General features: G+C 29.2%; 118 protein-coding genes, 2 riboswitches and 1 other annotated feature (1 of these 121 running past the window's edge). Of the genes, 6 read left to right on the plus strand and 112 right to left on the minus strand.

Annotated elements, in window-relative coordinates; genetic code table 11:
- Positions 1-217 precede the first annotated feature (217 nt).
- The 22 genes from IC173_RS13335 to cobT form a co-directional block, all read right to left on the minus strand.
- Complete coding sequence (locus IC173_RS13335; RefSeq protein ID WP_227436126.1) at positions 218-796, minus strand: bifunctional precorrin-2 dehydrogenase/sirohydrochlorin ferrochelatase; 579 nt, start codon at positions 794-796, stop codon at positions 218-220.
- Positions 797-965: 169 nt separating this feature from the next.
- Positions 966-1,931, minus strand: a complete 966-nt coding sequence (hemB, locus tag IC173_RS13340; RefSeq protein WP_227436135.1) for a porphobilinogen synthase — start codon at positions 1,929-1,931, stop codon at positions 966-968.
- Between the two features lie 15 nt (positions 1,932-1,946).
- A complete protein-coding gene (cobA, locus tag IC173_RS13345; protein ID WP_227483574.1) occupies positions 1,947-3,446 on the minus strand; it encodes a uroporphyrinogen-III C-methyltransferase in 1,500 nt (499 codons plus the stop codon).
- The gene (gene hemC / locus IC173_RS13350; protein ID WP_227483575.1) at positions 3,436-4,341 is read right to left on the minus strand and encodes a hydroxymethylbilane synthase; all 906 of its coding nucleotides are present in this window, start codon (positions 4,339-4,341) and stop codon (positions 3,436-3,438) included. Before hemC ends, cobA begins: the two co-directional genes overlap by 11 nt.
- 29 nt (positions 4,342-4,370) lie before the next feature.
- Positions 4,371-5,849 carry a cobalt-factor II C(20)-methyltransferase gene (locus IC173_RS13355; RefSeq protein ID WP_227436141.1) on the minus strand — a complete coding sequence of 493 codons (1,479 nt, stop codon included), beginning with the start codon at positions 5,847-5,849 and terminating at the stop codon, positions 4,371-4,373.
- 18 nt (positions 5,850-5,867) lie between these two features.
- A complete protein-coding gene (cobK, locus tag IC173_RS13360) occupies positions 5,868-6,620 on the minus strand; it encodes a precorrin-6A reductase (RefSeq protein ID WP_227855708.1) in 753 nt (250 codons plus the stop codon).
- Positions 6,617-7,342, minus strand: coding sequence for a precorrin-3B C(17)-methyltransferase (gene cobJ, locus IC173_RS13365; RefSeq protein WP_227436145.1), 726 nt, complete (start codon positions 7,340-7,342; stop codon positions 6,617-6,619). Before cobJ ends, cobK begins: the two co-directional genes overlap by 4 nt.
- A complete protein-coding gene (gene cbiG / locus IC173_RS13370; RefSeq protein WP_227851756.1) occupies positions 7,339-8,463 on the minus strand; it encodes a cobalt-precorrin 5A hydrolase in 1,125 nt (374 codons plus the stop codon). The genes cobJ and cbiG overlap by 4 nt, the downstream gene beginning before the upstream one ends.
- Positions 8,447-9,199, minus strand: a complete 753-nt coding sequence (locus tag IC173_RS13375; RefSeq protein ID WP_227436149.1) for a cobalt-precorrin-4 methyltransferase — start codon at positions 9,197-9,199, stop codon at positions 8,447-8,449. The genes cbiG and IC173_RS13375 overlap by 17 nt, the downstream gene beginning before the upstream one ends.
- The gene (locus IC173_RS13380) at positions 9,192-9,767 is read right to left on the minus strand and encodes a decarboxylating cobalt-precorrin-6B (C(15))-methyltransferase (RefSeq protein WP_227436152.1); all 576 of its coding nucleotides are present in this window, start codon (positions 9,765-9,767) and stop codon (positions 9,192-9,194) included. Before IC173_RS13380 ends, IC173_RS13375 begins: the two co-directional genes overlap by 8 nt.
- Positions 9,757-10,365 carry a cobalt-precorrin-7 (C(5))-methyltransferase gene (locus IC173_RS13385; RefSeq protein ID WP_227483580.1) on the minus strand — a complete coding sequence of 203 codons (609 nt, stop codon included), beginning with the start codon at positions 10,363-10,365 and terminating at the stop codon, positions 9,757-9,759. The genes IC173_RS13380 and IC173_RS13385 overlap by 11 nt, the downstream gene beginning before the upstream one ends.
- A complete protein-coding gene (gene cbiD / locus IC173_RS13390) occupies positions 10,362-11,588 on the minus strand; it encodes a cobalt-precorrin-5B (C(1))-methyltransferase CbiD (RefSeq protein ID WP_227855709.1) in 1,227 nt (408 codons plus the stop codon). The genes IC173_RS13385 and cbiD overlap by 4 nt, the downstream gene beginning before the upstream one ends.
- Positions 11,589-11,596: 8 nt before the next feature.
- Positions 11,597-12,229 (minus strand): cobalt-precorrin-8 methylmutase, encoded by a 633-nt coding sequence (locus tag IC173_RS13395; protein ID WP_227483582.1) that lies wholly within the window; start codon positions 12,227-12,229, stop codon positions 11,597-11,599.
- Positions 12,217-13,104 (minus strand): cobalamin biosynthesis protein, encoded by an 888-nt coding sequence (locus IC173_RS13400; RefSeq protein ID WP_227855710.1) that lies wholly within the window; start codon positions 13,102-13,104, stop codon positions 12,217-12,219. The genes IC173_RS13395 and IC173_RS13400 overlap by 13 nt, the downstream gene beginning before the upstream one ends.
- Before the next feature lies 1 nt (position 13,105).
- Positions 13,106-14,176: a pyridoxal phosphate-dependent aminotransferase gene (locus tag IC173_RS13405; RefSeq protein ID WP_227436162.1), complete on the minus strand. Its 1,071-nt coding sequence runs from the start codon at positions 14,174-14,176 to the stop codon at positions 13,106-13,108.
- A 32-nt stretch (positions 14,177-14,208) separates the two neighbouring features.
- Positions 14,209-15,171 (minus strand): adenosylcobinamide-phosphate synthase CbiB, encoded by a 963-nt coding sequence (gene cbiB, locus IC173_RS13410; RefSeq protein WP_227855711.1) that lies wholly within the window; start codon positions 15,169-15,171, stop codon positions 14,209-14,211.
- Positions 15,172-16,548, minus strand: a complete 1,377-nt coding sequence (locus tag IC173_RS13415) for a cobyrinate a,c-diamide synthase (RefSeq protein WP_227831503.1) — start codon at positions 16,546-16,548, stop codon at positions 15,172-15,174.
- A gap of 39 nt (positions 16,549-16,587) precedes the next feature.
- Positions 16,588-18,102, minus strand: coding sequence for a cobyric acid synthase (locus IC173_RS13420; RefSeq protein WP_227835021.1), 1,515 nt, complete (start codon positions 18,100-18,102; stop codon positions 16,588-16,590).
- Positions 18,103-18,221: 119 nt separating this feature from the next.
- A riboswitch (cobalamin riboswitch) is annotated at positions 18,222-18,401 on the minus strand.
- 47 nt (positions 18,402-18,448) lie between these two features.
- Positions 18,449-19,063: a histidine phosphatase family protein gene (locus IC173_RS13425; RefSeq protein WP_227855712.1), complete on the minus strand. Its 615-nt coding sequence runs from the start codon at positions 19,061-19,063 to the stop codon at positions 18,449-18,451.
- 20 nt (positions 19,064-19,083) lie between these two features.
- On the minus strand, positions 19,084-19,857 hold the full coding sequence (gene cobS, locus IC173_RS13430) for an adenosylcobinamide-GDP ribazoletransferase (RefSeq protein WP_227436172.1): 774 nt from the start codon (positions 19,855-19,857) through the stop codon (positions 19,084-19,086).
- A gap of 9 nt (positions 19,858-19,866) precedes the next feature.
- Positions 19,867-20,427, minus strand: coding sequence for a bifunctional adenosylcobinamide kinase/adenosylcobinamide-phosphate guanylyltransferase (gene cobU / locus IC173_RS13435; RefSeq protein ID WP_227855713.1), 561 nt, complete (start codon positions 20,425-20,427; stop codon positions 19,867-19,869).
- Positions 20,428-20,455: 28 nt separating this feature from the next.
- Complete coding sequence (gene cobT, locus IC173_RS13440; RefSeq protein ID WP_227855714.1) at positions 20,456-21,502, minus strand: nicotinate-nucleotide--dimethylbenzimidazole phosphoribosyltransferase; 1,047 nt, start codon at positions 21,500-21,502, stop codon at positions 20,456-20,458.
- A gap of 213 nt (positions 21,503-21,715) precedes the next feature.
- On the opposite strand from cobT, the gene IC173_RS13445 reads away from it, so the two are divergent.
- Together IC173_RS13445 and IC173_RS13450 are read left to right on the plus strand one after the other, a co-directional pair.
- A complete protein-coding gene (locus IC173_RS13445) occupies positions 21,716-21,907 on the plus strand; it encodes a hypothetical protein (RefSeq protein WP_227436177.1) in 192 nt (63 codons plus the stop codon).
- Between the two features lie 393 nt (positions 21,908-22,300).
- The gene (locus IC173_RS13450) at positions 22,301-23,173 is read left to right on the plus strand and encodes an aldose 1-epimerase family protein (RefSeq protein ID WP_227855715.1); all 873 of its coding nucleotides are present in this window, start codon (positions 22,301-22,303) and stop codon (positions 23,171-23,173) included.
- Positions 23,174-23,410: 237 nt separating this feature from the next.
- On the opposite strand, the gene IC173_RS13455 is transcribed toward IC173_RS13450, so the two are convergent.
- A complete protein-coding gene (locus IC173_RS13455) occupies positions 23,411-24,568 on the minus strand; it encodes a S41 family peptidase (protein WP_227825287.1) in 1,158 nt (385 codons plus the stop codon).
- Positions 24,569-24,722: 154 nt separating this feature from the next.
- Between IC173_RS13455 and IC173_RS13460 the strand changes: the two genes are divergently transcribed.
- Positions 24,723-25,292: a 5-formyltetrahydrofolate cyclo-ligase gene (locus IC173_RS13460; RefSeq protein ID WP_227436202.1), complete on the plus strand. Its 570-nt coding sequence runs from the start codon at positions 24,723-24,725 to the stop codon at positions 25,290-25,292.
- A gap of 180 nt (positions 25,293-25,472) precedes the next feature.
- Here the strand turns inward: IC173_RS13460 and IC173_RS13465 are convergent, their stop codons facing one another.
- The 62 genes from IC173_RS13465 to purR form a co-directional block, all read right to left on the minus strand.
- Positions 25,473-25,889, minus strand: coding sequence for a hypothetical protein (locus IC173_RS13465; RefSeq protein ID WP_255613016.1), 417 nt, complete (start codon positions 25,887-25,889; stop codon positions 25,473-25,475).
- Positions 25,890-26,103: 214 nt separating this feature from the next.
- Entirely contained in the window at positions 26,104-27,198 is a 1,095-nt protein-coding gene (locus IC173_RS13470) for a hypothetical protein (RefSeq protein ID WP_227436206.1), read from the minus strand.
- A 433-nt stretch (positions 27,199-27,631) separates the two neighbouring features.
- Complete coding sequence (locus tag IC173_RS13475) at positions 27,632-28,573, minus strand: transketolase family protein (RefSeq protein WP_227483591.1); 942 nt, start codon at positions 28,571-28,573, stop codon at positions 27,632-27,634.
- The gene (locus IC173_RS13480; RefSeq protein WP_227436212.1) at positions 28,566-29,393 is read right to left on the minus strand and encodes a transketolase; all 828 of its coding nucleotides are present in this window, start codon (positions 29,391-29,393) and stop codon (positions 28,566-28,568) included. Before IC173_RS13480 ends, IC173_RS13475 begins: the two co-directional genes overlap by 8 nt.
- Before the next feature lie 171 nt (positions 29,394-29,564).
- Positions 29,565-29,948, minus strand: coding sequence for a type II toxin-antitoxin system PemK/MazF family toxin (locus IC173_RS13485; RefSeq protein WP_003421356.1), 384 nt, complete (start codon positions 29,946-29,948; stop codon positions 29,565-29,567).
- Complete coding sequence (locus IC173_RS13490) at positions 29,917-30,204, minus strand: antitoxin (protein WP_227436214.1); 288 nt, start codon at positions 30,202-30,204, stop codon at positions 29,917-29,919. Before IC173_RS13490 ends, IC173_RS13485 begins: the two co-directional genes overlap by 32 nt.
- Before the next feature lie 32 nt (positions 30,205-30,236).
- A complete protein-coding gene (gene alr, locus IC173_RS13495) occupies positions 30,237-31,394 on the minus strand; it encodes an alanine racemase (RefSeq protein WP_227436215.1) in 1,158 nt (385 codons plus the stop codon).
- A 14-nt stretch (positions 31,395-31,408) separates the two neighbouring features.
- Complete coding sequence (gerS, locus tag IC173_RS13500; RefSeq protein WP_227436217.1) at positions 31,409-31,999, minus strand: germination lipoprotein GerS; 591 nt, start codon at positions 31,997-31,999, stop codon at positions 31,409-31,411.
- Positions 32,000-32,019: 20 nt separating this feature from the next.
- Positions 32,020-32,481, minus strand: a complete 462-nt coding sequence (locus tag IC173_RS13505; protein ID WP_227436219.1) for a CBS domain-containing protein — start codon at positions 32,479-32,481, stop codon at positions 32,020-32,022.
- Between the two features lie 14 nt (positions 32,482-32,495).
- Positions 32,496-32,876: a holo-ACP synthase gene (gene acpS / locus IC173_RS13510; RefSeq protein WP_227436228.1), complete on the minus strand. Its 381-nt coding sequence runs from the start codon at positions 32,874-32,876 to the stop codon at positions 32,496-32,498.
- A gap of 472 nt (positions 32,877-33,348) precedes the next feature.
- Positions 33,349-33,609, minus strand: coding sequence for an ATP synthase F1 subunit epsilon (gene atpC / locus IC173_RS13515; protein ID WP_227436229.1), 261 nt, complete (start codon positions 33,607-33,609; stop codon positions 33,349-33,351).
- A 2-nt stretch (positions 33,610-33,611) separates the two neighbouring features.
- Entirely contained in the window at positions 33,612-35,006 is a 1,395-nt protein-coding gene (gene atpD / locus IC173_RS13520; RefSeq protein WP_227855716.1) for a F0F1 ATP synthase subunit beta, read from the minus strand.
- A gap of 12 nt (positions 35,007-35,018) precedes the next feature.
- Complete coding sequence (gene atpG / locus IC173_RS13525; RefSeq protein WP_227436233.1) at positions 35,019-35,897, minus strand: ATP synthase F1 subunit gamma; 879 nt, start codon at positions 35,895-35,897, stop codon at positions 35,019-35,021.
- A gap of 27 nt (positions 35,898-35,924) precedes the next feature.
- A complete protein-coding gene (gene atpA, locus IC173_RS13530; RefSeq protein WP_227436234.1) occupies positions 35,925-37,427 on the minus strand; it encodes a F0F1 ATP synthase subunit alpha in 1,503 nt (500 codons plus the stop codon).
- Positions 37,428-37,443: 16 nt separating this feature from the next.
- Complete coding sequence (locus tag IC173_RS13535) at positions 37,444-37,989, minus strand: F0F1 ATP synthase subunit delta (RefSeq protein WP_227825286.1); 546 nt, start codon at positions 37,987-37,989, stop codon at positions 37,444-37,446.
- Complete coding sequence (gene atpF, locus IC173_RS13540) at positions 37,986-38,483, minus strand: F0F1 ATP synthase subunit B (RefSeq protein WP_227436237.1); 498 nt, start codon at positions 38,481-38,483, stop codon at positions 37,986-37,988. Before atpF ends, IC173_RS13535 begins: the two co-directional genes overlap by 4 nt.
- A gap of 123 nt (positions 38,484-38,606) precedes the next feature.
- Positions 38,607-38,867 (minus strand): ATP synthase F0 subunit C, encoded by a 261-nt coding sequence (gene atpE / locus IC173_RS13545; RefSeq protein WP_021386434.1) that lies wholly within the window; start codon positions 38,865-38,867, stop codon positions 38,607-38,609.
- Positions 38,868-38,937: 70 nt separating this feature from the next.
- Positions 38,938-39,642 carry a F0F1 ATP synthase subunit A gene (locus IC173_RS13550; protein ID WP_227436239.1) on the minus strand — a complete coding sequence of 235 codons (705 nt, stop codon included), beginning with the start codon at positions 39,640-39,642 and terminating at the stop codon, positions 38,938-38,940.
- A 2-nt stretch (positions 39,643-39,644) separates the two neighbouring features.
- Entirely contained in the window at positions 39,645-40,031 is a 387-nt protein-coding gene (locus IC173_RS13555; protein WP_227436241.1) for an ATP synthase subunit I, read from the minus strand.
- Between the two features lie 4 nt (positions 40,032-40,035).
- Positions 40,036-40,263, minus strand: coding sequence for an AtpZ/AtpI family protein (locus tag IC173_RS13560; RefSeq protein WP_227436243.1), 228 nt, complete (start codon positions 40,261-40,263; stop codon positions 40,036-40,038).
- Positions 40,264-40,462: 199 nt separating this feature from the next.
- The gene (locus IC173_RS13565) at positions 40,463-40,900 is read right to left on the minus strand and encodes a deoxycytidylate deaminase (RefSeq protein WP_227436245.1); all 438 of its coding nucleotides are present in this window, start codon (positions 40,898-40,900) and stop codon (positions 40,463-40,465) included.
- 227 nt (positions 40,901-41,127) lie between these two features.
- Positions 41,128-41,943, minus strand: a complete 816-nt coding sequence (gene yqeB / locus IC173_RS13570) for a selenium-dependent molybdenum cofactor biosynthesis protein YqeB (RefSeq protein ID WP_227483593.1) — start codon at positions 41,941-41,943, stop codon at positions 41,128-41,130.
- 291 nt (positions 41,944-42,234) lie between these two features.
- Positions 42,235-42,864 carry a uracil phosphoribosyltransferase gene (gene upp, locus IC173_RS13575; RefSeq protein WP_227436248.1) on the minus strand — a complete coding sequence of 210 codons (630 nt, stop codon included), beginning with the start codon at positions 42,862-42,864 and terminating at the stop codon, positions 42,235-42,237.
- A gap of 35 nt (positions 42,865-42,899) precedes the next feature.
- On the minus strand, positions 42,900-43,352 hold the full coding sequence (rpiB, locus tag IC173_RS13580; RefSeq protein WP_227436250.1) for a ribose 5-phosphate isomerase B: 453 nt from the start codon (positions 43,350-43,352) through the stop codon (positions 42,900-42,902).
- A 16-nt stretch (positions 43,353-43,368) separates the two neighbouring features.
- On the minus strand, positions 43,369-43,818 hold the full coding sequence (locus IC173_RS13585; protein WP_227436252.1) for a low molecular weight protein arginine phosphatase: 450 nt from the start codon (positions 43,816-43,818) through the stop codon (positions 43,369-43,371).
- A gap of 16 nt (positions 43,819-43,834) precedes the next feature.
- On the minus strand, positions 43,835-44,875 hold the full coding sequence (locus IC173_RS13590; protein ID WP_227855727.1) for an L-threonylcarbamoyladenylate synthase: 1,041 nt from the start codon (positions 44,873-44,875) through the stop codon (positions 43,835-43,837).
- Between the two features lie 28 nt (positions 44,876-44,903).
- Positions 44,904-45,584: a ZIP family metal transporter gene (locus IC173_RS13595; RefSeq protein WP_227436256.1), complete on the minus strand. Its 681-nt coding sequence runs from the start codon at positions 45,582-45,584 to the stop codon at positions 44,904-44,906.
- A gap of 128 nt (positions 45,585-45,712) precedes the next feature.
- Positions 45,713-46,777: a peptide chain release factor 1 gene (prfA, locus tag IC173_RS13600; RefSeq protein WP_227436258.1), complete on the minus strand. Its 1,065-nt coding sequence runs from the start codon at positions 46,775-46,777 to the stop codon at positions 45,713-45,715.
- A 43-nt stretch (positions 46,778-46,820) separates the two neighbouring features.
- Entirely contained in the window at positions 46,821-47,672 is an 852-nt protein-coding gene (gene prmC / locus IC173_RS13605) for a peptide chain release factor N(5)-glutamine methyltransferase (RefSeq protein ID WP_227436268.1), read from the minus strand.
- 17 nt (positions 47,673-47,689) lie between these two features.
- On the minus strand, positions 47,690-48,583 hold the full coding sequence (locus IC173_RS13610) for a DUF1385 domain-containing protein (RefSeq protein WP_227436270.1): 894 nt from the start codon (positions 48,581-48,583) through the stop codon (positions 47,690-47,692).
- A 144-nt stretch (positions 48,584-48,727) separates the two neighbouring features.
- The gene (gene rpmE / locus IC173_RS13615; protein ID WP_003421397.1) at positions 48,728-48,928 is read right to left on the minus strand and encodes a 50S ribosomal protein L31; all 201 of its coding nucleotides are present in this window, start codon (positions 48,926-48,928) and stop codon (positions 48,728-48,730) included.
- A gap of 151 nt (positions 48,929-49,079) precedes the next feature.
- Positions 49,080-50,699: a transcription termination factor Rho gene (gene rho / locus IC173_RS13620; protein WP_227436272.1), complete on the minus strand. Its 1,620-nt coding sequence runs from the start codon at positions 50,697-50,699 to the stop codon at positions 49,080-49,082.
- A 508-nt stretch (positions 50,700-51,207) separates the two neighbouring features.
- Positions 51,208-52,173: a UTP--glucose-1-phosphate uridylyltransferase GalU gene (galU, locus tag IC173_RS13625; protein ID WP_227436274.1), complete on the minus strand. Its 966-nt coding sequence runs from the start codon at positions 52,171-52,173 to the stop codon at positions 51,208-51,210.
- A 117-nt stretch (positions 52,174-52,290) separates the two neighbouring features.
- Positions 52,291-54,180 (minus strand): oligoendopeptidase F, encoded by a 1,890-nt coding sequence (gene pepF, locus IC173_RS13630; RefSeq protein WP_227436275.1) that lies wholly within the window; start codon positions 54,178-54,180, stop codon positions 52,291-52,293.
- Between the two features lie 350 nt (positions 54,181-54,530).
- Entirely contained in the window at positions 54,531-56,903 is a 2,373-nt protein-coding gene (gene spoIIE, locus IC173_RS13635) for a stage II sporulation protein E (protein ID WP_227825282.1), read from the minus strand.
- A gap of 89 nt (positions 56,904-56,992) precedes the next feature.
- Positions 56,993-57,913, minus strand: a complete 921-nt coding sequence (locus IC173_RS13640) for a Ppx/GppA phosphatase family protein (RefSeq protein WP_227855717.1) — start codon at positions 57,911-57,913, stop codon at positions 56,993-56,995.
- Between the two features lie 112 nt (positions 57,914-58,025).
- A complete protein-coding gene (locus IC173_RS13645) occupies positions 58,026-58,310 on the minus strand; it encodes an FtsB family cell division protein (RefSeq protein WP_227436281.1) in 285 nt (94 codons plus the stop codon).
- Between the two features lie 5 nt (positions 58,311-58,315).
- Entirely contained in the window at positions 58,316-58,846 is a 531-nt protein-coding gene (gene yabQ / locus IC173_RS13650; protein ID WP_227436283.1) for a spore cortex biosynthesis protein YabQ, read from the minus strand.
- A complete protein-coding gene (locus IC173_RS13655; RefSeq protein WP_003421411.1) occupies positions 58,847-59,101 on the minus strand; it encodes a YabP/YqfC family sporulation protein in 255 nt (84 codons plus the stop codon). It abuts the gene before it with no gap.
- Between the two features lie 61 nt (positions 59,102-59,162).
- Positions 59,163-59,405, minus strand: a complete 243-nt coding sequence (locus IC173_RS13660; RefSeq protein ID WP_227436285.1) for an RNA-binding S4 domain-containing protein — start codon at positions 59,403-59,405, stop codon at positions 59,163-59,165.
- A 71-nt stretch (positions 59,406-59,476) separates the two neighbouring features.
- Entirely contained in the window at positions 59,477-59,755 is a 279-nt protein-coding gene (locus IC173_RS13665) for an HU family DNA-binding protein (RefSeq protein WP_227436295.1), read from the minus strand.
- 88 nt (positions 59,756-59,843) lie between these two features.
- Positions 59,844-61,292, minus strand: a complete 1,449-nt coding sequence (mazG, locus tag IC173_RS13670) for a nucleoside triphosphate pyrophosphohydrolase (protein WP_227436296.1) — start codon at positions 61,290-61,292, stop codon at positions 59,844-59,846.
- Positions 61,293-61,398: 106 nt separating this feature from the next.
- Positions 61,399-63,012 carry a polysaccharide biosynthesis protein gene (locus IC173_RS13675; RefSeq protein WP_227436298.1) on the minus strand — a complete coding sequence of 538 codons (1,614 nt, stop codon included), beginning with the start codon at positions 63,010-63,012 and terminating at the stop codon, positions 61,399-61,401.
- 119 nt (positions 63,013-63,131) lie between these two features.
- A complete protein-coding gene (locus IC173_RS13680) occupies positions 63,132-63,671 on the minus strand; it encodes a stage V sporulation T C-terminal domain-containing protein (protein ID WP_227436300.1) in 540 nt (179 codons plus the stop codon).
- Positions 63,672-63,794: 123 nt separating this feature from the next.
- Positions 63,795-64,790, minus strand: a complete 996-nt coding sequence (locus IC173_RS13685) for a peptidylprolyl isomerase (protein ID WP_227436302.1) — start codon at positions 64,788-64,790, stop codon at positions 63,795-63,797.
- Positions 64,791-64,820: 30 nt separating this feature from the next.
- Complete coding sequence (mfd, locus tag IC173_RS13690; protein WP_227436304.1) at positions 64,821-68,207, minus strand: transcription-repair coupling factor; 3,387 nt, start codon at positions 68,205-68,207, stop codon at positions 64,821-64,823.
- 16 nt (positions 68,208-68,223) lie between these two features.
- Positions 68,224-68,784: an aminoacyl-tRNA hydrolase gene (gene pth / locus IC173_RS13695; protein WP_227483597.1), complete on the minus strand. Its 561-nt coding sequence runs from the start codon at positions 68,782-68,784 to the stop codon at positions 68,224-68,226.
- A gap of 13 nt (positions 68,785-68,797) precedes the next feature.
- Positions 68,798-69,352 (minus strand): prepilin peptidase, encoded by a 555-nt coding sequence (locus tag IC173_RS13700; RefSeq protein WP_227436308.1) that lies wholly within the window; start codon positions 69,350-69,352, stop codon positions 68,798-68,800.
- Positions 69,353-69,550: 198 nt separating this feature from the next.
- The gene (locus IC173_RS13705) at positions 69,551-70,333 is read right to left on the minus strand and encodes a prepilin peptidase (RefSeq protein ID WP_227825278.1); all 783 of its coding nucleotides are present in this window, start codon (positions 70,331-70,333) and stop codon (positions 69,551-69,553) included.
- Positions 70,314-71,396: a type IV pilus twitching motility protein PilT gene (locus tag IC173_RS13710; protein WP_227436312.1), complete on the minus strand. Its 1,083-nt coding sequence runs from the start codon at positions 71,394-71,396 to the stop codon at positions 70,314-70,316. The genes IC173_RS13705 and IC173_RS13710 overlap by 20 nt, the downstream gene beginning before the upstream one ends.
- A 105-nt stretch (positions 71,397-71,501) precedes the next feature.
- Positions 71,502-73,040, minus strand: a complete 1,539-nt coding sequence (locus IC173_RS13715; RefSeq protein ID WP_227825277.1) for a hypothetical protein — start codon at positions 73,038-73,040, stop codon at positions 71,502-71,504.
- A 20-nt stretch (positions 73,041-73,060) separates the two neighbouring features.
- Positions 73,061-73,588 carry a prepilin-type N-terminal cleavage/methylation domain-containing protein gene (locus tag IC173_RS13720; RefSeq protein ID WP_227436318.1) on the minus strand — a complete coding sequence of 176 codons (528 nt, stop codon included), beginning with the start codon at positions 73,586-73,588 and terminating at the stop codon, positions 73,061-73,063.
- Between the two features lie 38 nt (positions 73,589-73,626).
- Entirely contained in the window at positions 73,627-74,193 is a 567-nt protein-coding gene (locus IC173_RS13725) for a prepilin-type N-terminal cleavage/methylation domain-containing protein (RefSeq protein ID WP_227835012.1), read from the minus strand.
- Positions 74,194-74,219: 26 nt separating this feature from the next.
- A complete protein-coding gene (gene pilO / locus IC173_RS13730; protein WP_227855718.1) occupies positions 74,220-75,128 on the minus strand; it encodes a type 4a pilus biogenesis protein PilO in 909 nt (302 codons plus the stop codon).
- Positions 75,121-76,833: a PilN domain-containing protein gene (locus IC173_RS13735; RefSeq protein ID WP_227855719.1), complete on the minus strand. Its 1,713-nt coding sequence runs from the start codon at positions 76,831-76,833 to the stop codon at positions 75,121-75,123. Before IC173_RS13735 ends, pilO begins: the two co-directional genes overlap by 8 nt.
- A gap of 15 nt (positions 76,834-76,848) precedes the next feature.
- On the minus strand, positions 76,849-78,057 hold the full coding sequence (locus IC173_RS13740) for a type II secretion system F family protein (RefSeq protein ID WP_227436325.1): 1,209 nt from the start codon (positions 78,055-78,057) through the stop codon (positions 76,849-76,851).
- 11 nt (positions 78,058-78,068) lie between these two features.
- On the minus strand, positions 78,069-79,745 hold the full coding sequence (locus tag IC173_RS13745; protein ID WP_227825273.1) for a GspE/PulE family protein: 1,677 nt from the start codon (positions 79,743-79,745) through the stop codon (positions 78,069-78,071).
- Between the two features lie 154 nt (positions 79,746-79,899).
- Positions 79,900-80,391 (minus strand): type II secretion system protein, encoded by a 492-nt coding sequence (locus tag IC173_RS13750; RefSeq protein ID WP_227831530.1) that lies wholly within the window; start codon positions 80,389-80,391, stop codon positions 79,900-79,902.
- 157 nt (positions 80,392-80,548) lie between these two features.
- Positions 80,549-80,634, minus strand: a riboswitch (cyclic di-GMP riboswitch).
- A gap of 843 nt (positions 80,635-81,477) precedes the next feature.
- Entirely contained in the window at positions 81,478-82,428 is a 951-nt protein-coding gene (locus tag IC173_RS13755) for a ribose-phosphate diphosphokinase (RefSeq protein WP_054271950.1), read from the minus strand.
- Between the two features lie 94 nt (positions 82,429-82,522).
- Complete coding sequence (gene glmU, locus IC173_RS13760) at positions 82,523-83,902, minus strand: bifunctional UDP-N-acetylglucosamine diphosphorylase/glucosamine-1-phosphate N-acetyltransferase GlmU (protein ID WP_227436330.1); 1,380 nt, start codon at positions 83,900-83,902, stop codon at positions 82,523-82,525.
- Between the two features lie 210 nt (positions 83,903-84,112).
- The gene (spoVG, locus tag IC173_RS13765) at positions 84,113-84,391 is read right to left on the minus strand and encodes a septation regulator SpoVG (RefSeq protein WP_003421453.1); all 279 of its coding nucleotides are present in this window, start codon (positions 84,389-84,391) and stop codon (positions 84,113-84,115) included.
- A gap of 155 nt (positions 84,392-84,546) precedes the next feature.
- Complete coding sequence (gene purR, locus IC173_RS13770; protein ID WP_227436331.1) at positions 84,547-85,425, minus strand: pur operon repressor; 879 nt, start codon at positions 85,423-85,425, stop codon at positions 84,547-84,549.
- 218 nt (positions 85,426-85,643) lie between these two features.
- On the opposite strand from purR, the gene murC reads away from it, so the two are divergent.
- Entirely contained in the window at positions 85,644-86,996 is a 1,353-nt protein-coding gene (gene murC / locus IC173_RS13775; RefSeq protein ID WP_227436333.1) for a UDP-N-acetylmuramate--L-alanine ligase, read from the plus strand.
- A gap of 77 nt (positions 86,997-87,073) precedes the next feature.
- Here murC and IC173_RS13780 read toward each other — a convergent pair whose 3' ends face one another.
- From IC173_RS13780 to IC173_RS13880, 21 genes are all read right to left on the minus strand, one after another.
- Complete coding sequence (locus IC173_RS13780; RefSeq protein WP_227436335.1) at positions 87,074-87,868, minus strand: hypothetical protein; 795 nt, start codon at positions 87,866-87,868, stop codon at positions 87,074-87,076.
- A 69-nt stretch (positions 87,869-87,937) separates the two neighbouring features.
- A complete protein-coding gene (locus IC173_RS13785) occupies positions 87,938-88,834 on the minus strand; it encodes a cation diffusion facilitator family transporter (protein ID WP_227436337.1) in 897 nt (298 codons plus the stop codon).
- 185 nt (positions 88,835-89,019) lie between these two features.
- On the minus strand, positions 89,020-90,135 hold the full coding sequence (locus IC173_RS13790) for a M20/M25/M40 family metallo-hydrolase (protein WP_227855720.1): 1,116 nt from the start codon (positions 90,133-90,135) through the stop codon (positions 89,020-89,022).
- Positions 90,136-90,284: 149 nt separating this feature from the next.
- Entirely contained in the window at positions 90,285-91,571 is a 1,287-nt protein-coding gene (locus IC173_RS13795; protein ID WP_227436342.1) for a hypothetical protein, read from the minus strand.
- A 65-nt stretch (positions 91,572-91,636) separates the two neighbouring features.
- Entirely contained in the window at positions 91,637-92,506 is an 870-nt protein-coding gene (rsmA, locus tag IC173_RS13800) for a 16S rRNA (adenine(1518)-N(6)/adenine(1519)-N(6))-dimethyltransferase RsmA (RefSeq protein ID WP_227855721.1), read from the minus strand.
- A 161-nt stretch (positions 92,507-92,667) separates the two neighbouring features.
- Positions 92,668-93,198 carry a ribonuclease M5 gene (gene rnmV / locus IC173_RS13805; RefSeq protein WP_227436345.1) on the minus strand — a complete coding sequence of 177 codons (531 nt, stop codon included), beginning with the start codon at positions 93,196-93,198 and terminating at the stop codon, positions 92,668-92,670.
- A gap of 357 nt (positions 93,199-93,555) precedes the next feature.
- Positions 93,556-94,623: a putative 2-aminoethylphosphonate ABC transporter substrate-binding protein gene (locus IC173_RS13810; protein ID WP_227483606.1), complete on the minus strand. Its 1,068-nt coding sequence runs from the start codon at positions 94,621-94,623 to the stop codon at positions 93,556-93,558.
- A gap of 11 nt (positions 94,624-94,634) precedes the next feature.
- Positions 94,635-96,323, minus strand: a complete 1,689-nt coding sequence (locus IC173_RS13815) for a putative 2-aminoethylphosphonate ABC transporter permease subunit (RefSeq protein WP_227436349.1) — start codon at positions 96,321-96,323, stop codon at positions 94,635-94,637.
- A gap of 17 nt (positions 96,324-96,340) precedes the next feature.
- Entirely contained in the window at positions 96,341-97,336 is a 996-nt protein-coding gene (locus tag IC173_RS13820) for an ABC transporter ATP-binding protein (protein WP_227436351.1), read from the minus strand.
- Entirely contained in the window at positions 97,337-98,173 is an 837-nt protein-coding gene (locus IC173_RS13825) for a PHP domain-containing protein (RefSeq protein ID WP_227436354.1), read from the minus strand.
- 3 nt (positions 98,174-98,176) lie between these two features.
- A complete protein-coding gene (locus IC173_RS13830) occupies positions 98,177-99,346 on the minus strand; it encodes an alpha-D-ribose 1-methylphosphonate 5-triphosphate diphosphatase (protein WP_227483608.1) in 1,170 nt (389 codons plus the stop codon).
- Positions 99,347-100,060, minus strand: coding sequence for a phosphonate C-P lyase system protein PhnL (locus tag IC173_RS13835; RefSeq protein ID WP_227436358.1), 714 nt, complete (start codon positions 100,058-100,060; stop codon positions 99,347-99,349).
- 40 nt (positions 100,061-100,100) lie between these two features.
- On the minus strand, positions 100,101-100,973 hold the full coding sequence (locus tag IC173_RS13840) for an ATP-binding cassette domain-containing protein (RefSeq protein WP_227855722.1): 873 nt from the start codon (positions 100,971-100,973) through the stop codon (positions 100,101-100,103).
- Positions 100,966-101,835 carry an alpha-D-ribose 1-methylphosphonate 5-phosphate C-P-lyase PhnJ gene (locus IC173_RS13845; RefSeq protein ID WP_227825269.1) on the minus strand — a complete coding sequence of 290 codons (870 nt, stop codon included), beginning with the start codon at positions 101,833-101,835 and terminating at the stop codon, positions 100,966-100,968. The genes IC173_RS13840 and IC173_RS13845 overlap by 8 nt, the downstream gene beginning before the upstream one ends.
- 18 nt (positions 101,836-101,853) lie before the next feature.
- Positions 101,854-102,939, minus strand: a complete 1,086-nt coding sequence (locus IC173_RS13850; RefSeq protein WP_227436363.1) for a carbon-phosphorus lyase complex subunit PhnI — start codon at positions 102,937-102,939, stop codon at positions 101,854-101,856.
- Between the two features lie 2 nt (positions 102,940-102,941).
- A complete protein-coding gene (phnH, locus tag IC173_RS13855) occupies positions 102,942-103,517 on the minus strand; it encodes a phosphonate C-P lyase system protein PhnH (RefSeq protein ID WP_227483612.1) in 576 nt (191 codons plus the stop codon).
- A 14-nt stretch (positions 103,518-103,531) separates the two neighbouring features.
- A complete protein-coding gene (gene phnG / locus IC173_RS13860; protein WP_227436367.1) occupies positions 103,532-103,963 on the minus strand; it encodes a phosphonate C-P lyase system protein PhnG in 432 nt (143 codons plus the stop codon).
- A 280-nt stretch (positions 103,964-104,243) separates the two neighbouring features.
- The gene (locus IC173_RS13865; RefSeq protein WP_227436369.1) at positions 104,244-105,014 is read right to left on the minus strand and encodes a TatD family hydrolase; all 771 of its coding nucleotides are present in this window, start codon (positions 105,012-105,014) and stop codon (positions 104,244-104,246) included.
- A 29-nt stretch (positions 105,015-105,043) separates the two neighbouring features.
- Positions 105,044-106,981: a methionine--tRNA ligase gene (gene metG / locus IC173_RS13870; protein ID WP_227825268.1), complete on the minus strand. Its 1,938-nt coding sequence runs from the start codon at positions 106,979-106,981 to the stop codon at positions 105,044-105,046.
- Positions 106,982-107,063: 82 nt separating this feature from the next.
- Positions 107,064-107,312 (minus strand) — a binding site (T-box leader).
- A 65-nt stretch (positions 107,313-107,377) separates the two neighbouring features.
- Positions 107,378-107,899: a nucleoside recognition domain-containing protein gene (locus tag IC173_RS13875; protein WP_227855723.1), complete on the minus strand. Its 522-nt coding sequence runs from the start codon at positions 107,897-107,899 to the stop codon at positions 107,378-107,380.
- Between the two features lie 15 nt (positions 107,900-107,914).
- Complete coding sequence (locus tag IC173_RS13880; protein WP_227436375.1) at positions 107,915-108,499, minus strand: nucleoside recognition domain-containing protein; 585 nt, start codon at positions 108,497-108,499, stop codon at positions 107,915-107,917.
- A gap of 131 nt (positions 108,500-108,630) precedes the next feature.
- Between IC173_RS13880 and IC173_RS13885 the strand changes: the two genes are divergently transcribed.
- Positions 108,631-110,061, plus strand: coding sequence for a nicotinate phosphoribosyltransferase (locus IC173_RS13885; RefSeq protein WP_227436377.1), 1,431 nt, complete (start codon positions 108,631-108,633; stop codon positions 110,059-110,061).
- A gap of 37 nt (positions 110,062-110,098) precedes the next feature.
- Positions 110,099-110,527 (plus strand): Lrp/AsnC family transcriptional regulator, encoded by a 429-nt coding sequence (locus IC173_RS13890; protein ID WP_021386461.1) that lies wholly within the window; start codon positions 110,099-110,101, stop codon positions 110,525-110,527.
- Between the two features lie 186 nt (positions 110,528-110,713).
- On the opposite strand, the gene IC173_RS13895 is transcribed toward IC173_RS13890, so the two are convergent.
- From IC173_RS13895 to IC173_RS13920, 6 genes are all read right to left on the minus strand, one after another.
- The gene (locus IC173_RS13895; RefSeq protein ID WP_227855724.1) at positions 110,714-111,418 is read right to left on the minus strand and encodes an HDIG domain-containing metalloprotein; all 705 of its coding nucleotides are present in this window, start codon (positions 111,416-111,418) and stop codon (positions 110,714-110,716) included.
- Between the two features lie 22 nt (positions 111,419-111,440).
- Positions 111,441-112,274 carry a 16S rRNA (cytidine(1402)-2'-O)-methyltransferase gene (gene rsmI / locus IC173_RS13900; RefSeq protein ID WP_227436381.1) on the minus strand — a complete coding sequence of 278 codons (834 nt, stop codon included), beginning with the start codon at positions 112,272-112,274 and terminating at the stop codon, positions 111,441-111,443.
- Positions 112,275-113,027, minus strand: a complete 753-nt coding sequence (locus tag IC173_RS13905) for a tRNA1(Val) (adenine(37)-N6)-methyltransferase (protein WP_227855725.1) — start codon at positions 113,025-113,027, stop codon at positions 112,275-112,277.
- A 76-nt stretch (positions 113,028-113,103) separates the two neighbouring features.
- Positions 113,104-113,997, minus strand: a complete 894-nt coding sequence (locus IC173_RS13910; protein ID WP_227436386.1) for a stage 0 sporulation family protein — start codon at positions 113,995-113,997, stop codon at positions 113,104-113,106.
- A complete protein-coding gene (locus IC173_RS13915; protein ID WP_227855726.1) occupies positions 113,994-114,929 on the minus strand; it encodes a DNA polymerase III subunit delta' C-terminal domain-containing protein in 936 nt (311 codons plus the stop codon). The genes IC173_RS13910 and IC173_RS13915 overlap by 4 nt, the downstream gene beginning before the upstream one ends.
- Positions 114,930-114,931: 2 nt before the next feature.
- Positions 114,932-115,343, minus strand: the 3' portion of a protein-coding gene (locus IC173_RS13920; RefSeq protein ID WP_227436391.1) for a dTMP kinase. Its footprint extends 278 nt past the window's final position; the window shows 412 of its 690 coding nt (coding positions 279-690); its start codon lies off the right edge, out of view — the gene reads right to left on this strand; it ends in the stop codon at positions 114,932-114,934.

Below are 115,343 nucleotides of genomic sequence, written 5' to 3' on the forward strand. Positions count from 1 at the left end.
AGCCAGGATCAAACTCTCAAATAAAAGTTTATCAGGCTCAGATACTATTGTTATCTAAATATCTGGCTTTATGGTTTGTTTCTTGTTTTATAAATTAACCTACTGTTTAATTTTCAAAGTTCATTTTTCATGTTTGCCCTTTTCTTAAGGACAAGTAATACTATATCACCTTAAAAATAATTCGTCAACAGCTTTTTTATATTTTTTTTAAAAAACTTTATACATTAAACTTTTTTAATTCATCTAAATCAAGTACTATCAACATATTAAGTATACTTTTTCTTTTATTTTTATCTTGATATTTTTTTATAACTTCTTTTCTAATCTCGCCTAACACGTTCAAATATTCCTCATAATCCTCAGTATATTTTTCTTCTAGCTCCTTTTTTATTTTTGAAGACAAAGATGGACTTTTACCCCCTGTGGATACACTTATAAGCAAATCACCTCTTTTTACATATGATGGAACAGTAAAATTTGATATTTCTACATTATCAACAACATTTACTAGTTTTTTATTTTTTCTACAATATAATCCTATTTCTAAATTCAGCTCCCTATTATCTGTAGCAGCAATTATCACAGAGCTACTTTCTATATATTCTTCTTTATAATCGTCTTTTATTATATTTATGTTACCTTCTAAATCATGAAACTTATTTAAAATATGTTTAGAAACTACAGTAACACTCTTATTAAAATCTAAAAAGTTTTTACATTTCCTATATGCAACCTCTCCTCCTCCTATTATGACTACATCTAAGTCATCTAATTTTAAGTTAATAGGATATAGCATTTTTTACCCTCCAAAATTTTTATTAAATACATAAACAAATATAGAAATTGTAAAGTCACTTATATTTTCATTTACTAAGATTATAGATTACTAAACTTGTAGATGAAAATATTTTAAAATAACAAATTACAATTTCTATACTTTTCATAATACTTTATATTTTAATAGCTTATTTTCTTAATAATTTAGCAATATCTTTAGCAAAGTAAGTTATTATTATATCTGCTCCTGCTCTCTTTATAGATGTGATTGCTTCAAGAATTACATCTTCATTTAATAATCCTTCTTTAACAGCTAACTTAAGCATAGAGTATTCTCCACTTACATTATAAGCAGCTAAAGGCAAATCAAAATTATCTTTAACTCTTCTTATAACATCTAAATATGATAATGCAGGTTTAACCATAAGTATATCTGCACCTTCTAATACATCAAGTTCTGTTTCTATCATAGCTTCATTGCTATTTGCAGGGTCCATCTGGTATGTCTTTCTATCTCCAAATGATGGTGCTGAATGAGCTGCTTCTCTAAAAGGTCCATAAAAATTTGAAGCGTATTTGACACTGTAAGCCATTATACCGATATTTTCCAAACCATTTTCATCTAAAGCTTCTCTTATTGCTTGTATTCTTCCATCCATCATGTCAGATGGAGCAACCATATCTGCTCCTGCTTTAGCATGACTTACAGATATCTTAGCTAAATATTCTAATGATTTATCATTATCAACATAACCAGTATCTGTTAAAATTCCACAATGTCCATGACTTGTGTACTGACACATACAGACATCTGTTATTACATTTATATTTGAATCTATTTCCTTTATCTTTCTAATCGCTTTTTGTACTATTCCATTCTCATTAAATGCTTGTGATGCACATTCGTCTTTTTCATCTGGTACACCAAATAACATTATATGTTCAATTCCTAAATCTCTTATTTCTTTTATTTCTTCTTCTAACATGTCTATTGATAAGTGATAAACATCTGGTAAAGATTTAATTTCTTCTTTTACATTCTCCCCTTCTACTACAAATAAAGGATATATTAAATCTTCTACATTTACTTTAGTTTCTCTTACCAAATTTCTTATTGCTTTACTTGCTCTTAGTCTTCTTGGTCTTCTTAACATCTCAATCCTCCAAAATTAATTTTCTATAATTAAATCTACTAATCCATTTATTGTAGATGTTGTAGCCTCTTTATATAAATTTATTCCTAAATTATTTATTGCCTCTGTAGTTATAGGCCCTATAGACAATACTTTTATTTTATCTAAAATTTTAATATTTTCTTTTCCTATAATCTCAATAAGATTATTTACTGTTGATGAACTTGTGAATGTTATATAATCTATCTCATTCGAATTTAAAATATCTAATATTTCATTTCTTTTATCTTCATCTATCACGGTTCTATATGTATGTATTTCTGTTACTTCACAAATTTCCTTAAGCTTATCAACTAAATAGTCTCTAGCATTTTCTGCTCTAGGTATAAGTATCTTATCATTTTCAGTTAAAATTGGTGATAGCTCTTCATATAATGATTCTGCTACAAATTTTTTTGGTACTATATCTGCTGTAATTCCTCTTTTCTTCAATTCACTTGACGTTGCTGAGCCTATTGCACATATCTTTAGGTTAGATAATATTCTTGAATCAAAATTCACTTCATAAATCTTCTCAAAAAATATTTCTACTGCATTTTTACTGGTTAGTATTAGATAGTTATATTCATTTATATTTTTTATTTCATTTTCCAATTTAGTATTATTCTGTATTTTTTCTATCTTAATAGTAGGTATCTCTATTGGATTCCCACCTAAATCCATTATCTTTTCTACTAATACACTATTTTGATTTCTAGACCTAGTCACAGCTATACTTTTTCCAAACAAAGGTTTCCCCTCAAAGAAATTCAGTTTTTCTCTAAGTCCTACAACACTTCCAACTACTATAAGAGTTGGTGGTTTTACTTCTTCTTTGATAGCAACTTCATAGACATTTTCAAGTGTAGATGTAACAACCCTTTGATTATATCTAGTTGCCCAACTTATAAGAGCAACTGGTGTATCTTTGCTCTTTCCCTCTTTCATCAAGTTTTCACTTATTTTCTTCAAGTTAGAAATCCCCATCAAAAACACAAGAGTGCCTTTATTGTTTGCAAGAGCATTCCAATTTAATTCCCCACTATCATCACCTTTCAGATGACCTGTTATTACATGAAATGATGAAGCGTGGTCTCTGTGTGTTATAGGAATACCCGCATAGCATAAACCTCCTATTGCAGAAGTTATCCCTGGAACTACTTCAAACTCTATACCTTCATCCACTAGAGTCTCTGCTTCCTCTCCACCTCTACCAAATACATAAGGGTCTCCACCTTTTAAACGAGTCACAAGTTTTCCTTCTTTAGCTTTTTCTGCTATAACTCTATTTATATCTTCTTGTGGCAAAATATGATTGCTTGATGCCTTTCCTACATATATAAATTCACAATCTGTTTTAGCTTCTCTTAAGTAACTACTATTTGCTAATCTATCATATACTATTACATCCGATTTTCTTATACACTCTAAGCCTTTCAGAGTCATGAGTTTATAATCTCCTGGTCCTGCACCTACTAAGTAAACCTTACCCTTCATAACTTTCATACTCCTTCAATACAAGTTTAGCTAACTTTAAACCTAACTCTCTAGGAGAAGAGATATCTCCTTCTATGGACTTAATTACTATTTTATTTCCTTCTGAATCTCCATATAAACCAGTAAGATGTATTTTATCTTGATTTATTTCACAATAAGCTGCCATTGGAATATGACAACTTCCATTCACACCATCTAAAAATCCTCTTTCAGCTAATATTTGGATTTCTGTATCATTATCTTTTAGTGAGTTCACTATCTCCTCAACATCACTATCATTACTTCTTATCTCTATAGCTAAAGCCCCTTGAGCAGGTGCTGGAATGACAACATCAACAGGTAAATAAGAACTTATTTTATCTTGTAAATTAGCCCTTATTATTCCTGATGCAGCTAATACAATTCCATGTAGATTTTCATCTTTGATTTTTCGTATTCTAGTCTCTACATTTCCCCTAACTTGAACTATGTTTAAATCAGGTCTTTGCTTTAATAATTGAAATTTTCTCCTTTTACTCCCTGTTCCTATTACTGCTCCATGAGGTAAATCATCTAGGCTTTTATATTCATCTCTAAGTATTAACACATCTCTTGGGTCTTCTCTTTTAGGTGTATGAGCAAATTTTAGTCCATCTGCCAAATAAGAAGGCATATCTTTCATACTATGTACTGCTATATCTATCTGTCCATCCAATAATTGTTGCTCTATTTCTTTTACAAATAATCCTTTATCACCTATTTTATCTAATGAAACATTTTGAATTATATCTCCTTTTGTTTTTATAATTTTGATTTCAAAATTAATATAAGGATATTTCTTTTTTAGCTCATTTATTACCCATTCAGTTTGTATAAGTGCTAGATTACTACCCCTAGTTCCAACCACGATATTCATATTAAATCTCCTTTAAATATTACATTCGTCTATTTTATTTTGTTCTCTTTATTTACTAGTATCGTAGAAAAATAAGATATCTTATCTTCAAGATGTGCTTCTCTTAAATCCTTAAATACAGTTTCACTATCTTGAGACGAATTACTAACTAAAATAGCATGTTCTATCAGATTATATTTTTCTAATTTTTTTATTATTTCTTTAAAATTCTTATACACTTTCATTAACACTATAGAATTATAATTTTGTAGAGCATTCTCTATCTTATCATCTTCCATAGTACAAGGAACTACTACTAATGCTTCTCTATCCATAACTAATGGAAAATTTTGATTAGATGCTATATTAGAAAACGAAGAAATTCCTGGTATAGTTTCTACTTCTATCTCATCTACTATTCTGTTCATTATATACACATATGTACTATAAAGCATAGGGTCACCCAATGTTACAAATCCTACATTTTTACCATTATTAACATCTGATATAATTTCCTCTGCTACATTGTCCCAAGCTAGTTCTTTTTCGTTTCCATCAAAACTCATTGGGAAATGTCTAGATTTTATCTCTAGTGATTCTGGTAAATATTCATTAACTATTGATAATGCCAAGCTTTCTCCACCCCTTTTTGACTCTGGAGTGTATAAAACATCTAGTTTTTTTAGAGTATTAACTGCTTTTATTGTAAGTAAAGAACTATCTCCTGGTCCTGTTCCTATACCATAAAACTTAGCAGTTTCTGCACATTTAAGAGTATGACGAACAAATTTATCTTGTATATAAGGATTTTCTCCTAGCCCTTTTAAATGAATTTTCACATTAAATCCATTATCTTCAAGTATTGTCTTCCAAGAATCCTCTTCATCTCCTGCCATATCATTTATGGCATGGTCACCTGCAACTAACATAAATGGCATTAAATTTATAGTTTTTATATTTCCTTCTTTTAATCTTCTCATTACATGTTCTATTTCTGGATAACCTTCAACCGTACCAACATAAGCATTTACTCCATTATCTCTAAGCATATATTCTAAGGCTGGATATGCTGAATGAGACTCATGAACTGTTCCATGACCCATAAATACTACTGCTTCATCACTTTCCATATGAGGAATTTGATGTTTAATTGCCTCTACTGATTCTTGATAATCCTCTATGTGAGTAAGTAAAGGTCTACCTAATATAAGTTTTTTAAATTTAGAAGAATAGCTTTCTACTTGTTCTTTTAGCTTATTAAATTCTTCTCCACATATAATATGAAGCGTTTGAATTATTACTTCGTCATACCCTTGCTCATATATTTTATCTAAAGCTTGTATAGGGTTGTCTATTTCTATGCCATCTCTTTTTTTTATTTTGTTTATTATCATATTTGATGTATACGCTCTAAAAAAATCATAGTTTTTTAACGAATTCTTTATTTTATTTTCACACACATCTATTGTCTTTTCTCTTGTTTCATGGTAGCTTGTCCCAAAACTTACTACTAATAAGGCTTTCTTCATATCTTCTCCTCCTAAAAATCACACAATTATGTCTTTAATTTTATTTATGTCATTAATTACATTTTCGTAGTTAATCGATTCTCGTTTAATAATTACTACTGGTATATTGAGATTTTTACATGCATTTACTTTTTCTAAAAAACCTCCTGCTACCCCACTTTCTTTTGTTATAACTAAATCTACATCATAATGTTTATATGTTTCCTCGTTTATACACTGGCTAAACGGACCTTTCATTGCTACTATATTGTCTGCATTTAAACCTAATTTTTCACAACTTAAGATAACTTCACTTGTCGGAAGAACTCTAACCACTAAATTTTTATTACTTATTCCTTCTACAAATCTGTTTAAGTTTTTACTTCCTGTTCCTATAAATATATTTTTTCCTATTTTATTTGCAATTTTACAGGCTTCTTCAATTGTATCTACTATAAACTTATTGTCATAATTTATTTCTTCTATTAAAGACTTTCTTTCAAATCTTATATACTCTATGTTTGATAACGCTGCACAAGTAATAGCATTTTTAGATACTTCAACTGCATAAGGATGGGTAGCATCTATTATTCTAGCTATATGATTATCCTTTATAAACCTTAGCATTTCTTCTTTTCCAAGCTTACCTAAAACTATATTATTTGCATGTTTTTGTGCAAGTTCTTTTCCATATTCTGTAGTTACTGAAAGTACATAGGACTGATTTTCCAATTCATTTATAATATCACATATAGCTAAACTATCTGAAGTTCCTCCTAGAATCAAAATCATACTGTATAACCTCTTGGAGTTATCATCAGTTCACCATCAATATAAGTAGATTTATTTCCGATTATAACCATAGTAGTCATATCAACTTTTTCAAAATCCATATTCTCAAAAGTACATATAAACTTAGTTTCTTTTTCTCTACCTACATCTTTGACCACTCCAACAGGTGTATTTCCATCTTTAAACTCTCCCATTATTTTAAATGCTTTACTTAGATGTTCACTTCTTCCCTTACTTCTTGGATTATACAGGCATATTACAAAATCAGCTTCTGCAGCTAACTTTAATCTTTTTTCAATTACTTCCCATGGAGTCATTAAATCACTTAAACTTATATGACAGAAATCATGCATAATAGGTGCTCCAAGTATAGCTGCTGCACCAATACTAGCAGTAACACCTGGAATTACTTTAACTCTTATGTCTTCACTTTCCTTAGATATTAATTCTAAAATAAGTCCTGCCATTCCGTATATACCAGCATCTCCACTACTTATAACTGCTACTTTTTTCCCTTTTTTCGCTTCTTCTACTGCTTGTTTACATCTGTCAACTTCTTGTCTCATACCATTTTGAATTATTTCTTTATCACTTATAAATTCTTCTATTAAATTTATATAAGTCTTATACCCAACAATAGCCTCAGAGTCCTCTATCGCTTTTATCGCCTCTAAAGTCATAGTATCTTTATTTCCTGGTCCAATTCCTACAACATATATCATATTTTTATTCTCCCTACCGAAAAAGTTATTCCTTTATATTTGTGTTTTTCAACTATTAAGTTTCCTTTACTTAAAAGATATGCTACAGGTTCTGCTACTGAATATACACCTACATTTTTTTTCACAAAATCGGATTTATCAAACATATCATCAACTTTGGATATTTCATCTATTGAAAATGTCTTAAATGGCGCTTTTAGCTTTTTTGCTAAATCAATGATTGCCTTTTCATCTTTTTTTAGGTCTATACTTCCAATGATTTTTACAGCTTTAATATCTATATTTTGTACCTCAAAAAATTCTAGTAAAGAATCAAACATCAACTTACTATCTGTGTATCTTCTACACCCAATCCCTATAACTATATCTTTTGGAATCACTTTTATTATTTTTTCTCTGTAATAATTATGTGTAAAGTTATTATCCTCATCTAAACTTTCTATATCTTTAGTAAAATTTATCTTGTTGCTTACTATAACTATCTTTTCTATATCTTTATTTAAAAAACTATCTTTTAATCCTTTACTACTTTTTATAAGCTTAAATCCTCTAGTGTCAACTTGGTAGCCTTCCTCAACATACAAACCAACACATTTACCATTTACTAACATAGAATTTACTTCTTTTACATTTTCTCTAAAGTTATCAATATAAGCATTTAATTTTTTTGCTATCATATCTAAAGAAGCTTTTTGGTTTACATCAGTAGCTGTTGTTATTACTGGATTCGCATTGATAAGACTACTTATATAATGCGTTAAACTATTTGCTCCTCCAATATGTCCACTCAATAAACTTATTACATTTTGTCCTTTCTCATCTATCACTAAAATTGCAGGGTCACTAAACTTGCTTATTATATATGGTGCTATACTTCGTACAACTATCCCTGTCGCCATTATAAATATTATATACTCAAATTTATTAAATACCTCTCCTACAAAATCACTTAGTTTTTTTTGTATTATTTGTACAGAATCTTCCTGACTAATATCTAAAGTACCTTTTTTATTTTTTATTTGATATACAACACAATTGTCCACTAAAGATTCTATCTTTCTAGCTAAATTTTTTCCGTTTTCAGTAATACAAATTATAGCGATATTACCCTCTATACTCATGTTTAAAATCCTTATCATATAACTTTGAGTTATTATATTCTTCTCCTAAAAATCTACCTACCATTATTAAAGCAGTTTTATTTATGTTATTTTCTTTAACTTTTACAGCTATATCATTTAAAGTTCCTTTAACTATTTTTTCATCTGCCCATGTAGCTTTATATATAACTGCTATAGGTGTGTCCTTTGGATAACCGCCTTCTAATAATTTAGATACAACCTTCTCAATCTCTTGAACTGATAAAAATATTACCATAGATGTCTGATGCTTAGCATAAGATTGTATTGATTCCTTTTCAGGAACTGGAGTCCTTCCTTCCATTCTCGTTATAATAACACTTTGAGAAATTTCAGGAACTGTATATTCCACTCCTAGAGATGAAGCTGCCCCTAAAAAAGAACTCACTCCTGGTGTACAATCATAGTCTATATTCAATTTATTTAAATCTTCCACTTGTTCTCTAATTGAACCATATATAGAAAAATCTCCTGTTTGTAATCTCACAACAGACTTGTTATTTTCTATACCATCTCTCATAACATCTATTATTTCTTGTAAATCCATATGTGCACTATTATGTATTTGACAATCTTCTTTACAATATTCTAAAAGCTCAGGATTGACAAGTGAGCCAGCATATATTACTACATCTGCATTACTTAATAGTTTATACCCTTTCAAAGTTATTAGCTCTTTGTCTCCAGGTCCTGCTCCTACAAAATGTACTTTATTCATCATCATCTTCCCCTTTTTCACAAGATATTATATATATAGGATTTAGTGGTTTAAAATATTCACCTTTTCCCAGTTTCTCTAGTTTAGAAACATTTAAAACACATACATCTATTTCTTTAAACCCATATTTTCTAAGTAACTTTAGAGTTTGGTTAAATGTTTCTATGATTATAAAATTAGCTACAAGTCTTCCTCCTGTAATTAAAGTTTTTTTAGACCATGCTATTATTTCTTCTAAGTTATTTCCAGTACCCCCAAGAAAAATAGAATCAACTTTATTATTTAAGCTTATCTTTATCGGTGCATAGCCTTTTATTACTTCTACATTTTTCAAATTAAACTTTTTAATATTTTTTTCTATAAGTTCTACAGCAGCATCATTTTTCTCTATAGATATAACCTCTAGGTTGGGATAGTTATATGCAGCTTCAATGCTTACACTTCCTGTACCAGCACCTATATCTATAAAACTCTCAGCATTTACTAAATCTAGTTTGCTTATTGATATTGCTCTAACTTCTTCTTTAGTAATTGGAACCTTACCTGTTATAAATTCACTATTCCTCATCTAAAATCACCACAACATTCATTCCGAAATTGTCCATTCTTATTATTTCATCTGGCTTTGCTATTGTTATTTTTTCATTGTCATATGATAAATTCTCACCTACAACAATAATTTTATTTAAATTCCTATCTATTATTTCTTTACTTATTTGCTTTGGTCCTATCTTAGAATCTGTAACCATACATACTTTTTTATGTGATAGTATATAATCGAAATCTGGTATTTTACCATGGCTACTGGTAATATATAAATCATTCATATCAACATATATCCTTGAAAATATATATTGTAAAGAACTAATTCCAGAAACCATATTTAACATCTTATTATCAATATTTTTAGATAAATACTTACCTATACCATATATCAGTGGGTCACCTGAAGCTATTATTGATATTTGCTTTTCACTATTGTTATTTATATACTCTACAATTTCTCTTAAATTAGAATCTAATATTATTTTTTCTCCTTCAAAGTTTTTTACAGATTCTAAATTCCTTCTGCCACCAATTAATACATCTGAAGTAGAAATTAAATTTTCACCTTTTTTTGTTATATAGTCTAAGTTACCAGGCCCTAAACCTATTATATTTATCATATAAAAACCTCCAATAAATCATCTGTATTATCTGATTTTCCTAGCAAAGACTTATCCATTGAAAAAATTACTACTTCTACATCAATATCATCTACATCTTCATTTAAATATTGCTTTACTCTATCTCTACATTTATTACTCAATATATTATAAACCTGTTTATATTCGCTATTATTTATTAACTCTACAGCTTCTTCAGCAGTTAAACACTGATTTATTTTATGTAAAAATTCATGTGTAGCTCCCATTAAAGCTAGATTTGCCACTAATATCTCACTTCTAGCATCTGCTACTTTACTATGAGTATTAAAAATCCCAGCTGATACTTTTATAAATTTACCTATATGCCCAGCCATCAATATTTTTTTATATCCTATTCTTTGAGCTTCTTTAATCATATATCCTACAAAGTTACTCGTTCTAACTACATACTTAATATCCAAGTTTAGTTTCTCTCTTATAAATTGTTCTCCATGATTTCCTGGAACTAATATTATCTTGTCTAAACCTTGTTCTTTTTTCATTTGGAGTTCTATAGATAAAGATTTTTTCCAGCCCTCATCGCTCATCGGCTCAACTATCCCAGTTGTACCTATTATAGATATTCCTCCAACTATTCCTAACCTTGGATTAAATGTTTTTTTTGCGATTTTTTCTCCTTGTGGAGCAAAGATTGTTATTTTTAAAACTTTATCATGCCCAAGCATAGATTCAAAATCACTTTCTATAAGCTTTATTATTTCTTGATTTATCATTCTTAATGGAGTTGGATTTATGGCAGGTTTACCAACACCTACACTTAATCCTTTTTTAGTTACTACTCCAATACCAGTTCCACCATAGACCCTAATAAATTTATAGAGTTCACTTTGACATTCTTCACTAATATTTATGTTATCAATATTTTCTAAGGTAAAATAACTATTGCTATCATCAGTTTTAGATATAATTTCAGCTCTTGCATAGATATCCATAGTATGTGTTGCATCTATATCATCTCCACCATCTTTTTTTACAGAACATTCCACAAAATCATCAGAAATGTTTACATTATCAATATTTAATGATAGTGGTATTCCCTTAGGAGTATCTATGTTTATTGTATCAATTTTATTTTTTGTAATCATCATATACACAGCAGCCTTAGATGCACCTGTAGCGCAAGAACCTGTAGTATATCCTCTTCGATACTTTTTCCCATCTATATATACATATTCTTCCATATAGATACCTACATGGCATATAAGATAGCATTCACTATTGCTGCTGCTAAATTACTACCACCTTTTCTACCCTTAGAAATTATATATGGTATATCTGTCTTTTCAACTTCATCTTTTGACTCCTGTGCTCCTACAAAACCTACAGGAACTCCTATAACTGCATCTACATCCAATTTCCCTTCTGATTTCATTTCCATAACTTTATATAAAGCTGTTGGTGCATTCCCAAGTACAAATATCTTTCTTCCTTCTTCTTTTGATGCAATTTCTACAGCTGCCATAGAGCGGGTAATACCTTTTTCTTTAGCTACTTTTGCAGTTTCATCATCTGCTACTAAACATTTATATTTGCATCCCAATGCTTCCAACTTCTTCTTATTTATTCCACTAAGAGCCATATTTGTATCAGTATAAATACTTGCATTATTTTTTAGCGCATCTATTATACTATCAACTGCCTTTTCTGATATTTTTAATATATCCAAGTAATCAAAATCAGCAGTAGTATGTATAGCTCTTTTTATTATTTTTTCTTCAATCTCATTTTTAAATTTATAATCTGGTCTGATTTCATCTATTATTCCTTGTATTAATTCAAAACTTCTTTCTTCTATTTTCATAGGATTCTTTATGTATTCCATTCTACTTCCCCCTTAATTCCACCATCTATTATATCCAAGGTATAGATTTTATTATAAACAGAATTTATATTAGACTCACATAATACATCTATTAATTTCTTATCATTCATAAGCTTATCAATTAAAATCCCTATTACTGTACCACTATGGGCAATATTTACTCCATAGGCTCCATGTAGCTTAGATATTTTTATTATTTCATTTAAGTATTCTTTTTTTTCTATATTTTCGTTTGCTAAACTACTTAATGTACAAGCCTCTCCAACTAAGGATAAATCATCTTTCTTCAGACCTTCTTCTAAAAGAGTAAATGACTTTTTTATAATTTCCTTATTTTCGATTTTTAGCTTACTATAATCTTTCCTCATTCTAATTTTCATCGTATCTAATACTTTATTAGGTTCAAGAATTATAACTTTTGCACTAGTTATATTTCCCAAGTATTTTATAACAGTACCATTTAAGGGATTAAATATACTATTTTTATTTATAAATATAGAGTCTGTTGGTTCTATTTCTGCTGCCAATTTCGATATTTCTTCACTATTTAAATCTTTATCTATTAACGATAATGTTGCTTTTATAGTAGCCCCTATATCAGCTGTCGAACTTGCCATCCCTTTTCCAACAGGTATTTTGCTGTTTATATTTAAAGAAATGTTTTTGGTATCTTTTTTAGGCAAATTAAATTTTTCAAATACCTTTTCTATAGCTATTCTTGATTTATGTCTACCTAAATTTATATCTTTTAATTTCTCTTCAATACATACCTTAGAGTACATATTTATAGCATATGAACATAGATATTCTTCATCATCTATTATCCCTTGAACAAACTCTCCACATGATGCTGGGCATATTCCATAAGATTTCATTTTAATCACCTAATAAATTTTTTATATTTTCTATAAGAATTTTATTATCTTCATGAGATTTTATAGCTATCCTTATAAAACTGTCGTCCAATCCTATAAAGTTAGATGCATCTCTAACCAATATATTTCCGTGCTTAAACAAATCTTTTTTTAACTCATCAGCTGTCTTTTTATAAACTTTTATTAGGATAAAATTAGCATCTGTATCATAAACTTTTATATTTCTTATGTTTTTTAACTCTTGTAACATGTATTTTCTTTCTTTTATGTAGTACTCTTTACTATTTCTAATATAATCTTTATCTTCAAAAACAAAATTGGATAGCATATCAGCAAAAGAATTTATAGTCCATGGTTCTTTATACTCATAAATTTTATCCATAATGTTGCTATTACTTGTAAGGCCATACCCTAATCTTAAACCAGGCATTCCAAAAAATTTAGTCACAGCTTTAATTATAAATATATTTTTATTTGACTCTATATATTTAACTAAACTATATTCATTTTCATTTTCGATAAATTCCATAAAAGTTTCATCAATTATTAGCATCTTATTGTTTTCATTTAATAAACAAACAAGTTCCTTTAAATCTTGAACATTCCCACTAGGATTATTTGGATTACATATAAATAAACAATCAAATTTTTCAATGTTATTTTTTACTATATCTATATCAAGTTTAAAATTATTATTTGAATCTAATTCTAAATCTATAATATCTATATTATTTAGTTTGGCACTTCTTCTATACTCTGAAAAAGTGGGGTTTATTATAGCCAATCTTTTTTTAATACTCTTCATAAGCAAATAAATTATCTCTGTTGCTCCATTTCCAGGTATTATAAAGTTTGAATTTATATTTATATATTTTGATATATTTTTTCTCAAGTTTGTATAATTTATATCTGGATAATTCCTACATTCATCTAACCCTCTTAAAATATATTTTTCTAAATTTGGTAAAACTTTTGGATTTATATTTGAACTAAAGTCTATTATTTCTTTTGGGTCTTTCCCATACAATTTTGCCATTTCGTCTACATTAGCACCATGCCCTAAATCCTTCATCTACATCCCCCTTAAATCAATACACAATTAATTTATATAATTAAAATCATCCTACATACCACAGATACCAGCGTAAATACTAATATAGAGGTCAACGAAGAAGCATACATAATTTTATTTGTTTTAATTATATCTTCTATATCTATCTCTCTAGTTTTATCTCCTATCGTTGGCTTATCTACTTTTTTTCCAAAATAAACATTGGTTCCTCCTAGTTGAATTCCTAAGGCTCCTGATACTGCACCTTCTGAAAAAGCACAATTTGGACTTTTATGATTTTTTCTATCTCTAATAGAAATTTTAAAACAACGCTTATAGTTATAACCAAGAAAAAAACTCCCTACTGTCATAAGAATAACAGCTATTCTTGCTGGTATATAATTAGCTATATCATCAATTTTAGCAGAAGCAAAACCAATATCTTTGTATTTTTCATTCTTATATCCGACAGTTGAATCAAGAGTGTTTATGGCTTTATATGCCATAGCAAGTGGTGCTCCCCCAATAAATGCATAAAGCATAGGTGCAATTATACCATCTACAGTATTTTCTGCCACAGTTTCCACAGTTGCTCTTATTATTTCAGGTTCACTTAAATTAGTTGTATCTCTACCCACTATATAAGATAATTGAATTCTAGATTTCTCTATGTCTCCAGTCTTTAATACATCATAAATTTTTACAGCTTCATCTTTTAAACACTTTGTTGCTAATGTCGTATAAATTATAAACCCATTTACTACAGTGCTTAATAATACATTAAAACTACATAGCTTCACTATAACATAAGTTGCTAAGTAAGTTATTCCAACAGTTACAAACCATAATATAAAGCCACCAATTTTTAACTGTTTTTCATTTTTAGAGGCCTTCCTTATTATCCCTTGGATAAGATTTATAAGTTTTCCAATAGACCTTACTGGATGAGGGAAAGAATATGGGTCTCCTACAATTAAATCTGTTATATACCCTATATAAATAGATAAAATATTCATTTACTCATTTCCCTTTTCCAAAAAATTTTCTATGCAATTTAAGTTATTATAAAAATGTGTATGAAGGTATGTTGCCAGTGTATTTCCTTTGCTATAACCTCCATCCCATTCTTCTATTAAATTTCCTTCTCTTTCTTTTTTCATTGAATATGCACATTTCTCATCACTTTCAAATATTGAATGATGAAACTCATGCCCTTTAATAATTTCACCTGTTTTAGATAAAATTGTATTTTCTTTAGCTATACCAAGGCAATATCCAAACCTCTTTAGAGAAGGTGTCATCTTACTAGTTCCATTAAATATGCCAACCATATTAAATTCTTGTTCCTCTTGATTAAGTAACTTCTCACCTAAGTACATTAATCCACCACATTCTGCATAAATAGGGATATTATTATTATGTGCTTCTAGTATAGAGGCTCTCATTGATTCATTTGCTTCTAGTTCTTTCCCAAATATCTCTGGAAAACCGCCTCCAATATAAATATAGTCTGAATTTGGCACTGATGTATCTTCAAGAGGACTAAAATAGTTTACTTCTAATCCAAGCTCTTCTAAAAGTTCTATGTTTTCCCTATAATAAAAATTGAAGGCTTTATCATATGCTATGGCTATTGATTTATCCTTAACATGCTCTTTTATCTTATTATTTTCTATTAGATTTTGAAAATCAAAACTACTCTCAAATTCATCACTTTCTGAGATTTCGATTATTCTATCAATATTTATGTAGTTTTCAATCTCATCAGCTAAAGTATAAAACTTTTCTCTTAAAGATTTCATCTCAACACTAGGAACTAGACCTAGATGTCTGGATTCTAATGAAAATTTATTATTTGGAGGAAAGTATCCCAACACTTCGATATTACAATATTTCTCTATAGAACTCTTAATTATTTGATAATGGCTCTTAGTTTTTACATTATTTACTATAACACCTTTTATATCCACAACTTTATCTAGTTCCTTATATCCTAGTACCATAGCAGCACTAGATGCAGCCATAGATTTTCCATTTATAACTAGTATAACTGGGGCTTTTAATACCTTAGAAGTATGTGAACTTGTGCAATTATCTAAATCTATCCCAAAACCATCATATAATCCCATAACTCCTTCTACTACTGAAATATCTGCATCCTTTGAAGATTTATTTACTATATGCTTTATCTTTTCATCATCTAACATATAAGAATCCAAATTCCTAGAATGTCTTCCAGTTATAAATGTGTGATATGAAGGGTCTATATAGTCTGGCCCTACTTTATACGGCTGTACTTTCATATTTCTCTTAACTAAAGCCTGCATTATGCCTAATGATATTGTAGTCTTCCCAACTCCACTGCTAGTACCTGCAATCAGAATCTTTTTCATAATACACCTCCTACCTAAAGTATAAATATAAAGTCATTCTTATTTCATAATTTCATATATCTGCTCTATATCTAAATGTTCTCTCAAGAAATCTGCCAATTTATCATACTCTTTATCTTTAAACTCATCAAAAGAACTTACAGTACTTTCTAATTCTTTTAATCCCTTTTTCTTTCTTATATTATTTAAAATTGCTCTTGTAAAATCTATTTCATCAAATATTCCATGAAGATAAGTACCAATTACATTACCTTCTTTATTTACACTTCCTTCAGTATAATTGACTTCTTTATCTAGTTTTTTTGTTATTAAGTCTAAGCTACTTACTTTATTACTGCGATTTGTAATTCCCATATGTATTTCATAGCCTTTTACTTTCTTACCTTTAAGGTTGTTCATATATTCGCCAGTACATTCAATAATGGTGGCTTCTACTTGAGTTGTAGTCTTTTCCTCTTCAAATATTGTTTCTGTATCTAAAAGACCAATGCCATCTACTTCTTCAATTTCACTTTCAACATGATAAGGGTCTTTTAATTTTTTACCTAGCATTTGATACCCACCACATATTCCAAATATCAATTTACCCTGACTATGTAAATTTTTAATTTGTGACTCAAGACCACTTTCTCTTATGTACTTTAAATCATCTATAGTACTTTTAGTTCCAGGTATTATCAATATATCTGGATTTCCTATAGCTTCTCCATAGTCTACATATCTAAGGCTTACATCTTCTTGTGTTTCAAATATATTAAAATCTGTAAAATTTGACATATGTGGAGTTCTAATTATTTCTATATGTATATCATTTTTATCCATTTTTTTCTTAAATCTAGTTGTTACACTATCTTCATCTTCTATTTTTATATCCATATAAGGAACCACACCTAAAACTGGTACTTTTATAATATCTTCAAGCATCTTTAAACCATCTTGTAGGAGTTCCTTTTTCCCTCTAAATTTATTGATTATTACTCCTTTGACTCTTTTTCTCTCATCATCATCTAATAAAAGCATTGTACCTGCTAATGATGCAAATACTCCTCCTCTATCAATATCCCCAACTATTATTACTGGTGCATCTGCTATTTTTGCCATACCCATATTAGATATATCTCTATCTTTTAAATTTATCTCTGCAGTACTCCCTGCACCTTCCATAACCACAATGTCATACATTGAACTTAAATTATTAAAGGTTTCCTTTAATACATCTACCAATTCTAGCTTATAATCATGATATTCAGATGAATGCATTTCTCCTACAACTTTTCCCCTTACAATCACTTGACTTTTATGATTTCCAGAAGGTTTTAATAAGACTGGATTCATATCTGCTATTGGCTCTATTTTTGACGCTTCTGCTTGAAATACTTGTGCTCTCCCCATTTCCAATCCTTCTTTAGTTATAAAAGAATTTAAAGCCATATTTTGTGACTTAAAAGGAGCAACAGTATGACCATCTTGTTTAAATATTCTACACAATCCTGCTGATAAAATGCTCTTACCTACATTTGATGCAGTTCCCTGTAACATTACTTTTTTACCCACTTTCTCCCCCTCCTTAAAGTTAAATTTTACCTACAAATAAAATAAAAAAAGTCCTAATGCTTCTAAAGCTAGGACTTTTATATATATATCAATTAAAAATCTTTCACCCCGAAGACCTCATGTTTTAAATTAAATTAGGTAGGTATCCTGGCTTAACTTCATCCTACTCCTATAACCTTCCCATCAAATTGACAGTGGTATTTATAGTTTCGTTGGTTTCACAGTAGCGGGGGCTGCAAAGGCATCTAACCTTTTTCCCTTTTTACATCTAATTGAGAACCTAATTTTAATCTAATATTCTATTTTTGTTAGTAAGTTTATAAGCACATATCGTTTAATGTTTAATTTATATAAAATCAGTAAAATTCATTTTATTTATTACAGTAAATCCATTATCAACTTCCAAAATTGTAATAGATGCATTATCAATTTTAAAGTTCCAATGATATTTATAACTACCAGAAATCAAATGTGTTATTATGTTTCTTATTGTACCTGCATGAGAACATATAAGTATTACTTTTCTATTTAAATAATCATCATTTTCTAAAATTATATTGTCAATATCTTTTGCTACTCTTTCATATGAATCTATCAAACTTTCTCCATTTGGGTATCTATAATTGCTACCTTCTTCTATCATTTTTTCAAATTCTTTTGGATGCTTAACTTTTATTTCTTCAAAAGTTATTCCTTCAAAGTCTCCAAAGCTAATTTCTCTTAGATTTTCTCTTTCTTCTATTTCTATTGATTTCAGCTTTGATATTTTCTCTACTGTATCTTTAGTACGTGAAGATGGAGTTGTATAAATCTTATCTATACTTTCACTACTCATATATTTTGTAATTTTATTTATTTGCAATTTACCTTCTTCACTTATATAACTATTTATATGACCTGATAATCTTCCTTTTTCATTATCAATTGTCAATGCATGTCTTATTAATATTAATCTTATCACATTATCACCACTTTTTAGTTTTAAATAAACATAAAAATTAACAAATATATATAAATCAAATATACAAGTTCTGAAAGTTCTATTCCACAACCTAATATATCTCCTGTTACTCCATCAATTTTTTTATAAATATGATTTTTAAACAATGTTATAAATATAAAAACTGCTATAGCTGAGCATAATACTTTAATCAATACTATATTAGGCACTAAAAATATTAATTTAGCAATAATACTAACTATCAATAATGTATATATTATAGCTGTTATTAACATACTTGTAGTCAATTTTCCTATAAATAAATTCCCCATTCCTTTTGCTCTTGGTGTTACCGTTTTATATGTCAATAACATTACTCCTAACCTTGCAATCATTGGCATGAATATTATAACCCATAGTGAATTATTGCTTATAATACTATATACAAATCCAATCTTTAATAAAAGTACAAACATAATTGCTAAAAGCGAATTTGTACCTAATCGAGAGTCTTTCATTATTTCAAGCATTTTCTCTTTGTCTCTATAACTGTATATTGCATCAAATGTATCCCCTAATCCATCTATATGAAGCCCCCCAGTAATCAAAACACCAGCAAGTGTTATTATAATCGCACATATAAATGGCTGAAATAAAAGTATAGAAACCCATCCTATTAAATAAGTTAATATACCAATAACAAGACCTACAAGTGGGAAATATACTATGGATTTGTAAAATTCATCATCAAATCCTACATCTAATTTTATAGGTATCCTTGTCAAAAACTGTAGTATCAAAATAAATCTTTTCATAGTCACATACTACTCCTTTATTTTCATAGGTATTCCACTAACTACAAAATAAACTTCATTGCTTTTTGATGCTATATATTGATTTATACGACCTACAATATCAGTATATATTCTACTAAGTTTATTTCCAGGAACAATTCCCATACCTAATTCATTTGTCACAAATACAAAATATAGATTTGTTTTTTCTATTTCTTTAATCAGTTTACTAATTTGCTCTTTTATGTACTCTTCCAATTTATTTATTTCTTCTTGAGTAGATTCTTCTATGTTTAAATTATGTGAAAACATTAAATTATTTACTAATAGTGTGACACAGTCTAGTATAACAGTCTCATGTTCTCCATATATATTTTTAATTATAGAATATACATCTTCATATATTTCATATGTCTTCCAACTTTTAGGTCTACTCTCTTGATGCTTTCTTACTCTATCTTTCATCTCATCATCAAATGGAATAGATGTCGCTATGTAGGCTGTATTATTATTCCTATCTAAACACAATTTTTCTGCAAAATTACTCTTTCCTGACCTAGCTCCTCCTGTTACCAGAATAATTTGACTCATCAAAACACTCCTAAATATATTAAATTTTTTATCGACCCATATCTATCTCATCAAAAGTCGCCATATTTTTGTAAGTATAATTTGAAGCTTCCACTATATTGAATGCCAAAGCAGCTCCACTTCCTTCACCTAGTCTCATATCCATATTTAGTATAGGGTCTAATTTCAATATATCTAATGCTCTTTTAGTTCCTGATTCTGCTGATAAATGTGATGCTATCATATATTCTCTAGTTTTTGGATTTATTTTATAAGCAATTAAAGCAGCAGCATAAGAAATAAACCCATCTATAACAACTGGGATTCTATTAGCACTACATCCTAATATAACACCTGCCATTGAACCTATTTCAAATCCACCTACTTTAGATAAAATATCTACACCATCAGTTGGATTTGGATTGTTAATTTCAATAGCTTTTCTAATTACATCAGCTTTATGTTTTAATCTTTCTTTTTTAAGACCTGCACCTATTCCTGTCACTTCTGATGGGTCACATCCTGAGATTACAGATATTATTGCAGTACTTGGAGTAGTATTTGCTATTCCCATCTCTCCAATCCCAATTACTTTATAATCTCTTTCTATACATTGCTCTGCTATTTCAATTCCTATTTCTAAGCACCTTATAGCCTCTTGTTTACTCATGGCTGGTCCCTTTGCCATATTTGAAGTACCTTTTCTTATCTTATAATCTAATACTCCATCTAATTTTTCATCACAATTTATTCCTACATCTACAGCCACAACATCTGCTCCTACAAATTTACTTATTACCCCAACTCCACATAGCCCTTTTGAGAAATTTGGAAATTGTAACTTTGTTATGGCCTGAGGGTCAGGTGCAACTCCTTCTTCATATACTCCATGATCTCCAGCAAAAGCAATTATAACTTTTTTAGTTGTATCAAAATTTTCATTACCAAATATCCCTGCTAATTGCATGCAAATATCTTCTATCTTTCCTAAACTTCCAGTTGGATGTATAAGCCTGTCCAACCTCTGTTTTGCTTTTTCAATAGAAGACTTATCTAGAGAATATATATTCCTTGATATACTTTCTAATAAACTCATTTTCTATCCTCCCAATATTATTTTTTAATTATCTTTTTAGATAAAAGATACTCTTATTTTCTAAAAATTTCAACTTTTTCTTTTTATTTTTACATACATATAGAGATTATTCTACATTTTATCTTAATTTCCTTTATTTTACATTTCTAATTTGCATACAATCACATACTTTTTGTAAAAATATAATTAAAAGAACTTTAAGGAGTTGATATTGTGGATGATTTTTCTAAATTAAAAAATTTATATGAAGATGGATATAGATGTATTTATCATAATTGTGTTGATAATAATTATACTATCTATCTTAAGAATTTTTATACGGAAGGTACAGAAACTGTAGAGTTAAGTAGTGAATCAGATTTTTCACAATTTAAAGATTATATAGATGGGCTTAGAATGTCTTAATTCTTTGGGAACCCATTAAAATAGGGAGTTTAACAACTCCCTATTTTGAAGTCACAATTTTTTTAATAAGCTTTAAAAGTTCGTCTCGGTTTACTTCTTTTTGTTTTTTTCTGTCTTTATACTCTTGAAAGTTAACAACTTTTGTATTTGGTTTTTCCATAAACTCACTTCCCATTTAACATTATTAACTTATCTTAATATATTTAATTCTATACAATTTATCTATTTCCTTCTATTTATAATACAAAATTTCTTAAATAATCCCAAATTTTCAAAACAAAATTTTCAAAATATACTAAAATTTACCTTTCAAATATAATATCAAATAAAATTTAATAATCCTTATACTTTATAGTATAATATACTCATAAAATATAATAAAGGAGATTTTAAATGAATATCTTACAAAATGAAAAGTTAATTATAGAATCAAACAGTTCTGGTGCTGAACTCACTAAAATATTTTCTAAAGAATATAACAAAGACATTCTTTGGAATGGCAATAAAAAATATTGGGGTAGACAATCCCCTATATTATTTCCTATAGTAGGTAAACTTTTTGATAATGAAACTATAATAGAAGAAAATCTATACAGCATGACTCAGCATGGATTTGCTAGAGATATGGAATTTGAAATTGTAGACAAAGGAGATACATTCATATCTTATAAGTTAATAGACAATGAATCTACCTTAAAAAAGTATCCATATTCTTTTGAACTAATTATAAATTATACATTAAACACTAACAGTATAAATATAGAGTGGATTGTAAAAAATACTGACTCTAAAGATATATTCTTTTCTATAGGTGGACATCCTGCATTTAATATTCCTTTTTTTGAACAAAATGGTTTTTCTAAATATCACCTTGAATTTAAAAGAAGAAATGATGTGGAAAAAATCAATTTAAATGGTTCTTTTACTGATGATATAACATTTATTGGTGATTTAAAAAACTTACAGTTAAATCCGGAACTGTTCAAGAATGATGCCTTGATATACACCAATATAGATGAAGTATCTATATGTAATAATGATGGTAGCAAATATATAACTCTATCTATGTTAGATTTCCCTCTAGTTGGTATTTGGACTCCTTATTATAGCGAAACTAATTCTACTGCTCCATTTTTATGTATAGAACCATGGTATGGTCTCGCTGATAGTATACATTCTAATAAAATTTATAAAGATAAGAAATTTATAAACAAATTAGGTAAAGGAAAAATTTTTACAACTTCTTATAGTATAGACATACATTAGATAAAAAATTTAATTTACATGTATGTGTTTTTACAAAATATTAATGTAATTCAAAATAGAAAATACCTTAAATATTCTTATAATCAGTATAAAACAAATAAGTTTCTATATTACTGAAATGAGAGTAGGTATAGTATTAGAAAATAGTGTTATTAATATTAATATTTCTTAAATCAAAAAAATATTACTGGAATGCTAAATTTCCAGTAATGTTTTTATATCTACAAACTTTAAATTCTATTTATTAACCTGCTCTCTAAGCCATTCAGTTGCTACATCCAGTTGCTTTTTCTCATCTTTTTCTTCAATGGTAGGTTTTATCCCTTTTTCATTGATATAATCTCCATTAGGTGTAAAGTATTGAGCAGTAGTTAGCTTGTATCCTGTTCCATCTTTCAATCTTACAACTGACTGTACCAGCCCTTTACCATAAGTCGTAGTACCTACAGAAATACCTTCTTTATTATCAACAATTGCAGCTGTTAATATCTCAGCAGCAGAGGCGCTTTCTCCATTAGTTAAAACTACTATTGGAAGTCCCAATTTTTCTTTATCAGATTTTAAGTATTCTGTATTACCTTTATTGTCTTTAGTATACACTATAGTTCCTTCACCAATTAATTCATCAGCAACTTCTTTACATATATCCAACATTCCTCCAGGATTGTTTCTAAGGTCTATTACTAATCCCTTAATATTCTTTTCTTTCAACCCTTTTAAAGCTTTGTCAAAATCAGTATATGTACTTGATATAAACTGGGTAATTTCTATATATCCTAAATCATTATCAATTACTTTACTTTCTATACTTTTCTCAACTATCTGTTCTGTCTTTAGCTCAAAGCTTAGTTGTTTATCTTCTCTCAATACTACTAGCTTTACTTTTTTGCCTTTTTTACCTTTCATCATACTTACAGCTTCATCTGAATTTTTATATGATACAGATTTTCCATTGACTTTTATTAATTTATCTCCTGCTTTTACTCCTGCTTTTTCTGCTGGAGAATCTTTCATAGGAACTACTACAAGACCTCCATCTTTTGATGCTCCTATATACATCCCTACACCAACATAAGAGCCCTCACTATCTTCTATTAGCTTTTTCATTTCATCTTCAGTGTAATAACCAGAATATTTATCATTTGTTCCTAGGAATAACCCCTTTGATGCTCCATCCACTAAATCTTTATCAGAGACTTTTTTATAAAAATCTTGTTTTATAATAGATTCTAATCCTAACAACTTATCATATTTTTTATAGCCTTCATAGAGTTCTTTTGATATTACAACTTTGTTCCCTAATGTAAGCTGAAATGCCGATGTGGCCATAGCTGTTATAATTACTAAAATCACCCCTAAAAAAATAGCTTTCTTTTTTGAAATCACAAGATACATCTCCTTTTACATAAACTATTATATATTATATGACTAGCTGTTATTTTTATTACATTTACCCAAATATATTGCCTTATTACAATAAACTATACTAAAATTTATATTAGAATATAAATTCTGTTCACATTATAACATATTAAGGGAGGAATATTTTATGAAAAAAGAATTTAGGAAAAAAGTTATTGAGCATAGAAAAAATAAAGGTGCTGATTTTATACTAAATAATTCAAATTTGATAACAGAAAAATTACTTCAAATGGAGGATATAAGAAACGCAACTAACATAATGCTTTATCTAGATTTTAATAACGAAGTTAACACAGATAATTTAATCAAAAAACTTTTATCTCTAAAGAAAATAGTCTCAAGTCCTATTACAATAAAAGAAAATCATACATTAATTCCTACTCAAATAACAGATTTAGATAACGGACTAAAAATTGGTGCATATGGAATAAGAGAACCTAACGAAAAATCGCCTAAAATTGATATTAAAGCTTTAGATGTTGTAATTGTTCCAGCTGTTGCATATGACATACATTGCTATAGATTGGGATATGGCGGAGGATTTTATGATAGATTTTTAGAGAACTTAAGAAAAGACGCAATAACTATAGGAATAGCATTTGACTTTCAGGTATTCGATTCTATTCCAAAAGAAACTCATGATGCTCAATTAAACTATATAGTTACTGAAACTAGAATTCTTACACCAAATAATTAACACTCTCAATACTATTAATATAACACTCTGTTTAATATTTAATTTTTATCTTATTCAATGAATATTTTAAGTCATGGCTTTTACATCAATAAAGCCTCGACATGATTTATTTACATTAATAAAAACCATGACTTTATTTTACTATACAAATAAATAGTTATTTAATCACAAAATATGCTTTTATTTAGTAGAATTTAACTCTATTCTATCTGGAAGTTCACTCATATTTGTTTCAACCACTATGTATGGAAGAGAATCCTCCTTATCCTTATACTTTATCTTAACTCTCAAAACTTCTTTTCCTTCTTCACTTACACTTTCTATGTTATCCATCTCAATACCATATTTATTATTTCCCCTAGTTACTATGATGTATATTTTATTATCAATCTTAGCTGCTAATGCCCTTTCTTCATTTGTGTATTTGTCCATAACGTCAAGTATCTTTTCTGGTATTGAATTCCTTTGCAATACTGTATAATCTATTGATTTAGTTTTTTCTATAAACATACTTGGTATGAATATAAATCCTCCTATTACAAATATAAGAGCTATAACTCCATAAATTATACCTTTAATATTAAACTTTACATTCAATTTTATCACTCCTCCCATCTATTTAAATATATGATTTATAATTTTGTCTTAGACTTTAAATCACCAATAATAAAATGTTTATTAACAATTGTCTTCAAGTATAAAACAATTAAAAAAGGGATTTTATGACAAATAAATTATAAAATAAAAAAGAGTTATATAAAAACAATTAAATTGTTTTTATATAACTCTTTATTTTACAATTCCAAATTACTTATTTACCATTAACTCCTTCTTGATAGCCAGATGTTTTTGTAATCTGTCTATAAAGAACACAAACCAGTATTATGACGCCCATATATCCGGTATATGGATATAAGATACCAACCAGCTTATCAAATGGTAAGAATCCACCTATAAGACCTAATATAGCTGTTATTAATGTTATTAATTTGAATTTAGGATGATTATCATCTACAAATCTATTAGTTACTGACCATAATAAAGGTACAGCTGTTGTATATATTCCTAATATAAGAACTACTGAGAATAAAACTCCAACTATTGGTGAAATCTTATCAGCTAAGAATAATGAAGGTATTGCTTTTGAATATAAGTTCCCTATATCAGAAAGCATTGCTAAGTTCATCATTATAGCTGCTGCCATAAGTGCTACACCACCTAGTATACCACCACAAACAGCTTCTTTTTTATTAGCAGCACTTGCTCCTAATCCTGTTAAGAACGCCATGACAACGATTGTATTATAAGTAGTATATATTACACCAGATAGGTATGCGTTTGGAACTGGCTTAGTTACCTCTACAGTACTAAGAATCTCTCCTGCTTGAGATAAGTTACCTATATTACTGCTCAAACTTATAGCTCCAACTAAAAGTGTAAAGATTATTATTATAGGTCCTATTCCACCTAGTATCTTTGATAATTTATCAAGACCTAATGAAACAGTTAATAATGCTACTACTGCCATACCTATTCTACCTACAAATGGATTTAATCCATAGTATTCAGTTAAAGTTGCTCCTGCTCCTGAAATCATTACTACGAAAACACCAAATAAGAATAAAGGTCCAAACCACTCAAAGAATATTCCTAAATACTTACCACAATAAACACGATAAATTTTGATAGGTTCCTTAAGTTGAAGTTCTTTACCTTTTGACATTACTGAAGCACCCATCCATGAGAATAATACCATTGAAATTATCCCACCAATAATACCTGCAAACCCATAAAAAGTGAAGAATTGCATTATTTCTTGTCCTGTTGCAAATCCAGAACCGATTACTGTTGCTACATAAGCTCCTGCGAAACTGATGACCGTTTTAACATTTACTTTTTCTGACATATCTCAGTTACCTCCCCACGTGAAATTTTTTCATCTGCTTAATTACTTCGATAAACTACTTACAATTTCCTTTAACATAAAATCCATGATAACTGTTTTAAAACTTTTTGTATTTTGTATAATAACTTAAAACTTATAGCATATTTTTTATACAGTATACCTCCCTTCATACAATTCTTTAAATTCTTTTTATCTAAGTAGTTATTATATGTATAAAACTAATTTCCCTATAAACTATATATTAGTCATATTTTTCTGAATAGTCAATATATATTTGAATATTTTCTCTATTTTTGTAAAAATTTGAATATTCGGTTAGGTTTTTGATAAATTGATATAGTGTATAAAAAAGAGAGATACAAATTCATATAATGCTTTATATCTCTCTTTTACACATATTATATTGTTAACAAACATGCATAATTTATATTTCTTACATTCTTTTTGCAAGAATAGCTTCTTTTACAGCTTTTACTATGTCATCACAAGTTAATTCATATTTTTTTAACAATTCGTTTGGAGCACCAGATTCTCCAAAAGAATCCTTAATCCCAACTTTTTTTACAATAGTTGGATAAGATTCTCCAACTGTCTCACTTACAGCAGAACCTAATCCTCCAATTATACTATGTTCTTCTACAGTTACAATAGCATTAGTTTCTTTTGCTGATTTTAATATTAAATCCTTATCTATAGGTTTTATTGTGGACATATTTATGACTCTAGCACTAATACCTTCTTCTTGCAATTTTTCTTGTGCTAATATAGCATCATTCACCATAATCCCACAAGCTATAATCGTGACATCATTGCCATCTCTTAGTACTACACCTTTTCCTATTTCAAAGTGATAATCCTCATCAAATAAAACTGGAACTGAACTTCTTCCTAGTCTAACATAAACAGGTCCATTGTATTTAGCTATTTCAAAAATCATCTTCTCTGTCTCTACTCCATCAGCTGGAACAAGAACTGTCATATTTGGTATAGCTCTCATTATTGCAATATCCTCTACACTTTCATGAGATGCTCCATCTTCTCCAACAGTAAGTCCTGCATGAGTAGCACAAATTTTTACATTTAATTTTGGATAACAAACTGAATTTCTTATAATCTCAAATGCTCTTCCTGTAGCAAACATAGCAAAAGTACTAGCAAAAGGTATTTTTCCAGCAGTTGATAACCCACAAGCAGCACCTATTAGATTTTGTTCGGCTATACCCATATTAAAAAATCTATCTGGAAATGCTTCATAAAAATCATGTGTCTTTGTAGACTTTGATAAATCTGCATCTAATACTACAACATTGTCATTTATTTGTCCTAATTTTACCAAGGCTTTACCATATGCTTCTCTTGTTGCCATTTTATTCATTGTCAGCACCTCCTAATTCAAGTAAGGCTTGCTCTAGTTCTGCATCATTTGGAGCTGTCCCATGCCATCCTGCTTGATTTTCCATAAAAGATATTCCTTTACCTTTTATAGTCTTTGCAACTATCATTGTAGGCTTTTTAACTGTTGATTTAGCTATATCAAGAGCAGCAAATATTTGGTCAAAATCATGACCATCTATTTCAATTACATTCCATCCAAAAGCCTTAAATTTATCAACTATTGAACCTAAGTTCATTACACTTTCTATGTTTCCATCTATCTGAAGTCCATTATTGTCTAAAAAAGCAATTAAATTATCAAGTTTATAATGTGCTGCACTCATAGCAGCTTCCCAAACAATACCTTCTTGAACTTCTCCATCACCAAGTAAAGTGTACACATTCCATGGTGCATTATCTAATTTTGATGCCATAGCCATCCCACATGCAGCCGAGAAACCTTGACCTAAGGAACCTGTAGATATCTCCACACCAGGTGTTCCTTTCATATCTGGATGCCCTTGTAACATTCTTCCTATTTTCCTCAGCCCATTTAATTCTTCCTTATCAAAATAACCTTTTTCAGCCAATGTTGCATATAATGCTGGTGCAGCATGTCCTTTTGATAATACAAATCTATCTCTATCCTCCATTTTAGGATTTGAAGAATCCACATTCATTTCATCAAAGTATAACGCAGTAAGTATTTCAACTACTGATAATGACCCTCCTGGATGTCCAGATTTGGCTCTATGTATCATAGAAACTATATCTCTTCTTATGATACGCGCAATCTCATTTAATCCTTTATGGTCTCTCATGTAATTACCTCCCTTGAGTTTGTAATTTTTATATCAATTCCATATTATTATATCACTTTTATGCTATTTTTTTTCGTTATTTTTGATTTTATTAGCTTAGGCACTAAAATTAAACTCTATGAAATATTTTTAAAGAAAAAAGGGATTGTCTAACAAAAGACAAATCCCTCTTTAAAAAGTAAACAATCCTAAACTTATTTGAAGTCCATCATCTACTTTTATCATCATATTTTCATCTAGACAACCAATTTTTTCCCTCAGCCTCTTTTTATCAATAGTTCTGATTTGTTCTAAAAGAATCACTGAGTCTTTATTAAGCCCATATTCATTGGAACTTATCTCTACATGAGTAGGTAATTTGGCTTTATTAATCTGAGATGTTATAGCTGATACTATAACTGTAGGACTATATTTATTACCTACATCATTTTGTATTATCAGAACAGGCCTAACTCCTCCCTGTTCTGAACCAACAACTGGACTTAAATCAGCGTAATATAAATCACCACGCTTTATTTCACAATTAGTACTCACCTTGGGCAATCTTCCCTTCATTTTTATCATCAGAAGATACTTCGTCAACTGTCATACCTAGTTCAGCTAATGACAGATTAATTTGACCCATTTCTCTATAACCCGTTTTCATAGATTCTTTAATATGAATTCTCTTTTTCTGAGTTATATAGAACTGAAAAGCAGCTTTTGCAAAATCTTCTCTGTTACTGTTCTCCATCTGAACAATACTATCAACTTCAGAAATCAGAGAGTCTGGTAAAGTAACTTCTATTTTTTCTTTACTCTTATCGTACACAAAATCGCCTCCCAGATTATAATATCATGGTTTTATTTTAGCAAATAACTGTTTATTTGTACAAGCTCATTATTTTCCATATAAACACGGTCAACTCTTCTTGATATCATGCATAACACTTCATAGTTTATAGTTCCTAAGTCTTTGGCTATACGTTCAGCTGTAACTTCACCTTCTCCAAATAGTATAACCTCATCTCCAACTTTTATGTCTACATCTTTGTCAATTCTAACCATTATTTGATCCATACAAATTCTACCAACTACATCAAATACTTCTCCTTTAATAATAACTTTTGGATTCTTTTGAATTCTAGTAAATCCATCTGCATATCCTATTGGAATTGTAGCTATTGTTTCCATACTAGTAGTTGTATATTTTAGTCCATAACTTATTCCTATACCTGGTTCAACTTGTTTTATATGTCCGATTTTTGATTTTAATTTCATGGCTGGTTTTAGTTCTAGTCTTTCTTTAAATACATCATCAGATGGATAATGACCATATAATATTATTCCTGCTCTTACCATATTTAATCTTAAATCAGGGCAATCCATAATAGCTGCACTATTTGATACATGCTTTATAGCTATTTCTACACCAGCTTCATCTAACTTATCAGACATAAATTTATAATTATTAGCTTGTTTATAAGTGTACTCTTTACTTACTTCATCAGCTGTAGCAAAATGAGTAAACATACCTTCTAAATTTATATATTCTAATTTATTTAATTTTACTATATCCTGAACTGACTCTTCATTAGGTTGGAAACCTATTCTAGTCATTCCTGAGTCTATTTTAATGTGAACACAGGCTTTTTCTCCTAAAGATTTTGCAATTTCGTTTATCTTTTGTGCTGTTTCTAAAGAATAAACTGTCATAGTTATTTTATTTTTTATAGAATCTTCAAAAGCTTCATCTGGAGTATATCCTAAGTTCAAAATAGGAAGTGTTATACCATTTTGTCTAAGTTCAATTCCTTCAGCAGTTCTTGCTACTGCTAAATAATCTACTTTTTCCTTTTGTAATAATTTTGCAACTTCTACTGCACCATGTCCATATGCATCAGCTTTTATTACTCCACAAACCTTAATATCTTCTTCTAATAAATTTTTAATATTTTTTAAGTTAAATCTTAAGTTATCTAGATTTATCTCTGCCCATGTAGGCACTGTTATTTTTTGCATTTCTTTAGTCCCCCTTAGTTTCTGTATTCAAAATCTCTGTATTTTACTGTAAATCTTGGCACTCCTTCATTATCTAACACTTCCATCTTTTCAGGGTTCTTTGTGTCAGCATTTACATATAATACTTGCTTATTAAAATATTTATTATCCCCAGGAATAAAAGTCTCTAAAACCAAATTTCCTTTGGATAACTTTATTTTCATCTCTTCGTTTTGAAGATAATTTTTTATAAAGTCTCCTATAAAAAGATATTGATTATTTTTTCCTGTATTAGGCAATTCCACTATATCACTGATATTTGGATTTTTAACTAATATTTTATCACCTTGATACTCTATACTTTTTCCCTTTAAGTGTTTTGGGGAAATTACTTCTAATTTATAGTTATCAGTTTTTTTATAAGTATGAATTAAAACATAATTGTGTGGGCTCTTATTTCCAACTACTTCTACTTCAGCTTTACAACTGTAAGAATTCATATCAGAAATCTGCTTTTGAAAGTCTTTGTATACTTCTTCTTTTGTGGACTGTCGTTTTTGGCATCCTATTACAATTATAACCAGTGCCAAGAACATAATACATACTATAGTCCACTTTTTTCTCACATCACACCTCCTACTTCAGTTTATTCATTATATAAAGCTTTTATTATATCATATCTACAAATTATACCTTTAATTTTATTGTCGTCATCTACTACAGGAACTCTGTTTATTGATTTTTTAATCATTATATTAGCCACATCATCGAACTTATCATCTTCATGAACTTTTATTATGTCTTTAGACATCAGTTCTCCGACTTTATACGCTGCTACTTGCTTTATGTCTTTTTCTACCTTTTTTAAATCATCTAAAAAAATCAGCCCTTGTAATAAATTTATATAGAGAGGTGCTTCTATATATTTTTCTTTTTTAAGAATGTCTGTCTCAGAAATTATTCCAACAACTTTATTTTCTGAATCTACAACTGGCAATCCTCCTATTTTCTCTGCAATTAGCATATTAGCTACATCTGCTATACTATCATCTTGTTTTGCTACTATTACATCTGTTGTCATTATTTCTTTTGCTGTTTTATCCATCATAGTGTAATCACTCCTTAGTCCTTAATTATAGTTATCGCATTTGCTATAGCATAATCTTTTGAATGTGATATTGAAACTTTTATTTCTAAAACATTATAATCTATGCACATTTTTGCCAGATTATTATAAGTTTTTACTATTGGTTTTCCCATTTCATTTCTGAGAACCTCTATATCTTTAAAGTTAAACATTCTGATTCCTGTACCCATAGATTTACTTATAGCTTCCTTAGCCGCAAAATTACCGGCTATACTTTCTGCCTTAAAATTTTTAGAATTAAAATATTCAATTTCTTTATCTGTAAACATTTTCTCTAAAAACCGATTATTTTTTTCTACAGCTTTTTTTATTCTGTCAATTTCAACTATGTCTACTCCAATATCAAATATATCCATTTTTCCTCCAGAAAATTTATAATAGCTCTTTTCATTTAATAATGAATTTATAAATTTACTATTGATAATACCTATTATTGTTTAGTTTATGTTACTTATCCCAATTTAATAATCATTATAATAAAATTGTAACTTTTAAAATTATTTATAATAAATAACCTATGTAAATCTATTATATTATTTATTATACTACACAACTAAGCAAATTTTTTAAATTTTATAAAAATTTTATATAGATTCCTTATATGAATATTTTTTCACTTCTATATAATCTATCTAAACTTTCTTTATCTTATTAATTACAACATAATTTTGCAGTAAATTCAAACATTTTGTGAATTTATTGTCAGTGCATTTTCTGCATACTTTACACTCTATTTGTTATTATTTTATTAACACCAAAACATAAAAAAGTCACTTTGACCAAAAATATTTTTAGTAAAAATGACTTTTCATGTTTTATATTAAGTTATTAAATCCATTCAGCAGATTCTGTCAATATAACGGTTTTATTTTGATCTACATTAACAAATCCTTCTGATATTTTTGCTTCTTTAAAATTTCCATCTTTTTTTATCTTCAAAGTCCCTACAGGTATGCCTGAAACAAATGGTATATGACCTTTCAATACCCCTTTGTCTCCCTTTGTAGTTCTAACTACTATCATTTCAACTTCTCCATCATAAAATGTATCATTTGGAGTTACAACTTTCAATGAAAATTCACTAGCCATGACTACATACTTCCCTTCGCTTTTTTAACAGCATCTTCTATTGTACCTACAAACAGGAATGCTGACTCTGGTAAGTCATCATGTTTACCTTCAAGTATCTCTTTGAATCCTCTTACAGTTTCTTTAATAGGAACATATTGACCTGGATTTCCTGTAAATTGCTCTGCAACTGTAAACGATTGAGATAAGAATCTTTGTATTTTTCTAGCACGTGCAACTATTAACTTATCTTCATCAGACAATTCATCCATACCAAGTATGGCAATTATATCTTGTAGTTCTTTATATCTTTGAAGTATTGATTGAACTCCTCTGGCTACTTCATAATGTTCTTTTCCTACTATACTAGGGTCAAGAATTCTTGATGTAGATTCAAGAGGGTCAACCGCTGGATATATACCAAGTGATGATATTTGTCTAGATAAAACTGTTTTTGCATCTAAGTGAGAGAATGTTGTAGCTGGTGCTGGGTCAGTTAAGTCATCTGCTGGTACATATACTGCTTGAACAGATGTTATTGAACCTTTCTTAGTTGACGTTATCCTCTCTTGAAGTGCACCCATTTCAGTAGCTAATGTTGGTTGGTAACCAACAGCTGATGGCATACGTCCTAGAAGTGCTGAAACTTCTGAACCAGCTTGTGTGAAACGGAATATATTATCAACGAAAAGTAAGACGTCTTGTCCTTGCTCATCTCTAAAATGTTCTGCCATTGTAAGTCCAGTTAAAGCAACTCTCATTCTTGCTCCAGGTGGCTCGTTCATCTGACCAAATACTAGAGCTGTCTTATTTATAACTCCAGACTCACTCATTTCTCCATAAAGGTCATTACCTTCTCTTGTTCTTTCTCCTACTCCTGAGAATACAGAAATACCACCATGTTGCTTAGCAATATTGTTTATAAGTTCTTGTATTAAAACTGTTTTTCCTACTCCTGCTCCTCCAAATAGACCTATTTTTCCACCTTTCAGATATGGTGCTAGCAAATCAACTACCTTAATACCTGTTTCTAGTATCTCAGCTGTAGTTTCTAGTTCGTCATATGCTGGTGCTGGTCTATGTATAGGTAACTTAGGCGCAGACTTTGGAGCTGGTTTTCCATCAACTGGTTTTCCAAGAACATTGAATATTCTACCTAAAGTTTCATCTCCAACAGGAACACTTATTGGTCCTCCTGTATCTACAACTTCCATACCTCTTACAAGTCCATCTGTTGCACTCATAGAGATACATCTTACTGTATCATCACCTATATGTTGAGCAACTTCTGCAACTATTTCTTTATCTCCTAACTTTATTACTAACGCATTTAATAAGTTAGGTAGGCTTTGTTCATTATCAAACTTAACATCTAGTACAGCTCCTACAATCTGTACTATTTCACCTACATTTGCCATTTCCTAACCTCCCTATTTTAGAGCTTCAACTCCACCAACTATCTCTGTTATTTCTTGAGTTACAGCTGACTGTCTTGCTCTGTTATAACTTAACTCTAAATTAGATAGCATTTCATTCGCATTATCTGTGGCTGATTCCATCGCAGTTCTTCTAGCTCCTTGCTCTGATGCAAAAGATTCTAAAATCCCACCATATATTGTACCTGATACAAACTGAGGCACAATATAACTTAAGACTGCTTCTGCTGATGGTATATATTGTACTTTCGATTTATTTTGTTTTTCTTCTTTTATTACAATTCCATGGTCATCTGTATCTTTTTCAAACACCAATGGAAGCAATTTTAAAACTTCAACTTCTTGTAATAACGCTGATTTAAACTTTGTATAAGCTATATAAACTTCATCTACTTCACCTTTTTTATACAGGTCAATAACAGTTTGTGAAATTTCTATCGCTTCTTCATATCCACAAGCTTCAACACTATTTATATCTTTTGCTATATTGTAATTTCTCTTAGAAAAAAACTCGTGTGCCTTCTTTCCTACTGTGATAACTGTTTCTTTTTTTCCTTCCATGTGAGATACAGATTCCTTTAATACATTGGAATTGTATCCACCTGCAAGACCTCTATCTCCAGCTACCACTATATAGCATTTATTTTTTACTTCTCTTACTTTTAAAAATTCATTTCTAACTCCACGTGTTGTTTGGGCAATATCTTTTACTGTATCGTACAAAGTATTAAAGTATTCTCTTGAATCTTCAGCTTTTTCTTTTGCTTTTCTAAGCTTAGAAGATGCAACAAGTTCCATTGCTTTAGTTATTTGTTTTGTACTTTCAACACTCCCCATACGTGTTTTAATCGCTTTAATTCCAGCTCCTGCCAATTAATTTACCTCCTTTTTTAAAAAGGATTATACTTCAACAACAAACTTTTCTTTAAATTCATTTATTGCATCTGTTAAATCATGAGTGAAGTCTTCTCCATCTAATATTTTTCTTGATATTTCTGGATAATTATTATCTACAAATGCATACAATTCTGATTCAAATCTAGCTATATTATCTATTGGAATATCTTCCAAGTGATTATTTATAACAGCATATATTATCATAACTTGATTTTCAACTTTTATTGGTTGATGCTCACCTTGTTTTAATATCTCAACGATTCTTTCACCTTGAGCAAGTCTCTTTTTAGTATCTTCATCTAAGTCAGAACCAAATTGTGAGAATGCTGCAAGCTCTCTATATTGTGAATATGCAAGTTTCAATGTACCTGCAACTTTTTTCATTGCCTTAATTTGCGCAGAACCACCAACCCTCGATACTGATATACCAGGGTCAACTGCTGGTCTTACACCTGAATAGAATAATTCTGGTTGTAAGTATATTTGACCGTCTGTTATAGATATAACATTTGTTGGTATATACGCAGAAACGTCTCCAGCTTGAGTTTCTATTATAGGTAAGGCAGTCATTGAGCCTCCTCCTAATTCATCAGATAACTTAGCTGCTCTTTCAAGTAATCTTGAATGTAAGTAGAATACATCTCCAGGATATGCCTCACGTCCTGGTGGTCTTCTAAGTAATAATGACATTTCTCTATATGCAACGGCTTGTTTACTTAAATCATCATATACTATAAGCACATGTTTTCCATTGTACATAAATTCTTCACCCATAGCTGCTCCAGCGTATGGTGCTATATATTGAAGTGGTGCTGATTCAGATGCTGTTGCTGAAACTACTATTGTATAGTCTAAAGCTCCACCTTTTTCTAATGAACTAACTAATTGAGCTATAGTAGAACGTTTTTGCCCAATTGCTACATATATACAGATAACATCTTTTCCTTTTTGATTTAATATAGTGTCGACAACTATAGATGTTTTACCAGTTTGTCTGTCACCTATTATTAACTCTCTCTGACCTCTACCAATTGGTATCATTGAATCTATTGATTTTATACCTGTTTGTAATGGCTCATAAACAGATCTTCTATCTATTATACCAGGTGCTTCAGATTCAACTGGTCTAGTTTTTGTACAAGCTATAGGTCCTTTTCCATCTATTGGCTGACCTAGAGAATTTACAACTCTACCTATTAAGGCTTCTCCAACTGGAACTTCAACTATTCTTCCAGTTCTCTTAACTATATCGCCTTCTTTTATTCCACTGTCATCTCCAAGTATAACAGCTCCAACTACTTCTTCTTCTAAGTTAAGTGCCATACCATATACTTCACCTGGGAACTCTAGTAACTCACCAGACATAGCTTTTTCTAATCCATATACACTAGCTATACCATCCCCAACGGTTAAAACACTACCTGTATCTGTCAATTCAACTTTATTCTCATAATTCTTTATTTGCTGTTTAATTATAGAACTTATTTCTTCAGGTTTTAAGTTCATGGGTTCACCGCCATTCTTAAGATATTACTTCAGATAGCTTTTCTTTCATCTTATCTAGACGAGTTTTTACAGTGCCATCTATCTGCTCATTTCCAAGTCTAACTAGAACTCCCCCTAGTATAGTCTTGTCAACTACATTTTCTATAGTAACATTTTTGTTGTATTTGTTTGAAAGTTTAACTTCAAGTTCTTTAATATCTGTTTCACTCATTGGAATCGCACTTATTGCGACACCATCAATTATATTATTTTTCTTATTTAATAAGTCTTTATAAGCTAACTCTATGTCTTCCAAAAATACTATTCTATCTTTATCTACCAAAACTTTTAAGAAATTTTTTATGTTAGAGCTTACTTCCTTATCAAAAATGATTTCTACCAAGTTTTTCTTTTCTGATTTTGAAACTAATGGTGATTTTAAAACTTTGTAGAAATCTTTGCTAACTTTAGTCATCATATCTACTACTTTTTCTAATTCTTTAAATAATATATCAGTTGAATTTTCTTCTTCTCCTAATTGAAATAGGGCTTCGGCATATCTATTTGCTACTACGTTTATCATTTAGCCTCCCCTACCTCTTTTATAAAGTTTTCTATCAATTCTTCATGTTTAGATTTATCTAAATCTTTTTCAATAACTTTAGATGCTGCAAGTAGTGCTATATTTGATATATCACTCTTAATTTCATTCATAACCTTTTGTTTTTCTTGTTCTATATCTTTGCTTGCTTTATCTTTTATATTAAGAGCATCTTGTTTTGCAGTACTTATTATGTCATCTGATTTTTTCTCTGCTCTTATAGTTGCTTGTTTTATGATTTCTTGACCTTCGTCTTTAGCAAAATTGATTTTTGACTCATATTCTTTTTTTAGTGCCAATCCTTCGTTTTTTGCTTTTTCGCCTTCTGCTAAGTCATTTTTAATATCATTTTCTCTTGATTGGATTATATTTAAAACTGGCTTAAATAAAAGCTTTCTTAGAAGTAAAAATATTATAAAAGTATTAACAATTTGGAATACAAATTCCCATGTTATACCTACTAGTGCTTTCTCCATAATTATCCTCCTTTCCATAAATCATAACTACTTATAATCACGAGATGATAAAATTCATCTCATGATTATAAGTTTGAGATGATTTATCTATAAAACCTATCTCAAAATATTTAAGGACTAAATCTACATTCCTAAGTATTTGAAGAATGGATTTACGAATAGAAGTATTATTGATACAACCAAGCCATATATTGCTGAAGACTCTGCTATAGCAACACCTAGTAATAAAGTTGAAGTTATATCACCTTTAGCTTCTGGTTGATTTCCTACTGCTTCTGCTGCCTTACCTGCTGCTACACCTTGACCAATTCCTGCACCTATACCTGTTGCAACTGCTATTCCTGCTCCTATTGCTGATGCTGCCGCTACTATTGCTGTTTCCATAATTATTTCCTCCTTAAAATTTAAAAATTTAAATTGTTTTTTATTTTTTATCTTAATATAAGTTGATTTCTTAATCTAATTCCCCTGCACTTGATATAAACACCATTGTTAACATTATAAATATATATGCTTGTAACAATCCTGCAAATAAATCGAAGTACAAGTGTAATGGTACTGGTATTAGTATCTGTCCAATTGGTATTGATAATCCTGGTATTAGACTAGATATAAAACCTAAAAGTTGATAAAATAGACCCATTATAATTGTTCCACCTAAGATATTTCCAAATGGACGGAAACTTAATGATATTGGTCTAGCTAACTCACCTATAATGTTAATTGGTAACATTATGGCAAGTGGTTGAGCCAATTCTTTAAAGTATGATACTCCTTTAAATTTAACTCCTGCAAAATAAATCATAAAAAATGTAATCATTGCCCATGCAGCAGTTGTATCTAGGTCGGTTGTTGGTGATCTTAATCCAAGTAATGGGCTTAAATTTGAGCACGCGAAAAATAAAAACAAACTTCCTATGTATGGTATCATATATGGCATTCTTTTTACTGTGTTTTTACCCATAACATTTGTAACCATTTTAGCAAGACCACCTATTGCAAATTCCAAAAATATTTGAACTTTACTGGTTGGAACTTTTTTCAAATTTCTAGTTAAAAAATAAGATGCTATCGCTAAAAAGGCCATTATTCCCCAACTCACTAGTATTGTTTCACTAATTTTAAAGTTTCCTATGAGATAATAATGCGCTTGACTCATACTTACGCCTCCTTCCTCTTTAATTTATTTATAAAGTTTTTTGATAATATGACAAACTTTGTACTCAATAATCCTAGTGCTGTTCCGATTATATTTAAATGTGGAACCTTAGCTGAAGCAAATAGAACAACTGCCATTATAAATAGCCTAATGGTATATTGTGCTGATGCATAAGCTTGTGCTTTTCCAGCTGGCAATGACACTGTTTTTTCTAGTGAGATTGCTAATAATCTAAAATTTAACATAGCTATTATAGAGCCAAATATAAGTCCTAAAAATACTGGCTTACTTAATGTTGATGTTATCAACATTAGCACAATTAAAATTACATCAAATATTACTATACCCTTTGTTACTGACCTTACTTGGTTAAGTAATTTTATATCCAATATATCACTTCCTTCGTGTATATACTATCAGAGTTTTATAAACACCACTAAAAGCACCTCCAACCCCTAACAGTAAAAATATTATTGTTAGAACTGGACTTGTATTTAATTTACTATCTAAAAATTTTCCTAAGAAAGTACATCCTAATATTGATATTACAATCATCAATCCTATCTGACTTATTAAACTAAACAGCTTTGCAATTTCCATATGTGTATTTTTTTTACTCATAAATAGTATCCCTCATTATTACAAAATAAATAACATGTAATTAATCTATATCATAAATTTATTTAATTATAAAATATATCTTACTACTAATCTGATTATTTTTCAAACACTTTCTTTTAATCATTTCATGAGCATGTATTTCAGTGTCAAATTTTATCGTTTATTGTCATTCTAAAATTATTCACTAAAAATTTATCTACTAGAATTTTATAAGTTCTATTCCTGCTTCTTCTAACAATTCTGTAGACATATCATCTGGATAATCGCCTTCATAAACAATTTTCAATATCCCTGCATTTATGCACATTTTTGCACACAAAACACAAGGTCTTGTAGTAACATATAAAGTTGCTCCAGCTACACTAATACCATTATGGGCAGCCTGTATTATAGCATTTTGCTCAGCATGCAATGCCCTACACAGTTCATGTCTTTCTCCTGAAGGAATATTTAGTTCCTGTCTTTTGCACCCAATATTTTCACAATGTTCAAGATTTCTTGGGGAACCATTATATCCAGTTGTTAGAATTTGTTTATCTCTTACAATAACAGCTCCTACTTGTCTCCTAATACAAGTTGAACGCTTTTTTACCACTTCTGCAATTTCCATAAAGTATTCATCCCATGATGGTCTCATAATTTACTTTTCTCCTCTTTGTTTATGTACTGGTCTCATATATATTTATTAGATTTCTTCCTAAATAAATACTTATTTTTATATTATATACACATGTCAATTGAATGTCCAATAAAAAAAGAGCATTTTTACCATTTAAATTTTAAATACCCTTTATATGCTCTCCTTAATCTATTAAATTTATTATATTACCTTAATGAAATATTAATAGTCTTATTTATCATAAATTAATTTATTGGATAGATTCCATTTTTTAATATGGCTTCTAAAACCCCTCCAGCTATACATCTAGCTTTATCTGATATGGTAAAAGCATTCTTAACTTCCTCTTTTCTAGGGTCTATGTCTAATATTTTTAAATTTTTATTTACTTTTGCTCCCTCTTTTAGTAATCCTCTAAGAACTCCAGATATTGTTGCTCTAACTTCATATTTTTGTCCATAATCATTAATATAACAAAGTAAATCACCCTTTTCAACTATATCGCCTATCTTACATACATTTTCCATTATTCCGCTATGTTCTGAGTGTATTACTCTTTCTTTAGAAATCCCTTTTATTGCACCTGGTATTCCTGTATTTTTTTCAGCTCTACCACTGGTTATTATTCTTCCTAGATTATGACCTCTCATTGTCTCTATGACCACATCAACATCTTCTCCTGCACAAAATCCAGGTCCTAAAGCTATTGTAAGTGGAGCCATATCCTTAGTTGTACCCAAATTTTTTTTGGCTAATATTCCATCAATCAAAACAACTGGATTTATCTCAGATAGTTTTTCTCCTTTTGGGTCTACAATAAGTGCTACTTTATCTTGAGATAACGTTTTTTCGATTTCATCTTTATTTTTACAAAGTTTACAATCTATACCTTCAATAGTAACTTCCTTTTCATATACAGCCTCACAAAAAGAGACCTGTCTTCTTATTGCTAAAGGCTCTTCTATTTCTAATGCAACCACTTTAAAACCACTATTGTGTAACTTATGTATAACTGCTGTTGCTAAATCTCCAGCTCCTCTTACTACTATACATTTTTTCATGTATTATCACTCCCAATAATATCATTAATATTTTAATTTAAACTCAATTAATATATATCAATTTAATCGTAAGCAACTAACATGCCATATTTAAAATTGCTCATAATTTGTAAACTCAAGTAAAATAGCCATTCTTTATTAATTGGTAAAAGCTTTTTATTCTCAATTCGAGAAATTTATCAATTCAAGAATTCTTATTATGAGAAAATACATATAAAAAGGAACCTCCTTATATTAAATAATTTTTACTATATAAGAAAGTTCCCAATAAATATTTATAGTTATTAATTTTTATTTAGTTCCAAATAATCTGTCTCCTGCATCACCAAGACCAGGAATTATATATCCATGTTCATTTAATTTCTCATCAATTGATGCAACATATATATCAACATCATCATGATATTTTTGTACTTCTTGTATTCCTTCAGGTGCAGCTACTAAATTAGCTAATTTTATACTTTTAGCTCCTTTAGATTTAAGTAAATCTATTGCTGCAACAGCAGAACCTCCTGTAGCAAGCATAGGGTCAACTACTATTATATCTCTTTCTCCTATGTCTTGAGGAAGTTTACAATAATATTCAACTGGTTTTAATGTTTCTGGGTCTCTATATAATCCTACATGACCAACTTTTGCTGCAGGCATTAAACTTACTAAACCATCTACCATTCCAAGCCCTGCTCTTAAAATTGGAATTATAGCTAGTTTTTTACCTGCAACAACTTTAGATGATGTTTTTTGAATAGGAGTCTCTATTTCTACATCTTTTAATGGTATATCTTTTGTTATTTCGTATCCCATTAGCATTGCAATTTCAGTTAAAAGTTCTCTGAAATCTTTAGAACCAGTATTTTTATCTCTCATTAAAGTTAGTTTATGTTGTATTAATGGATGGTTTGTCTCTACCACTTTGCTCATTTTGATAATTCCTCCTGATAAAACTGTAATTTTTATTATTTATTGTGTTTTTCTTCTATTGATTTAATCATATTTACTCTTCTAGCATGTCTATCACCTTCAAAATCTGTACTAATCCAAGCCTCAACTATTTCAAGTGCTAAACCTTTACCTAAAACTCTTTCACCTAATGACAACATATTTGCATCATTGTGTGCTTTTGACATTTTTGCAGAAAATACATCTGATACAACTGCACATCTTATTCCAGGAACTTTATTGGCAGCTAAAGATATTCCTATCCCTGTACCACAGCATAATATTCCATAATCTACATCTTTATCTATAACTGCATTTGCAACTATTTCTCCATACGCAGGATAATCAACAGAATCTGTAGCATTCTTAGTTCCATAATCTACACATTCAATCCCTTTTCCTTCTAAATAGTTTATTATTTCTTTTTTTAAATTATATCCTCCATGGTCACAGCCTAATCCTATTTTCATTTCTTTATCCTCCGTTTTATATATTTTTTACTATTTGGTTGACAGAATATATTATTTCTTTCATAGTATCTCTATAAGTATCCAAGCTTCCACCAAATGGGTCAGATATATCTGACTCATCCTGATTTGCGAACCCTTTAAAAGTATACACTTTTTCTTTGCATTTTGGAACTGCTTGGACTAAAATTTCTTTATGAGATTTAGTCATTGTTAGTATGATATCTGATTTATCTAATAAATCCTTAGTAATTACTCTACTTTTATGATTTGATAAATCTATTCCAAGCTCTTTTAAAGCTTCTATAGAATTATTAGAAGCATCCATACCATTTGCTGTAGATATACCCGCTGAGGATATGCAATATTCTTCAATATTTTTTCCAGACTCCTCAATAGCTTTCTTTAATATAACTTCAGCCATAGGACTTCTACAAGTATTTCCTGTACATACAATAAGTATATTCATATTTCACAACTCCTTTTTAAGCTTTTATTACTTTATATCCTGCTGACTTAAGTAATCTATTCATAATTGCTTGTCCGACACCGCTCTTAGGAAATTCCTCAGAATATATAACATCCATACCTTTTTTATCCATTTCTATGAGAGCATCAAACAAATTACTTGCTACTTCCTCAAGAGTACTCCCCAAATCTATTACTTCTCCATTATAAAACTCTTTATTTCTACTAATGCACATTACACCTGTTTTTAGACCTTTTTCTTTATTAGATTTTATCATATCATTAATCTTTGTTGCTACATTCTCCCTTTTGCCAGATATAATATATACGTCTGCATTTGGTGAATAATGTTTATATTTCATTCCTGGAGCCTTGGCTTTTTGATTATCTTCTTTTTTACTTAATGATGGGTCAAGCCTTACTTCACCAAGAATTTCTTCTAAGACTTCTTTAGTTATACTTCCAGGTCTTAATACCATAGGAATCTCTTCTGTAAGGTCTAATACAGTTGATTCTAGTCCAAAGTTACTATCTCCTCCTAAAACTATTCCATCAACTCTTCCATTCATTTCTTCATATACATGTTTCGCTTTTGTTGGGGATGGTCTCCCTGATATATTTGCAGAAGGAGCTGCAATAGGTATGCCTGCTTCTTTTATTATTGCCCTGGCAATAATATGAGAAGGCATTCTTATTGCAACTGTATCAAGTCCTCCACTAGTTCTATATGGAATTATATCTTTTTTATTTAGTATTATGGTTATAGGCCCTGGCCAAAGTTTTTCCATAACAAGTTTAGCTTTATCACTTATATCTTTAGCTAAATCATAAACTTCTTCTTTTTCATAAATATGGACTATAAGTGGATTATCACTAGGTCTACCTTTAGCTTCATAAATCTTCTTTACTGCATTTTCATCTAATGCATTTGCACCTAATCCATATACTGTCTCAGTTGGAAAAATAACCGTCTTACCTTCTCTAAGAAGTTTTGCTTGTATTTTTATTTCCTCATAATCAATATTATTTATATCAATATTACTTATAATAGTCTTCATCTTTCGTATGCCTGCTTTCATTTTAATTTTAGATATAGTTTACAATTATTGTACCTAACAAAAAACCAACTATACAATACACACTTTTTGAATGCGGAAAAATTTCTTCCAATACAACATACATCATTGTACCTCCTGCTGTAGCAAGAAATACACCTATAAGAGAAGTAAACACTCCTCCAAAATAAACACCTAAAAAACTTCCTAGACCCATAGGCAATCCAGCTATTATTGTAAATAAAATAACTTTACTCATCCTCATTTTATTACATATCAGACCCAATGCCATAGCTAATCCTTCTGGTATGTTATGTAGACCTATTACTATAGCAAGAGTGATACCTAAGCTTTCTGTTGACATAAAAGAAGAACCAATAGCCAATCCTTCTGGTAAATTATGTAGTAATATACTTATGAATATAAGATATCCAGATGCCATACTTCCAGATACATCCAATCTTGTTTTTATGTACATAGTTATGAGAGCTCCAACAAATGTAAATATAACTGTATTGATTACTCCCATTTTATCCATGGATTCTTTCATCAAATCAAATACTACTACAGCCAACATTATTCCGCCAGACAATCCCATAAAGAAATTTAGGTATTTATCAACTTCTCTTTTGAAGATAGCTGATATAACTCCTCCTAATCCTGTCCCTATAACACCTGCCAAAAGTCCAATTATTGTTACTTTTAGTATCATATAACCCTCCTGTACTTGTATATAACAATTATATACAGTAGAATATGATAACATGACCTAAAATGCAAAATAGCTGTTTCAAAATAGAAAATAATTTCTAGAAAGAAACAGCTCTTTTAAAACATTCCTTATATTGCAGTCATTTTTTCTGTTTGGTCAACAGTAATTAAAGCGTCTATCATTTCATCTATATCCCCATCTAAGAATGCATCTAGCTTATATAAAGTTAAATTTATTCTATGGTCACTTATTCTACCCTGAGGGAAATTATATGTTCTTATTCTTTCTGATCTGTCACCAGTTCCGACTTGGCTTTTTCTTTCTGCTGCTATATCTTTGTGTTGTTCTGCCAATGCTTTATCGTAAAGTCTCGCTTTTAATATTTTTAAAGCTTGCTCTTTATTTTTTAATTGTGATTTTCCATCTTGACAAGATACTACTTCACCTGTAGGTATGTGTGTTACCCTAACAGCAGAGTCAGTAGTATTGACACTTTGCCCTCCATTACCTGAAGAACGGAAAACGTCTATTCTTAAATCATTTGGATTTATGTCAACTTCTACATCTTCAACCTCTGGTAATACTGCAACAGTAGAAGTTGATGTGTGTATTCTTCCACCAGATTCAGTTGATGGTATCCTTTGAACTCTATGAACTCCAGATTCATACTTTAATCTTGAGTAAGCTCCTTTACCTTTTATCATAAAAGATACTTCTTTATATCCACCCACTCCAGTATCACTAGCACTTAATAATTCTATTTTCCATCTTCTTCTCTCAGCATATCTCGAATACATTCTAAATAAATCACCTGCAAATAGAGCTGCTTCATCTCCTCCAGCTCCACCTCTAATTTCAACTATAACGTTCTTGTCATCATTAGGGTCTTTAGGTAATAGTAGTATTTTTATTTCTTCTTCTATTGGAGCTACTTTTTCTTCCATTTCAGATAGTTCCATTTTAGCTAATTCTCTTAACTCTTCATCTGACTCTTCTTGTAAAATTTCTTTTGATTCCTTTATGCTATCTAAAACGCTTTTGTACTCTCTGTATTTCATAACAATAGGCTCTAAGTCAGCATGTTCTTTTATATACTTTTGCCAAACTTTTTGATCATTTATTACATCAGGATCACCTATTTTTTCACTTAAGTCTTTATATGTATCTTCCAATACCTCTAATTTTTTTAACATACTTTCACCTCGATTAAATGTAACATATCAATTGTTGATTATATCATATATTGTATCCTATAACAACTCTATCAATGCCTTGTATATCCTTCTTTGTATATATTTTTTTATATCCATTACTTTTCATAATATTAATTACATCTTCAGCTTGATTGTGACCAACTTCATATGCTAATATTCCACATTGATTTAAATATTTCTTACCTTGCTCTGTTATTTTTCTATAAAAATCCAATCCATCTTCTCCACCCTCAAGTGCATTATATGGCTCATAATCTTTAACTTGTGTGTGTAGTGTTTCTATGTCTTGTTTTTTTATATATGGTGGATTTGAAACTATAATATCAAATTTTATATCACTATTATTCAATACTGTAAATAAATCTGATTTAATGTACTCTATTTTTTCATCAACTTCATTTATAATAGCATTTTTCTTTCCTATTTCTAAGGCTGTTTCTGATATATCAAAAGACATCAATTTAGAATTTTCAATATATTTTGCTAAGCTAACTGTAATCGCACCTGAACCAGTACCTATATCTAGTATGCTTACATTCTTTCTACCTTTACATATTTCAATTATTTCTTCTACCAAAGTTTCTGTATCTGGTCTTGGGATTAATACTCCTTCCTTAACAAAGAAATCTAGTCCCATAAACTCCCTATTTTCAACTATATATGCTATTGGTCTTCCATTTATTCTTTCTTCTGCAAAACCTATAAATTCTGTTTTCTGTTCTTCAGTTAATTCTTTACTTAGATTTAAGTGAATATACAATCTATCAACGTCACCTAATGCTTTTTGTAACAATAATTCTGTATCTAGTCTTGGAGTATCACTTATACCTTTAAATTCCTCTGAATATTTAATAATTATATCTTTTATCGTCATAATAAATACCCTTTTCTTTAATCTACTACTGCCTTTAATGCTTCTAAAGCTACTTCTAACTGCTCATCATCAGGCTCTTTAGTCGTAAAGTATTGCAACATCATACCTGGATATGCAATAATCTTAGTAAATCCATTGTCGTATTTTCCAAGAATTCTAATTACTTCATAAGATAATCCTGCTACTATAGGAACGCATATGATTCTCATAAATATCCTAAGTATTGGATTTGGCCAACCAAAAAATGCAAATAGTATTATTGATACAGCCATAACTATAAACAAAAAATTTGTACCACATCTAGGGTGAAGTCTTTTAAATTTTCTAGCGTTTTCTACTGTAAGTTCCAAATTATTTTCATAACAATATATGGATTTATGCTCTGCGCCATGATATTGAAATACTCTTTCTATATCCTTACTTCTAGAAATCAATACTATATATGCAAATAATATAACTATCCTTATAATACCTTCTATTAAATTGAGCATAAAATCACTAGGTATTACCTTAGAAAAAGCCCCTCCTACTAGTGTAGGTATAAAAATAAATAAACCAGCTGAAAGTATCATGGCTATAACCAAGGAAAATACTATAAGTATATCATTTGCCTTATCTTTAAAAATCTTCTTCATAAATAAGTCAAATTTGTCCTCTTCAGCTTCTTCCATAAAAAACTCTGAAGAAAAGTTCAAGCTCTTTATTCCTTGAATCATTGTATCTATCATAACAAAAGAACCTCTAATAAAAGGTATCTTGTCTATATTCTTATCTCTTACCCAACTTTTTATTCTATCTTCTTTTAAGGCTATTTCTCCGTCACTTTTTCTAACAGCTACAGCTCTTTTATCTTTTGATTGCATCATTACGCCTTCAATAACAGCTTGACCACCTACAGATTGCTTTCCCATCCACTCACCTCATTCAATTGCATTTTAAATACTTAATTTAACATATTTATTATTATAATACAAAAAGACAATTTAAAGTAGAATATGAACCTTTTTTTGTAATAAAATAGGAGTTGGCTTCCTCCAACTCCACTTTTATAAAAATTAGTCCATTTTGAATCTTTTTTTGAATTTGTCGATTCTTCCACCTTTTTCTATGTTCTTTTGTTTTCCTGTATAGAATGGATGGCACTCTGAACATATTTCAACTTTTATTTCGTCCTTAGTTGAACCAGCAACAAATGTGTTCCCACAAGCACAACGCACTTCAACTGGATTATATTTTGGTTGTATTTCCTTTTGCATTATAGTCACCTCTTCTCTTTATTTAAAAAAATTAATTATATTAACTTTCTTTTTACATTATCAACTACATTATTATAGCATAACTTATTATGCCATTCAAGTGATTTTTCTATTACTTTATATAATCTATTTTTACAATTATTCCTTGATTTTACAAACTCTTTATCGATTTTACAAATTCTTTATTGTCTTTGGTTCTTTTTATAAGTTCAATGACTTTATCTGTGATTTCCATCACTGAATTATTACTCATTTCTCTTCTTAATCTCCAAAGAGCTGTTTTTTCTTCATCATCAAGCAATAGGTCATCTCTTCTTGTCCCAGACTTATAAATATCAATTGCAGGGAATATCCTTTTTTCAGCTAATTTTCTATCTAAATGTAATTCCATATTTCCTGTACCTTTAAATTCCTCGAAAATTACATCATCCATTCTAGAACCAGTTTCAACTAATGCTGTTCCTAGTATTGTCAGGGAACCACCTTGTCTTATATTTCTAGCAGCTCCAAAGAATTTTTTAGGTCCATGAAGTGCCCCAGGGTCAATACCTCCAGATAAAGTTCTACCTGTAGGAGATATTGTAAGGTTATATGCTCTTGCAAGTCTAGTTATACTGTCTAGTAATATTACTACATCTTTACCGTGTTCAACTAGTCTTTGAGCTCTATTTAATACCATTTCTGCAACCTTAACATGATGACTTGATACTTGGTCAAAAGTAGAATATATAACATCTCCTTCAATAGATTCCTTCATATCAGTAACTTCCTCTGGTCTTTCATCTATAAGAAGTACTATAAGTTCAACATTTGGATGGTTTTTAGCTATACTGTTTGCGACACTTTTTAAAAGAACTGTTTTCCCAGCTTTTGGAGGTGCAACTATCAATCCTCTTTGTCCTTTACCTATAGGAGAAATTAAATCTATAATTCTTGTGGCTATCTCATTTCTATTTGTTTCCAGTGTAAGTCGTTCTTCTGGAAAGATTGGTGTCAATGTCTCAAATGCATTTCTTTGTATAGCTGTATCAGGATTTTCATCATTTATCTTTTGAACATATAAAAGTGCTCTAAACTTTTCTCCACTTTTTGGATGTCTAGTTATACCCTTAATCTTATCTCCTGTTTTCATATTAAATCTTCTTATTTGAGATGGCGAAACATATACATCGCCTTCAGTAGATAAATAATTTGAGCCTCTTAAAAAACCAAATCCATCTGGTAAAATCTCAAGTACACCGACCACTTCATCTTCCTTTGATGTGTTAAATTCATCTACTATCTTAGATTCATCAACTTGTTTAGGCATATAATAGTTTTTATTATTATTTCTGACCATTCTATTACATGTATTTGACGCCTTATTGTAATCATTTGTATTTGATGTCTTATTATAATCATTTTTTTGGTTTCTGTTATCTTGGCTTTGGGAAATATTTTGATTATCCATATCTTTTTTGTTATATGATTTGGCAGGGCTCTTATATTCAACTTCTTTTTCTATGCTTTCGCTCTCTATATTTTCTTTTCTATTTTTTATGTCTTCTTTTATATTTTCATTTTTATCTTTAATTTCTTCACTCACTTTAATATCACTTGTTTTTACTTCGTTCTTGCTCTTAGAATTTATAATCTCAATTAGCTCATTTTTCTTATATGTAGTAATTGATTTTATTTTTAATTCTTTTGCTATTTCTCGTAGTTCAACTAATGTTTTACTACCCAATCCTTCTAATACTTTATCATCTAAAATCAAAAAAATCCTCCTCATCTATATATTCATTTATATACATACTTTTTTTTGGAAATTGAAGGCATGAAAAAGAAAAGTTTTATTCAAACAGTTAAGTCTAATAATATCACTATTTATACATTATGGTCAATAAATAAAATTTAAAACATTATTATCCATATTATCCATTTATTTATTATATCTCAAGTCCAATCTTAGCACGTTTTTATAAATTTATCACTATATTTATATCTTATAATAATATTTTCCCTTAAAATATGCAACTATTATAAAAATTATTTTTTATCTTTATAAATTCTAAAAACCATACATAACTAGAATTCTGTAAATTTTTAACTACATCAAGTTATATATGGTTTTTATATTTATGTATACTACAGTAGTTATTTATTTCTACAACATAGTTGCAATCATGCTTAAAACAGCTGTTATACTTGTTAATACAAGAACACCTACAATCCCAACAGCTATTATTCTATTAATCTTTTTTTGACTTGATTTTGCCACACTACATCACCTTTCCTAATTATTTTTGAACTTCGAGTTCTTTAATCTCGCAAATCTTATCTGAATCTATTCCTTCATTTGTACTATTGTATAACACATTGTCATCTTTATCAAATTCATTACAGACATGTCTTAGATATTTAATAAAATCTTCCTTAAGGTCTTCTTTCTTTAGAGCAAAATCGACAGTCGCTTCTAAAAATCCTAATTTATCACCTACATCATATCTCTTACCCTCAAAGTTATATGCATACATGGCTTCCTTTTTAGATAATACTTTTAAAGCATCTGTAAGTTGTACTTCTCCACCTTTGCCTGGTGGTAAATCCTTGAGGATGTCAAATATCTCAGGAGTTATTATATACCTACCTAAAATAGCTATATTTGAAGGTGCCTTCCCTGATTCTGGTTTTTCCACCATATCTTTTACTTTATAAACCCTACCCTCTATATTTTTAGCTTCTATTATACCATATTTATTAGTATCTTCTGGATTCACTTTTTGCACACCTAATATTGTAGTTCTATACTCTTCATATGCGTCTGTTAATTGTTTTAAACAAGGTACATCATTGTCTACAATGTCATCTCCTAACATTACAGCAAAAGGCTCATCACCTATAAAATGTCTAGCACAATAAATCGCATCTCCCAGTCCTTTTGGTTCTTTCTGTCTTATATAATGTATATTAATCATATTAGATATGTTTTGTACTATTTCTAATAACTCTTTTTTACCTTTTTTTTCTAAGTCAAGTTCTAATTCTACAGATTTATCAAAATGGTCTTCAATAGATTTTTTATTTCTACCTGTTATTATTAATATTTCCTCTATCCCTGAAGCTACAGCCTCTTCTATTATGTATTGTAGTGTTGGCTTATCAACTATTGGTAACATTTCTTTTGGCTGTGCCTTTGTCGCTGGCAAAAATCTAGTGCCTAAACCTGCTGCTGGTATTACAGCTTTCTTAACTTTAACTTGCATAGAATCATCTCCCACTAATTAATAGATAAAAAGCCCTATTTATAAATAGGACTTTAAACTTTTAGTATATTTTAACATTAATTCGATATATTTTCCATGTGGATTATAATAAATCTTTTATAATAGCTTTTCAAGTTCTGCTACTAAGCTGTCAAATTTTTTGATTGTATTTTCTATAGGTTTTGTATTAGTTAAATTTATCCCACTTCCTTTTAATAAGTCTATTGGATAATCTGAGCTTCCTTTTTTAAGAAAATTTATATAATTATCTGAGCCATTTTTTAGTATATCTTGGGCGAAACTGACTCCTGCACTACAGCCTGTAGCATATTTATAGACATAAAAACTATTATAAAAATGTGGGATTCTTGCCCATCCGACCTTAGATAATTGGTCTAATTCATAGTTTTGCCCATAATACTTCTTGAGAAGTTGTCCCCAAACATCATTTAACACTAATGCATTTACACTTTTTCCTTTTTCTACTAATTCATGTATAGTTTTTTCAAATTCAGCATACATAGTTTGTGTATAAAGAGTATCCTTTATTAAATCTAGATATTGTGTTATATAATAAGCTTTCTCACCATTACTTTTAGATTCTCTTATAAGCATCTCATAAAGTAATGCCTCATTAGTAGTAGACGCAACTTCATGAGTAAATATAGATGGACTTGAATTAAAATAATTTTGGTTCTTAGAACTTAGATATTCATATACAGCATGACCTAACTCATGTGATAAAGTTGAAACTGAGCCTAGCGAATTATTATAATTTAAAAGTATATATGGATGATTTTCATAGACAGATAGGCAATATCCACCACTCACTTTATTTTCATGTGAATAAACATCTATCCATTTTTCATTAAACGCTTTGTATACTACATCATTGTATTCTTTTCCCAAAGGTGATAATGCTGAATATACTATACTCTGAGCTTTTTCATAGTTAATATTACTATCAACAGCCTTAACTATAGGTACAGACATATCATATGAATGAACCTTATCCAACTTTAAGACTTTTTTTCTTAAATCTATATATTTGTGTAAACTATCCATATTACTGTTTACAGTTCTTATTAAATTATTGTATACTTTTTCATCTACATTATCAGATTCTAAATACATTTCTAAAGACGACTCATAACCTCTTTCTTGAGAATAAAATATATTCTTTTTAACTTGGCCAGTAATCAAGCCCGCAATTGTATTTATATTATCATTATAAGTAATGAGTTCGTCTTGATAAGCTTTTTTTCTATTTTCTCTATCTGGCGATTCCAGTTCACTTGCATATTGAGCTGGTGTCAAATTAGTTTTTCTATCCATATTTCTAAATAACTCATACACTTGACTTGGAAGACTACTTATTGAAGACACCTTACTTAGAATATCTTCTGATTTATCGTCCAAATAATGTACTTTATTTCTTCTTATATCTCTTAAATACACACCATATTTTCTATTTATATTTTTATTTGAAATAATCTTCTTATAATCTCTATTTGATAATTTTAATATCTCTAACTCTAAATCTGAGCAAATCCCCATATAGTCTCCATAAGATTTACCCATACTATCACTCATATCTAAATATTTATATGAATTTTTATTAGTATCTTGTTTTAATTTTACATAAGCAGAAAGTTTATTTAATCTTATATCAAGTTTCTCTTTGATATCTAACGCAAAAGACAAATGCGTTGGTGACTTTGTAACTTTACCTATGTAATTTTTAAGTTCTTTTGTATCTTTATTAAAACTCTTAAGTTCTTTTTTCCATTGGTCATCACTTTTAAATAGAGACTGTAAATTCCAACATGTTTTTTCATAATCTATTTCTTGTTTTTTTTCAGCATCATCTTCAGTATCATTATTCATGACAGTAATTGCTCTATCATTATTTTTTTGATATCCTTGGTCAGCTTTTATACTTATTATTAACATGCAAAAAATAGAGATAAATAAAGGTATTATTGCTTTGCACAATTTCCTATTCATAAAAAGCCATCCTTTCAATAAGTTTACTTAATAATAGGATGGCTTTTTTTAGATATATTATTCAATTATTCATACTATATAAATAAATATCGAATTAATAGTTATCCACATAATAATCAACATATTCACAGGCTTTACTTGCTTAGAAATTTAGTTATTTCAACATGAATCTCTTTTGATAATAGCTTTTGTTTTTTCTTTTTTTACATTTTATTAACATTTATGCCATACTTATCAACAAATTTTGTTGATTTATACGTTTTTTTTGTTAATAACTTTACTTTTTTCAAAAGTCTATTAACACATTATACACAAGTTATCCACATATTATACACAGAAATTTATAAAGTTTATTTTGTACATATTTTTGTAACTAGAACAGTCATGTCATCTTCGATTTGTAACGCTTGTAACTCCAATGCTCTATCTAATATTAAATTTGAAATTTCTTTTGGATTAGTAGTTTCTATGTTTTTTAAGAAATATATTAACCAATTATCACCTAAATTGTTATTTCTTCCTGCATCTACAATTCCATCAGAAACCATTATAACATAGTCCCCTTCCTTAACTTTTACATTTTTTCTATCAATCTTTACATCTGACAATATACCCACAGGTAAAGATGATGATGATATTAAATCAACTTCTCCATCCTCTCTTTTTATATAGGTAGAACATGCTCCCATCTTTATAGTTTCTAAACTCCCTCGTTTTAAATCTAAAATACCTAAGTCGAGAGTTGAAAACATTTCTTCTGAAGACTTTAATAACAACATATTATTTATAGTATCTATAACTATTTCATCTTTAATCTTTGCATCTATCATTTTTTCTAGTATATCAATAGTAGCAGAAGACTCTTCATAAGCTTTTTTACCTTTTCCCATACCATCGCTTATAGCCATCATATATTTGCCATCATTTATCTCCATATATGTGTAATTATCTCCACAAAGGATATGTCCATCCCTTGACATTGCTGAAACTTCTGTAACAGCCTTATATTTTTGAGACTTAACAAATGTCGCTTTACATTTACCTCCTAAACAGTGACATCCTATTTTTCTAACAGACATATTTTCTCCTACTAGGTCTGAAATTATATCTACAATTTTATTTTCACACATGCAACCATCATTGCAAGTTTTCTTTTCTATTGATATTTCAAACTCGCTGTTACTCTTTGTTAAGTAACTTACTTTATCAACAGTTATATCATATCTCTCTAATTGTTCATATATATTTTTTTCTTTCTCTATATCTAACATTATATCGCCCTCTAAATCCTGAGACAGCGATTTAATTGATTTTGAAATACTCCTTATCTGATTTGCTATTAATTTTCTACTTTCTGAAAACTTCACACTCCAATCATAATCTAATACAAACATTTTATAATAGTGATTTGATATTTTCACTATTGACTCTGGCTTCATACATTCCTTTCTAAAGTTTTTAGGTATATCGTTTACACTTAATTCTCCTTTCTCTTCAATTTTTTCAAGAATATTATATATCATAGTGTATGTATGATTAAATCTTGATTCCCAACACATTCTTCTCATACTACAACTTTTACATTCATCATTATGAATCATATCTATTACATTAGCTATGTCTCTTTGGTCTAGCACCTTATCCTTTTCTCTTATCTTGTCAAATGTATCTGCAAGGTCATCATAGGTTTTATAGATACTGTTTAATCGGCTATTCGTTAAGTTTTTGCTTCTCATAATATAATCGTATACAATTTCATTTGAAGCTACATTACTTTTTATTAATTTTTCAATCTTATTGAATAACCTTTCTGGCAACACAATCACTATCAAGCATCCTAACAATATATCTCTTAGTTGCATCATATTTGAAGTAATACCAGAAGTATATAGGTATATTATTGTCCAACTTAGAATATATCCTAATATACAGAAATATTTATTTATTTTATTAAATGCACCACTTATTAATCCTGAAAAAGAATATATACCCATATAAATAGCTGATGTCATATTATTTAAAATAGATGCCACTCCAATAATTACACCACTAGATGCTCCCATGGTAGCTCCACCTACTATTGAGGTCAGTAATATCAATACTGTTGACAAAATGGTCCTTATCGATATTCCAAATAAAGATATATCTCCTATCCCCATTATACTAAAGGTTAGCAGTAAACTTATTGATATGGCTTCTTCTGTCCGTACAGACATCCTATTGTTTACATTGGCCATTAAACCTATACCATAAGAAAATACATATATAGATATAAACATTATTATTGCTTCTACACCTGCAACAAGCAGATTATACACACACCTATCAGAAAAGAACGCTTGTCCCATGGAAATTGGAAGTAATACCATTGCACCTATAAACGCCACTTTAGCAATTGAATCTAATAGTTTTAGTTTCTTATTTAATGCCATAAATATTGTAAGGCACACAGCATATTTTGCTACATTTCCAAAATCATTGAATGATAACAATATCCCTATTAATGCTGATATAAATACAGGTATCTTGTACTTATCAATCTTTGATGCACATATAAAAAAGGCAATCCCTAAAGGAGCTACAGAGTCTACTATGATAGACCTACTAAGTAAAAATCCCATTACAGCGAATGACACTGTAGTAAAATCAATATATCCGCTTATTAATTTTATGACATTTGGTTTTACAGTTTTGTTCTTTACAACTGCTACACTTCTTTGCATAAAAAAACCTCCTCTTTTGTTTATATTAAGAATTGTAACAAAGAGGAGTAATTTTTTTTGTCATAATCGGTTCCAAATATCAAAAAATATTAATACATTTTTTTTGACTTTTGACATATTAAGCCTTCCAAATTATCGTATTCACTTACGGTTATTTCTTCTATTTCTAATTTTTCCATTATTATATTCAATATTTTTACACCAGCAGTTATAATATCCGCACGTTTTTCTTGTAGCCCTTTTAAGTTCTTTTTATCACTTAATGTCATCTTTATTAATTTTTGTAGAATTTCTTCTATTTCTTTTTTGCATATCTTACTGTTATGTATTTTTTCCATAGAGTAAATTTCTAATTCTTGATTCATTGCTGACAATGATGTGATTGTACCTCCTATACCTATAAGAGTTTTTAATCCCTTTTCTTTTATGTAATTTAAAGTCTCACTGATTTCGTTATATATAAATGAACTCATAGCTTCAAACTCTTCATTTTCAATGATATCGTGTTTTAAAAATTTTTCTGTCATTCTAAGAGCTCCTACATTTTCACTTTTATTAAATTTAATTCCATCTGAATCACCTATAATAAATTCTGTTGAGCCTCCTCCAATATCTATAACAATAATATCATTATCTTCTTGTATGCCTTCTAAAACACCTTTAAAGCCCAAATTTGATTCTTCTATCCCTGTAACTATGTCAACATCAATACCAGCCTCTTCTTTTGCTAGTTTAACAAAATAATCTCCATTTTTACTATCTCTAAGAGCAGATGTCCCCATACAATAAATATTTTCACATTTTTCATCATTACACTTGTCAGAGAATTCTTTTAATGCTTCTATATTTCTTTGAATCGCATCTTCCTTTATATATCCCTTGCTATCTACACCTTGCCCAATTCTAGTTGTGTTAACAAATTTTTTTCTATTTATAAGTTTTCCATCCACATAATCTACTATCAACAATCTCATTGAGTTTGTTCCAATATCAATAGCTCCTATTTTCATTATAAAATTCCTCCTTAAATCAAAATAAAAAAGTCATCCTTAAACTGAATGACTTTTTTATTCAATCTTAAATTTTAAAATCAATACTCGTAGACTTATTGGCAACTTTTAATCAACGATTTATATCTACATAAACGGTTTCATTAGGTTTTACCATGTTTAACCTTTTTCTAGCTATTTCTTCTAAGTCTCCTTCATATGATTTTTCATCTTTCTTTAAGCTGTTTATTTGTATTTCAGTCTTTTTTAATTGTTTATTTAGACTTGCTATTTCTGTTTTATATTCTTTAGCTTTTTCGTACTCAAATACAAATCCTGTCATTATACTAAAAATTGATATTCCTAAAAATAAACTGATAACAATAATTTGTCCTGAAAATTTTTTTCTTAAGTTCATTTTTCCTACACCCTTTTTTTAGTTTTAGTTTTTTTCTTAGATTTTGATTTTTTCTTGTTTTTTGATTTTTTATTTGATTTTCTCTTTATACTTTTTTTTGTTGCTATAAATATGTTTGGTATATAAAATATAATATCAAATAGTAGGTGTAGTGAATAGATTATAACGTAATACAAATTGTTTAAAAAACTGACTATGTAGTATGTAACTTTTTTAAAAGAATTCCTCACAAAACGAATTATTTTATTGATAATTGATAAAACAATTTTACTTATGGTGTTATAGTATAAAATAAAACCAATAAACAAAGCCACAAAATGGTAATATCTTAAATTAAAAAACTCTGTAAGGTTTATTGTTATAAATATTATAATGGTTGCTAGAAACCAAAATAATACATCAAAAATTATTGCAAAATAATTGATGAATTTAAAACTCCCTCTCAGGCTTCTATAAAAATCAAACAACACTCCTATGAGTATTCCACCATAAATAGTAGCGTAGAAAATACTTACATCTTGAGTAAAAGGTATCATCTATCTAAATACCTTTTTCAAAAAACTTTCTTGTGGCTTTTTAGGCTTTGCATATACCATAGAATTTATAGTTCCATCTATGCTAATTATATTTTCGTCTATACTTAGCTTGCTCATATCTAGGTTTTCGCCTTCAATTACCATCTCACCAACAGAAGTTTTAAGCTCTACTCTTTTATCATTAAAAGAATATATGTGCTCAACTCCTGAAATAACCAGCTTTGATCTATCTTTCAAAGTTATGTTCTGTTCCATAATATCCCCCCAGTAAATATTTCACTAATACTACTATTAATATACTAGAGGACTATTAATTTTATTCTAAAATTTCGTACATTTCTTTTGCATCATTTTTTAATACATGCTCTCTTACTTCATTTATCTTAAACTTCATCTTCTTCTCTCCAAATTGTATTTCTAGTGTATCTCCAATATTCACTTCTGAAGAAGATTTAGCGACTTTTCCATTTATAGTGACAATTCCTTTATCACATGCATCTTTAGCAACAGTTCTTCTCTTTATAATCCTAGATACTTTTAAAAACTTATCTAATCTCATAATTATCACCTTCCTTAGCTCTATAGAAAAAGTGTGGTAAATTTATCCACACTTTTTCACAAGATTTCTAATTATCCATTTATTGTATCCTTTAATCCTTTTCCAGCTTTGAAAACTGGTGCTTTAGAAGCTGGTATATCTATAATTTGCTCTGGATCTCTTGGATTTCTTCCTTGTCTAGCAGCTCTTTCTCTTGTCTCAAATGTTCCAAATCCAACTAATTGAACTTTTTCATTATTTACTAGTGCATCTTGAACAGAACTCATAAATGCGTTTAACGCAGCCTCTGCTTCCTTCTTTGTTAATCCACTTTTTTCTGCCATCTTTGATACTAATTCAGCTTTATTCACGATATTTACCTCCTAAAAATGTTTATAATATAGACTCCTATCTTTCTGATAAAAGTTCTAGATTTTTGACAAATTTCCTTCCACAATTTTATTGTTTTTTAGCCTGATTCCAAAATTCATCCATCTCTTCAAGTGTCATGTCTTCTAATTTCCTATTTAAATTCATTGCACTTTTTTCTACAAACTCAAATCTATTTATGAATTTATCTGTAGTACAGTTCAAGGCTTCTCCTGAGTCTATGTCTAAAAATCTAGCTAGATTTACTATCGAAAATAATAAATCGCCTAGTTCTTCCTTTATGTATTTTATATTCCCGACCCTGTGTTCGTCAAGTAATTCCTGATATTCTTCTTCAATTTTTTTAAATACATCTTCTACATTGTCCCAATCAAAGCCAACAAGAGCTGCTTTATGTTGAACTTTACTAGCCTTCATAAGAGCTGGTAAATGTTTTGGTATTCTTCTAAGGCCATCTGTTACAGTGCTTTCGCCTTTTTCTTCTTTCTTTAACTCTTCCCAAGTTTTTTCAAACTTAGACATATCTAATTTTACACCATTAAATATATGAGGATGTCTATGAATTAATTTTTTGCATATACCATTTACCACTTCTTTTAAATCGAAGTAGCCCTCCTCATTACCTATCTGACAATGGAATATAACTTGTAAAAGAACGTCTCCTAGCTCTTCTACCATTTCATCTATATCATTATTATCAATTGCATTACAAAGTTCATATGCTTCCTCTATAACAGAATTTTTTAATGATTGATGTGTTTGTTTTTTATCCCATTCACATCCAGATGGGCTTCTTAATGTATTAACTATTATTTCTAAGTCATGTACTGTATTATACATCTTTTTAGAACTTTTGGGTATATATAAGCTAGTTAAATAGTCAAAAAAGTTTTCATTTCTGTCTAATTCACATAATTTTATAAACTTTTTACTTTCTAAATCTTTGACACCTGCTCCATTTACTATACATATTTCTTGATTATAATCATAATATTCCATAAGTTTTAACTTTACATTTGATGCTATAAATTTATCATACACTTGAGTTATTATCATACTTGTATCTAAATCTATATATGAGTTTTCTATCTCAAAAGCATCTATCAATTTAAATCCATCAGATGGGTCTATAGCTAAATAGTTAAACATAGCGTCTACAAAGCTCATAGAAGGTACTATCTCCACTTTTATGTGCTTTTCATTGGCAAGTCTCTCTATTATACTTACAGTCTTTTCTGCGACCCTTGGATGACCAGGAACCGCATATACTAAGTCACCTTTTGTAGATTCTTCTATAATAAATTCAGATATTTTTAAGTAAACACTCTCAAAGTTTTCCTCATTTTCATAAAAGTAATCTAAAGAAGTGTATTGTATAGTTTCTTTAAGCTTATCAATTATCGGATGTTTCTCTGTTCTAAAAAAGACTCTAGGGCTATTTTTTAAAGATTCCAGTACACCTTGACTTATAAGAGAATAGTCTCCTGGTCCAAGCCCTACAATACTTATCTTACCCATAACATCACTCCCATTAGCAAATTTCACTTTATTTTTGTATTGTTATACAAATAAGGAGCTTTACTATTTGTATAGTATTTCCTTTATTTGCATATATATTCCTATATTATCTTATAAGTTTAACTTTTTTTAACAATTTATATAATTTATCACCTTTTGGCATAGTTAGTATCTCTTCTTTTTTAATTCCGCCTATTCCAAGTATAACTACTACATATACAATACCACCAACACCTATTGCGATTATTGTAGATATACTATTACCCAATAATCCAACTAAAGCACCATAACTCAATTTAACCATTATAAACATTGTCATAACTGTTATAAATGGTTTTATTATAAATTCCTTCTTAGGAAATTTTACATTCATATATTTCTTAACATATAATAAGTTAATCATAGCTGCCACAAAGTATGCTGTAACTGTTCCAAAAGCTGAACCTAATACATTAATATCTGGAATACCTGTCAATGTATAACTTATAACAATCTTACATAACATACCCACACATAAAGCAATTACAGGAACTATTGGTTTTCCCATTCCTTGAATTATACCAGTCAATGTTTGTATTAATCCTAAGAACAGTACACATGGAGTAAGAGTAAACAAGATAGTTCCTACAGATGATGGCTCATGTGGAAATAAAAGACCCATTATTGGTATCGCTAATGATGCCATACCAAACGCACAAGGTAATACTATAAGTAAAGTCACCTTAACAGCACTTTTAGTATCTTTTCTAGCCTTTGATTTATTACCTAATGCATATGCTTTAGAAATAGCTGGAACTAAGCTCATACTCATTGCAGTTGTTATAACGGCTGGTAAATTTATTGTTGCCATTGCCATACCTGTCAATTGACCAAACATTGAATTTGCTACTTTATATGTAAAGCCTGCTTCCATAAGTCTTCTTATTACAATAACATTATCTATCATATTTACAAGTGGCATTACTGATGCACCTATTGTTATCGGAATAGCAACTGTTAAAAGCTTTTTAAAGATATAAGAAACTTGTTCATCCTTAAACCTTTGACTCGCATCTATCTCAGCTCTACGTTCTCTTCTTCCTAACATATAAGCAAACATCAGATAAACCATAGATGCTACTGAACCTATTGTAGCTCCTGATATAGCACCCGCTGCTCCTAAAGTTTGCCCAAAGCTTTTCATAAGTAGGTAAGCCAAAGTAAGACCTAATACAACTCTAAAAAATTGCTCTGCAACTTGAGACACAGCAATCTTAGTCATGTCTTGTCTCCCTTGGAAATATCCTCTATATGCTGACATTGCTGGAACAAATAATAAAGCTGGAGCAATAGCTTTCATAGAGTACAATGCACCAGGATTTTTCATTATGTTTGTTACTATGTAGTCGGCTCCAAAAAACAATATACAAAATGATATTATACCAGTTATAAATAAAACTGTATGTGATACTTTAAATATCTTATTTGCACCTTTATAATTTCCAATGGCAACTTTTTCCGAAACCAACTTTGCCACAGCTGTTGGGAATCCAGCAGTAGCTAATGTTAAAAATAGAGTGTACACAGGATAAGCAGCCTGATAGTATCCCATTCCTTCTGAACCAATCATGTTTCCAAGGGGAATTCTAAAAAATCCACCCATTATTTTTACAATTACACCTGCTAGCCCAAGTATAAGGGCTCCTTTTAAAAAGGAGTCTTTGTTTTTGTTATTGTTCATAACATAACCTCCATACTGTTTATATAACAAACTTTAATATACCATATTTTTAATGCTATATTCAATATTTTAAACAAAAACTTCAAAAGACCTTCACGTAAAAGGTCTTTATGATAAAATTATTGAACTTGTTTTCCTAAAAAGTTAGCAGCTATTTTTAAAGATTTTTCTTCACTTTCTGCAATTGTATCTTTATCTTTTGAAACAACTACAATCGAACCTATACAGTCACCAGATGCACTAATTATAGGCATAATAACTTGACTAATATATTCCTTTTGGTCTTCTTTAAATAAAGGTAAAATATTTTTATCTTTTGAGTATTTTACTGTTCTTTCACTTATTATTGCTTCTAACTCATCACTTATACTTTTTTCTTTATAATCTTTTTTAGGAAGTTTAGATACAGCTATTATAGAATCTAAATCTGTTATTAATACACCATATCCTAGTACTTCTGCTAATGTTTCAGCATATTCCTGAGAGAATTCATTTAATTCTCCTATTGGAGAGTATTTTTTAAGTATGACTTCTCCATCTTTTGCTGTGAATATCTCTAAAGGATCTCCTTCTCTAATTCTTAATGTCTTTCTTATCTCCTTTGGGATAACTACCCTTCCAAGATCATCTATTCTTCTAACTATACCTGTTGCTTTCATATTTTTTAATCCCTCCATAAATTACTTTAAGTTTATTTTTACCATTGTTAAGAAAAATATACAAAAAAAGCTATATCTTCTCCAGATATAGCTTTTTTAAGCATATTACTATTTTTTTAGTTTTTATATTGTGATTGTATTTATTACTTTTTCATCTTTTTCTACTTTAGCTTCTTTAGTTAATTTTTCTATTTTCTCTTGATATTTATTTTTTAATAATTGCTCTTTTATAGTTTCTTTAGAATCTTCAAATGGTGTTTGTTCATTTACTTTGTCTGTTACTTTAATTATATGGTATCCATATTGAGTTTCAACTAAGTTAGATATTTCACCCTTTTTCATAGAAAACGCTGCTTCTTCAAATTCAGCTACCATTTGACCTCTTGAGAAGAATCCTAATTTACCACCATCACTTGCTGAAGCATCTTGTGAATATTTCTTTGCAACCTTTGCAAAATCTTCACCTGATTTAACTTCTTTAAGGGCTTCTTCAGCTTTTTTCTTGGCTTCTGCCTTCTTCGCTTCTGAAAGTGGCTTATTGTTATCATCTACTGTTTTTAATAAAATATGAGAAGCTTCTACTTCATCTTTTTTGAATTCATCTTTATGTGTATCATAGTATTTTTTCATTTCTTCATCTGATATTTTAGTTTCTTTAGTAAAATTAGCTTGATAGTTTTGCATAGCTAAATCTTTTTCTTGTTGGTCTTTTAAAAATGTATCATCTATACCTAATTTTTCAAGTTGTTTTTTATAATTTTCATCTTTACTCATAGCGTCTTTTAAATCTTTAAAACTTTTTTCAACATCTTCTTTTTTAGGAAGTAAGTTATCTTTTTTAGCTTGTGAATATATGACTTCTGTAGTTATAAGTTGTTCAAGAATTAAGTCTTTAAACTTGTCCTTATACTTTACTCCTTTTTCAACTTCTTTGTCCCAAATGTCTTTTCCATAAGTTTGTTCCATAGAATCTTTATAAAGAGCTATAGTTTTTTTAAATTCATCTGATGATATTTTTGTACCATTTACTGTTGCTACAGTTCCATCTGTGCTTGCGCTACAAGCTGTTATTGATACTACAACTATCATAGCTATTACTAACGTTATTACTTTTTTCAAATTTAAAACATCCCTTCTTAAATTTACAAGTTATTTTACCTTGCACATTTTTTCTAACAGTTCTTCTAATTCTGTAACTATATTATAACCTATTTTTTGTTTAGTTCTATACTTTGTTATTGGAACTAATAATATTTCATCTTTCACTTGTCTAATTTTTTCTATTTTTAATATCTTACACAATGATTTTATATAAGCTATTGTAAGTAGTGTTTGTACTGGTTTAGGTATATCAGAGAATCTATCTTCAAGTTCTTCTTGTATATCCAACATATCTTCCCTATTTTCAATAGAAGCAATCTTCTTATACATTTCAATCTTAATCAATTCATCCTTAATATAATTGTCTGGAATATATGCATTTACACTTAAATCTATTTCAACATCAATTTCCTCAACAATAGGCTCACCTTTAACCTTTTTGATTGCATCATTAAGCATTTTGACATATAAATCATAACCTATGACTGCCATATGACCATGTTGTTGAGAACCTAAAATATTTCCAGCCCCTCTGATTTCAAGGTCTCTCATAGCTATTTTAAAGCCTGATCCAAATTCTGTAAATTCCCTAATAGCCTTTAATCTTTTTTCTGCTATTTCACTTAAAGTCTTATCTTTTTCATACATGAGATATGCATATCCTTGTCTGGAACTTCTTCCAACCCTACCTCTTAACTGATATAACTGAGCTAATCCCATTTTATCTGCATCGTATATAATCATGGTATTTGCATTGGATATATCCATACCTGTTTCTATTATTGTAGTACACACTAGCACATCATAGTCTTTATTTAAAAATCCTAAGATTATATTTTCTAGTGATTTAGAAGTCATTCTTCCATGTGCAACAGCTACTCTAGCATCTGGCACAAGCTTTTGAATCATACTTGCCATTTCTTCAATATGTTCAACTCGATTGTATACGAAGAATACCTGTCCACCTCTGCTTAATTCTCTTTCTATTTCATCTTGAATTACGCTTTCCTTACTCTCAGTAACATACGTTATTACAGGATGTCTTTCTTGCGGGGGTTCTTCTATAACACTCATATCTCTTATCCCACTTAAAGACATATGTAGAGTTCTTGGTATAGGAGTTGCTGAAAGTGTAAGAACATCTACTGTAGATTTAATTTTCTTTAAAGCTTCTTTGTGTTTTACACCAAATCTTTGTTCCTCATCAATAACTACAAGACCCAAGTTTGGTAAATTTATATCTTTAGATATTATTCTATGAGTACCAATTAAAATATCTACTAACCCTTTTTTAGCATCTTCAATAATCTGCTTTTGTTGCTTTGGAGTCTTGAATCTACTCAAAACTTCCACTCTCAAAGGATAATTTTCAAACCTTTCTTTAAATGTATTGTAATGCTGTTGAGCCAGTATCGTTGTTGGTACTAATACTGCAACCTGCTTTTGGTCCATACATGCCTTAAAAATACTTCTAATTGCTACTTCTGTTTTTCCATAGCCAACATCTCCACAAACAAGTCTATCCATTACTTTACTTGATTCCATATCATGTTTAGTTTCCTCTATTGCTTTTAATTGGTCTTCTGTTTCTTGATATGGAAACAAGGATTCAAACTCTGCCTGCCAAGGTGTATCTTTTGAAAACTTATACCCTTGTATCTTTTCACGTTTTGCATAGAGTTCAATTAAGTCTTTTGTCATATCTTCAATTTCTTTTTTGACTTTTGCCTTTGCCTTTGTCCACTCATTTGTTCCAAGCTTATTTAACTTAACTTTTTCTACCTCTGCACCAATATATTTTTGTACTTTATCCATCTGATCTATTGGTACATATAAATTATCTCCACCTTGGTAAACTATTTTCATGTAATCTTTTTTGATGGCGTTAACTGTAATCTGTTCAATTCCTGTGTATCTACCTACACCACTATTTTCATGTACTACATAATCTCCAACGCTTAAATCTAAAAATGACTCTATCTTCTTTCCTTTTTTGGCTTTTTTATTACTAGTCTTAGAGGCTCTCTTATAGACCCCTATCATTTCATTATCTGTTATAACAACAAATTTTATGGATTTATACTGAAAACCACTATTTATATGTGCAGGTACAATTACAATTTGAGAAGATTTAATTTCAATATCTCTATCTTTAGAAACAGTTGTTTCTAAGCCTTTATCCAATAAATCTTTTCCTAATTTATTTGCTCTTTCCAATGTATTTGTAGCCAAAATTATTTTATAGCCATTGTATTTCAGCCGATTTAATTCTTCTACAAGTAAGTCTACTTTTCCATTAAATGTAGGTACTTCTCTACTTTCAAAATTTATTATGGATTTTACAGAAAAGTTATTTATAGACTTTGGTAATAGTGAATTTAAGACTACAGACTTGTCTTTTACTAGGTACTCTAAATCTGTATAGTGGTATAATAGTTTTCCTTGATTTTTAATAGCTAAACCTCTTTCAAGGTTTAATTTGTAATTTTCTCTAAACTCATTTAAGTAATTTTCACATCTTTCCTTAAGTCTTGTTATATCATTGATAAATACTATTGCATCATCTGCTAGATAAGTAAATATACTTTTGTTTTCTTCTGGATAGATATAATCTATATAGTTTTCTACACCTTCAAAATAGGTCTTACTTGATATATATTCTATATTTTGAAAGGTTCCTTCATCAGTATTTTTAGTTGTTTCTTTTTTTAATCTAACTAATGCATCTGTAGTTTTTTCTGGATAAATAAATTCTCTTGAAGGGGTTATAGAGAATTGTTGTAATTTATCAATTGATTTTTGAGAAAATACGTCAAAAGTTCGTATGGAATCTATCTCATCATCAAATAATTCCATACGAATCGGATTTGTATACTCAAGCGAGAACACATCAATAATTCCACCTCTTATACTAAATTGACCAAACCCCTCTATTTTTGAAACTCTTTCATATCCTAAGGAAACTAACTTCTCAGTTAATTTTTCTAAATCTAAACTATCCCCCACTTTGTAATGAGACACACTATCAAGTAAAACTTGTTTTGGTATATATTTTCTTAGAACGGCTTCAATAGAAGTCACTAAAATTATTTTTTCTTTCTTTGCTAGTTTTAACAACACCTTTAATTTTTTTGCTTCTTCGTTTCTGTCCTTTGCATCTAAATGATAAAAGTAAATATCTTGAAACCCTAAATATTCGACCTTATCTCCAACATAAAAATTTAAATCTTCATATACTTTTTTTGCTTCTAAATCACTACTTGTGATAAAAATCATTTGTCGTGACAAATCATTAAACATAGAATATGATATATGAGGTTTTTGTACTGGTAAAAGTCCATTAACCAATAATGAGCCTTTTGTATTTTTTATGCAGTTTATTATATCTTTATACTCTTTTGAGTTCTGCAAAGGATATAAAAAAACATCATTCATTTAAATCTCCCTCTCACTATCCATTGTATTTGTTCATAGACATGTCTATATTTTCTCTTATTATTGAGTCAACAGCACACGCCGCTTTTTCTAGTGCTTCATTTATATTATCAGATTCTTCTTTTCTAAATCTAGAAAGTACAAAATCTGCTAAGTCTTGGCCAACTTCTGGCTTAGATACACCTACTCTTACTCTTGGGAAATCATTTGAACCTAAGCACTTCGTTATAGATTTCATTCCATTATGAGTACCACCACTTCCTTTTTTTCTTATGCGTATCTTTCCAACATCTAAATCTATATCATCATACACTACTACTATATTATTTAAATCTACCTTATAATATTTATATATATCTATTAATGTTTCTCCACTTAAATTCATATAAGTTTGTGGTTTTACTAGTAATACTTTTTCAGCACCTACTCTACCTTCGCCAATTAAAGCTTTGTGTTTTATTTTAGTAACACTAATGTTGTATTCTTTTGCAAGAATATCTATGACATCAAATCCAACGTTATGTCTAGTCTTTTCGTATTTTTTTCCTGGATTTCCTAACCCTACTACTACGTACATTTTTTACCTCCTGTTATAGAAATTTATATAACAAACTATAATAAAAATCAAATATATTATACTCTGTAAATATTATTATAATTGTCGCTAGAGAAATAAATGGTGTAAAAGGAATTTGTTTTTTGATATTTATATTTTTAAAAATTTTAATTACATATAAAATAACAAAAAATAAAAATGCTAAAATAAATGATAAAATTATCACATAAAATCCATAGTTATTTCCCAATGCAAAGCAACATAAGCTATAGAGACCTACATCTCCATAGCCTAATCCTTTTGTAAATTTAGCAATAATATAAGGTATAATAAAACCTATTGCCAGTCCAAATATATGACTTATATAGTCAATTTGCACTATATTGCAAAAGATTAAAAAAATTACACCTTGAACTATTATACCACTAACTATTGTTATATCATATACATATATTGTGTAGTAGTCTATAATAGATATAATTATTAAAAATGGAATCAATACTATATATTGTACACATTCTGTACTAATCCCAAATTTTAGATATATTAATACAGATAAAACTACAGTTACTATGTAAATAAAAAGCATATTATACGAACTTTTCTTTAATCCATCACAAAAAATATATAAGGATTTATTTATCAAATATGCAAAAAATAAGGAAATTATTATTATATACTCCATAGTCTACAGTACTATGTAGTAGGGTTAATAATAATATTGTCCTTATTGATTACTTTAATTCACTTTTATAAAAATTAAAATTACATTAAACTTAACTATCCTCTACATAAGTATAGAAAAGTAAAATTCAAGTAATTGTCTTCCAAATAAAATTGTTATTAATGCTCCAATTGATATAAATGGCCCATAAGGTATAACAGAATTGTATTTCTTTCCCTTTATCTTGCTCAAAACTATCACACAAATTCCATATACTGCTCCTACATAAACACTCAGTAAAGCTGTTAAAAGACCATTTTTAGCACCCATATATAAGCCTAACATTGCGAATAGTTTAATATCTCCTCCACCCATGCATTCTTTTTTTATTATGAATTCAATTAGAACTACTATAAGCCAAACGCTTCCTCCACATACAAAAGCACCTATAATAGAATCTTTAATTGAAACTTCTTTTAGTAGAAGATTAAAAATTATAGCAAATATAGCCCCAAAAACTAGTATCCTATCTGGTATTATAAAGTGGTCAATATCTATAAATGTTATTACAATTAATAAAGATACAAGAACCAAATAATAAATAGTTGATATGGATATTCCATAAACCATAAATACTGTTAAAAATAAAATTCCTGTAATTAACTCTACTATAGCATATCTACTAGAAATTTTCTCACCACAATATCTGCATTTTCTCCCACTCATTAAATAGCTAAAAACTGGTATTAAGTCCATAGGCTTTAATCTAGTATTGCAACTCATACAATGAGATGGTGGACTAGAGATAGATATACCTTCTGGAATCCTAAAAATACAAACATTAAAGAAACTTCCAAATACTAGCCCAACTACAAATACATATAAATTAACGACTATAATTTCCATTATAACTTACTCCACCTATCATTCTAGTCATAAATTCTTGGTCAGTACATCTACTAAGTGCCATATCTTTTGTAATCTTTCCATTTTTATAAAGTTCCATTAAATCTTGATCCATAGTTTTCATACCTGCTTTAACTCCAGTTTGTATCATATTTGGAATTTGATATGTTTTTCCTTCTCTTATTAGGTTTTTTATTGCTGGTGTTGCAAACATCAATTCAATTGCAGCTATCCTACCCTTCCCATCTGATGTAGGAAGTAATTGTTGTGATACTACCCCTTCACACACTGTAGACAATTGAGTTTTTATTTGTTGTTGTTGGGCTGGCTGGAACATGTCCACTATTCTGTCTATTGTCTTAGCAGCACCAACTGTATGTAGTGTTGAAAATACTAGATGTCCTGTTTCTGCGGCTGTTAACGCTATTGACACAGTCTCAGGGTCTCTCATTTCCCCTATTAGTATTACATCTGGGTCTTGACGTAAAATAGCTCTAAGAGCTGAGTGAAAACTTTCTGTATCAGTTCCTACTTCTCTTTGGTTTACTAAACTTTGTTTGTGGTGATGGACATACTCTATTGGGTCTTCTAGTGTAATTATATGTTTTTGTTGCGTTTCATTTATTATATTTATCATACTTGCAAGTGTTGTACTTTTACCACTTCCTGTAGGTCCTGTAACTAAAACCAATCCTTTATGTCTTTCAGTAAAAGATTTTATGTTTTCTGGAAGTCCTAGTTTCTCAAAAGTTGGTATTTCTGCTGTTATAGTTCTTATTGCTATTGCATAATTTCCTTTTTGTCTATAGGAGTTTACCCTAAATCTTTCTCCAGTTTTTAGAGAAGCTGAAAAATCAGCTTCTCCATGTTCTTCTATTACTTTAAACATAGATTCCCCTGCTATGTCTTTTGCCATTTGCATCGTTATCTCTGGTGTCAAGATTTGTTCACTTAGCTTTACAAATCCACCTTTTACTCTAGCTACAGGATTTGTACCAACTGTTATGTGTATATCTGATGCATTTAAACTTATTGCTTGCTCTAATAAATCATAAATATACATAATATTTATTCTCCATATCTTTTATTAATTTACTTACTTTTTTAGTAATAAACATACAAAGTCATTTTATTACTTATTAGTTTATACTAAGTTATAGTTTTGTGTTTAGTTTACTTTTTTGTACGAACTTATGTCATGACTAATTGAAATTTTATCTTTTATGTCATAATTATCTAATATATTTGAATCTACATTTATATTAAATTTAACTTTAGCTTCAACTTCATATTTTGAATTTGAGTTTTCTTCAACACCTAATCCAAGAATATTTTTTTGTCCATCTTTAACTTCTACCTCTTTTATTCCATCTTTATCACCAGTTACTACTAAACTTAACTCTGCCCCTGAGCCATTTTCTTTTAATTCTGGCCAGCTTTCTTTCGTCATGTCGTAGTCAGCTTTATAAAAAGGTATTTTTATAGTAGCATCTTCTGTTTTATCAACTTCTTGAGGTTTTAATTCCTTCAGTCTACATTTTATCTCCGCTAAAAGCTCATTTTGTATATAATCAAAAGTTGTTATCAAAGTCATATTATCATATTTAACAGGTATTTTCTCATAAGACATACTTTTTAACTGATTACATTGGTCTGATATCTCATATAGTAACTCTTTATATTCCAAAAAATCTTCTGCTGTATTTTTATTTCCACTATATATATTCTCACTTAATTTTTCAAATTTCCTTACATTATTTCTCAAGTGAACCCTCAAAGCATTAAATCCTTCAGTTTGATTTGGTAAGAGTTTTAACAAGTTTTCTAATGTATCCCAGTTACTATTCCAACCATATCTCTTCCCATTTATTATAGGATTTTGTATTAAGTCATAATATTGTTGAGAATCTGGAATTCCATCATATATTTCTACTTTTGGTTCATCAATATGAAATGTATGTCTGTATTCAATCATATTTTGCATTGCCAAAGAAATACTATCTAAAGCTTTATAAGTGTATGAAAATGTCCCATTTAAATGTTCATTTTCAACTTTATTTCCTTCTAAAAACATTTTTAAAAGAATATCATTATTTACTAACTTTGCCTGAAGTAATGTAGTTGAATCTATATCTCCAACCAAAATACTTTCATTTATTTTACTGATATCTCCAGAAGTATAAGTCTTACAAATTCTTAATGTAGAATCTCTATGTGAAAGAATAGTTTCAGCTATATCTTCAATATCCCTATCCTCAAATATATTTAAACCCTGTAATTTTTTTAACTCTATACTAGCTTTTTCTAAATCTGGAGCAGCTTTATTTAAATAGAACTTTATATTATTCATATACCCAAGTCTCTCCACTGGAAGATTTTCCTCATCTTGATTATTAAGTTCCAAACTTGATATATTTCTTAATGCTGACCTTGATATTGATTTTTCTTGATTTTCACTTTTAAGTTCATTATCTATTTTTTCAAGCTCATCATACAATTTTTCATATGCTTTATCAACACTATTTTCCACACATGTATCTGCTAGATACTTGGCCTGTATACCCTCATTAGTAGTCTTTGTAGATTTTATTCTATTAGCTATCTGATTTGAAAATGTCAATCCAACAATAGAAAGCAATGCTACTACAACCAAAACTAAAACTAATGCCGCCCCTCTTTCGTTTTTTATCTTATTATACTTCCTCAAAATCTCACCCCCAAGTAAAATTATTTATCTTTAAATATTTCAGTTACAATTTTAACTTCTTTTTTACTTGAATAGTCATTCATGCTTTTTCCCGTTGCAGTTATTTTGTATATTTGACCACTTTTATCATCTACAATAACCTTTACTTTGTTTGTAATACTTTCCTTGTCAATTATATTTCCGTCTTTATCTTCTACTGTTGTAATCTCTTTATATGGAGTATCATATAAACTCACATCATCCTTGTTAAGTACTTTATCATATACGACTTTGTTTGATTTATCTATTAATTTTTCATATTCCACTGTTCCATCTTCTCGCTTATCCAGACTGTCAAAATCAAATGTTCCACTTTTTATTTTCTCTCTTAAGTTCTCTATTTCACTTTGAACATAATTTAAGGAACTTATATCTGCTTCATTTTTAGTGTTGGCCTTTTCATTAGTATTGATAATATTAAAAAATGCAAATAATATAATTCCCATAATCGCCATAGCTACTAATACTTCAATTAAAGAAAATCCTTTTTCATTACTCTTTTTACTCATATTTTATCAACCTACTTATTTTTTAAATAAATTCCCATTTACCCAATTCTTGACATAACATCAAATGTATAAGTCTTATTATTTAAATCACTGCTTTTCTGGCCTTCTTGAGCTGATTCATTATAATATACACTTACTGTATAAATAGATTTATCAGCTTGTTTTTCTATTTTAAATGGCATTTCCTTCATTTCTTTATTGTTTTGAACTAATGGTTGATTAGAAATTATTTCTTCTCTAAGTGCATCTTCAGTATTAGTGGTATTTTCTTGAATTCTTGTTACAGAGTATACTCCTGTATTGTTTTTTGTATCTATAGATACTTCATACTTTACTGTATTCTCTGGAGTTTCTATATTGTATTCATAACCACTACCTGAACTGTTCTTTGTTACATCCTTACAGTTTTCTAAGTCTCTATTTAAATATTTATTAATTAAATTAATATTTACTTGAGCATCTGTAATGATTTGTTGTTTTTTTACTGCTGATGTTATACCATTAAATACTTTATAAGAAATACTTAAAACTATAGTCAATATAAATACAGCTACTATTATTTCTAATAAAGTAAGACCTCTTTCATTGTTTTTGTACAAGCTCATCACCTATCTTTAAAACCTATTTGGTTTTATTTTGCACTAGATTTAAATGGATTATATTTTCCTGGTCTCCACGAAGATGGATTATCTGTATCAAGTACCATTGTAGTATTTTCTTTAGTATACATTATAAATTTAAATGTAGCCTCTACTACACCTTCTGCTTGTGGAGTTACTACTTCTTTTTTTGTTTCTTTTTCTGTTGCAGCTCTAAGTACACAAGTGTTACATAGATAACTTGTTGACCTATCTAAAAGTTTGTCATTCTTAAGAATTTCTCCTTCTTTTATCAATGGACAGCCATTATATAAATGCCATTTATCTTCGCCTTCTACCCAGTATATTTTTGTATCTTTATTTATGTTCACATTTTTAATTAAGTCTTTATTACTTGTTGTCTCTTGTTCTTCTTTTTCTGGCTCTATATATGAAGTCATAGTATAGTCTAATATCTGAGTAACATTTTTTTGCTCTTCTAAATAAGCCATCAATTTTTTAACATTTCTATAATCTCCTCTAACACTTATTGTTGTTGATATTCCATAAAAATGTTCATATTCTCTAATATTTCCAACATCATAGCTAGTTAAGTCAATATTATATGTTTTCATTTTCTTGTCTAAACCAATTAGAAACAGACCATCTTGCATATCATATAATAGGTTTTTACTTTTTTCATTTAATTCAGTTTCAATATTTTTAAGTTGTTTTTCATATTTTGGCATAAGAGCTGTTTTCTCTTTGTATGTATTTAATTTTTGTGTAGCTTGTTTTACAGAATTTTTTGTAGAAACATATTTCTCGTATTGTGGATAAAGTCCAAAATATCCATAGGATAAAATAGCAAGTAAAATTACAACTTTTATAAGTATTCCCTTTAGACTAACTTCCATTTTAAATATATCTTTTATATCTTTTTTAAATATGTCCTTATTCATTAGTTAATACACCTTCTTTCAGGTATAATGTCATATTAAATGTATAGTTGGAATTCTCTTCATTGCTTTTTATGCTATGCAGTTTAACATCTTCAAAATAATACAAGCCCTTTAATTTATATAAAAACTGACCTACATAAGAAGAATCTTTAGCATTTCCTTCTATGTTTATAACATTTGGTATCTTATCATATAATGGTGTTTTATCATCTTTATCTGTATCAGCACTATCAGTTCCACTATCTCCAGTTAATGCTTCTGACACATTTGTAGTCTTATCTTCATTTAAATCACTGCTGGCTTTATCTCCATCACTACTACTTTTTGTATTTGATTTTGTTTCATTACTACTTGATTTATTTGTGGTAGTTTTATTGTTATTTGAGTTCTCAGTTTTATTAGTAGTTCCAAGATTTTGATAAGTCGTTGATAAACTCATTAGTTCAACTCTACTTGGGGTATTTTTATCTATATCATCCAATAGATTTTCCCATTTTACCTTTTTCCCAATTAACATATCATATACCTTTATTTCTTCTGTTTTACTTTGTATCATTTTTTCTATATTTCCAATTTGATAGTAAGCAGACTCAATATTTCTTATTTCATCATTTACATTTTCAAGTTCTTTATTAGCTAAACTGTTTGAAAAAATTAAACATAAATATGGAATAGAAATCACTAAAATAACCACAGGTGCTATTTTCATTACACTTTTTATTTGTTTAGCTTTCATTTGTTTTCTAAGTATATCTATTGGTAGAAAATTTATATTTTCAAAATCTTTTTTGTCTTTAGGCTCTATCATACAACCTAAAAGTTCTACAATTGAATTTATATCATCTTCATCTATATCACCAGATACCATATCAGCTATATCCATTATCTCTGTAAGACCTTGAGAAACATAGTTTGAAAATGCAGAACTAAAAGCCTCATAAATTAATTTATTAGAGTACCTTTTCCCCAATATCAATATAGTATCTGTTACCTTACCAAAGTTTCTTGACGAATAGTAATTCATAAGTCCTTTTGACTCTTCGACCACATTTAATAATTGCATTTCCATATCTTTAGCAGTTATTCTTATTGGTATATTATCACTAATAAATAAAGTATCTTTTTTATATATGTTTATAATTGTGCTATTATCGCTTATATTTGTCACCATTATATCATTGTAATCTAAATTCTTGAGAATTCTTAAATAAGCTGTTGATAATGTATCTATTCTATCCAATACCAAATCAAATTCATGTATTATATCTACAATTGCATTTACTTCTTCTTTCTTTATAGCCCCAATAATCAGATTTAAACTAGCCTCTTCACCTTCTGACCTATCAGATATCTCACTAGATACTTCATATGAAAATACATACTCATCTGATTCCAGAGCCATCATTTCATCCATTTCTAGCTTCATAAATCCATCTAAATCTTTTTTATCCATCTTAGGCAACTTTTGAGGTTTTAGAATTACATCTCTCGTATTCAAACAAAACACTATATGTTTTGATTTTAACTTTACATTTTCTAATGCATATCTCAATAGAGCATACTTTTCTTTAGAAAAATCTTGAGCAATATCCTCTATTGAAAATACATTAAAGTTTTTTATATAAAATTTATCTTTATCATGTTTGTATCTGCCTTCAACTATGGATATAGAATCACCATAATATGATACATAAACCTTATTCATTTGTTGTTTTCCCTCCTACATAGCATCATATATACTAAGCATTGGCATGAATATTGATACAACCAGTACCGCAACTATAATACCAACTGCAATTATTAAAACAGGTTCTATCATTGATGCCATTCTATTTAGATAAATTTCGGATTCATATTCATAGAATTCAGCCATCTGTCTACTTATGTTCTCTAATTCCCCTGTCTGTTCCCCTATAGCTATCATCTGCACTAAAACTGAATCAAAATACGTATATCTTTCTAAGTTTTCTGCTAGACTTTCACCTCTTGTTATTCCATCTTTTGCTGATGTTAAAATCTTTTCTGCCATAGTATTATTTACACTATCTATAATATAATCGAGACCTTGAACTAATGGATACCCAGTTGATACAAATAGATACAATGCTCTTGAAAATCGTGTAGCCACCATACAGTTTATACCTTTTCCCAATACAGGAATTTTATTTATAACTCTATCCTTTTGAGCTCTACCCACTGGTGTTTTTAGATACTTCTTAAATTGGTAAATAGACAGTATAATAACTAAAAGTACTATTGGCCAAAATGTCTTCATAAATGTACCAAATCCCATAACAATCCTTGTTACAAGTGGAAGAGTGGCACCTACTGTTGTGATTGAATTAATCATCTTAGGTACCATAAATGCTGTAAATATAAAAATCATTATAAATGAAGAAATCAAAACTATTAATGGGTATGTAGCTGCATTTCTAAGCTTTTGCTTAACTCTATGCTCACTGGAATAAAATGAAGCCATACTTTTTAATACTTCATCTAGTTTACCTGTAGCCTCACCTGTAGCCACCATAGCACCAAGTAACTTTGGAAACTTAGACTTTGGTGCAAGCATTGAGTCAGCAATAGTAGAACCTATTTTTATCTCTGCTACTATACGATTTATTTCTTCTCTTAATGTAACATTAGTTGACCTTCCTGCTAATGTTTCTAATCCAGAAATACTATTTATACCAGAAGATACTATAATAGCAAACTGTCTGCAAAAATGGCTTATTTGGTCAGCCCCTAAGTCTTTTTTTCTCTTTCTAGAAGATATATTTATATTTTTACTTTTACTTTCTTTGATTTCAAGAACTCTAAGATTTCTTTTTCTAAGAAGACTTTTAGCTTCATTAAAATCATTAGCTTCAATTACATCAGTTTGCTTTTTCCCATCCTCTTTTATTATTGTATACTTAAAACTTTTCATAATATCATCCTTTAATCAGTCATCAAAATTATTCTAATCATTTCTTCTACTGTTGTCTTTCCACCTAAAACCTTTTTAACTATATCCTCTTTTAGACTAACCATACCTTGTTTTTTAGCTAACTTTAAAATTTCTCTTTGATTTGCAGATGAATCTATTAGCTCTTTTATTTCTGGTGTAATTTCAAGCATTTCAAATATACCTAGACGTCCCTTATATCCAGTATTATTACATCTTTCACATCCCTGTCCTTTATAGATAGTCACTGATTCGTTTACATCAATTCCAAGAGCCTTTTTTTCTCCAGTGTCTGCCTCATATGAAATTCTGCAATGTTCACATATTTTTCGTGTCAGCCTTTGAGATATTACCCCTAAAAGAGATGAAGTTATCAAAAAACTTTCCACATCCATATCTAAAAGACGTGAAATCGCTCCGACTGCTGTATTTGCATGTAATGTACTTAAAACTAAATGTCCTGTAAGAGAAGCTCTAATTGCTATTTCAGCAGTTTCTGTATCTCTTATCTCTCCAACCATTATTATATCTGGGTCTTGACGCATAAAGGCTCTAAGCCCACTGGCAAAAGTAAGTCCTGCCTTCTCATTTATTTGAGATTGATTTACACCAGGTAGTTCATACTCTATAGGGTCTTCTATCGTTAATAAATTTCTATTTTCCGTATTCAATTGATTTAGCATTGAATATAATGTAGTAGTTTTTCCACTTCCAGTAGGTCCAACTACCAATATAAGCCCATAAGGGGTATTTATTAACTCATCATATATCTTAGAGCCATGTTCATCTATTCCTAGTACTTCTTTACTTACCATAAAATTACTCTTATCAAGTACTCTCATTGCTATTTTTTCATCCCTATTAGTAGGCATTGTAGAAACCCTAAAATCTATAGGTTTATTATCTACTTTTAAATATATTCTACCATCTTGTGGAATCCGCTTTTCAGATATATTTATATCTGACATTATTTTTATACGACTTATTACCGCTTTGTATGGAGCAGAGTTCATTCTCATATATTCTCTTAACATTCCATCTATTCTAAATCTAACACGCATGTAATTTTCGCTTTGTTCTATATGTATATCACTGGCCTCCATTCTAACAGCATTTTCTAGTATATTATTTACTAGTCTTACTATTGGAGCAGCATTTACATCCTCTTCAAGGATTACTGTTTCTCTAATTCCACCAGTCTTGTTTTTGTTGTATTCAGTCATTGCTTTATTTATTTCTGAATGTGCATAAGCATGACCTATTGCTTTGTTTATATCTTCTGCACTTGATATAAATATTTCGACATCTTTACCTGACATACGTCTTACATCTTGAACTGCTTCTCTGTCTTGTGGGTCTGACATGGCTAGACATATTTTATTTCCATCGATTTTGAATGGAAATACAGCATATCTTTTGCATATATTTTCTGGAACCATCTTTGTAGCTAATGTGTCTATTTCTGTTCCTTCTAAAAATACACTTTCTATATCTAAAAGTTCTTTTAATACACTTATTAATAAGTTACTATCTATAAGACCTTCTTGTACTAGAAATTCTCCTAGTCTTTTTCCACTGTTTTTTTGCTCTGATAATGCCCATTTAAGCTGGTCTTCTGTTATGTATCCTTTTTCGACCAGTTTGTCTCCTATTCTAACTTTTTTAGCCACAGATTTCACTCCTTTACTATCTCAATTATATCATCATTTGTGATTGGACATTAAAGAAAATAGTATAAAAGACAGGAAGATTTTCTTCCTGCCTTTTTCATTAAATTTATAATTAAACTTAAATATAATCAAATAATAAATATATTATTTACTATTAATTACCACTACTACCATTATCCTCTAAATTATCTATAAGAATGATGTATATATCACCTTTATCTAAAGCACTAGTTAACTTACTAGAAAGATTTTCATCTGTATAAACCTTATCTTCCCCTATATCAGATACTAGTTTGTTCGCTTGTTCTTTTGTTATTGTTGCGCCATCTATCAATAATGCTAATTTTTTATTATTACTAACTTTAACTAAATCATAAGTTCCACCAATATCAGAATTTTCTATATCAGATTCCAAGTATGATTTTAAGTGCGTTTTTATATCTGTAGGTAATGTATTAGTATCTGCATAATAAGACAATGCTGCACTTTTAACTGAACTATAATCAGACTCAACACTTGCTACCTTAGCCTTGTTTATATTACTAAATAAAGCTGGGACTGCCACTACTGCTAATATACCTATAATTGCAATTACTACCAATAATTCCACTAAAGTGAAACCTTTTTTATTCTTTCTTAACTTCATTTTTATTCCCCCTCAATTTTTTTAATTAATACTTAATTATAATATATCTGGTTAAAAATCTAAGTAAAATTATTTACACGTACTAACCAGATTTATTTCTAGCATATAACCATTTTTTTGAACAAAAAAAACTATGAAAATAAAAGTATCATAAATACAATTTCATAGCCGGTTGCATCACTAACTCAATATGTTCCAAGGTGCCCACATCACAGAACATACATCAACGTTTCTATTTTATTAAATTTAGAATGATATATAACTCATAATAGAGATACATATCCACTTATATTATATAATAGTTACCACATTTTAGCAATACAGTTTATATTATTTATATATACCAAACTTTAACATATTCAAACATAATTTCCGAAAGTAATTATACTATACAAAAAAAGAAACATCTCCCTACAATTATCATATATCGTAAGGAGATATTTATAAATTATCATTTAGTTTTATCATTGTCATTTCCATCCTTTGCTAATATTTATTTGAAAGCTAAAAGCTATTACAATATAGTATTTTATTAAAAACATCTATATATAAACATTCTATATTCTTGCAGTTATGATTCAGCCACAATCACTATATAAATGAAACTCTTCATCTATATATATGCTTATCGTACAAAATTACTTTCTTTACAGTAACTTTATATAATCCAGAACCCTCTCACAAACACTAAAGATATAGAATAGATACTATTTTCAATTCTTATAAATAAACTTTCAATAGATTTTTATATTTACTTTAGATTGTGGCTGAATCAATTAATTATTAGGGGTTCATCTTCAATCCTTCCCATTGGAAACACCTCTTTCTTTAATTTATATTTACATAATACTACATAATTCAAATTTTTCCAATACTTTTTCCAAATATTTTTTATATTCGTAATATTCATAATTTTATATTTTTTATTAAATTTAGTTTTTAATTACTTATCCACATGTTTTACAAGAAACATTTACTTTTATATACACACATACAACTCCAATAAATTATACTAATACATAAATTAGATATTAAAAAAGAGTTGCTTAAAAACTTACTTTAAGCAACTCTTATAAATCTAATTAATTAAAATAATTTACTTACTGATTCATTAGAGAATATCATTCTTATAGCATCTCCAAATAAAGGAGCTACTGTTTTTATTTTTATCTTATCTATTCTTTTTTCTTCAGGAAGTTGTATAGTATCAAGAACTATTAACTCACTTATTTCTGAATTAGAAATTCTTTCAATAGCTGGTCCTGATAATACACCATGAGTACAACAAGCATAAACATCTTTTGCTCCAAACTCTTTAAGTGCATTTGCAGCATTAACGATTGTTCCAGCTGTATCTATCATATCATCTAATAGTATAACATTTTTACCTTTAACATCACCTATTAAGTTCATAACTTCACATACATTAGCTTTTGGTCTTCTCTTATCTATTATCGCTATTGGAACTTCTCCATTTAAAGTATTAGCAAACTTTCTTGATCTAGTAACACTTCCTAAATCTGGAGATACTACTACTAAATCTTCTATTTTCTTTTCATTGAAGTAATCTGCTAATATTGTTCCACCTAATAAGTGGTCTAGTGGTATATCAAAGTATCCTTGTATTTGAGCTGCATGTAAATCCATTGTTAATACTCTGTCTGCTCCAGCAGCAGTTATTAAGTTTGCAACTAATTTAGCAGTGATTGGATCTCTTGCCTTAGCTTTTCTATCTTGTCTTGCATATCCATAGTAAGGAATAACTGCTGTTATTCTTCCTGCTGATGCTCTCTTTAATGCATCAATTAAGATTAATAACTCCATTAAGTTATCATTTACTGGACTATTAGTAGATTGTACTACAAACACATCACAACCTCTTACTGTCTCATTCATGTTTACACATATTTCACCATCACTAAATGTACCTACTTCACAGTCTAGCACTGATACACCTATATAGTCAGCTATTTTTTGTGCTAACTCTTTCGATGAATTACCTGCAATAATTTTAATCTCGCTTCCGCTAGTATTCATTTATGTAACCCTCCTGAAAATTTTAAAATCCTAATGAATATAATTTATAATAATTTCGAGCTAATTTTATTAGCCAAAATAATAAACTAAATAACTACTTACCTTGATTATCTTTTTGATTCTTCTTTTCTACCCATCCTTCTTTAACAACTTGTCTTTGTCTTGCTATTGCTAAAGCTCCATCTGGGACATCATGTGTTATTGTTGAACCTGTTGCTATATATCCTTTTTCTTCTACAACTACTGGTGCAACTAAATTAGAATTTGAACCTATAAACGCATCATCTTTAACTATTGACTTAAATTTATTTTTCCCATCATAGTTTACAAATACTACTCCACATCCAATATTTACATTTTTTCCAACATGCGCATCTCCTATATAAGAAAGATGAGATGCTTTTGAACCATCTTCTATAACAGCATTTTTTACCTCTACAAAATCACCTATTTTTACATTGTTTCCTAAGTTAGTTTTCGGTCTTAAATATGCATATGGTCCAACAGTAGTATTATCTCCAACTTTACTATCAAGTATCGTTGAATTTTTTATTTCTGTCCCATTTCCTATTTCTGAGTTTGTTATAGATGAGTTCATTCCAATTATACAATCTGAACCTATCTTTGTTTTTCCTTGTAACATAACCCCTGGATATATTATAGTATCATTACCTATCTCAACATCAGATTCTATGTAGGTAGAGTTAGTGTTTATTATAGTCACTCCATTTACCATATGAGATTCATTTATTCTTCTTCTCATAATTTCTTCTGCCTTTGATAATTCCACTCTTGAGTTAACACCCATAAGTTCTTCAATAGTTGAACCTGCAAATGCACCAACTTTTAAGCCCTTGTCTCTCATTATTTTAGCAGTATCAGTTAAATAATATTCACCTTGTGCATTGTTATTATTTAACAAATCTAATGCTTCTCTAAGACTCTTTCCATTAAAACAGTATATCCCAGAATTTATCTCACTTATCATTTTTTCTTCTGAATTTGCATCTTTTTGTTCCACTATTTTAAGAAGGTCACCCTTCTTATCTCTTATTATTCTACCATAACCTGTTGGATTTCCAACTTTTGTTGTAAGAACTGTGGCATGATATTTATTTTCTATATGGAAATCAAATAATTTCTTTAATGTTTCTTCCTTTATAAGTGGAGTATCTCCACAAAGTACAACTATTATATCGTCATCATTTATATATTCTTTAGCCATTTTTACAGCATGTCCTGTTCCAAGCTGTTCTGTTTGCATAGCTATCATAGTTTCTTCTGCAAGTTTTTCTTTTACTACATCCGCTTCATGCCCCAAAATTACAACAGTATCCTTTACACCTGATTTTTTTGAAACATCTATAATATGGTTGACCATTTCTTTTCCGCATACTTTATGTATAACTTTTGGGTATTTAGACTTCATTCTTGTTCCTTTGCCAGCGGCAAGGATTATAGCTTTAAAGTTCATTGATACACTCCATTCAATCTAATTTAATTTTATTCGTATTATTATCTCAATCAATATACATTATAATACATTTATTTAACAATTTGTATACAACATATACATTATCACTAATAATATAGCACTTTTTTACTAAAAAGTACATATTTTAATGCAAATTCTACATTTAAAAAGAGCCTAAATGTTCGGGCTCTCTCCATTTTATATTTATTGTTATTCAGCAGCTACTTCCCATTGAACTAATGCTTCATGATACGCTTGTAAAACTGCATCTTCTAAAACTTGTCTCATTTCTGCATTTATTGGATGAGCTATGTCTCTGAAATTTCCTTCGCCTACTTTTCTGCTAGGCATTGCTATAAATAACCCATTGTGGCCTTCTATAACTTTTATATCATGCACTACAAACAAATTATCAAAAGTTATTGAAACTATACATTTCATCTTGCCTTCTTCTGTTAATTTTCTTACTCTTACGTCAGTTATCTTCATACCAATATATCCCCCTTTGATTTTGACAGAAATTAATTTATATTAAAATTATTATTGTTGGAATAAATTAATATAAACTGTTTTTTAAGTAATTCTATGGACAACTAGGGATATCCTCTTTTTATTTTTACATATTTTTCTAAATATTTTTTTTATTAATCTTCATCTATTTCAAATTCAAATTCTGAATCATTTTCTTCATCTAATTCTTCATTTCTATATTCATCTTTAAAAGTTTTTAAATTTGGTTCAACTACTATTTTATCTCCAGTAACATCTAACTGAATTAGTGATATATAATCTTTTACCATTTTTTCTGAAGGATTTGTTGTAGATATAAATACTCCAGTACCTATAACCTCTGCTCCAAATTCATTCATAAGGTCTACCATTCCTTTTATAGTACCTCCACCCCTCATGAAATCATCTATAATTATAACTTTACTATCTGGTTTAAGAGCCCTTCTTGGTAAACTCATACTCTCAACCTTCGAATTATTTCCACTTACATATGTCATACTAAGGGTAGGACCTTCTGATACTTTTATGTCTTTCCTTATTATAACTAAAGGCAAATTCATAGCCTTTGCAGTCATAAGTGCCATAGGTATACCTTTTGTTTCCATTGTTACAACATAATCTGCATCTACATATTCAATGTTTGAAGCAAATATTTTTCCTATCTTAGCAGCTATTGTAGGGTCATAAATTAAATCAATTAAGTATAAAAAACCACCAGATAGTATTCTAGATGTGTCACATATTTTCTCACATAATTCCATTAAAAACTCTGCATTTTCTGCTATAGAAGTTTTAGGTATATATTTTACTCCTCCTGCTGCACCTGAGATAGTTATAACTTTCCCTAAATGTAGTTTTTCAAATACATTTTTTACAACTAATAAATCTTCACTTATTGTGGATTTTGCTGCATTAAATTGATTTGTAAAATAACTTAATGTATATATTTTATTTGGATTATCAGATAGTATTTTAACTATTGCTCCAATTCTCTCTGTTCTTTTAAATTTCATTACTATTTCCTCCTACAAATACCTTTATATAACGTTAAACTAAATAATGCATAACAATTCGTATTGTGGTATAATATTACTTATGTTTTATTATATTCAAAAATAAAATACATATAATATTATATGCATATTAATTATAAAATATTGAACATTATATTATTATACCACAAAAATAGTTCATATTGTAGGACTTAATTAAAAAGAAAGGTGGTTTTATTATGAATATACACTTTATAGGAATTGGCGGTATCAGCATGAGTGCATTAGCCGAAATATGTATCAATAAGGGTTATCAGGTTTCAGGTTCGGATTCAAACGAATCATATCTATTAGACAAACTTAGGGATCAAGGGGCAAACATCTATATCGGTCAAAAAAAAGAAAATATATCAGATGATGTAAATATGGTTGTTTATACTGCAGCAGTTCACCCAGATAATGAAGAACTTATAGCTGCTCGAGAAAAGAATAAATTAATAATGAACAGAGCTACTTTTTTAGGCCAGATTATGAGAGAATATAAAAACTCTATAGCAGTTTCTGGTACACATGGAAAGACTTCTACAACATCTATGTTGTCTACAATTTTTGAATATGCAGACTTAGACCCAACTATACTAGTTGGTGGTAACTTAAGCATGATAGGTGGTAATGTTAAGATAGGTAATTCTAACCATTTTATAACTGAAGCATGTGAATATGTAGATAGTTTCCTTAATTTTAATCCTAAGATATCTATAGTTTTAAATGTTGAGGAAGACCATCTTGATTATTTCTCAGGTATAGACGAAATCAAAGCTTCTTTTAATAAATTTGGTAAACTTTTACCTCCAGATGGATATTTCATAATAAATGGTGATGATGAAAATGTAGATGACATATTATATGATGTCAAAGCTACTATTATAAAATATGGTAGAGATTCTGACAATGATGCTGTAATAAAAGACATACATTTTGATAATAGTGGTCATGGGATATTTAAAATAGAGTATCAAGGAAAAGATTTGGGAGAATTTGAGCTTTCTGTATATGGTCTTCATAATATATACAATGCTTCTTCTGCTATAATGGCAGCTCTTGTTTCTGGTATTGATTTAGAGACTATAAGAAAAAATTTAAAAATATATAAAGGTGTAGGAAGACGATTTGAATCTAAAGGATACTACAAAAATGCCTTAGTAATAGATGATTATGCACATCATCCAACTGAATTAAAGGCTACTTTAGCTGCTGCTAAAAAGTTAAAAAAATCAACTTTATGGTGCATCTTCCAGCCACATACTTACACTAGAACAAAATCTCTTTTAGGAGAATTTTCAGAAGCTTTCTATGCTGCTGATAAAGTTATCATAACAGACATATATGCTGCAAGAGAAGATGATCCAGGAGATATACACTCTAAAGATTTAGTTGAAAAATTATATCAAAACAACGTAGATGCTATCTACATAAAAGAATTTGAAGATATAGTAAAATATTTACGTGAAAATGTTAATGATAATGATTTAGTAATAACTGCTGGTGCTGGTCCAATATATAAGGTTGCAGACTTATTAGTTGAAAAATAGTATGTAACTAAAAATAACATATAAAAATTAATGTAGGCTATCAAATGATATAATCGCTTGATAGCCTTCTTAATATTTTATTTCTTTCCAATCTCAAATATTTCATTTTTAAGATAATCAAATAAACTTGTATGAACCTCGTAGTAAGAGACAGTTTTTTTAGAAGTAACTTTTACATAATCCTTGCCCATTGTATCTACTTTCACAGCAAAATTTTCACCTTTTATATTTATACTGAAATTATAATCACTTCTTTCCTTGCTTTTTTCTGGCTGAACCTTTCCTACAACTCTTTTTGAAATCATCTTATGTGCTAAATCATCAAACTTCCATTTATGAACCTTCTTAGTTTCTTTTCCATAAGTTATAGTGACCTCTTTCCAGTCTTTATAGTGACTCAAAAGGTCAAATGAAGTATATATACTCTCATCTAAAAGTTTCTTAAAAGAATTTTTGGAATCAATTGGAACTTTATAATATTCCTCTTTATTTACAGTATAGACTCTAAAAAAATTAAGGTCTGTAGAAAATTTAATTCCATCATCAGAATACCCTTCATAAATTGCTTCATAAGAAGTAGTATTTCTTACCTTCTTAAATTCTGAGAAAAAGAACTTTATCTCGTTCCACATATCTTCTTCGATTTTTATGTTTTCTACATTTTTATCTGATACATAAATTTTCTTTTTCTCTTTTATTTGAGTCATTAAAGACCTATTATCTTCTGTCTCTGTTTCTACTTTCTTTGGAACCTCACTCTTATCCTTTTCCATGTTTAGACCTATTTTAAAGGATATAAAGTATATTATAAAGAAAACAACTACTCCTATTAATATTGCAGCTTTTTTCTTTAGTTTTCTTTTCTTACTCATTTAACCACCCCTAGAGTTTATAGTCATAAAACAATTATATAACTTTTTACACTTTTTTTTAAGCTATAATTATTTTATACACTTATTTCCTTGGCAATTAGTGCATGGTTCAACATGAACTGTTATCCCTTTTACAAATTCCATATGTTTTATTATATGTTTTTCCAACTTAGTAGCAATATCGTGCCCCTGTTTTACTGTGAGATTTTCATCAACACATATAGTCAAGTCCACATATGCCATAGCTCCATGCTTTCTAGTCTTTATATCTCCTAGATTTTTAACACCTTCTGTATCTGCTACAATAAACTTTAATTCTCTTCTTTCTTCTTCATCAACTGAAACATCCATCAATTCATTTACAGAACTTCTAAGTATATCGATTCCTACCTTAGCCACAAATACTGCCACTACAACTGACGCAATTGGGTCTAATGGTTTAAATCCTAAAATAGAACCTCCTATACCTATAAATGCAGCCACTGAAGATAGAGCATCTGACCTATGATGCCAAGCATCTGCTTTTAAAGCTGGTGAATTTATCTTTTTAGCAACTTTGATTGTTATTCTATATTGATACTCTTTTATCAAAATTGAGATGACTGACACTATTAACGGAAGTATTGATGGAACACTCAATGCATCTAAGTTAAATAATGATTTAATAGCCCCTATACCTATTGTTATAGAAACAAATATAAGTAATATTGATAATACGAATGATACCAATGTCTCTGCCTTTTCGTGACCATAATTATGTTCCTTATCTCCTGGTCTAGAAGATACATAATTACCTATCAGTACACCTATAGAACTTATAATATCTGAGGCTGAATGTAATCCATCTGCAATCATAGCACTCGAATTACCAATAATACCAGCTATCACCTTAATTATTGTTAAGACTATATTCCAAATTATTGATTGTATTGTTATTTTATTTGCTTCCTCATACCTTGTTTCCATTGTTATTCCTCCTAACAAACCAAATCTAAATATTATTAAAAACATATACTTAAACATAAATTAAATTTATTATTATATTCAAATGTATATCTTTTACTTTCAATAGAGATTATCAATCTTCTATAAAATGAAAAATCACCTAGCTTGAGCTAGGCGATATATATATTATACACTATTATTTAAATTTATGCTTCTTTTATTATCTCTATTACCATTTTGGCAGAATCATATAAATCCTTTATAGCTATATGTTCATCTAATGTATGCGCATTTTTCATACCTATTCCTAGAGTTATAGCTTCAATACCATTTTTACTTAATATATTAGTATCGCTACCTCCTCCTGTAGATTCAGTATGACCTTCTATTCCTAAATTTGAAAATGCTTTTTTTGCAAGTTGTATTATTTCTGAATCTTCATTCACATCTATTGGAGTATATGCTCTATTTACATCTATTTCAATTTTAGCTCCAAAATCCTTAGCAGCTTTTTCAAAAGTTTCTACCATATGTTTAGTTTGAACATCTAATTTATCTTCTTTTAGACTTCTAGCTTCTGCAACTATGTTAACTTTTCCTGTTACTATATTTGTAGCTGTTCCACCATTTATAATTCCTATGTTAGCAGTTGTTTCTTCATCTATTCTAAGTAAATTCATATTATCTATTGCTCTAGCAGCTACCATTATAGCACTTATACCAGCTTCAGGCTCAAGACCTGCATGAGCTGTCTTTCCTAATATCTTAACATTTATTACATCTTGTGCAGGAGCTTTTACTATTATCTCTCCTGGAGAACCACCACTATCTAATACAAAGGCATATTTAGAATCTATTTTTGCATAGTCTAAATTTTTAGCTCCAACTAATCCACATTCTTCACATATAGAGAATACAACTTGAATATCAGTATGTTCTATATTATTTTCTTTTACTTGTCTTAATCCCTCTAATATAGCTGCTATACCTGCTTTATCATCAGATCCTAATATTGTAGTCCCATCACTTTTTATTATTCCATTTACTTCATCCACTATAGGTTTTACCCCTATTCCTGGAGTTACTGTATCCATATGTGAACTAAATAATATTTTCTTTCCTTCTTTATTTCCTTTTAAAGTAGCTATTATATTGCCTGTTTCTCCATTTGCTTTTTCACCAGCATTATCTACTACAACTGAACAACCTATTTCTTCTAACTTTTCAACTAATACTTTGGCTACGTTCCCCTCTTTTAAAGATAAACTGTCTATCTGTATTAATTCAAGGAACTCATTTAAAATTCTTTGCTCGTTTATCATAATCTTCCTCCATAATATAATAGGTATTTCAACATATATTGTAGTGTAATATTTAAATATTATCAATAGTTTTTAAACTTTTATATCATTTTAGTTAAGTTTCTTTACTAAAATGAAAGTTAAAGTTAAATTCTTTCATTCTTATTGTTTTATCTAACTATACTTCTCTGTCTAGAATCTATAAAGCATAACCAGTAGCCTAAACTATTGGTTCTGTGGTCACAAGCTTGATATCTCAAAAATCCTGTACTTCCATTATCTGGTTGTTCATTTCTATTACCTGGAATAGCATAAATATAATGCTTTCTCTTATTATATTCATCATATTGTACTCCGAATAAGTAATGTCTATATTTATATGAATGTAAAACTGCATCACTATACATTGTATAATTCAATACATTTAAATATCCTAAATAAGGCATTGAATATCCACACAATGTTGTAGGGTTTACCTCTATTTTCCACCATCTTGTATTGTCTATATAATCTGCTGTAAAAGGCTTAACTTCTCTAAATAGCTTTAACCCTTTCTTTATTTGTCTAGGCATAAGTAATGTTCCAGCTTGCTTATTCCCACTATCTATTTGATTTATTCCATTGGCTCTTTTTACTTTTTCAACATTATTTTGTTCTTTTTGAGTTTTCTTTGACTTAGTAGTTTTTTGAGAAGCAACTACCTTTTCTTCATGTCTTATTTCAAAATCTTCTTCATCCTCATCATATTCATCTTCATATTCTATATCGTCATAGAATTCATTTTCTTTAGCCTTGTTATAATTTTCTATTTCCTTATAGTTATTAAATTCTTCAATTTCATCATCACTAGAATCTTCTACATCTGCTCTTATCTTTAATTCTCCCTCTTCAGTTTCATCATCTTCCCAATAATCTTCATATTCATCTTCATCATATTCTTCTATAATATATTCTTCGTCACTATCACTGTTTTCTTCATTATCAGCATCTTCTTCTAAGTACTCTTCTTCTCTTTCAACCTCTATATCTTCTTCTAAATACTCTTCTTCACTTTCAGCTAATTCTTCATCTTCTACATCTTGGAATAATATGTCCTCATAATTTTCAATCTTATTTCCCTTAAACCCAACTAGAGGAATATTTCTTTCATACAATAAGGCAATTCCTTTTATTTCTTCATCATAATCCTCTAAATCTAAAACAAATTCACCTCTTCCTTGTTCATTTAAAATTATATTTCCTAAGTCTATTAATCCATGGTCACCTTTTATTGCTACTGCTTTATACCCATCTTTAACATATTTTAGATTTTCTACATATAATGCAATGATTGATTTTTCATCATTTACTTCGACTTTTGCAAAAGCTTTTGGCAGTACTCGTTCTTTGTATCTAAAGTTTATGTCTTTAGCTTCTAGTATTATATAGTCTCTTTTAAACTTTCTTTTAGAACCCACTGCAATCCCCCCTTAACACAGTTTCTCTAAACAATATATGTTAATAAAATAAAAAAAAGTACCTCCTATTTAGAAGATACTTTTGTATTTACTATATTTGAAAGAACTGCAAACTCTTCTATACTAAGAGTTTCACCACGTCTTTTTTCATCTATATTAGCTTCTTTTAATATTTCTCTTATTTCGTCCTTATTAAGAAAACCAAGGCCTCCCAATGAATTAAGTAAAGTCTTCCTTCTTTGTCCAAAAGATGCTTTTACTGTCTTGAAAAATAGTTCTTCATTATGAACATCATATTTCTTTTCAGCTCTGACATGTAAACCTATAACCGTTGAATCTACATTGGGTTGTGGTATAAACATATGTCTTGGAGCCTTTGCTACAATTTCTGTTTCACAATAGTACTGAACAGCTATGGACAATGCTCCATAATCCTTTGTACTTGGAACAGCATTCATTCTATCTGCAACTTCTTTTTGAACCATAACTACTATATCCGTTACAGGTATATCCTCTTCTAAAAATTTCATAACTATTGGTGTAGTTATATAATATGGAAGATTTGCTACAAGCTTAACTGGTCCACCATTTAATTTATCTTTTATTAGTTCTTGTATATCTACTTTTAATATATCTTGGTTTATAACTTCTATATTCTCTAAATCTGATAAGGTATCTTTCAATATAGGAATTAAGTTTCTATCAATTTCTATAGCTACCACTTTCTCTGCTACCTTACCCATTTCACGAGTAAGTGTACCTATCCCAGGACCTACTTCTATTATGTTATCTCCTTCTGTAACTCTAGCTCCATCCAATATTTTATTTATTATATTACTATCTATTAAAAAATTCTGACCTAAAGACTTTGAAAATTTAAAATTATGTTTTTGTACTACTTCTTTCGTTGCACTGTGTGAAGATAGTCTATCCATCGTTTACTCCTTTTTAACTTATTTTAAGATTTTATCCTATTAATTATACTTATTTACATGTGTTTAAAGCAAAATATTTATTAAAGATAATTTATTTTAAATTACTCCATAATTTTATATTTATTTTTTATATATTTTTTTCATATCATACATGCTTACATTTAAATTTGTTTTAATGCACTTATAAATTCTTCTCTTTCAACACCATAATTATTTAATCTATTTAAAAATTGCTTTGCATTTCCATAACCAATCCCAAGTATTTTACCAAGTGCATCTCTCCTAGATGATGCATCTTCATTTCCTATAAGACCATTTCTAATCAAATCAACTTGTTTAAATTCATCTCTTTTCTCTGTACTTTCAGTTCTAACTTTATTTAAAGCTGCTATTATACTTTTAGGAGTAGCATTTTCTATACCTATATCTCCATCCTTTTTAGCTTCTTCTCTTGGTAAAAACGCATGTTTACATCCTGGAACTTCTGATGCTATTTTTTTTCTTATTTTTTCACCTGCAAAATCTGGGTCTGTAAATATTATAACTCCTCGTCTTTCATTAGCTGATTTTATACGCTCCATTACTCCTTTTGGAAATCCAAATCCACCTGTGGTTATAAGTTCTGCATCTATTGCTCTCTTAACAGCTGTAACATCATCTCTTCCCTCTACTACTATTATCTCTTTTATCATATAAATTCACCTTTTATTTGTTTTTAGTTTTTGTTTACATCTCTTTATTTTAAGGTTTTTATTTAATTTAATCAAGGCACTAACCTATTTATTTTTATTTAGAAATCTATAGTTTAAGAAAAATTTATTCCTACTAGATAAATATATTCACTATTATATTCTATTGAATCACCTATAAGCAACAATAAGTCCCATGTAGCATTACCTGTATTAATATTATATCATCCATACAATTTTCTTTTTTAATATTAATGATTTATAGAAAAAGATGTAGAACTCAGGACAAATATACATTAAAAGAGCCTAGATATAAATTTTATATTCTAGGCTCTTTTTTATTGGATTTTATTAATGAATTTAACTTTCCTTTTCTGTCTTTCCATCATATTTTGATATCCATTTATTTAATATAGTTTCTCTATTTTTTGCTGCTGATTTTAAATCATTATCTATCATTTGTTCTAATGGCTTTTTAGGGAATCCTTCTGGGATTGGATTTCCTGTATCAACTGTAGTAACTGCATAGTTCTTAGAATACTCATTCATTGCATCTTTACTTATTGCCCAATCTAAAAATACCTTAGAAGCTTCTTTTATATTATCTTTTTTTACAAGAGCATTTGCTTCTATATCCCATCCAGAACCTTCTTTTGGAAACACTACTTCTACTGGATAACCTTCTTCTTTTAATTTTATGCCTCTGTATCCAAAAGATATCCCTATAGGATACTCTCCTGAAGCTGCTGATGTAGCTGGAGCTGAACCTGATTGAGTATATACACCAATATTTTCATGTAACTTATCCATATACTGCCATGCTTTTTCTTCTCCCATAATTTGTATAAGCGCTGATACCGTTAAATATCCTGTACCAGAAGAAGATGGATTAGGCATAGATATAAGACCTTTATATTCTGGCTTTATCAAATCTTCATAAGAACTAGGAATTGGTATATTTTTATCTTTTAATTCTTTAGTATTTACTGTTATACCTGTCATCCAAGCATCTATTCCAACCCATGAAGGTACTTCTTTATCATCTTTAAATGCAGGGTCTATCTTATCAGACCCTTCTGGAGCGTATGGTTCTAACATTCCTTGGTCATCTGCAACTAGCAAGCTTGTGGCAGCAATCCCCCATACAATATCTGCTTGAGGATTATCTTTTTCTGCTAATAGTCTTGCTGTTATATCTCCTGTTGATGCTCTAACAACATTTAATTTAATATCTGGGTATTTTTCTTTAAATGTAGCTAAATATGGGTCTATACTGTCTTCTTCGATTGCTGTGTAAACTGTTAAATCACCTTTTGTTTTACTATCAGACTTTGAGTCTCCACCTGATGAGGCAGTGCTACATCCTGTTATTACACTCAATAAAAGTGTTGATAATACTCCTAAAGAAACTAGCTTCTTAAATTTCATCTTTACCTCCCCTATGCAACATCTTTTTGTTGCCATTTTTGTGTATTATTTTTTAATTTTTTTGTTACGAATTCATAGCAAAGTCTTACTATTATATTTGTTAAAAGCACTAATACTGCCATAGCTGCTGATGGTCCTATATATCCTATCTCATCTAACTTCAATATGGATATTGATGCAGTCTGAGTCTGAGGAGTATATAAAAATATTAATGCTGAAACAGTAACCATTGAATTTACAAAATAATATACTACTATCTCAAGTATTGATGTTATAGACATTGGTACTGTGATGTTGAAAAACACTTTATAAAAGGGAATATTTATAGATTTTGCAACTAACTCATACTCTCTATCCAACATTTTTAGTGACGAATTTGAAGTTATAAAGCAAACAGAGTAAAAATGTACTATATTTACTATGACAAGTATAGCTGTACCACCATATAGGAAATTTAGTGGATTACTTGCTGAGTTAAAAAAAGTTATATATGATATTCCTAGCACTAGACCTGGTAATGCCATTGGTATCATAGATAAAAAGTAAGCTGTTTGTCTTAATCGTGGAAACTTATCTACTTTTTCTATCATGTATGCACTAAAAAACACAAATATAGTTCCAAATATAGCTGTTAATGTTGATATTTTTAAACTGCTTAAATAGGTTTTTAATCCGCTTCCTAAAATACCTTTAAATGTATAATGTTCCATTGTAAAACTTAGGTTATATGGCCATAATTTTATGACTGAACCTATAACTGAAACAAATATCAAAATGAAGATTAATAAAGTTATAAAACTACATGCTATTAAAAATACTCTATCTCTAAATTTGTTTTCTTTAATTTTATAAGGCATAGATTTTGCTGTTATAGTCATTCCTTGTTTTTTACTTGCCACCTTGTCTAATGTAAAAGCTATTAGTACAGGAATCAACATTACCATAGAAACAGTTGCTCCCATTGGTATGTTAAACTGCCCCACTACTTGCTTATATATATCTGTAGCTAACACATTATAGTTTCCTCCGACTACTTTTGCTGCTCCAAAGTCTGTAAATGCAAGTATAAAGGATACAAAGAAGGAGCTTACTAGTGAGTACTTTATGCCTGGAATTGTAATTTTAAAAAACTTTTTAAAATCACTAGCCCCTAAGCTATCTGCTGCTTCATAAAGTCTATAATCTGCCATTGAAAGAGCAACGGATAGTATTAAAAAAGCTTGTGGAAATGTAAACAGTATTTGAGAGACAATTATTCCTAATGGTCCATATAATGGTATCTCAAATCCCATTGTTGTAAATATTCCTTTATTTCCAAACAGGTATATAAGTGAAATACCATATAACATAGTTGGTGCAAAAAGGGGAAACATTCCCATAGTTTTAAAAAAATTCTTAAATTTTATATTTGTTCTTGTTATTGCATATGAATAGATAAATGCTAAACATAGTGATATTAAAGATGAAACTGTAGATACAAAAATTGAATTTTTAAATGATGCTATAAGACTTGGATTTTCAGCATATTTACTAAAATTTGAAATACCTATGAAGTTTCCACTTGTATCTAAAAATGCATTTTTTAATAATGATACTAAAGGAAACAATATAAATACTATTAGTATAATTAGCGAAAAAATTAAAAAACATTTTTGTATTGTACTATCACTTATCCTTCTTTTGTTTTTTGTTGTTATCATTTATTCACCCCTAGCTATTAAGCACATCCCTCTGATTTATATTCTACAATTCCTTCTTTGGGAATTTTAAAATTTATTTTAGACCCTATACATAGTTTCATTTGTTCTGCAACTTTTGAAACTATATCTAATTTTATTTTCTTAGAACAATACTCAACTGTAATTCTATAGTTAAATCCTCTAAATTCAATATCTAAAATCTCTCCAACTTTGATATCATTGTCTTTAGAATCTCTATTAAATTCTACTTTTATATCTTCTGGTCTGATAGCTATCTTATTAATACCATCATCTATAAAGTTTATTGTTCCTATAAAATCAGCTACAAAAGGGGTCTCTGGATTTTTATATACTTCTTTTGGAGTCCCAACCTGTATTATTTCTCCACTATTCATAACAACCATTTTATCCGCCAAGCAAAGTGCCTCTTCTTGGTCGTGAGTTACCATTATAGTAGTAATACCCAGTTTTCTATGTAAGCTTCTAATCTGTTCCCTAAGTTTCAATCTTACTTTTGCATCCAATGCAGATAATGGTTCATCAAGAAGTAAAAAATCTGGCTCTAGAGCAATTGCACGAGCTAGTGCAACTCTCTGTTGTTGCCCTCCTGATAATTGAGAGGGATACTTTTTCTCATATCCACTTAATTCTACTACCTCTAAAACTTCATTAACTTTCTTATCAATATTAGATTTATTTATATTTTTATTTTCTAAGCCAAAAGCTATGTTTTTGTAAACAGTCATATTTGGAAATAGTGCATATGACTGAAAAACTATACCAAAATTTCTACTTTCAGGTGGTGAGTTTGTCATATCTTTATCATTTATTATTATTTTTCCATCATGTTTGTCTTCAAGCCCTGCAATTATCCTAAGCAAAGTACTTTTCCCACATCCACTTGGTCCCAATAAACAAATAAACTCTCCTTTTTCAATATCAATAGATATGTCTTTTAGCACTTTAGCTTGTCCATAACTTTTACTTACATCTTTAACTTGTAAAAAAGACATTTATAAAACCCCTCCTAAGGCTAACCTAAACTTAAATAAATCTTCTCTATTTAAGCTTTTACTTCCTAGGTCACACTCATGCTGAGAGTAAAGCCCATGATAATCTGAGCCTCCTGTAACAACTAAGTTGTATTTCTTAGCATAAGAAAGTGACTCTTTTTCTAAGTCTTTATTGTGAGATGGATGATACACTTCTATCCCATCTAATCCAACATTCACCATATCTTCAATAGCATTAAAATTGTCCATTTGCCCAGGATGAGCTAGTACGCAAATTCCACCAGAACTTTTTATAGCTCTTATTGCATCTTTATAATCTACATATTTTAAAGATACATACGCCTTACCATTTCCTCTATGAAACAACTCTTTATATAAACTTGAATATATTTTATCTGTGTATCCTTTATCTATAAGTGCTTTCATTATATGTTGTTTAAATATTCCAGTCTTTGATGAATATTTCTTTACATCTTCTAGAGATATTTTATATCCTAAATCTATAATTTTATTTACCATCTTAACAGATGCTTTATGTCTATCACAAACCATTGGATTACATAAATTTTTTATTTCTTGACTATTTAAATCTATGTTATATCCCAAGATATGAACTCTTTTTCTGTTTTTATAATCGTATGCTGATATTTCTATACCTGGTATTATAGTTATTCCATAATTTTCTCCCAATATGATAGCTTCATCTAATCCAGACAATGTATCATGATTTGTTATTGCTAAAACACTTATATTATTTTCTGATGCTCTCTTAATTATTTCTTCTGTAGTGAAGTTATTATCTGATATGCTTGTATGACAATGTAAATCTGTTAACAATCTTTATACCTCCCTTTTATAAACTGTTTTTCCATTTACAATAGTATTTACAACTCTTGGATACTCACTATCAATATCCAATAAAACTAAATCCGCTTTTTTATTTTCTTTTATGCTACCTCTTTCACCATATATACCAACTGCTTTAGCTGGATTTGAAGTAAATAGGTTAACTGCTTTATTTAGATTGTTAGTTTCTTGTGCAACTATGCACATGGACTTTATCATTGCTGATGGAAGATAGTCTGAACAAACAATATCACAACAGTCTTCCAATATAGCATCCATTGCCTTTAAGTTGTTATTATGAGATTGCCCTCTTACAATATTTGGGGCACCTAAACAAGTTAAAACACCCAGTTTCTTTGAATATTTTGCAACTTCAAGAGTTATAGGAAATTCAGATACATTAACTCCTATATTTTTTATAAAATCCATTTTTTCTAACGTATCATCATCATGTGATGCAACATTTATATTTTTAGTTTTTGCCACTCCTATAACACTGGCTATTTTATTCCAATCTAAATTATCATGTAAATCTACTAAGTCATCTAACCATGTATCTACATAATTTTCTGTTACTCCCCATACCTTAGTAGCATACTCTCTATAGAACTTTGGATTTGTATACTGACCTTGTCCTGGAGAATGGTCCATTATAGATAAATAGTCTATTTTATCTTCTTCTAACAACTCTGACACCTTCTCTAAACCTTCATGGTATAACACTTCATACCTTAAGTGAACTTTATGATTTATATTCTTACTATTTATATTTTTGTACGAATCGATATTTTCAATCATTTCCAAAGAATTATCAATACTTCTAACTCCTACTCCATCACCCAAAGATATAGAATGATAAACTGTTGTTATTCCATTTGCAGGTAGTTTTTTATCTAGTTCATAAAATGCCATATTAAATGGTAATAATGTACTTGGTCTTGGCTCTATTTCCTTTTCAATAGCATCACTATGAATATCTATGATACCAGGTATAACATATAAGTTTTTTGCATCTATTATTTCATCTATCTCGTTGAAATCTATTAAATAATCAATCTTATCATTTGAGACTTTCTTTATTGTATCTCCTTCTATAATTAAATGGCCATTTTCTAATATTTTATCTTCCAATACAATATTTGCATTATGAATTAATTTTACCATCTAAGCTACCCCACTTTCACTTATAGTGCCTTTTGTCATAGTAAATGTTTTATCTATAACAGTCTCCATAAATTCTATATCATGAAATATCCCTATCATTGTAGTTCCTTGATTTTTAAGTTCCAACATTTTTTCTTTTACGTATATTTTAGATTGATTATCAAGTGATGCAGTTGGTTCATCAAGTAACAAAAGCCTAGGTTTTTTGACCATAGCTTGTGCTAGATTTAATCTTAATTTTTCTCCGCCAGAAAAATTATTCGGATAAGCATCCCACAAGTTTTCCTTTATTTCAAACTGAGTTAGTATATCTTTTGCCATATCATATGCACAATCTTTTTCAAATCCACTCTCAATTAAAGAATGTACTACTAGCTCAATAGCCGTTATTCGTGGAAGTGTTTTTAAAAACTGTGATACATATCCTATTTCCTTTTTTCTAAGATTTATCATTTCTCTGTCACCAATTGTAGATAAATCTATCTTTCCATATATTTCTGAGTTAAATATTATTTCTCCAGTCGTTGGGATATATGTTTTATAAATACTTTTTAATATAGTAGACTTTCCCGCTCCAGATTTTCCTATTATTCCTAAAAATTCACCTTTGGAAATTGTAAAATTTATTTCACTACACGCTTTTATAGTTTTATTTAATGCATGTAATTCAAAATCTTTGCTAAAATTATTTACTTCAAGTATAATTTCTTCCATTTTATTTAAAACCCCCATTTTACTTATTTACAAATATTATTTATAGTAGTGAATTTATAAGTTGCTGAGTATATGGATGCTGTGGGTCTTCCATTATTTGGTCTGTTAAACCAGATTCGATTACACTTCCATTTTTCATAACAATTGTCCTATCAGCAAGCATTTTTATAACATCAAAGTCATGAGATACTACTATCATAGAGATTTTAAGCTCTCTTTGTATTTCCCTTATTAAATCTAATACCTCAGCTTGTACAGAAACATCCAGTCCTGTTGTAACTTCGTCTAATAAAAGTATTGGAGGATTATTAGAAAGTGCTTTTGCTATTTGAACTCTTTGTTGCATTCCCCCACTAAAATATTTCGGTTTGTGGTCTATTCTTTCTACAGGTATATTAGTCTTTACTAGAAGCTCTTTAGCCCTATCTCTTATTTTCTCAACATTATATATATTAGCCATTAATAATTTCTCTGCTATATTCCCACCACTACTAAAATTCAAATTTAAACCAAGATGGGGATTTTGATATACAATACCCATAAAATGATTCTTTATGTACCTCTTTTTTTGGTCTGAGAGTTCTAATATATTTGTACACTTGTCATAATTTGATATGTACACTTCTCCACTATTTGCATTCTCTTGAAAAAACAAAATCTTTAACAATGTACTTTTTCCTGAACCAGATTCTCCAACAATACCAAGAACTTCTCCTTCATAAAGTTCAAGATTTACATTATTACATGCAACTATAGAACCACAATATTTACATATATTATTACTTTCATATCCTGTACTCTCAAAACAATTTTCACATCCATCTCCATAAATAAGATTAATATTTTTTCCTATTAACACTTGTTTATCTATATTTTCTATTTTTTTGTCTTCTCCTAGTTTTGCACTACTCATTCCAAGCACCTCCAATTGCCACATCTACGCCATCATTTCTTAACCTAACTTTTTCACAATAACTTGTATCAGAACAGCTATAGTACTTTTCATTAGTATCACCATCATATACTTCATCTAGAAATGTATTTGAACTTTTACATAAACTACAATGTTTTCCTTCAAATTTTTCCTCTTCAAATTTATAGTCATCAAATTCTAAAGGTTCTACCTTTGTGTATGGAGGTATAGCGTATATTCTCTTTTCTCTACCTGCACCAAATAAAAATAAGTTATCTGACATGTTTAATTTCTTTATATCAAATCTTGGTATTGGCGATGGATTCATTAAATATCTATCATTTACTTTACATGGATACTCTGCTGCTATTGATATATCATCAAATTTAACTATATCTTCATACAGATATACCCACATCCTACTATAATCTTCTTCTGAATGCATTCTTCTTGTCTCTACTTCACTAGGCTCTACTATTCTAAGTGTCTCTGGTATTGGCACTTGAAATATCAGTATTTGATTAGACGTTAATTTTTCTTCTGGTATTCTATGTCTTGTTTGAATCAATGTAGATTTTAATGTATCTTTTGTAGTTTCTACATTACTTACACTTGAAATAAAATTTCTTATATTACAAGCATTTGTAGAATCATCACTTCCTTGGTCAATCACTTTTACTACATCACTTTCACCAAGCAATGATAGGGTTAGTTGTAGTCCTCCAGTCCCCCATCCCTTAGCAATAGGTAATTCTCTTGAACCAAAAGGTACTTGATAACCAGGTATTGAAACTGCTTTTAGTATTTTTCTTCGGATTTCTTTTTTTGTATTTTCATCTAAAAAACCATAGTTATATATCACTTAATTTCCCTCCATATCCTATTTTATTCTTTCTACATCTGCTTTAAAATCTACATAGTGAGGAAGCTTAAAGTGAGATATAAACCCTAATGAATCTATACCATCTATATGAAGTAATACAAATTCTTCATCTTGGGCTAATTTTTCACTATTTGGTTCCAAAGATTTATCTAGTATAGCCATAGATATAGCCTTATTTTCATTATTTCCCATACAAAGACCATATCCTAAAGACATTTTATTTATATCTCCCGATTTATTTTTAGAATTTTCAGACTTACTTTGTGATGCTTTTGATACTATTTCACACTCAGTAACTAACATTTCTCCGATTGTTATTTGCTCATCTTCATAAATAGGATGTTTTATTTTTATATATACATCTCCTGTCCTAAGTTCACTTATATATGGATGTTCATCACCAAAACCCCTTACAATAGAATAAGCAAACCCTGATACAGCTCCACTTTCACCTCTAGTAAGTGCCTGCAATTTAGCTGACCTAGAAACTGGAAATCTTAGGCTATTTCTTGTAATATCATCTATTACTTCTTCTAATTTATCTTCATAAGTATCCTCTTCCAACAAATTCTCTTTTCTAAATATATTAGATACTTTTGTGAATTTAGGTATTTCATTCACTTTTTCTAAGTCATTTATATAATTAGCTTTAAAATCTCTGTTTTTTTCTTCATCTTCTTTAAGCAACTCTACATTTAGTATTCTATTTTCATAATCTCTAGTTGCTCCAAGATACTGCCCTCCTGGTATATCTTTAAATGTAGCTGATATTCTTCTACCTATTCTCATTTCTTCTGTATTTATAGGTTCTGAATAAGTTACTCTAGGCATTGTTGACCTTAATGCTCTTATATAGAAAGATGCTTCTAATATATCACCTTGAGCCTGTTTTATAGCTAATGCAGATAATTCCTTATTGTATAGACTTCCTTCAGAAATCACTTTGTCTACAGCATAAGACATTTGCTCTTTAATTTGTTTTACATCTATTGGTAGGCTTTCTCCTTTTATTCTATAAAATTCAAGTATATTTTTAGCCTGTAATATAGCTTCTTCTCCACCTTTAACTGCCACATAAGCCATTATTATAATACCTCCCAACTTAATTTTGATGACCTTGGTATAAATGCAAGTTCTCCTTTGTTATCTATTAAAATCAAATCTGCCCCTGTCGGATAGTCTTTATTTATCATAAGTAATCTTTCTAAGAATTCTTGTTTAACTCCATCTATATATAAATTCTTTTTAGATTTTATACCAGGACCACTTAAATAAAGTCTTATGAATTTATCTTTATAATCTGTTGATAGTTCGTTTACTTGGTGTATTATAGTTGTACTTTCATCAGGATATTCAAAAGAACCTATTTTAATTTGTAGTATATCTAATTCTGAATTAATATCTAAAAACAGATAATCTGATTTATTGTAATTTACTTGGTTTGACATTGTCAGTGCTCTTATATTTTTTATATCTTCTTTAGTACAGTTTTCTATATAGAAGGTAACTTCTTGGTCTAATAAAGTAATTGCTATACCAATTGCTCCATTTGATAATTTTGTATTATTTTCTATATTTATATTATTGATGTTATTTAATTTCCCAGGAAATGAAGCACTATCTAGCAACTTTCTATATATTTCTTGCGTGTAACTTACCATGATTCTCCTCCTACTTAATCCATAGTATTGAATTGGACTTTTGTTTTATTAATTAAACTAAATTCATTAATAAGTTCTTGCTCATATCTTAAACTTTCTTCACAGATACTTTTATTTATGTAGTTCTTTAATTCATCAAATTTATTATTATTGCTATGTAAAACTGCATCTATAGTTGCCAAGCAAATAACTTTTTTTTCATTATTTTCTGCAACTATACCATAACCTAAGCTTTCATCTACCTTAACACTACACTCTGTAACTAGTATTTCTCCTAAATTAAATGTAGTATTTTTTACACTTTCGTTGGCTCTCACCATCACTGTAGCTAAGCTAGGGGCTTTAATTATAGAAATGCTTGATGTATTTTTTATCATTAAATATATTTGCTCTAATTTCTCATAGTTCATATTTATCAATATCTTAGTACTATCAACTGTATGCAAAATTTTGCCTCCTTAATCTTTCCTTTATTTACTTATTTCTAAGAATATAATATACAATCTAAGTTAAATGGATATTATGTTTGAGTTAATTCTAGTGAATATCTTGTAAATTCTTTTTTAACAATGTTAAGAAGTATGTTGTAAAACTAATAAAAAATTATAATATTACAAATAAAAAAAGCATACCATTCAAACTGAATGGTATGCTTTTTCTATATTTATAACTATTATTTTTGTAACTATTATTTTTGTATAATTGTAAATTTTATTTTTAATTTACTTATTTTATATTAAAGAACTTCTTCGCATTTTCTTTAGTAATTTTACACACTTCCTCATAAGATATTCCTTTTTCTTGAGCTATTTTATCTGCAACAAAAGCTACTTGAGAAGGATTATTTCTCTTTCCTCTATGTGGTTCTGGTGACATATATGGTGAATCAGTTTCTATAAACAATCTTTCTAGAGGTATCTCTCTTACAACTTCTCTAGTTTTTTTATTATTTTTAAAAGTAACTGTTCCTGGAATTGATATATAGCATCCCATTTTAACATATTCTCTAGCTAATTCCACATTACCACTATAACAATGAAGCACACAACCTATTTCAGGACTCTTAGTGTTTTTTATTATCTCAAAAGTATCCGCATGTGCATCTCTATCATGTATTATTATTGGAAGCTTTAACTCATTAGCTAGTTCAATTTGTTTCTTAAACCACTCTTTTTGCTCTTCTCTTGGAGAATAATCATAATAATAATCTAACCCAATCTCTCCTATAGCCACAACCTTTTCATTTTCAGTTGCAAGTCTTCTTAGAGTGTCTATTGCTGTATCATCTAGTTTTGATACATCATGTGGATGTACCCCAACTGCCGAATATATAAAGTCATATTTTTTTGATAGTTCAATTGCTGTTATAGAAGTTTCTATATCTGCTCCTGGATTTACAACCAAATCTACACCTTTTTCTTTTAATGAACCAATAAGTTCATCTCTATCTTCATCAAAACTTTCATCATTTAAATGTGCATGTGAGTCAAATAACATTTTTTATCTCCTTACTGTTTAATTGCCTATTAGCGAACCTCGCATCCATCCTTGGCACCTTGTGTAAATGGTAGAACATAAGGGTCACCATCATCTCCTGCTGCTAATATCATCCCTTGAGATTCTACACCTCTTAACTTAACTGGTTTTAAGTTACATACCACTGTAACCTCTTTACCAACTAAATCTTCTGGTTTATAGTATTCAGCTATTCCAGACACTATTTGTCTTGTTTCTGGTCCAATCTTAACTTGTGATACTAATAATTTATTTGCTTTTGGATGCTTTTCACAACTTATTATTTTTCCTACTCTAAGCTCTATTTTATCCAAATCATCAATAGTAATTTCTTCTTTATGCTCTAAAGGTTTTTCTTCTACTGGAGGTTTCCCAGAAAACATTTTAGTTAATTCTTCTATTTCTTTTTCTACATCTAGTCTTGGGAATAAAGGTTCGCCTTTAAACACTTTTACATTTTCTCCAATAAGACCAAATGTCTTTGTGCTTTCCCATGTAGTTATGTCATCTTTACCTTTTATTCCTATATGTGCATATATCTTATTAGCAGTTTCATTCATTATAGGATTTATTAGTGTTGCAATTATTCTTATAGATTCACATAAATTATATAAAACTGTATCTAATTCATCTTTTTTACTTTCATCTTTAGCAAGTACCCAAGGCATAGTCTCATCTATATATTTATTAGTTCTTCTAACTAGTTTCCATACACTCTCTAATGCTTCATGGAATTGCATTTTATCCATTTCAGCCTCAAAATTTTCTCTAGTTGATACAGCTTGCTCTTTTAAATCAGCATCAAAATCAGTTGAAGTTTTTACTGTTGGTATTATACCACCGTTGTATTTTTCAACCATTGCTACAGTTCTACTTACTAAGTTTCCTAAATCATTTGCTAGGTCATAATTTATTCTTGTTACAAAATTTCTATGAGTATAACTTCCATCTTGACCAAATGCAAACTCTCTTAATAAGAAATATTTAAGAGTATCTATTCCATATCTTTCTATTATTGGCTCTGGATAAACAACATTACCCTTTGATTTACTCATTTTATCATCAGCAAACAATATCCATCCATGACCAAATACTTGTTTTGGAACTTCTAAACCTAAAGCCATTAAAAGTGCTGGCCATATTATTGTATGGAATCTCACTATCTCTTTACCTACTATTTGAACATTTGCAGGCCAATATTTTTTAAATTCTTCATCATTATCTGTCATATATCCTAATGCTGTTATATAGTTACATAAAGCATCTACCCATACATAAATTACATGCTTTTCATCAAAAGGAACTTTTATTCCCCAGTCAAAAGTTGTTCTTGTTACACTTAAATCTTCTAGCCCTTTATCTAAGAAATTTGCCACCATTTCATTTTTTCTAGCAGCTGGGAAACAGAAACTATCGTCTTTAAATAACTCTTTTAATCTATCTTCATATTTAGATAGTCTAAAGAAATAAGATTCTTCTTTTACTAAGTATGTTTCTCTTCCACAATCAGGACATTTGTTTCCTTCTAATAGCTGTGATTCTGTCCAGAAACTCTCACAAGGAGTACAATATCTACCTTCATACTCTCCTTTGTATATATCACCTTGTTCATATAACTTAGTAAATATTTTTTGTATTATATCTGTATGTCTTTTTTCTGTTGTTCTTATAAAATCGTCATAAGATATATCCATAGTATTCCATAATGCTTTTATATCTTTTATCATTCCATCAAGGTATTCTATTTCTGACATTCCTTGTTCTATTGCTTTCTTTTGTATTTTTTCACCATGTTCATCTGTTCCTGTCAAAAACTTTACATCATATCCACAGAAACGTTTAAATCTAGCTATTGTATCTGCAGCTACTGTTGAGTAAGTATGACCTATGTGTAATCCTCCACTTGGATAGTATATTGGTGTTGTTACATAAAAACTCGGTTTGCTCATATTACTTACCTCCTAATTTTTTATCGTTCATAATTATATATATTTCATTTAAAATAATAAAAAATCGCCTCCTATGATTTAACATAGGGGCGAGATTATTCACGGTACCACCCTAATTCATCTATAACGATTATGTTTCACATGAAATGTAGAAATTAACTTTATAGATATCTTAGTAGACTATAACGTGCCCAACCGTTTTACCCTAGCATATATGCTCAGATAAAAAGCTCCAAGACCATCTTCAATAAATCTTTTTACACTAGCTTTCACCTAACCTAGCTCTCTGATAGAAAAAATACTTATCTACTCTTCTTTTCATAGCTTATAATTCATATTACAATTTATTTCTATATAATCACTATATTATAAAATTTTTCCCACATTGTCAACAAATTATACAAATATTACATAGCAAATAAAAACTGCTGCTATAACTCCTGCAACATGACTAATCATAGCGCATGACAATGTATGTCTAGTATTTTTTATCTTTAAACTCCCATAATAGATTGCCATTGTATAAAAAATAGTCTCAGAAGAGCCTACAATTGTAGCACCCATTTTTTCTACTAAACTGCCTATTCCAACTCTATGTGCAAGTTCGCTATACATTCCCAAGGCACCACTTCCAGATAAAGGTTTTACACTTATTAAACCTATTAATTCTTTTGGTATACTCATCATATTTGCTATTGGTGTAAATAACCATTCTAACATATCAAGACCTTTACCAGTTTTAAATATTCCTATTGCTAAAAATATACCTATTATATAAGGTAAAATATCCCATGCAACCTTTAAACCATCAATTGCCCCTTTTACAAAACTATCATATACATCTATTTTTTTATATTTACCATAAACTACTATGTACAAAATTATTACTGGTATAAGTAAGTTTGAAAATACTTCCATATATCTACATCCCCTTTATCTATATCTTCTTTGAAAAAATTTACATGTTATTATTGCTATTGCTGTAGATATTATGGTTGCAAATAAAGTTGTAAAAATTATTTCACTTGGGTTTTGAGCTCCCATATCCATTCTTAATTTAATTATAGTAAATGGAATTATCTGTATAGATGATATGTTTATTACCATAAACATAATCATATCATTGGTAGCTGTATCTTTTTTGTTATTTAAAGTCTGAAGCTCACTCATTGCTTTTAAGCCAAATGCTGTTGCACCATTCCCAGCACCCAACATGTTCAAGGCAATATTCATAACTATATAAGACATTGCTTTGTGACCTTTTGGAATAGAAGGAAACAATCTTCTCATTATAGGATTTAATTTCTGACCTATTTTTTCAATCAAGCCTGACTCTTTTGCAATATTCATTATACCCATCCAGAGTGCCATAATACCAGCTAGACTTATTGCAAATTCTATACCTTTTGATGTTTCACTCAATATAACTTTATTTAATTCTCCCATATTTTTAGAAATCAAACTTCCTATTATTCCTATTGATACCATGTAAAACCATATTTTTCCTATTATAATCAACCTCCTCTTTAAATAATTTTATGATAGTTAGGTAATACTTTATACTTGAAAGTTGTACTATATTATGTTTTAGTATAAGTGTGGGAGTTTTTATAATTTTTAATATTTAATAATAATTAAGGAGAGAAATAATGAGAAATCTAACACTTCTTACTGATTTATATCAGCTTACTATGTTAAATGGCTATTTTGAAAAAAATATTCACGAAGACATTGTTGTATTCGATATGTTTTTTAGAAAAAACGCTTGTGATGGAGGGTATACTATAGTTTGTGGTATTGATCAGGTTGTTGAATACATAGATAACCTTCATTTTTCAGATGAAGATTTGGAGTACTTAAAAAGCTTAAATTTATTTTCTGACAAGTTTTTAAAATTTTTGAAAGAGTTTAAGTTTACAGGAGATATTTATGCTGTTGAAGAAGGGACTATAATGTTCCCTAATGAGCCATTGATTACTGTTAAAGCACCCTTGTATCAAGCTCAACTTATTGAAACAGCATTGTTGACAATAGTCAATTTTCAATCTCTTATTGCTACAAAAGCATCTAGAGTTTGCTTTGCAGCTCAAGGAGATACTGTACTTGAATTTGGATTACGTCGTGCACAAGGTCCAGATGCAGGTATATATGGAGCTAGAGCTGCTGTAATTGGTGGCTGTTCTGGAACTGCAAACGTATTAGCTGGAAAGATGTTTGATGTTCCTATAATTGGTACACATGCTCATAGTTGGGTACAAAAATTTGATACTGAGCTTGAAGCATTCCAAGCATATGCTGATGTTTATCCAGATAAATGCCTACTACTTGTGGATACTTATGATGTATTAAATAGTGGTGTACCTAACGCAATAAAAGTCTTCAAAAATATTTCTGAAAAAGGATACAAACCTATGGGTATAAGACTAGACTCTGGAGATTTAGCTTATCTATCTAAAGAAGCAAAGAAACAACTCGATAGTGCTGGTTTTTCAGATATTAGTATAACTGCATCTAATGACCTTGATGAATACACTATAACATCACTTAAGGCAGAAGGAGCTACTATAAATTCATGGGGAGTAGGTACGAAACTCATTACATCTTTCGATTCACCTTCTCTTGGAGGAGTTTACAAATTAGCTGCATCTTGTGAAAAAGGAACTCTTGAACCTAAGATAAAGATTTCTGAAAATCCAGAAAAAATAAATAATCCTGGTTACAAGAAAGTTATAAGAATATATAACGAGGACAATAAAGCAGAGGCAGATTTAATTATGTTACATGATGAAGTTATAGATGAATCTAAACCTTTAGAAATCTTCCATCCTACATATACATGGAAAACGAAGACGTTTACAAATTATAAAGTTAAAGAGCTTCTTAAGCCATTGTATATAAAAGGAATATGCAAATATAATAAAAAACCTGTTCTTGAAATAAGAAATCATGTACAATATGAATTAAGTACTATCTGGGAACAATACAAAAGACTTTCGAATCCACACATTTACAAGGTTGATTTATCTAGAGATCTTTGGTATTTAAAAACAAAAATGATAGATTCTAAAAAAGTTTTATAGGCATTAATTATTTTTATTTAAGGGGGACTGTTTATTTATGGATGTTACAGATTACAGAATCATAGAAATTTTACAGGATGATGGGAGAATTTCTATGAAGGACTTAGGAAAAATAGTTGGTTTAACTTCTCCTGCAGTTTCAGAAAGAGTCAAGAGATTAGAAGAATCTGGTGTTATAGAAGGATATAAAGCAATTGTTAATCCAGATTCATTAGGTAGAGTTATAAAAGCGTTTATTCACATATCTCTTCCAAGTAATGGATATACAGAATTCATTGAGTCTGCTGGAAAGGACCCTAGAATTGTAGAATGTCACCACATAACAGGTGATGATTGCTTACTTTTAAAAGTTATTGTAAAAGATATGTATGAATTAGAAAACGTGATTGATACTATAAAGAAAATAGGTTCTACCAAGACATCTGTTATATTATCAACACCGATACAAGCAAAATCAATATTGTAAGATAAATTGAACATTAATGGTTTATTCGCTAATACACCATTAAATATTTTTAATAAAATTTTAAGTTTTGATGTAAAAAAAGTTGTCTTTTTTAATTCTATTAAAGACAACTTCTTTTAGGTTTTTAAAATTTGTATATTTTAAATTTAAATCAACTGTATAAGTCTTAAACTATATTAACTAACTTTATACATTTGTATAATTACTCTTATATAAGTAATTTGTTAGAATATATTCCATATAGGTCTTTAATACTCCTACTTCTTCGTCCTTGCCTAATAGTTTTATAGTAGATACTATATCTGCATATCCAAGTAATATTATACCTATAGTATCTTCATCTACTAAATTAAATACATTAGCTAACTCTTTTTTACTCAAATCATTTTTCTTATATAAAGATAAAAGTATCATATGATATCTTACATATTTACTTATAAGTTTATATGTCTGTATTGATAACTCTAAATTTGTACCCATATTATTTACTATTTGTGCACCTATTTTTTCATGATTTGTAAAATGAACTCTACCTGTTTCATCTAAAGTTACACTATCTGGCTTTCCTATATCATGTAAAAAGATTCCTAACTTTAATGCTTGTGACTTATTTATTTCATCCTCAATATATAAATTCAAATAATTTGACACATGTTCTCTCAAATGATTTGGAAAAAATTCTTTGTCATTTAGCACTACTTCTAATTCTTTTAATGCATTTATAGAATGTTCAAAACAGTTAACAACATGATATTTACATTCTCCTACAGATTTCATTGCTTTTACTTTAGGGATTGCTTTTTCTAGTTCATTCTTTTTATCCAACTCTATAAACGTTTTATGTGTATCTTTCCTTTTTAAACTCTCTATTATAATTTTTCCTATTTCCATAAAATCACCTCAGATTCAGGTTTTATAAATCCAGAACTTGTTTATAAACAATATCCTTTTTTAATTTTCTATCTTTACAAACTACTTTTATTGCATCTTTTTTGTTCATACCACTTTCAATTAACTTTAAAACATATTCTCTATCTGTAAGAGCATCATAATCTCTTTTTTCTGATTTTTCACCATAGAAACCTTCTACTATTAATACAAACTCTCCTCTTACTTCGTTTTCTTCAAATATTTTTATAACAGTTTCTATATCTTCTCTTATTATCTCTTGATATTTTTTTGTGAGCTCTCTATTTACAGAAATTTTTCTATTTCCAAGAATTTTAAGCATATCTTTTAGTGTATCCTTCAATCTATGTGGTGATTCATAAAAAATTATAGTTCTGCTTTCCTCTTTTATTTCTTCTAGCTGTTGTCTTCTAACTTTTTTATCTCTATCCAAAAAACCTTCAAAAACAAATTTATGTGTATCCATACCAGAGCCAACCAACGCTGTTACAAATGCTGTTGCTCCTGGTAATACTTCTATCTCTATATTATTTTGTATGGACTGTCTTATTATCTCTTCTCCTGGGTCAGATATACCAGGCATACCTGCATCACTTATTAAAGCTATGTTTTCTCCATCAATTAATTTATTGATTAAATAATCACCTTTTGAATCTTTATTGTGCTCATGATAGCTAGTCAAAGGTTTTGAGATTTCAAAATGATTTAAAAGCTTTATACTGTGTCTTGTATCTTCTGCCGCAATCAAATCTACTTCTTTTAAGATTCTTAAAGTCCTATACGTTATATCCTCTAAATTTCCAATTGGTGTTGGACATATGTACAATTTTCCACTCATCTATAACTCTCCTATATCTTCATTATTATATATTAATTTTAATTCTTCTGTATAATTACCATCTTCTCCATAGACATATAGTGGGGCTAATATCTTAAGCTCTGGTCTGCCATCTTTTACAAATTGAACCAAAACCAAATTAGGTGCTTTTTTAGGTCTTGGATGAACAAACTGAATAACTTTTGGCTCTAATCTGTATTTTCTCCCTAAAGTTATTATATCAACCAATCTTGTTGGTCTATGTATCATGAAAAATTTACCTCTAGGCATAACTAATCTAGATGCGGTCTTTATTACATCCTCTAGATTACATTTTACTTCATGCCTTGATATTGCTTTTTTATCATTTGGATTTTTTATACCATCAATATGCATATATGGAGGATTTGATGTAACTACATGATATCCATTAACTTCCAAAACTTTGTCTATTGATTTTATATCTCCATTTATAATCTCAACTCTTTCTTCCAAATTGTTTAGTTTTATAGAACGAGTTGCCATTTCATATACATCATCTTGTATTTCTACACCAATAATTTTCTTAGCTTCACTTTTACCTGCAATTAGAACTGGTATAATTCCTGTACCAGTGCCTAAATCAACAACTTTAGCATCTTTTTTTACTTTTGCAAAATTAGCTAATAAAACAGCGTCTATACCAAAACAAAACCCATTAGTATCTTGTATAATTTTAAGACCTTTTAATTGTAAATCGTCGATTCTCTCTGAATCTTTTAATTGTATGCCCATATATAACTCTCCTCAAATATTAGTAGCTCTAAGCATTAATTGCTTTAAAAAAGGTAGGAGAAGCCCTACCTTAAATTTAATCTTCTAATTTCTTTAACTCCTTTAGTGTAGCTTCATCTAATCCATCATTGCCCTTGCATTTACCACCACAGCCCTCACACTTTTTAGGCTCTTTAAGTATTTTTATATCTTCTCTTGTATATATTTTTACTGTTTTGTCTTGGAATTCCACTTTGATTTGTTCTAGCAAAGGATTTACCTCTACAACTTTTCCTTTTCCATCATCTGATTGCACCAATGCACCCACAACAGGCATTTTTTCTATTGCTTCACTATATACATCATGTTCATATTTTAAGCAACAGAATAATCTTCCACATATACCAGATATCTTTGTTGGATTTAAAGATAAGCTTTGGTCTTTTGCCATTTTTATTGAAACTGGTTGAAAATCACCTAACCAAGAAGAACAGCAAAGCTTTCTACCACAAGGTCCTAGACCTCCTATAGACTTTGCCTCATCTCTAACACCGATTTGTCTAAGTTCTATTCTAGTCTTAAATATGGCAGCTAAATCTTTTACTAATTCTCTAAAATCTATTCTACCTTCTGCTGTAAAGTAAAAAATCAATTTATTTCTATCAAATGTATATTCGCAATCTATTAAAAACATTGTTAACTCATGTTCTTTTATCTTTTGTTGACATAATTCAAAAGTCTCTTTTGCTTTTTCCTTATTTTCTAAATATATTTTCTTATCTTCTTCTGTAGCTATTCTTATAATTGGCTTTAAAGGAGAAACTAATTCGCTCTCGTCCATTTCTTTTGGCCCAACCACTACTTTACCATACTCTAAACCTCTTGCAGTTTCTACAACTACATCCATATCTTGCTCTATATTAAAATCAACAGGATCAAAATAATATATTTTCCCCGCACTTTTAAACCTAATTCCTACTATTTTTATCATTTAATCACCTCGTATATATTTAAAGACATAACTTGTATGCTTATATTGAAATTACAATTACTTTTAATTTTAGTCTTTGTACCTTCTATTATATCAATAATTTTAGATAATTGAGAATAACTAATTTTTCCACTCATGTTTTGGATAAAAACTAGCTTATCTATATTTATTAACATATCTCTATTTACATTTTCTTTTAATAAAATAATGTCTCTAAAATAGTTTATCATAATATCCAATAAACTTATAATCTGATTTCTATATTTCTCCATGTTATTTGGTATATTTAGAATCTCTACTATATTTTTATCTAGCATTATTTGGATATATTGTTGTATATCGTCCCTCATTACTGAAAACTCAGCCGACTGAGATAAGTCTAAAGCATTTTCAATACTACCTCTTGAAAAAGTGGCCAATATTTGGGCTCTTTCTTCTTCTATGCCCTTATTTATTAAATAAGTTTTTAAATCTGCTATTGGTATAGGCGAAAACTTTATTATGTCACATCTAGATTTTATCGTTTCTAATAATGATTCTTTATTATTTGTGACTAAAATTATTATAGCGTAAATTGGAGGCTCCTCTAATGTCTTTAAAAGGGCATTTTGAGCTTCTACCGTCATCTTTTCAGCATTATTTATTATATATATTTTATAGTCTTTATGAGGTCGTACTACTATATCTGATTGTAAGTTTCTAATCTGAGCTATTTTTATACTATTTCCATCTGGATTTATAAGTACATAGTCTGGACTATTTTCTAGATTTACATAGTCAAGTAACAATTTTGATAGCTCATCAGCAAATTTCTTTTTTCCTATTCCATCTATTCCTTCAAACATATACGCATTATTAAGTTTATTTTTATTTATAGAATTTATTAAATATTTTTTTGCAAAATCTTGTCCTATAATATTTTCAAAATACATATTTATCTCTCCATAGATTTTATTGAATCAAGAACTATTTCATAAACTTCATTATGTATACTTTCAATACTTCTTAATTTATTATTTGAAACACAATTTATTTTTTTCCAATCATATTTATCTGCTATATATAAAGCATTATTATAAGATTTCTTTAAATACTCTATATCACTTTCATGAATATCTTTCTCTTTTTCTCCTGTAATTTTGTTTTTTCTATTCTCCATAAGTTTTTCACTAAACTCAATAGGAACATCTAAAAATACAACACAATCAGGTTGAGGTATTTTAAATAAATTAAATTCATAATCAGCCAGCCAGTTAAGATATTCCTCTCTATCAGCAATGTCCATTTTAGAAGCTTGGTGCACCATATTAGAGGTTGTATATCTATCAGCGATAATTATTCCACCT

This window comes from Clostridioides sp. ES-S-0048-02, assembly GCF_020658495.1.
In the GTDB taxonomy this organism is placed as follows: Bacteria; Bacillota; Clostridia; order Peptostreptococcales; family Peptostreptococcaceae; genus Clostridioides.

Bases quoted from the DNA above. Each gene is read 5' to 3' on its own strand.
- IC173_RS13565 (WP_227436245.1), bottom strand. From the start codon at position 40,900: ATGAGACCATCATGGGATGAATACTTTATGGAAATTGCAGAAGTGGTA.
- IC173_RS13470 (WP_227436206.1), bottom strand. From the start codon at position 27,198: ATGTCAGAAAAAGTAAATGTTAAAACGGTCATCAGTTTCGCAGGAGCT.
- cbiG (WP_227851756.1), bottom strand. From the start codon at position 8,463: ATGAGTATAGAGGGTAATATCGCTATAATTTGTATTACTGAAAACGGA.
- mazG (WP_227436296.1), bottom strand. From the start codon at position 61,292: ATGGGTAAGATAAGTATTGTAGGGCTTGGACCAGGAGACTATTCTCTT.
- IC173_RS13560 (WP_227436243.1), bottom strand. From the start codon at position 40,263: ATGAGTAAAAAAAATACACATATGGAAATTGCAAAGCTGTTTAGTTTA.
- IC173_RS13405 (WP_227436162.1), bottom strand. From the start codon at position 14,176: ATGAAGGATTTAGGGCATGGTGCTAATGTAGACGAAATGGCAAAATTG.
- rsmA (WP_227855721.1), bottom strand. From the start codon at position 92,506: ATGGATAGACTATCTTCACACAGTGCAACGAAAGAAGTAGTACAAAAA.
- IC173_RS13460 (WP_227436202.1), top strand. From the start codon at position 24,723: ATGAAAAAAGAATTTAGGAAAAAAGTTATTGAGCATAGAAAAAATAAA.
- upp (WP_227436248.1), bottom strand. From the start codon at position 42,864: ATGAGCAAAGTGGTAGAGACAAACCATCCATTAATACAACATAAACTA.
- rsmI (WP_227436381.1), bottom strand. From the start codon at position 112,274: ATGAGTGGAAAATTGTACATATGTCCAACACCAATTGGAAATTTAGAG.
- cobS (WP_227436172.1), bottom strand. From the start codon at position 19,857: ATGAAAAGATTTATTTTGATACTACAGTTTTTGACAAGGATACCTATA.
- IC173_RS13485 (WP_003421356.1), bottom strand. From the start codon at position 29,948: ATGAAGGGAAGATTGCCCAAGGTGAGTACTAATTGTGAAATAAAGCGT.
- IC173_RS13355 (WP_227436141.1), bottom strand. From the start codon at position 5,849: ATGAAGAAAGCCTTATTAGTAGTAAGTTTTGGGACAAGCTACCATGAA.
- IC173_RS13590 (WP_227855727.1), bottom strand. From the start codon at position 44,875: ATGAAGACTATTATAAGTAATATTGATATAAATAATATTGATTATGAG.
- IC173_RS13395 (WP_227483582.1), bottom strand. From the start codon at position 12,229: ATGGAATACATAAAGAATCCTATGAAAATAGAAGAAAGAAGTTTTGAA.
- IC173_RS13720 (WP_227436318.1), bottom strand. From the start codon at position 73,588: ATGAGTAAAAAGAGTAATGAAAAAGGATTTTCTTTAATTGAAGTATTA.
- hemC (WP_227483575.1), bottom strand. From the start codon at position 4,341: ATGAATATCGTGGTTGGAACTAGGGGTAGTAATCTAGCACTTATACAA.
- cobA (WP_227483574.1), bottom strand. From the start codon at position 3,446: ATGAAGGGTAAGGTTTACTTAGTAGGTGCAGGACCAGGAGATTATAAA.
- IC173_RS13675 (WP_227436298.1), bottom strand. From the start codon at position 63,012: ATGAACAATAACAAAAACAAAGACTCCTTTTTAAAAGGAGCCCTTATA.
- mfd (WP_227436304.1), bottom strand. From the start codon at position 68,207: ATGAATGATGTTTTTTTATATCCTTTGCAGAACTCAAAAGAGTATAAA.
- IC173_RS13660 (WP_227436285.1), bottom strand. From the start codon at position 59,405: ATGAGATTAGATAAGTTTTTAAAAGTATCTAGGATTATAAAGAGAAGA.
- murC (WP_227436333.1), top strand. From the start codon at position 85,644: ATGAATATACACTTTATAGGAATTGGCGGTATCAGCATGAGTGCATTA.
- cbiB (WP_227855711.1), bottom strand. From the start codon at position 15,171: ATGAATATTTTATCTATTTATATAGGGTATATAACAGATTTAATTGTA.
- IC173_RS13535 (WP_227825286.1), bottom strand. From the start codon at position 37,989: ATGATAAACGTAGTAGCAAATAGATATGCCGAAGCCCTATTTCAATTA.
- IC173_RS13475 (WP_227483591.1), bottom strand. From the start codon at position 28,573: ATGAATAAAATGGCAACAAGAGAAGCATATGGTAAAGCCTTGGTAAAA.
- atpF (WP_227436237.1), bottom strand. From the start codon at position 38,483: ATGGAGAAAGCACTAGTAGGTATAACATGGGAATTTGTATTCCAAATT.
- alr (WP_227436215.1), bottom strand. From the start codon at position 31,394: ATGCAAAAAATAACAGTGCCTACATGGGCAGAGATAAATCTAGATAAC.
- IC173_RS13810 (WP_227483606.1), bottom strand. From the start codon at position 94,623: ATGAAATTTAAGAAGCTAGTTTCTTTAGGAGTATTATCAACACTTTTA.
- phnH (WP_227483612.1), bottom strand. From the start codon at position 103,517: ATGGTAAGTTACACGCAAGAAATATATAGAAAGTTGCTAGATAGTGCT.
- glmU (WP_227436330.1), bottom strand. From the start codon at position 83,902: ATGAACTTTAAAGCTATAATCCTTGCCGCTGGCAAAGGAACAAGAATG.
- IC173_RS13595 (WP_227436256.1), bottom strand. From the start codon at position 45,584: ATGATACTAAAAGTAACAATAATTGGACTTTTGGCAGGTGTTATAGGG.
- rpmE (WP_003421397.1), bottom strand. From the start codon at position 48,928: ATGCAAAAGGAAATACAACCAAAATATAATCCAGTTGAAGTGCGTTGT.
- cobK (WP_227855708.1), bottom strand. From the start codon at position 6,620: ATGATTTTGATTCTAGGAGGAACTTCAGATAGTTTAGCTATATGTGAT.
- atpA (WP_227436234.1), bottom strand. From the start codon at position 37,427: ATGAACTTAAAACCTGAAGAAATAAGTTCTATAATTAAACAGCAAATA.
- galU (WP_227436274.1), bottom strand. From the start codon at position 52,173: ATGCAAGTTAAAGTTAAGAAAGCTGTAATACCAGCAGCAGGTTTAGGC.
- IC173_RS13480 (WP_227436212.1), bottom strand. From the start codon at position 29,393: ATGAGAGACCATAAAGGATTAAATGAGATTGCGCGTATCATAAGAAGA.
- IC173_RS13780 (WP_227436335.1), bottom strand. From the start codon at position 87,868: ATGAGTAAGAAAAGAAAACTAAAGAAAAAAGCTGCAATATTAATAGGA.
- IC173_RS13655 (WP_003421411.1), bottom strand. From the start codon at position 59,101: ATGGAACAGAACATAACTTTGAAAGATAGATCAAAGCTGGTTATTTCA.
- IC173_RS13835 (WP_227436358.1), bottom strand. From the start codon at position 100,060: ATGGAAGAAATTATACTTGAAGTAAATAATTTTAGCAAAGATTTTGAA.
- IC173_RS13850 (WP_227436363.1), bottom strand. From the start codon at position 102,939: ATGGCTTATGTGGCAGTTAAAGGTGGAGAAGAAGCTATATTACAGGCT.
- pepF (WP_227436275.1), bottom strand. From the start codon at position 54,180: ATGAATAGGAAATTGTGCAAAGCAATAATACCTTTATTTATCTCTATT.
- IC173_RS13375 (WP_227436149.1), bottom strand. From the start codon at position 9,199: ATGAATAAAGTACATTTTGTAGGAGCAGGACCTGGAGACAAAGAGCTA.
- IC173_RS13740 (WP_227436325.1), bottom strand. From the start codon at position 78,057: ATGAAAAGTTTTAAGTATACAATAATAAAAGAGGATGGGAAAAAGCAA.
- IC173_RS13700 (WP_227436308.1), bottom strand. From the start codon at position 69,352: ATGCTTTTTATTTACATAGTAACTGTAGTTTTATCTGTATTAATATAT.
- IC173_RS13875 (WP_227855723.1), bottom strand. From the start codon at position 107,899: ATGGAAGTATTTTCAAACTTACTTATACCAGTAATAATTTTGTACATA.
- IC173_RS13610 (WP_227436270.1), bottom strand. From the start codon at position 48,583: ATGGGAAAGCAATCTGTAGGTGGTCAAGCTGTTATTGAAGGCGTAATG.
- IC173_RS13645 (WP_227436281.1), bottom strand. From the start codon at position 58,310: ATGAACTTAAGAAAAAAATTTTCAGGACAAATTATTGTTATCAGTTTA.
- IC173_RS13915 (WP_227855726.1), bottom strand. From the start codon at position 114,929: ATGTATTTTGAAAATATTATAGGACAAGATTTTGCAAAAAAATATTTA.
- IC173_RS13790 (WP_227855720.1), bottom strand. From the start codon at position 90,135: ATGATAAACGAGCAAAGAATTTTAAATGAGTTCCTTGAATTAATACAG.
- cobT (WP_227855714.1), bottom strand. From the start codon at position 21,502: ATGAGTTTATTAGAAAGTATATCAAGGAATATATATTCTCTAGATAAG.
- IC173_RS13455 (WP_227825287.1), bottom strand. From the start codon at position 24,568: ATGTATCTTGTGATTTCAAAAAAGAAAGCTATTTTTTTAGGGGTGATT.
- IC173_RS13750 (WP_227831530.1), bottom strand. From the start codon at position 80,391: ATGAAGTTAAGAAAGAATAAAAAAGGTTTCACTTTAGTGGAATTATTG.
- IC173_RS13705 (WP_227825278.1), bottom strand. From the start codon at position 70,333: ATGGAAATTATAGTCGTTAATTTATATGTATTTGTAGTTGGGCTAGTA.
- rho (WP_227436272.1), bottom strand. From the start codon at position 50,699: ATGAGGAGGATTTTTTTGATTTTAGATGATAAAGTATTAGAAGGATTG.
- IC173_RS13680 (WP_227436300.1), bottom strand. From the start codon at position 63,671: ATGAAAGCAACAGGTATAGTTAGAAGAATAGATGATCTTGGAAGGGTA.
- atpC (WP_227436229.1), bottom strand. From the start codon at position 33,609: ATGGCTAGTGAATTTTCATTGAAAGTTGTAACTCCAAATGATACATTT.
- IC173_RS13905 (WP_227855725.1), bottom strand. From the start codon at position 113,027: ATGGGCATACAATTAAAAGATTCAGAGAGAATCGACGATTTACAATTA.
- spoIIE (WP_227825282.1), bottom strand. From the start codon at position 56,903: ATGCAAAGAAGTGTAGCAGTTGTAAAGAACAAAACTGTAAAACCAAAT.
- purR (WP_227436331.1), bottom strand. From the start codon at position 85,425: ATGAAATTTAAAAGAACAGAGAGAATTGGAGCAATAGTTAAAATACTA.
- IC173_RS13400 (WP_227855710.1), bottom strand. From the start codon at position 13,104: ATGAAATCTTATGGAATATGCCCAGCATCATGTGGAGAGTTTGTTCAA.
- IC173_RS13840 (WP_227855722.1), bottom strand. From the start codon at position 100,973: ATGAGTAGTGCAAAACTAGGAGAAGACAAAAAAATAGAAAATATAGAT.
- rnmV (WP_227436345.1), bottom strand. From the start codon at position 93,198: ATGATAAAAGAGATAATAGTAGTAGAGGGAAGAGATGATGTTACAGCT.
- cobJ (WP_227436145.1), bottom strand. From the start codon at position 7,342: ATGATATATGTTGTAGGAATTGGACCAGGAAATAAAGATACTATGACT.
- IC173_RS13640 (WP_227855717.1), bottom strand. From the start codon at position 57,913: ATGAAAATAGGAGCTATTGATATTGGAACAAACTCAATGAGATTGTTG.
- IC173_RS13755 (WP_054271950.1), bottom strand. From the start codon at position 82,428: ATGAATACTAGCGGAAGCGAGATTAAAATTATTGCAGGTAATTCATCG.
- pth (WP_227483597.1), bottom strand. From the start codon at position 68,784: ATGTACGTAGTAGTAGGGTTAGGAAATCCAGGAAAAAAATACGAAAAG.
- IC173_RS13910 (WP_227436386.1), bottom strand. From the start codon at position 113,997: ATGATAAAAATAGTAGGAATTAGGTTTAAAAGTGCGGGGAAAATATAT.
- atpD (WP_227855716.1), bottom strand. From the start codon at position 35,006: ATGGCAAATGTAGGTGAAATAGTACAGATTGTAGGAGCTGTACTAGAT.
- IC173_RS13785 (WP_227436337.1), bottom strand. From the start codon at position 88,834: ATGGAAACAAGGTATGAGGAAGCAAATAAAATAACAATACAATCAATA.
- IC173_RS13385 (WP_227483580.1), bottom strand. From the start codon at position 10,365: ATGATAAATATAATAGGTTTAGGGCCTGGTAACTTAGACTATATAACA.
- IC173_RS13865 (WP_227436369.1), bottom strand. From the start codon at position 105,014: ATGTTATTTGACTCACATGCACATTTAAATGATGAAAGTTTTGATGAA.
- IC173_RS13895 (WP_227855724.1), bottom strand. From the start codon at position 111,418: ATGGAAATAGGAAAAATTATAATAGAGAGTTTAAAAAGGAAAGATACA.
- IC173_RS13890 (WP_021386461.1), top strand. From the start codon at position 110,099: ATGGATGTTACAGATTACAGAATCATAGAAATTTTACAGGATGATGGG.
- metG (WP_227825268.1), bottom strand. From the start codon at position 106,981: ATGAGCAAACCGAGTTTTTATGTAACAACACCAATATACTATCCAAGT.
- hemB (WP_227436135.1), bottom strand. From the start codon at position 1,931: ATGTTAAGAAGACCAAGAAGACTAAGAGCAAGTAAAGCAATAAGAAAT.
- IC173_RS13710 (WP_227436312.1), bottom strand. From the start codon at position 71,396: ATGTATATTTATGATTTATTAGAGCAAGCAATAAGTTTAAATGCATCA.
- atpE (WP_021386434.1), bottom strand. From the start codon at position 38,867: ATGGAAACAGCAATAGTAGCGGCAGCATCAGCAATAGGAGCAGGAATA.
- IC173_RS13815 (WP_227436349.1), bottom strand. From the start codon at position 96,323: ATGATAACAACAAAAAACAAAAGAAGGATAAGTGATAGTACAATACAA.
- IC173_RS13830 (WP_227483608.1), bottom strand. From the start codon at position 99,346: ATGGTAAAATTAATTCATAATGCAAATATTGTATTGGAAGATAAAATA.
- acpS (WP_227436228.1), bottom strand. From the start codon at position 32,876: ATGGATATATTTGATATTGGAGTAGACATAGTTGAAATTGACAGAATA.
- rpiB (WP_227436250.1), bottom strand. From the start codon at position 43,352: ATGAAAATAGGATTAGGCTGTGACCATGGAGGATATAATTTAAAAAAA.
- cbiD (WP_227855709.1), bottom strand. From the start codon at position 11,588: ATGGAAGAATATGTATATATAGATGGGAAAAAGTATCGAAGAGGATAT.
- spoVG (WP_003421453.1), bottom strand. From the start codon at position 84,391: ATGAAGATAACTGACGTAAGAGTAAGAAAATTAACAGAAGAAGGCAAG.
- yqeB (WP_227483593.1), bottom strand. From the start codon at position 41,943: ATGAAAAAATGTATAGTAGTAAGAGGAGCTGGAGATTTAGCAACAGCA.
- pilO (WP_227855718.1), bottom strand. From the start codon at position 75,128: ATGAATAAGGACATATTTAAAAAAGATATAAAAGATATATTTAAAATG.
- yabQ (WP_227436283.1), bottom strand. From the start codon at position 58,846: ATGATACCTTTTACTCAAGATGTAAGTATTTTCTACGCTACTATTTAT.
- IC173_RS13550 (WP_227436239.1), bottom strand. From the start codon at position 39,642: ATGAGTCAAGCGCATTATTATCTCATAGGAAACTTTAAAATTAGTGAA.
- IC173_RS13820 (WP_227436351.1), bottom strand. From the start codon at position 97,336: ATGTCTTTTTTACAAGTTAAAGATGTAAGTAAAAGTTATGGACAAGCT.
- IC173_RS13585 (WP_227436252.1), bottom strand. From the start codon at position 43,818: ATGAATATACTTATTGTATGTACAGGAAATACTTGTAGAAGTCCTATG.
- IC173_RS13450 (WP_227855715.1), top strand. From the start codon at position 22,301: ATGAATATCTTACAAAATGAAAAGTTAATTATAGAATCAAACAGTTCT.
- IC173_RS13415 (WP_227831503.1), bottom strand. From the start codon at position 16,548: ATGAAAAAGATTCTGATTGCAGGTACTAGCAGTGGAGTTGGGAAGACT.
- cobU (WP_227855713.1), bottom strand. From the start codon at position 20,427: ATGAGTCAAATTATTCTGGTAACAGGAGGAGCTAGGTCAGGAAAGAGT.
- prfA (WP_227436258.1), bottom strand. From the start codon at position 46,777: ATGTTAAAAAAATTAGAGGTATTGGAAGATACATATAAAGACTTAAGT.
- IC173_RS13735 (WP_227855719.1), bottom strand. From the start codon at position 76,833: ATGAATAAGGTTTATGTATCATATTATGGTGATTCTATATCCATAGTT.
- IC173_RS13335 (WP_227436126.1), bottom strand. From the start codon at position 796: ATGCTATATCCTATTAACTTAAAATTAGATGACTTAGATGTAGTCATA.
- IC173_RS13725 (WP_227835012.1), bottom strand. From the start codon at position 74,193: ATGAGCTTGTACAAAAACAATGAAAGAGGTCTTACTTTATTAGAAATA.
- IC173_RS13380 (WP_227436152.1), bottom strand. From the start codon at position 9,767: ATGAGGAATAGTGAATTTATAACAGGTAAGGTTCCAATTACTAAAGAA.
- IC173_RS13505 (WP_227436219.1), bottom strand. From the start codon at position 32,481: ATGATGGATAAAACAGCAAAAGAAATAATGACAACAGATGTAATAGTA.
- IC173_RS13885 (WP_227436377.1), top strand. From the start codon at position 108,631: ATGAGAAATCTAACACTTCTTACTGATTTATATCAGCTTACTATGTTA.
- prmC (WP_227436268.1), bottom strand. From the start codon at position 47,672: ATGACGATAAAAGATATAATTATTAAATATTCAGAGGAATTTAAAGGT.